The organism is Pseudoalteromonas xiamenensis (genome assembly GCF_030994125.1).
GTDB classification, from domain to species: Bacteria; Pseudomonadota; Gammaproteobacteria; order Enterobacterales; family Alteromonadaceae; genus Pseudoalteromonas; species Pseudoalteromonas xiamenensis_B.
In genome coordinates this window covers 576,717-692,059 of record NZ_CP099918.1, presented here as the reverse complement: position 1 = coordinate 692,059, position 115,343 = coordinate 576,717, and the positions used below count along the sequence as shown (strand labels likewise).

Below are 115,343 nucleotides of genomic sequence, written 5' to 3'. Positions count from 1 at the left end.
GCAAGGTTTTATTAAAACGAAATCTGATTTTCAACAGCTTGCGCAAGCCTATTTAATGAGCGGTTTGCCGTTTAAGTCTGCATCAACGTATTCAAAAGGTCTTAAAGAAGGTGTGATCGAAAATAGCGCTAAAAATAATGCGTTCATTGCAGAAGCTTTTGTTCAGGCCAAAGAAGATCAAAAAGCAGTGCCTTATTTCATCGCAGCGGCGAAAGTGACAGACAATGGTAAATACGATCAACGTCTTGCAGAGGTTTACATCGGCCTAGAGAAATATGAACTGGCCGCGGATGCAGCTCGTGCGGCACTTGAAAAAGGTGGACTGGACTCTGAATCTAATGCTTATGTTGCACTTGGTATGGCGCAGTATAACTTGCAAAACTTTGATGCCTCTATTCTTGCGTTTGAGCAAGCTGAAAAACACAAACGCTCTCAGCGTCTAGCTCAACAATGGATTAAATACGTTAAGAGCGAGAAGATCCACGCTGAAACGCTCAAGACAGCTTTACTTTAACAATAATCGCAACGCCAAAAGCCACCAGAAGGTGGCTTTTTATTTATTGATTAAAAATTAGTTAATCAACAACGCGGACAATCTCATAAAGGGGAAACAGACCACGAGTAGCATCATGGCATTTCGTTGATCTTTCACCGTTGTCAGAGGTGTAGACAACTTTTTTGTTACTTTGCATAGCGTTATACATAAGTCCCAAATAATTATAGAAATTCTGGTGAGTCGGTTTTAGTTCAATGGTTTCCTCTTTTACGGGTTGGATCCAATATGAACCATCATTTTGCATATCAATTGATTCAATATAGTCAGAGCAAGTAACGGTTTGCGCGTTTACCATTGCGCTGGCAAAAAGCGCCAAGGTTGCAACTACTTTCTTCATTTTTCAGTCCTTGTTTTCTGATTTAAAACTAAAGTGGATGAACAGAACCGATATAGTCAACAACACCATCGCGACAACTAGCAGCATCATCACCATCTTGTTCTTCTAAAATATAGATTTTTACTGTATCGCCGTTACTTTGAGCACGAACTAGACTCGCGTAGATCGAAGAAAATTGAGAATCGTTGTATGCAACATACATTGGGTCATTTGTATGGCCATTGGTATTCGTATATGCGCGAACGCCATTATATTCTGAAGCTAGATATTCAACTTTAGAATTACAATAATGAGCTGCAAAAGACGTTTGTGACAGAGTAATTGCCGCAAATGCAATCAGAGTTTTAACTTTCATTTCAATATCCTTTTATGTAATTGCTTGAAATTAAGCGGCATCATCATTACGTACAAATGTTTCCAAAATATTAACAGTAAAAAATATCATGTGTAATTTAACTTTCGCGAAAGTGTAACCTAATTGTAATACCCAGCATTTACCTTAGTCGCAGCTTTTATTTACGCTCATATTTAAAAACATTTTGGAGAATATAATGAAACTTTCTGGGTTATTTAAAGTAAGCTTAGTTGCTTCGGCATTAGTACTTGCAGGTTGTGGTGGTGATATCAATGTTACACCTACTAACATCGACAACAGTGTTGATAATTCTGTAAAAAACCCTACTACGCCAACAGACCCAACTGAACCGACAACTCCAGTAGCGATCAAGTGTGCGTCTTATACACAAGATGGTTCAACATTCGAAGGTACTCCTGACGAAAATAACAAAAACTGCGTATACAGTCAGGCTTTCGCAAGTAATGCTAAAGATTTAACGACTTCTTTCCTTATTCCAGCACTTAAAAACGGTGGCGCGCACATTTTCGAAGGTGCTCTATTCATCGGTAAAGACGTTGATACATCTAAAGGTGGTGTAATTGATGCTAACGGTCCAACGCTTACAATTGAAGCTGGTGCAACAATCGCATTTACTAAACCAGAAAGTTTCGTTCGCGTAGCTCGTGGCGCTAAAATCCTTGCTCAAGGTGAAACTGGCAAGCCAATTACGTTCACAAGTATTTCAGAAATTGATGGCGACGATACGACAACTGCACAGATCGGTGACTGGGGTGGCGTGCAAGTGAACGGCCGCGCTCCAAATATCGAATGTACATTAGAAGCTGCGCAAAACGACCTATGTAACATTAAAGCAGAAGGCATCGTTTCTCATTACGGTGGTAACAATGCAGGTGATAACAGCGGTGTGTTAAAGCACGTTGTAATCAAATACGCAGGCTTCGGTGTTGAAGGCGATGAGCTAAACGGTTTAACACTTAACGCCGTAGGTTCAGGTACAACAGTTGATTACGTTCACGTTCATAACGGTTTCGATGACGGTATCGAAATTTTCGGTGGTAACGTAAACATTAAGCACATCGTAATCACAGAAAGCGCGGATGACGGTATTGACTGGGATACAGGTTGGCAAGGTAAAGGTCAATTTATCCTAGTTCAATCTAAGCAATATGGTAACCACGGTTTTGAAACTGATGGTGCTAAGAAAGATCCATTGACTGCTGACGGTCAGGGTAAAGCAACGTCAGTATCATTCCCAACTATCGCTAACGCAACGGTAGTATCTACTGGTAAACAAGGTGCGGAAGGTCGTCGTACTGGTGCGGGTATGGAAATGAAAGAGTGGGGCAAAGCGAAACTTCTTAATATGCTTTTCGTTGACTCTTCGACAGATGCAGGCGCGGCGTGTCTTGACCTATTCAACGGTGATGACCTATCAGGCGCAGCTGGTGTACATGCAAACGCAGTTGCTGGTGACATCTCTTTCACAAGCTCAGTATTTGCTTGTGGCTTGAACTTCGAAACTATCAAAGTTCCATTAGAAGGTTCACTTGCTAGCTTCAACTATGAAACATGGTTCAATGCTGGCGCAAACAACCACCTAATCGGTTTTGCTGACTTCTCTAACGTATTAGCAGCTGATGGCGTATCTACAAAAGGCACTATCACTGACAAAGACGGTAACGTAGTACCTGTTCAAGCAGCTTCTGCTGGTGACAGCTTCTTCACTGACGTTAGCTACATCGGTGCTATCGGTGAAGGCGAAGAAGGCGAGTGGGCTGACTTCGTTGCGGCGTCAATGGCTCGCGCTAACTAATCTAGACCAAAAGTCAAAAAAAGGCGCACTCAAGTTGCGCCTTACTCACACTTAATCTGGTTTAGAGGATAGAAAGATGAAACCAATCAAGCAGTTTAAAAAGAACGTTCTTACCGTTTCTTTGCTATCGCTCCTCGCTCCACTTTCAGTTCAAACATTTGCAGCAGAGAACGATCAAGCTGAAATCGAAGAAGTTGTTGCTGTTGGCAACCGACTAAAAGGTTCAGCAAGCGCGGTAATTGAAGAGCGTAAAAACCAAGCATTCGTTGCAGACATCATGGGTGCAGAGCAAATTTCTCGTACGGGTGATAGCGACGCTGCATCTGCACTTCGTCGTGTAACAGGTCTAACACTTGTAAACGACAAGTTTATTTATGTTCGTGGTTTAGGTGAGCGATATTCGAGTGTTCGCTTAAATGGCGCATCAGTACCAAGTCCAGACTTGACGCGTAACGTCATTCCACTTGATATTTTCCCAACAAACATTATTGAATCGTTATCAGTACAAAAAGCGTATTCGCCAAATATGCCTGCTGCATTTGGTGGCGGTGACGTAAACATTCGTACGAAAAGCTTGCCTAATGAGCGTATTTTTAAAGTTGAATTAGGTACTGGCGTAAACGATAAAATGAGTAATGGTCTAACCTATGAAGGCGGTAGCGACGATTGGTTAGGTAAAGACGATGGCACGCGTGCGATGACAACTGCACTTAGGCAGTCATTGTCACATTACATCAAAGGTAGCACGGACATTTCGATCCGTAATATCCGTGAAGTAGATGGTCTGCTGTTCAACCGTACCATTTCTCAGGACGAAGCCGCTGCGACAAACAAATTCTTGTTCAAGCAATTACCAAGAGATTACGCGCTTACAGAAGAGTCTTTAGACCCAGATCTTGGTGGCAAGATAATCTATGGCGACCGCTACGATAACGTATTCGGTTTTGATGGTTCACTTGGTTTTCTAGCGTCTGTTTCGTATGATAACGAATGGTCAAACAGCAAGGAATTTGGTGCCGTACTTGCCGCTGTCGACGTTAAAGACATTTGTGCTGACGACCGCTCTAAATGTTACCGTGCTGAAGATGAAAAACGTGTCACGAAACATAACGTTAAAGTAAATGCTGCGATTAACGTAGGTTACAAGCTTGACGGACATGAAGTTGGCGTGAGCTACATGAAACTTCGTGATACAGAAGATGAAGCTTCAGTTGGTATCTACCAAGAAGTGTCTAAGTCTTTAAGTATTGCAGATGGTCAGGTTCAACGTAAGCAACTTGTATCTTTTGAACAACGTGAATTAGACATTTTGCAAGTTAAAGGTACACATAATTTAACTTGGGGTCTTCTTGAGGGCGTTGGGTTTGATTGGCAGTATACCGACTCAACGGCTGCGACGGAAATTCCAGGCGAACTAGAAATTACGGTACGTGATCGCTACGTAGATGGAAAGTATGACAGCACGTATTACAATGGATCGCTAGGTGGTAATCCATTCCTGTATCGCTTCGTTGATATGGAAGACAATGTTGAAAACTACGGGTGGAACACAAGCAAAGCGTTCTACTTTGACGGTGATGAGCTTGAACTTAAAGCTGGTGGTTACTTCATTGACAAGACTCGTGAATATCGTACCGATTTCTTTAATACTCGTTTCGCGCAAACACAGCAACTAGAGTTTGCATCAAGTGAAGCTGACGCGTTAAAGATTGGCTCGTATTTTAAAGATGACGCCACGATTGATGCGACTGACGTTGAGTTGTTGTTCCAAGAACCCATCGCGGACGATTATCTAGCTGCACAAAAGATCGATGCTTATTATGGTCAGTTCGATTATTCATTCGCTAAATCTTGGCGCTTGAGTGGCGGTGTTCGTTATGAAGATTTCCGTCAAGTTGCTCTTGCGTTTTCTCGTTCAGCGTTTGATCCAAGCCTTTTGCAAGATAAATTGAGTGCTGAAGCGATTAAAGAAGCCACAATCATGCAAGACGATTACTTTGGCTCTTTGTCGATGACTTATTCGCAAGAAGGCTACCAAGTTCGTCTGGGTTATGGTCAAACTGTTGTTCGTCCAGATCTACGTGAGTTAACCGCTGTACAGTTCCAAGATCCGTTAACGGATTATCGTACAATTGGTAACCCATTCTTAAAATCGAGTGAGCTCGATAACTATGATGCTCGCGTTGAATTTTACTTCGATGGCGGCGATAACTTCTCTGTAGGCGCGTTCTACAAAGATATCGCTCTACCAATTGAAGCAAAACTCAATGAAACGGATGGCCGTTTTACACTGCAATATGAAAACGCGAACAGCGCGACAGTTTACGGTGTGGAAGCTGAATGGCTAGTGGAAGTTACCCCTGACTTCTTAGGCGGTGCGTTCTTTACTTCAGGTAACTTAACAGTGAGTGATTCTGAAGTCGAAATTTTGAAAGAAAACCAAGGCGATTTAACAAATCTTAAACGTCGTATGAGTGGTCATTCAAAATACGTAGCGAACTTCCAGCTCAATTACGATTCACATGATGGTAACCATCAAGGATCTTTAATCTATAACGTATTCGGTGACCGTATTTTGGCCGCTGGCGTGAATGGATTTGACGATGCGTATGAACAACCTATTAATTCTTTAGATATGGTATATACTTACTATCCAAACTTTAGTACAACGGTAACGTTTAAAGTTAAGAATTTACTAGGTCAAGATTTTGAAGTTCAACAAAACGATGTAGTGATCAGAACAAAAGAAATGGCTCAATCACTCAGTCTTGACGTAGCCATCGAGTTCTAAAATTAGCGTTTTGCTAATTTGCGAACAACCTTTACATGTTGTATCCAAACCCCGCTCTGCGGGGTTTTTTGTTTATGATTATGGCATTATTTTTATTGTTGAAAATGCCACATTGATTATGTCATTTGTGCTGAGTTCCAACCGCATGGATTCGCAGCGATCGTGGAAACTTCTTCATTGAACTATGCGCAAGGAAAACGCTTGTCTAGTCGAACGTATTTCGAACTTGAAAAAAACTTATATATAACGAATACGTCTAGTGTGTTGGGTACATGGGTGATATGTTTAGCTCCTCACAATTAAAACTCACGCAATAAAAATTGGTTTTAATTTTCTTAAAGGTAGCTAAAAATGAATAAAGTAGGACTTGTAGGTTGGCGTGGTATGGTTGGCTCTGTTTTGATGGAGCGAATGCAGCAAGAAGGTGATTTTTCGAAGATTAACGCAACCTTTTTCACCACCTCACAAGCAGGTCAATTAGGCCCTGATTTTGCAGGCGAGGCAAAACCACTGCTAAATGCCTACGACATCGATGCATTACGCGGTATGGATATTGTTATTACCTGTCAGGGCGGTGATTATACAAAAGAAGTGTATCCAGCACTAAGAGAATCTGGGTGGCAAGGCTATTGGATTGATGCGGCATCCGCACTTCGTATGGCTGATGACAGCATTATAGTGCTCGACCCAGTAAATAAAGACGTCATAGAGCAGGGATTAGAGCAGGGCGTAAAAACGTTTGTGGGCGGTAACTGTACAGTTTCGCTTATGTTACTCGCGTTAGGTGGTCTATTCGAACGCGATCTCATCGAGTGGGTAAGCCCTATGACCTATCAAGCTGCGAGTGGTGCAGGTGCTAAGAACATGCGTGAATTAATTTCACAAATGGGTGCAATTCATAGTGAGGTTGCTGACCTACTTGACAATCCACACAGTGCGATATTAGAAATTGATAAACGAGTAAGCGAAAAGCTTCAATCGGACTCGTTACCAAAGGATCAATTTGGTGTACCGTTAGCAGGGAGCTTGATCCCATGGATTGATGTGCCAATGGATTCCGGTCAAAGTAAAGAAGAATGGAAAGCACAAGTTGAAGCGAACAAAATTCTTGGTTCAAGCAAAAGCCCAATTCCTGTCGACGGCCTGTGCGTTCGTATTGGCGCTATGCGCTGCCACTCACAAGCGCTTACGATTAAGTTAAAAGAAGATATTTCCGTTAAAGAGATTGAATCAATTTTAGCCTCACATAATCAGTGGGTTAAAGTTATTCCTAACGACAGAGGCCTTTCTTCGACAGACTTAACACCTGTAAAGGTTACTGGCACGTTGTCGATTCCAATCGGTCGTATTCGTAAGCTTGCAATGGGGCCAGAATACATTTCTGCGTTTACAGTTGGTGATCAGCTACTTTGGGGAGCCGCAGAACCCCTGAGACGTATGCTTAGAATTATCACTGGCTAATAAAGGCGAGCGTAAAGCTCGCTTTTTTATTACCTGTTTCATGTCCTGTGGTAATATGCAGGCAATATTAAAGCTTCCTTTCTACAAACATGAATATTGAAACTTTCTGGTCTCTTGTTACCGTTGAGAACACCGCGCCTACAGAAGTAAATGCCGTTTTAAAAAGCCGATTAGATTTACTCTCGAACGAGGATTTACAAGCTTTTGACGAAATATACAGCCGCCAACTTAAGCAGCTTTGGGATTGGTCGTGTTGGGGAGCTGCATACGTTATGTGTGGGTGTAACTCTGAATACGATTACCTAGACTTTTGTAATTGGGTTATAAGTAAAGGAAAAGAGGTCTTTGATTCTTTTAAGAATACGCCTGATTCAATCGCCTCGCTTTCAGATGTTCCACTTAAAGACGAGTTACCATATCCGTACATTGACGAAATGGATTTAGTAGCAGGTTTGCTTTATGAAGAGAAAAATCAGGATGAGTTAGTCCATTTTAATGTCGTTAACGTTCCTGTCACAGGTAAAAAATTCAAGAATAACAAAAAAGCATTGAAGGGGACTTATCCAAACTTATTTGATAAATATTGGTTTAAGGCGTAGAAACGGTCAACTAATGTTCAGTTTTAAGGTTTATTAAACAAAGTTTGGCGCTTTGTTGCAATTTTGGACACGTCATCCTATATTATTTCGACGGTTGTTAAATCGATTGAAAGAAGTATCAAGGATGACGGTGTATTTATGATGAAGTCTTTTTGGCTCATAAAGTTTTTATTCGTTTGTTTGCTATCGATATCACACGTGGCAGTTTCCAATGACCGAGTCTCTTTCAATCAGGTTCCTTCGCTAAATTATAAAGATATTGACGATATTCTTGCGGTCTCCGTAGTGAATGTAGGAATAACTAAAAAGAGGGGACTTAATGCGCGAAAAAGTAATTGGTCCACTGGCACTCATATCCGTTATCGAATCAACCGAACGTCCGTGATTGAAGCAAATCGCTTCTTATTCAAAGAAGTAAGCGCTTCACGTTTAGCCTCTGCGTTCCCTAAAGTGCGAGAAAGTTTAGAGCATGTTAGTGAACAGATTGAAATTTCAGAACTACCTCCCGCAGAACAGCTTGCGTATTGGCTGAACCTTTATAATGTCAGTATGCTTGAGCAACTTATTAAGATTTACCCAATCACAGATTTAAAAGATGAGATCTCCGAGAGAACGACGTTCCTCAACAAAAAATTTATCAAGCATCGTAATACGCGACTGTCCCTTAACGACATTAAGTATAAGATTGTCTTAGACAAATTTAAGAACCCAGTCGTTATCTACGGTTTTTATCAGGGCAATGTAGGAAGTCCATCGTTAACGTCAAAAGCTTTTACTAAAGATAACGTATATTCACAGCTAAGTTATCTTGCTAGAGAGTTCATTAACTCCAATCGTGGTTTATGGTTTGGGGAAAAAGGTGATATTCAAGTGGCTGAATATTACCAAAGTACGATGGACGTGTTCGACAATGAACCAGAAAAGTTTCGTACACATCTTATCGACTACGCGAGAAATGATATTCGCTACAACATTCGTAGTGCCTCAGTGATAACTTTTGATAACGCTAACTATGAAATTGCCGAGTTTGAATCGCAATATTCAAGCTTTGATTCAATGCAAAGCAAAAAGATCAATGAGCTATTCGACAGACTCAAAAGTTGGAAGAACGAGAGTTATCCAGACGTCGTATTGAACGACCACCAAACTTCATCCGCGAATAAAGTACATCTAGGTGCTCAATTTAAACGTGTACCCAAAGAATTATTGGAATCGTTTAAAGTGAAAGCCAGTAAGTTATAAGCCTCAATGCTAATCAGATTAAAACACCATAATGTCCGATACTGCCTAGTATTGGACATTGCTAATGATAAATTAGTAAATGCCGATAAATTACGTTATGTTAAATAATGTGTTGTGGGTTTTCTGCTCACGCCTTTGATTTGATCATCGCCATTTAAGTTGAGATTTCGCGGCACTTTGAGATTTTTTGTTCTGGTGATGTTTAGCAATTAAAAGAATTTCTGTCGCTATACTGTTTTATATGTAAGGGGTCGTTCATTTTTAGATTTGGGGATATTTGAAAAATCGAATGGTCGAACCTTCGCAGGCCTAGAAAATCAAGGTGTCGTTAAAATTTAGTGCTTTCCCTTCCAAATGTTAAAAGACAGATGATTTTAGACAAAAACCTATCAAACCCTTTCAATTCGAGATCATTATTGATCGAAAGACGTTTAGAATTAGATCACTTTTCGCCATTTTTAATCGGGTTTAAATCATTTTTAACAGTGTTTAAAGAGTACTATTGATAGTTAATACGCCTCTATTACCCACTGAACAGTATCTTATATCTCCATTGGGTGAAGTTAGTTTGAGAGACTTAGCATCTAAAAGCATCGTGTTTAATTCAGGAATTGTGAAATACATATCGGTTAGTTAATCTTTAGCACATTGACCCGTATAAAACCTAAACTCTTTTTGGTAACTAAATTTGGTATCTTTAACAGTCAATGAGCGCTCTTTAGGATTTTCAGAGTATCTTATGGCTCCGTATGTAATCTTTGAACCGCTATGTTTTTCAACCAGTTTGGCGTATTTTGCTATGTTCTTCGCAGGTAAAACGACAAAGTAAAAACCAAATTCTTCTTGCAGTTGCTCTAGTGAATGTTCGAAGCCATTATGAGGTCCCATAATTGCCCAAGACTGCATCCATGAATCGTTTTGCTCCGTAGTTGGATAAATGAGGACACTTTCATATGTTTCAAAGTCTAAATTGGAATTCCCAATCAGTTCAAACTTTGGTTTCTGGCCTCCAAATTTTTTCCCCCAAAATAGTAGACAAGATTCGTTTCTATCGCCCCTACCTACATCTTCACATGTCCTGTAATAATGAGGAGTACGAAACAAAGTGTTTCCATTTAAAAAGCTCAAGTAGTGTTCCTTTTTACTAAAAAACTTGATCAGTGCAAATGCACTATTTAGATCTCGATTACTCATATTGTGATCTAACGCTGTAAGTAAATTTTGTGTGTGATTAATAATACTATACATGCCAGCTGAAATCAGAACTAATGAGTGACGTTTTTAATGTTTAGCTCGATAACGCTTCTATTATATCTAGTGAACAGTTAATCATGTAACTTGGCGCCTTTAAAAATTTTATCGACTATTTTTTTGTCAGTGCACATAGCGATGCCAACAAGGGGAAGGTTTTCACTTGTGTATTTTTCGGTGGTTTTTCGATTCGCTTCATCAAAACCAGTGTAAAACATATCATCGATAAAAATCGCAACATCAGTCCGGTCTTTTTTTGCACGCTGAATGAAGGTAGGCAGTTTATTTCTAGGTGCTTTTAGAACGATAATAGGTTGAGTACACAGTGGCAGATAGGTGTTACCTTCGCTGTCGAGATAGTGTTTACCCGTATTAACGTGTTCGCTTTTAGTCACGCCGCCGGCTAAAAAGCTGACTACGTTTAGCTTTTGCCACATAGGTAAATCATCGGCGACAACAATAGTGAATTTGGTCTCGAATTGCATGTTAACCTCTGTATTCTATTAAGTTTAAATAAAAGGGTTTGTTGCCATGCTGATAGCAACGATAAATAAAAAGAACGCCATAAGTTTGTTTATTATGTGTAGTGCTACATCGCTTTTTAATGAATTACCTAATAAGCGTCCAAAAAGAAAATAAGAAAAAGGAGCACCAAATGCGAATATGGCCAAGCCGATACACCACAAAATAATCTCGATACCGCCAATTCCCGCTGCTGGAAATTGAATCGTCGCAACAGGTAAAACCACGACCATCGCCTTTGGATTAAGTAGTTGCATTAACAAACCATCTCGAAATGTAAGCGCCCTATTCTCACATTCTTGCTTTAACGCAATGTTAGCGTTGAATATTTTATACGAGAGCCAAAGAACATATATCGCTCCAAGGACTGAGGCGAGCTTAATGATGGTTTCGTTCATTAACGTCTCTCCTACTAGCGCAAATGCGAAAAAGAGTATAAACATCGCCGCGCCTACGCCTGCAAAAAAACGAATTAGGCTAGGTTGTTTTTGAATACCATTATTTAGGCCAATAGCATTCACAGGCCCAGGCGTATACATAACGCCAAATGCATAAAAAATGATGTCTATCATGATCTGCTCTAGATTGGATGATGGTTTGAAACTAGTAGCTCAGTTGTCGTTGATATTGATGTGGTGTAATGCCGAAAACACGCTTAAATTTTCGGTTTAAATGGTTGATGTCTGAAAACCCAAATTGAACCGCAACATCCAATGCCCCTTCACCACGCTCAATAGCGTGTTTTGCCCTAATAAGCCTGCAATTTAAAACATATTGGTGTGGAGTAATTCCAAACTGTTCATTGAACAATCGAATAAAGTGATACTTAGACAATGAAGCGGCATTTGATATGTCGTCGACAGTCAATTTGGTATTTAAATTATCCTGAATAAAATCTTTTGCCTGCAAAAGTAGCTTGTCTTTACGCACGTTATTTCGCCCGTCAATAAGTGTACCTCCGCCTAATCGAACAACAGACTGAGCGATATTGAGAAGAGCAGCTTCTTCCTCAAGTTGAGAATTTGATGGTTGGTGCATTTGCTGCCCAAGCTTTAATACTTGATTGCGGAGCGCAATGTCATGGAACAAGGACGTTTTCAATCGAGCTTGTTCTTTAGAAAAACGACCAAGCGTGCCCATTAAATTGATGAGCGTAGTTTCTGGAATATAGATCATGTCATATTCCAATTCTGTGCGTTCACCAGCGCAGCCATCATGGACTTGTTCTGGGTTAAAGAATATGACATTGCCCGCGTTACTTTTGTGAAAAACTCCGCTGCTAAAAAAGTCTTGTCGTCCTTTGCGCGTAACGCCGATGCTGTACTCTTCATGTGCATGTTTGTCATAACTAAACGAGGTTATGCGAGCACTGAATGTACTGAGGCCTTCATGATGACTACTTCGAAGATATTGAAAACGTTCAGGCATGGGTCTTTGCTCGTTTGTTCACTAGATGATTAAGTATAGAAATGAGCACAAAGGTTGAATAGAACAAAATTGCTGACTTAGCACAGAGTTGCGACTTGATGGCTTTAATGGTTGATTGTACAGGTATCAGCATTTGAACGGTCACAATAGTGAAAGTTTAAGTAAAGTTTGTCAGTTATAGGTCGCTTACCTTCTACTAGATATTCAAATAGAATCTCTGCGCCTTTTCTCCCCATTTCAAATGGATTTTGTCCGATATTAATTGTCGACAGGCCGAGTTTGAGTATTTCTAACTGGCTCATTTCGGTATCTGCTGAAATTATCGTTATTTCGTCATTGGACAGTTTGTTTTTAAATCGCTGAATTTCATTACTATATTGAGGATTAAATTGGGCAAATCCTGCAACCGCTATAAAAATTGGCGGTTCGACATCATCAATAATCGTTACGAGTTGTTTTAAGGCGTCTTCTCTTTTACCCATCGTGTAAAGCGGACATCGCTCGTATTCTATCCAACCCGATGTACCATCGAGTCGATTTTTGCTTTGGCCTGATAATGCAAAGCGTACTCCTTCTACCCGTTTATTTAGGTTGGGTGTTGTTCTATGTCCTGTTTGAATACAAATCGGTTGAGGCGTTTTTTTCTTGTGACTTTTAGCGGCATTTCCGAGCGCGACACCAAAATCAAAGTTATTCGTACCGACGTAGGCAATTCGGTAATCGCTATCTTGTTGTAGAAGATCCGAGTCAAATGTAAGTACTGGAATGTTCTTTTTTTCGCGAGTTTTAGTGCGCCTTTGATTAAGAAATTCGAGTCGGTCGTCGACACCATTAATGCATCGATGTTTTTTTGGATTAAATCGTTAACCACAAGCACTTGTGTTCTAACGTCTTGATAATCGTCAGCGCCGTCATATAGACAACTTACATCTGTGTGAGTTTTAGCAAATTCTAAACAGCCTTTATAAGACTGTTCATAAAAACTGTCATTCTTAGTCTTTCCAACCACTGCTATCGTGTAAGACACGCAATGACATGAAAAACAGAAAAAAATAGGTTAATTAACGGTCTTAACCACATACTAGGTTCATCCTGAAACTAAACCCTTTCGAATCGAGACAATTCTACTTTAACACTAGCTCATTTTAATTTTCCTGCCTTATAGGCTTTGTGCATTTCAAGTACTTTGTCTTCCAAGAATGGTCCGATGACCTCTGTTTCTCGTCCACCTTTAGATAGAATATCTTTTGCTGATATTTCGAAATCCCAATCAGGATTATCTCTGCCAAATTCCCGATAGAATCGTTGTTTACTTAAACCGAAAACGAGCGTTTTGAAACCGGCCCAATAAATAGCGGATGAGCACATAGAGCATGGTTCGTCACTTGTCACTATCGTACATTGTTTTAAATACTCTGAAGAGTATTCACTTTTGAGCGCCTGTATTAAGTTAATCTCAGCATGGCCTATTAAGTCGGGTTTAGTAACAATTGAATTTTCACCGGTTTCTATTACCTGCCCTTCAGGAGATAGCAAGATGCAGCCGTAAGGTAGGTTTCCATTAACTGCTGATTTAATTGCACTTTCGATTGCTAACTTGACATAGTTTTCGTAGTTCATTGTTTTCCCTTGGGCAGTAATACAAGAATATAGAAACAAAATTGTGTTTCATTTGTCTAGTACTTATGTGTCTGATTTTGTAATTCTTTAATAGCATCCTCTAAGCGCTTGAGATAAAGTGAATTTATTCTAAATAAAGATATTAAGTTTATAACGTATGGCTGGTGGATCATTTTTCGCACTATTGGATGACATCGTTTTTCTAACAAAAGTTGCGGCGAGTAAAACAGCACCTGTATTAGGTGATGATTTAGCGGTGAACGCACAAAGTTTATCTGGTGATATTAAGCCTGAACGTGAACTTCCGGTTGTTTGGGCTGTAGCAAAAGGCAGCTTTCTAAATAAGGCGATAGTCGTCCCAATCGCTTTAGCGCTAAGCTTTTTTTTACCATTCTTAATCCAACCTTTGCTAATGCTCGGCGGACTATTTTTGTGTTATGAAGGAAGTGAAAAACTCCTACACCTATTTAAAAAGTCGGCTCACCATGAAGCTTTGTTGGCAGCAGTTCAAGATGAAAATGTCTCGTTGCTTGAATTTGAAAAAGAGAAAATAAAAGATGCAATAAAAATGGATACCGTTCTAAGTGCGGAAATCATTGTCATTGCTCTGGGTTCTATACAGGACCAAACGATGATGATGCAATTTATCGTGCTTTCCATTATCGCCGTAATCATGACGGTTGGTGTGTATGGCTTAGTTGGCCTATTCGTTAAACTCGATGATATTGCGTTACACATTATTCGTAATGAAATCAAAAAGCGAGCGACGGGGTTCAAATATTTATTTGGTAAAGGGTTGCTCAGTTTAGCGACGCAACTGATGTCGCTATTGTCTTTTGTCGGTATGGTTGCCTGTTTACTCATTGGTGGAGAAATTCTTTCTCATGGTTTGCCTTTTTTAGGCCATTACGTCGATTCACTTAATATTAGCAATAACGCTTTTAAAACATTGCTCTCTTTAAGTTTCAACGCAGTGCTTGGTTTTTGTGCGGGCCTAATTGTAGTAAGTCTAATTAAGGTGAGTAGCAAACTGTTACATAACAAAGCATAGCTGGTGAAATAACCATCGTTTTCTTGCGGGCTACTACAACAGTTAAACCAGTATCAGACCAATCATATTTTTGTTTTGCAAATAGCTGACTGTTGGCAAAGGGAACACGTTAAACGTTAATAATCAGTTTGGTGTTCCTAAAAAAATGAATATTTTTCAATCAAAAATCAATCTTTGCATAGCATAAACGATTACTAAATACGGTAAAGTTTTTGTGGATACAAACCACAAAAGGAATGCAACATGTACAAGCCAACATTGATGATAGCGGCATTTGCCCTATCCTGTTATGCGCAATCAAAAACTATAGAAGGAACACATCATACAATATCGTATGAAGGTAGAATATCGAAACACTACACAGACGGTTCTGTTACTTTTAATTGGCCAGGTACTCAGGTTAAAACTCGCTTGATAGGCAAAAAACTCAGCGTCAAACTGGCCGGTTTTGGTGATCAATTTGATGTTTTAATCAACGGGCAATTGTATAAAAAAATTCTGACAAGCTATTCCGGCGAACCGGAAAATTTCGTGCTTTTTGAAAGTGAAAATCCAGCGGATGTAATCATTGAACTGGTGAAGCGTTGGGAAAACTATGAACATAACTCTCGCATCTTCAAATTTGAGATGGATGGTCAAACAGAAGGTGTGGTTAAAAGCCAGCCGCATATTTTGTTTATTGGTGATTCAATTAGTGCCGGGTTTGGTAGTGAGTCAAGTAAGCGAGATTGTGATTGGCAAGAAATTGTGAATACGAGTAATGCCCGAGTTGCTTTTCCTTACTTGAGTGCAAAATCCCTTGGGGCTAGTTTTACTCAAGTTTCCTATTCTGGACTTGGACTGATCCGCAATTGGTCGGGTAACCAACCCCATCACACAATCCGTACATACACAGACAGACTCTCGGCTTTATTTAGCGACAAAACAGAATTTGAAGATAGATTTCCAAACTTAATCATCATTGAGGTCGGAACAAATGACTTCAGTACAGATCCACAAAATGGCGAACCTTGGCAAACCATTTCAGACGTTGAAAATGCATGGGTTAGTGAGATGGTCGCGTACACGTTACAAATTCGAAGTCGGTATCCTGCCGTTCCGATAGTTTACATGCCGCGGCCTGCTTACCCGTATGACTTGATCATCCCTGCGACTGAAAAAGCAATGACCTTATTGAAGGATAATGAGGTGTCCCAGCTATATTCTCACGTGTTCAGTTCTACTTTTGAAGGCTGCGTTTGGCACCCTACTCAAACTGAACATCAAGCTATTTCTAAAGACTTAGTTGAGTTTATTAAGAAACAGGCTCTACTCTAAATGATTTGGCTCGCATGAAATAGCGAGCCTAACTTTTAAAATTAATGCAGCTAGGCTGGACAGTATCGGACATAAGAAATAGAATTAGACCTAAAAAAGGGATCAATTCCAATGACATTTGTGCCTTTAGTCGATGTGTTTAAACAACTCAGATATCAAATTGCGCACATCGAAGATGGCACATTAAACACAGAGTATCCAGAACTGGCTTCCTTTATTACCAACTTTCAAAGCACTATTCCAACGCTTGAGCAAGAGCTACATTTTGTTTATCAATTTTTGTATGTTTATGGTCGAAAGTCCGAAGGGACATTTAATCGGTTTCGTAATGAAATTGAGCGATTTTGTTTATGGGCTTGGTTAATCAATGGACAGTCTGTTTTTACTTTGCGTAGAGAAGACATTGAAGCTTACACTGATTTTGTCGTAGAACCTCGAAAAGATTGGTGTTCGGAAAGTGTTCAATGGCGGTATAAAGAAAGTGAAGGTAGACGCCAAGTAAATAGTTTATGGCGACCTTTTATAAATAAGCAGGTTCAAGTGAGTCAACAAACGTTGGCCGCGATGTTTACTGCGTTGAATGTTTTTTTTAAATTTGCGCTCCTTGAAGAAAAATGTTTTTCTAACTTTGTCCCTGTAGTAAAAAAGAACTCACCTTACCTCGTTGTACAATCTCAAATTAACTTGCCGGATACTCTGAGTAATCTCCAGTGGGAATATGTTTTCAATGTGACAAAAGACGCTTGTGCGGACCAGCCTAATTTAGAGCGAAATTTGTTTGTATTGGCCTGCTTAAAAGGATTGTATCTGCGAATATCTGAGCTTTCTGAAAGACCGCATTGGTCCCCTGTTATGAGCCATTTTTGGCAAGATGCAGACGGATTTTGGTTTTTTAGAGTGATGGGTAAAGGAAACAAGTTGCGAGATGTTACGTTAAGCGATGATATCGTTGAATATTTAAGACGATATCGGCTTTATCGTGGTTTGACCCCTTTGCCCAGAGTCGATGAAGCCTATCCTGTGATCCATAAAATTCGGGGTCAAGGTGGCATGACAGTAAGGCAACTTCGACGTTTAGTACAAGAAAGTTTTGATTTGGCTGAGGCTTCATTAAGAAAAGATGGTTTTGTGGATGAAGCTGAACAGTTAGCGAGTGCTACAGCACATTGGTTGAGGCACACAGGCGCAACTCATGACGCACAAATCAGACCGTTGAAGCATTTGTCTGAAGATCTTGGGCATGCAAAAATCGCCACTACCGACCAGATCTATATTCAGACCAATGTGAAAGAGCGCGCGATTTCCGGTTTGAAGCGAAAGCTATAACGTCCCCATTTTCATTCGGATAAAAAAGCGACTTTTCTATTATGTTAAATTGGGCTTTATATGAAAAGCCCAAGTGATTTACTGTATTCTATAAAATGTCGTTCAAAATTTGAATTGGATGTTTTGGTTTCGAATTTTCGAATCGTTTCACCTGACATCGACATGAAAAACCCGTAACCGCTAACGAATCTAAATCAGTTGATCGAACATGGTGCTGCCAGCTCATTTCATAGAGTTTTCTAGAGTTATCTTGATTCTGAATTTCATGACCGTATGTACCGGCCATACCGCAACAACCTGTTGCTGGTGTTTTAACTTCAATATCTAAGGTATTGAAAATAGTTTTCCAAACGTTCGTTGATTTTGGCATTGCCGTCGTTTCGGTACAATGCTGTAAAAGTGTAATTGGCTTTTTAAGATGAGTCTTGGATTGTATATCCGAGAAGCTTATGCTTTCTAACCATTCATGTGCGAGTAAGACATGAAAATCGCCTCGCTCCTTCTCCGTTAATATGCCTTTATACTCATCTCGATAAACCATGACGAGTGACGCATCAAGACCTACAAGAGGGACGTCAAAATCGGAAAGTTGATTAAAAAATTCAGCGGCATTTTGGGCTGTTGTTTTAAACTCTTTCAAAAAGCCTTTTACGTGTTGTGGTTTTCCATTAGGTAAAAATGGCAGTAGATATGGTGTGTATCCGAGCTTTTGGATCAGCGAAACAAAATCTGCAACTAACTGAGCGTCATAAAAGGTAGTGAATGGGTCTTGAACAACTAAAACGGTTTTAGCCAACTCGGAATCGGACAAGTTAGAAAACTCAACCATGCTAAATTTATTTATGTCCGATACTAAATTCTTAAGTGTAGGTACTGAAAGTTCGGGGGTATCTACATACCCAATAACTGACTTTAGTATCCATGACACAGGTTTAAAGGCGAGCAAAGAGTTTACGAGTTTTGGCGCTTTAGCCATTAATGGTGCTGTTTGTTCAACCTGGCCGACAAAAATATCTTTTATAGGACGTAGATATTTACTGTGGTACAGATTTAAAAAACGAGATCTAAATGTTGGTACGTCAACTTTAATTGGGCAGGCAGTTGTACATGCCTTACAAGCCAAACATTCATCCATCGATTCTTTAACCTCATGCGAAAAATCATACTCACCTTTATTACGTTTGTAAGTATGTACTACCCTTTCCCACCAAGTAGTATCGTTTGCAGAGTCAATTAACGTTTTTTCGATGTCTAAAATATTTACGTTCTGATTTTCTTGCAATCGCAACCATTCTTTCATTAATGTAGCGCGGCCTTTTGGAGAATAGCGTCTATCCTTTGTGACTTTATAGGATGGACACATCGGCGAAGCTTCATCATAGTTATAACAAAGTCCGTTACCATTACAGGTCATGGCGTTGTCGAAACTTTCGCGAACAGTTACATCTATTTGTTTGTCAAACCAAGCGCGCTTTTGACCATCTACGGACACGAGTGATGCCTTAGAGTCCAAAGGTGTACAAATTTTACCAGGATTAAGTCGGTTGTCTTTGTCAAATGCGGTTTTTACTTTTCTAAGTTCAGTAAACAATTCTTCCCCGAAAAAAGTGGGACCGTATTCACTGCGGTATCCCTTACCATGTTCGCCCCACATAAGACCGCCGTATTTTGCAGTAAGAGACACAACTTCATCTGAAATCTGGCGCATCATTTTTTCTTGTTCGGGATCGCACATGTCAAGTGCGGGTCTAACGTGCAGTACACCCGCATCGACATGACCGAACATGCCATAGTTCAATCCTTTGCTGTCCAATAGTTGTCTAAACTCAACGATATAGTCAGCCAGATTTTCCGGTGGCACAGCGGTATCTTCAGCAAACGCGATAGGTTTTTGGTTTCCTTTTGCATTGCCTAAAAGCCCAACTGATTTCTTACGCATTGCATAGATTTTTAAAATGTCGGACTTGTCGCTCGTCAGCTGATAACCAATGATACCTGCCTGCCTAGCTTCAATCATGGAGTCCAATTTAGCACACAAGGATTCAACTTTGGTCTGGATCTCTTCCGGCGTTTCGCCATTGAACTCAACCATGTTTAGGCCTTGCATATCTTTATTCGGTACATCTTGAATAAGATTAGATACTGAGTGCCAAATAATATCTTCACGAGCTAGATTCAGAACTTTGCTATCTACGGTCTCAACAGATGTTGCGTTAGCTGAAACGAGAAATGGTGAATTTCTCAATGCTGAATCAAAGGTATCGTATTTTATGTTTATTAACGTTTTAAATGGTTGAATTGGTGTAATATTCAATTTTGCTGTTGCGACAACACCCAGCGATCCTTCTGAACCAGTAATAAGCCGGCTTAAGTCAAAAGTTTGTAAGTCTTCACTTAACGTATGTTCTAAGTCATAACCCGTTAGAAAACGATTTAAGCGTGGAAATTTTTGTAATATTAGCGCTCGTTTTTCAATACAAGTTTCTAATACGTGCTTATAAATTTTGCCGATTTTTGTGTCTTGTTCCGCAAGTAATTTCGCTTTTTCAATTGGCATTGGCGCTGTATTTAGCTCAGTACCATCAACTAAGTAAGTTGTTAGCGCAAGCACATGGTCACTGGTTTTTCCATAGACTAAAGAACCCTGCCCGGATGCATCGGTATTAATCATACCGCCCACTGTTGCTCGATTACTGGTCGACAGGTCAGGTGAAAAGAAGAACCCATATGGTTTTAGAAAATCATTTAATTGGTCTTTGATCACACCCGCTTGAACTTTTACCCAGCGTTCTTCAACGTTGATCTCAAGAATCTCGCGCATATGTTTCGAAAGGTCGAGCACAATGCCAGGTGTCAAACTTTGTCCGTTTGTGCCAGTACCACCACCGCGAGGACCAAAGGTGAGAGACAAGAATGGATCACTCGATGCGGTTTGCAAAGCAACTTGAATGTCTTTCGGATTTTTTGGGTAGATGACTGCTTGGGGGACTTCTTGGTAAATACTGTTGTCAGTTGAGTTTACTAGCCGCGTGGCATAGCTTGTGTCGGTTTCGCCAGTAAAACCGTTTTGATTCAAGACGTGAATATACTTGTTAAGTAATTCGTTAGAAGTGACCTGTTTGGTAAGTTTTGCAATCATGATGCTGAAGTTCTGCGACTTTTTATCTATTGTACCATGTTGTGTTATTAAGAAAATTGGGATTTACATTCTTTGTTACAACACGAAACAACTTTTTTTGCATGTTCAATTATAGTAGTACTAAGAAATTTGTTTATTAGCATGCCATTGAGGCTAACTTTCTATTAATATCGCTGTTGCATTGGGGTTGATTATGAAAAAGACGAAATATTACTTACTGGGGACTTTGTTTATCGTTCTTGCGGTAGTGTTTATTGTGGTACCAGGGCCTTCAATTTTATTTTTATTAGCCGCACTTGTTTGTTTTTCAATGATTAATGAAAACGCCAAGCAATATTTAAGAAAAGCACAAAAAGCATTTAAAAGTGCAAGTATTAAACTAGACAGACGGTTTAAATAAAAATGGCCAACAACGTTGGCCATCACATATCGTTTTTACTTAAACTTTTCAGCCAAGTACAACCAAGTTTCTAGAACTGTATCAGGGTTTAATGAAACTGAGTCGATACCTTCGTCCACTAACCAAGCCGCAAAATCTTCATGGTCAGAAGGGCCTTGTCCACAAATACCTACGTACTTGCCTTTCGCTTTAGCCGTTTGAATCGCCATTGAAAGAAGTTTCTTAATTGCAGGATTACGCTCGTCAAACAAATGAGCAATCAATCCTGAATCGCGGTCAAGACCAAGTGTTAATTGCGTCAGGTCATTCGAACCAATCGAGAAACCGTCAAAATATTCGAGGAACTCTTCAGCTAATAAAGCATTTGAAGGCAGTTCGCACATCATGATGACTTTAAGTCCGTTCTCTCCACGCTTTAAACCGTGCTCTTCAAGTAGCTCGATAACACGTGCGGCTTCTTCAAGTGTACGTACGAATGGGATCATGATTTCTACGTTCGTTAAGCCCATTTCGTTGCGAACACGTTTAATCGCTTCACACTCAAGTGCAAAACATTCGCGGAAGTCTTCAGAAATGTAGCGAGATGCGCCACGGAAACCAATCATTGGGTTTTCTTCTTCAGGTTCGTACTGATGTCCGCCAACTAAGTTAGCGTATTCATTCGACTTGAAGTCTGACATACGCACGATTACGCGTTCAGGCGCAAATGCACAACCTAACGTCGCAATACCTTCTACCAGTTTGCTGACATAAAACTCAACTGGAGAGGAATAACCTGCCATCATGTCGCGAATGGTATCTTGTAGATCCGTATCTTGTGCGTCAAAGTTAATTAACGCTTTTGGATGAACACCTATCATACGGTTAATGATGAACTCAAGACGAGCAAGACCGATCCCCGCATGTGGTAGACGAGCGAAATCGAACGCTCTATCCGGATTACCGACGTTCATCATAATTTTCATCGGTAAGTCTGGCATTTGGTCAACGCGAGATGTCAACACATCATACTCAAGTTTACCATCATAAATATAGCCAGTGTCACCCTCTGCACACGAAACAGTGACTAGCTGATTATTTTTAATCAAGTCAGTTGCGTTACCACAGCCTACTACTGCTGGAATACCCAATTCACGCGCAATGATTGCCGCGTGACAGGTACGTCCACCGCGATTCGTTACGATTGCGGCTGCACGTTTCATGATAGGCTCCCAGTCTGGGTCTGTCATGTCCGTTACGAGCACGTCACCTTGTTGAACTTTGTCCATTTCGTCTATTGAGTTCAAGACACGTACTATGCCAGAACCAATTTTGTGACCAATTGCACGTCCTTCAGCAACGACCGTTGAATGTGCTTTCAATTGGAAACGTTCCATGACGTTTGCATCTTCATTTGAACGTACCGTCTCGGGACGGGCTTGAACGATATAAAGTTTGCCGTCGTTACCGTCTTTTGCCCACTCAATGTCCATTGGACGACCGTAGTGTTTTTCGATGATCACAGCTTGTTTTGCAAGCTCTTGAACTTCTTCATCTGTTATAGAGAATTGGTTCGATTTAGCAGGCTCCACGTTAACGATAGAAACTTGTTTACCATGTTCTAGGTCGTTAGAGTAAATCATTTGAACTGCTTTCGAGCCGATGTTACGGCGAACGACTGCAGGGTTACCTCTAGCAAGGGTCGGCTTATGGACGTAAAATTCGTCTGGGTTAACAGCGCCCTGCACAACCATTTCACCGAGACCAAAAGATGACGTAACGAAAACAACATCTTCGAAACCAGATTCCGTATCAATACTGAACATTACACCTGATGACGCTTTGTCTGAACGGACCATACGCTGTACGCCTGCTGACAAAGCAACGCCACGGTGGTCGTAACCTTGGTGTACGCGATAAGAAATAGCACGGTCGTTGAATAGTGAGGCAAATACGTGTTTGATAGCGACCATGACCGCATCAATACCACGAACGTTTAGAAAAGTTTCTTGTTGGCCAGCGAAAGAAGCATCAGGCATATCTTCTGCGGTTGCAGAGGAACGTACTGCGAAGGAGACATCTGTATCAGGATTTCCGTGTAGAGTTTGATAAGCTTCACGGATAGCTTGGTCTAGTTCAGGTTGGAAGGGGGTATCTATAATCCATTGTCTTATTTGGGCGCCAACCTTGGCTAATTCATTTACGTCATCTACATCGAGGGTATCTAACGTTGTGTGGATTTTTTCATTTATCCCCGACTGCTCTAGAAACTCATTATAAGCTTCGGCTGTCGTTGCAAATCCACCCGGAACTTGCACACCGGCGTTTGCCAGGTTAGATATCATTTCCCCGAGTGATGCGTTTTTACCACCCACTCTTGGGACATCATTCATGCCCAATTCTTGGTACCAGAGAACGTAGTCTTGCACGGAACTGTCTCCAAAAACAAATTTTAAATGTGAGAGAAAGGTGACTCTTTTAAAAAAGTCGTGAGCATTCTACACTGGTGGGACATCTGTCGTAAACCTATTGGCTCAAATTCGAGGCCAAAGTAACGTGAAAAAAATCAAATGAGAACTGCTTTTTATATTTCCGATGGTACAGCCATCACGTCAGAAGTGTTTGGACACGCAACACTTTCTTTGTTTCCAACTGAATTTAACCACCGCACGATCCCGTTTGTAGAAACGCCTGAAAAGGCATTAGAGATAAAACGAATCATTGACCAAACTGCCGCTAAGTCGGGAGAACGCCCATTAGTTTTCTTCACGTTTGTGAATCATAAACTTAGTGAAATTATCAGTTCTTCGGATGCTGTGTGTTATGACTTTCTAAGTGTATTTAGTGAACGAATCAAACATGAACTTAAACTCGAGCCAGTGCCAAAGGTTCACCGAACTCATAGTATGCACGAAAAGAGCTACGACTACCGGATAGATGCGGTGAACTATGCTCTCGCGAATGATGACGGGGCAAATGTTAAAGATTATGAAAAAGCTGACATTATTTTAGTGGGTGTAAGTCGAAGTGGTAAAACGCCCACAAGTTTATATCTTGCGCTCCAATACGGTATTAAAGCAGCAAATTATCCAATGACGGAAGATGATTTGGAATCTGGCAGTTACCCAAGATGTTTATTGCCATACAAGCATAAGCTTTTTGGCTTAACGATAAGTCCTGAACGATTATCGGCAATTCGAGAAGAAAGAATGGCAAATTCTCGATACGCGTCTATCCGTCAATGTCGAATGGAAGTAATGGAAGTCGAACGATTATTCAAGAAAAACAAGACTCCATTCCTAAATTCAACGTCGTTTTCTGTAGAGGAAATTTCGGCGAAGATAATCTCTGAGGCTGGTTTGGAAAGACGTAAATATTAAAAAAGGAGCTCGTGCTCCTTTTTATTTAACTTGCTCTGGCGTCTTTAAGCAGATCAGCGACTAGGAATCCTAGTTCGAGTACTTGGTCTGCATTAAGACGTGGATCACATTGTGTTCTATAACGCTGAGCTAGGTCTTCGTCTGACAGACCGTACGCACCACCAACACATTCGGTCACGTGTTGACCCGTCATTTCTAAATGTACGCCACCTGGGTATGAGCCTTCCGCTTTATGAACGGCGAAAAACTGGCTAATTTCTTTCAGAATATTATCGAAATTACGCGTTTTATATCCAGTCGAGGCTTTCTCTGTATTACCGTGCATAGGATCGGATGACCAAATTACTTTGCGGCCTTCTTGTTGTACCTTACGGACAAGTGCAGGCAGTTTCTCTGGAAGTAGATCTGCACCCATGCGGGTAATAAGCGTCAATCTACCTGGTATATTTTCAGGGTTGAGCGCATCAATGAGTTCAATAAGCTCATCTGGTTTCATACCCGGACCGACTTTTACACCGATTGGGTTTTTAATACCACGGAAAAACTCGATGTGAGCATGATCTAATTGACGAGTACGTTCGCCAATCCAAACAAAGTGTGCCGAACAATCATACCAATCACCGCTTAGGTGGTCACGTCGAGTTAGTGCTTCTTCGTAGCCTAGAAGTAAAGCTTCATGAGAAGTATACAAAGACGTTTCTCTTAGGTTTGGAGCGTTGCTGCTAGAAATGCCACATACTTCCATAAACTCAAGCGCTTCTTGAATTCGATCCGCTACTTGTTGGAATTTATCTTTTAGTGGGTTAGCTGCAACGAAACTCATATTCCATCGATGAACTTGATGTAAATCAGCAAGACCGCCTTGAGCAAAGGCTCTGAGCAAGTTTAGAGTTGCGGCGCTATGATGATAGGCCTTCATTAAACGCTGCGGATCAGGGATACGCGCAGCTTCAGTAAATTCAAAGCTGTTGATGATGTCGCCGCGGTATGACGGTAATGCGATACCGTTAATTGTTTCGTAATCAGACGAACGCGGTTTTGCGTACTGTCCAGCCATTCGAGCGATTTTTACGACAGGACATTTACCGCCGTAAGTTAAAACAACAGCCATTTGTAATATTGTTTTAAATGTATCGCGAATATTCGTTGCGCTGAAATCACCAAACGACTCAGCACAGTCACCGCCCTGAAGTAAAAAGGCCTTACCTTCACAAACATCGGCCAAACTTTTATAGAGGCTACGAGTTTCTTCCGCGAAAACAAGCGGCGGGGCTGCGTTTAGTTCTTTTTCAACAGAGGCCAGTACTGACTTGTCAGGGTACTCCGGCTGCTGAACAATTGGACATTCTCTCCAACTGTTAGGGCTCCAATTTTTCATTAATTTTCCTCATTCCTAATGTGTATTTACACACATCGAAACTTAACGAATATATTGGTGACAAGCAAGGAAAATAAGGCCTCCAAGCGAACACATCTTACATAAAAGACAGCTTTGTGTTGCCTTTGCAACAGTGAACATAGATAGAAACGAATGAACACATCATACTGAGCTTTTGTCTATTTATTACCTCTACACCGTACAAACCTTAAAAACTAAATTGATCAAAAGAAGAGTCGCGGTATAATTCTAGAATTGATTATTAGTATGATGTGTTCTTATGGATAAGTTTAAGATTTCCTCGGCCTTTAATTATTTGAATGAATGTTTAACTTTACTATGCGAAGAAATGGACTCCGTAGAATTACTGAGCTGTAAATATTTCGAATTGCCGACTACCGAAAAAGGAATGGAAGAAGAGCTATCTGACCGAATCGATGTTTCTACGTATGTTGGTGAGCAAGCACTAACAAAGTGCGCTAGTGCTTTTCAAGATTTATTCTTAAAGGAAAACCAAAGTGGTAAGGTGATTAAACGCCACCCCGGATTGATTTGCATTAACGACCCTGAGAAGATGATTGAAAACAGACTTAGACAAATTAATCAAGCCAAACTGGATTTCAAAAAAATTGTGCTTTCCATCAGTAATAATGACGCAAGATTCGAACTTGTGCATTCCGCTATTCCTGGGTTAATCACCCTCGCCGCTTATCGGCAAATACATTTCGAATCTGACGATCCAAAGTCAGTTCGTTTTACGTGGATGCAAAAGCATGCAACTAAAACACTCACCAAAGAACAGGCGTTAGCACTTTTAGAACGTTCTTCGAATTATTCAAATCCAAGAATGATAGACCAAGCCTCGTGGCAAAGATTAGTAGAATCCGAAAAAACTAGAGTTGTTTCATTGAAATCTACAGATAAATTAAGAATACGACGTCCAACACGCGTGACCCCCGAAGTGAACGTTCGTTTTACCAACACGCATCGATACCACGTAAGTGGAGCACTACCATTTTTTGTTTTGAATCCGAGCAAAGAAATCAAACTTGGGGATTTAAACGACTTTGTTGCCTCAAAGCCAAACCCTAGAAAGAAGGAATATGATTTTCTTGTAGATAGAATTTACTTGGAAAAAAAGCTGATTAATTATGTTAAAAAGGCCACATTTGTGGCCTTAGTGCAATGAAGCTTTAAAAGCGAATCAATCCTTTACTATTTCTTCTAACGTGTCTTCATCAATGACTTCAACGCTGCGTTTTCCACCTTGTATTTCAATTCGTTTATGATGTTTGTTAAGCGTTAAAATCTCCTCGCAGAATTGCGCAGAAGGATGCATTTCATAGACGTAATCGATGATTTTTCCACTATCATCGTCTTTAATATTCGAGATCTCGTATGATGAAATCGCACCTTTTTCCATAAGATCTTTCATCGTTGTGGTCATATCTCGACGAAGTGCTTTGAGTTTGTTTTCCGTAATTTCATCGTCATCACCAATAGTGCCATATTTTTCCATAATCGAAATAAGTCGGAAATGGTATGTTTTACCTGGTGCAGCATAACGCCATAGATGATACAAGCGAAGCATCATCCAACGAGAAAGACCACGTTTTAATTCTTGTGCACTGTTAAAGTAGTAACCTTTGTACTCGAGATTATCAATCATGTTGTGGACGAAAGCATTCAAACACGCAACACATTTGATATTTCCGCCCTGCCCTTTTTTCCCACTGAAATGCAGTGAAGATAAAAAGTTCATATTTGACTCATAGAATGAATCGTCAATTTCCGGATTGCGAGTATCAACCGCTGTATATTTAAACGATAACTTTGAACCTTGTAGAGCTTCCAACGATTCTTTGATCTGCGGATAAGGCATTGACTGACCGACCGCTTTAAGCTCCTGCGCCAATTCATTCATCGAAAATATCACGGCATATTGAATACCGGACTTAAAATTAATTTTAACAATTTTGCCTTTCGAAGCCAGACGTATGAGTGCTCGTTCTACTTTTTCTTCTCTATCAGATGGCCAAACCAAATATTCGACTTCGTCACCTTCTTTCTTACTACTCACCACTGCAGGCGTAATCTTAATTTCACCTTCATAAAGCACTCCATCCACCTTTTCTGAAATACGTCTTGTGACGATGGTTTTCTTTGGTGCTTCTTCAAGCGGCAACTTTTTGTGACCTGAGCGGACAAATCTACCCCAAAGATCATAATGGTTGAAGGTATTCGAGTAGGCTCTTAGACTTTGTTTCGAATTTTCTAATGTCACTCTGACATCTTTGTTATCAGTGAACAACGCCAGACTTTCATTATCGATAGCGCTTTCCACCCCGTGGATCTGCCCGCGAAGTGTATCAGGCAAATTTTCAACCGAGATGTTAACCTTACGGCTCATTGTTCCACTTCCTTAAAATATTTGACAGCTAATAACACCACAATCAGCGACAAAAGTTAATGTCTTAAGTTAGTAAAAAACGGATCTGGCCTAAACATATTTTTTAGATCACATTTTTACTAAGTGTAGCTGTTTTCGAGATCATTATTTTACTAAGTAATGCAATTAAGATCTAATTTTTACTAACTAAAGGTGTGTATTTAAGTATAAAGCCGTCTTGAATCCTCCAAAAGACGGGGTTTACAAGCCCTCCTGTGGATAACTTCTTGTTGAGCTGGTACGGATCGGATCTATACTTAGTGCAGATCCGATCTATATCTACTCTGTGTCACCCATTTCAATGATTCTGTGGATTAAACTTCTGTTTTAGTTGGTAAAATTTAGATCTCAACGACCTATTTTGTGAGTAATTCTGTGTGTAAATTGTGCACATCTAGTCTCGCATAAATAGGGCTTAGTAATATTCCGATCTGTTTGTATGTAAAGATCTGATCTTTACTTGGTAATTTTACGATCCAATAATTATATACTAAATTCAATAAAAACAATAAGATAAATGATGTTTTTAGCTTCTTAGCCTTTATTACCTTATATATTAACCATTCTTAGACTTACTTATTATTCTTAAAGTAAGTAAACAATCAAAACTTTTTGTAATGTCCATTAATTTATAGTTTTACAACAAAAGAGATGGACAATATAATAATAGACACTACATCGAGGATATTGTGTATGTCTATCAATAATAAAGCGCTGGCAACGTATCGCCTGTTAAAAGCCACGGCAGAAGTCGCCGAAAAGTCACTTGAAGGAAGAATTCAACATTATCGAGCTCACTTAAAAACAGAAGATAAAGAGCTGAGAACATACACACAGAAAGCTGCTGCAGATTTACTGGGTTGTAACAACCGCACGTTAAAACGTAGACACGATCAAGGTGATTTTGACGCAATAGACATAAAGAAAGGTGCTAATGGTCATTATGCTTATACGTTAAGCAATATTTTCGAAATGGCCGAAGTCTTAGGTATTAAGCCAGATCACAGACAACCTTCCGACAAATTGCAAGTCATAGTGATCAACTCGTTGAAAGGTGGCTGTGGTAAGACAACCAGCCTAGTCAATATCGCCGCAGCGCTGGCCACTACAAACATCAAACGTTATCGCATTGGTATAATTGACCTCGATCCTCAAGGTTCTTCGTCTAGTTTTTTCCCAAGCAGTGAGCCCGATCCTATCACCGTTGGCGATCTTATGCGCGATTGTATAGAACTTGATGATGGTGAAACATGGGAATCAGTGGTGAGTCAATCGTTTAGGCCTACGCATATTCCAAACATTCGCGTACTACCTTCGGGTATGGATGACTTTTACTTTGAGCATGAAACCGCAACCTTGTTAAAGGAAAGCTCAGGTTATGCCCAAACTCGTCACTATCACAAGTTACTAGAGAAAGTTATTGAACCTATCGAACATGAATTTGATCTGATCTTAATTGACACGGCGCCGTCATTAAACTTCATGTTTTACAATGCGTTAATGGCTTCAACAGCGATGCTTATTCCTGTGCATCCCGAGGCCGTTGATTTTGACGCAAACAATAAGTATTTGAAACGATTAGGCGAGATCTACCATACCGTTGCTGCGCTCGGTCATCAGGGTTGGGATTTTATGCAATTCGTGGTCACAAATTATGTCAAAGGAAACCATTCCCAACGCGACATCGTAAAGGACGTGAGAAGCGCTTTCGGTCGTCAAGTCATGAGTTATCCTATTAATCATAGTGCTGCAATTACAGCAAGCTCGTCGTCGTTTAACACTATTTTTGACCAAAAAACGTCTGACAGTTTAGCGAGCCGCGAATCATTGATAAAATCACAAGAAAACATTAAAGACGTCGTCGATGAATTAGAGATGTTGATCCGTGCAAACTGGGGATCAACGCAATCTCAATTAGATGAAACGGCGTAAAGGAAGTAGCACGTGGTTAAAAAAAGAAAAAATGACACTAGTATCGATCCTTTTGCGTCTCCTGTTGAAGCGGGTTCGTTAGACGCGTTATTAGAAAAAGTGAATGTTGGTGATGTGATCACAATGCCCTCGCCGAGTGACTCAAGTCGAGTCATTCGTCTAAAGTGTGTTGTTATTCCTCATGATCTAATCGAAGCAACGACGACGGTCTATGGCAAAAATAGACGTGTTCAAGCGCTTTTGAATGAAAAAGCGGTCTCAGATATTCTTCCTGCAATTAAAGCGGATGGGCGTAACCTACACCCTGCTCTTTGTTGGATTAAAGAAGATCAGTGTCTTGTGCTTGCTGGAACTCGTCGAAGAAAAGCGTGTCTCATGGCTGGTGCTGATTATGTTGTATTACAGTCGACGGATTTTACAGAAGCTGATGCAGAAGCGTTGGCGGTCTCATCAGATCAATACATTGCACCTAGTTTGTGGGAATTGGGCCAAGCTTATTGCGCTACGCGAGATGCACTAATCGAACAAGGCAAAAAGGGGTCATACCGCGAAATAGCGGCGATTGAAGGTGTATCTCATACTGCTATCGCCGATTCAATTAAAGCGTATGAAGCCATTCCACAACAGGTTTTGGAACTGTATCCAACTGCAAACCACTTAGGTCGGGAGGCTGCTAAAAAGCTCATAGCGGCGATTCTAGAAGACAAAGAAATGTTTGAGTTGCTCGTTAATGAAGTAAAAAGCCAATCTTTCTTTAGCGAAGAGTTGTCTGATGACAAGAAAGCCGTGCTCATTACCAAGTATCTGACGACGTTTGATGACAAAGCAGTACGAACAGAGATGTTGGTGAGTAGTGATTTCGTTAAATTACAGCGCAACTTAAAAAGTGGCGACGTTACAATCAAGATAGATAATCGGGTAATGACCGACAAACGGTTGGAACAATTGCAACGTTTGTTAGCTGGTTATAATTAATTTAAGGGGCTCGCAATGAGCCCTTTTCATGTCCAACCAGTATGAAAAGCCCAGAAAATGCGATAATTTCCCTTTAGCTCAACTCAACAAAGTCATATACTGGCTGGATATTTCATTCGTTACCTCGGGTCAATGTCATCTCAGCTGTCTAAAGAGCAATTATTCGCGTTATTTGCTGAAATTAAGGAAGAACAGGCACAGCAGTTTCCGCTTTCAGAGCGGTTTTTAAAGCAGTTTTTTAACGCTGCACTGCTGACAAAAGCTAAAGAATATCTGAATGACGGTCAGATTAGCTTTTTAGAACATTCAAGTTCGTTTTCAACAATTGACGCCCAAATATTAGGGAACCATGGCAACACATTCACTCAGCACATTCGTATTCGAATGGTGAAAGGTGAACCTTCCGTGGAAGCGCAGTGTACTTGCTCTCGAAATTCAAAATGTCGCCACATCGCGGCAGTGTTGCTAAAGCTGAAAATTGACAATTCGGGTGGTTTTGGCGAAGAGTTTCTTGTCAACGATTGGTTGAATGAACTAGAAACCATTAGCCTAAATAACACGATCATCGAAGAACAAGTCCTGCTCTTTATTCTCGAAGCAAAGGGCAAAGAGCTTGTTTTACAACCCAAAATGAGTCCTTATCGTCCGGATGGACATTATCCGTTAGGTCGAGCTCTGACTGAGCAACAGCTCAATAGTCAAGTCGTACCCAAAGGATTGCTTGAATCTGATTTCCGTTTACTCAGTTGGGTACGGTCACAAAACACACCTGGTAATCTTATAATCAGTGGTGAATGGGGTGTGCATGCCCTCATGCAAATGGCGAGAACAAAACGACTTTTCTTTTCAAGTTCGCGAAATCCCGTCACGGTGAGTCAGGCGAAAAAGCTCGATTTAAACTGGCAAGCCTCGAAATCAGATTGGCAATTAACGTTCACCTTAGGCTCCGAACAATCGTGGCAGTTGGTGCAAACTGAACCGCCTATGTATTTGGACACCCAATTGTCCCAAATTGGCTATGTACAAACAGCACTGTCTGGAAAACAGCTTGCCCACATGATGAATATGCCGGCGATACCTGACGCCCGCTTAGAGCAAGTTGTCTCGCGTTTTCAAAGTATCTTAGGACCGCAAATCGTACCTGCCCCTAAACATTTGAAAAAGTCTTCTTCAATTGTAAAAACCACCGATCCACTCGCGCCAACGTTGATGCTTGACGTAAGCGATGATGAACAGCTTGTGATGACGCTGTCTGTTGCAAAGGCAAAGCAGGTTTTGAAAGACGATTTGCAGGCGAAACTCAGCAAGTCTGCCGCGCAGCTTAAGAGTTTTGGTTTAGTGTTGAGCGACCCCGAAAAGTGGTTGTTTACGTTACCGTTGACCGGGTATACCGCAAGCCATTGGTTTGAGTATGAAGTGAAGCCTCAACTCATTCAACTTGGGTGGAGTATTCTAGGCTCTGGACCAGAATACAAAGTCAACACGCCGAAAGTAACGCTTGAGCTAAAGCGAGATAGTCATCACCATATTCTTGGTAAGGTGAGGTTTGATGGCCAGCTTATTTCTTTGCATTGGGACAAGAGTGCTGAGTTGGAAGCGAATCAGTTCGCAAATAAATTCCACTACGTGTCACTTGGAGACAAGAATTACGCCATCGCAATGGAAGCGTACAGTGCATTGTTAGAGCTACAAGCCAGATTTAGCTATTACGCTTCAAGTTCTCAGTTCAAGTTCCCGTTATCTTTTGCTCGTTCGCTGATGAATTATTCAGCGGTGAATCCAGATTGCAAAGATAAAGCGTTGCAACGTTACTTAGAGGAATTGAACACACCTCAAAGTGCAGAACAAGTTGTACAGAATCTTGGCGAACAAACCTTTAAATTACGTGATTATCAGCAGCAAGGCTTGCATTGGTTAAGTTTCCTCAACCGTCATAAGTTAGGTGGTATTCTTGCTGATGACATGGGTCTTGGTAAAACACTGCAAGTTATCGCTTACTTTATTTCGCAGCACAATATTCTGACGACGAAACCGAGTTTGATCGTGTGTCCAACTAGCTTAGTTGGTAACTGGCAGAGTGAATTTGCGCGTTTTGCTCCTCATCTACCGCTGTTGACTATACACGGTTCTCAGCGTGAAAAATATTTCCCTGAACTGGCAAAGGCGCGTTTTATTTTAACAACGTATCCGCTACTAAAGCGTGATTTGGTCCACTACAAAGCGCTCGATTTCGATTCTATTGTTCTGGATGAAGCGCAATACATTAAAAATGAGTCGGCGCAAATTTCGAAATGCGTCAAACAGTTGTCTGCCGGCTTTAAACTGTGTTTGAGCGGCACGCCAGTTGAAAACAACTTACTTGAACTTAAATCGCTGCTTGATTTTGTAATGCCCGATGTTCTCGGTACCAAACAACAATTTAAGCAGTATTTCCAGCTACCCATCGAACGTGACAACGACAGAGAGCGAGCATCTGAGCTGAAACAACTGTTGGCGCCGTTTATACTCCGTCGTACGAAAGCGGATGTGGTAAAAGAATTACCTAGCAAAACTGAGCTGGTCAAAGAATTGGAGTTTTCGACGGCACAATCGGCGCTTTACCAAGCGGTGCTCTCGAATCTTGAGCTCAAATTATTGGATCTCTTCCGAGAGCAAGGGGTTGAGCGCAGTAAATTGGCATTCTTAGATGCGTTGCTGAAACTTCGCCAAATCTGTTGTCATCCAAGCTTAGTCGATGCGAATTCAACCGCTTTGAGTGCAAAATTTGAGTGGTTAGGTCATCATTTACCTATTATGTTGGCTGAAGGTCGTAAAGTTATTATTTTTAGCCAGTTTACGAGTGTTTTGGATTTAATTGCTGCGCAATGTACGAAACAAGGTATCCGCTTTGCTATGCTAACGGGCCAGACGCGTCATCGAGATAAGGTGATCAGTGAATTTACTCAAGGTCACAGCGATGTGTTCTTGATCAGCTTAAAAGCTGGCGGCACAGGGTTGAATTTAACGCAAGCTGATACCGTTATTCATTTTGACCCTTGGTGGAATCCAGCCGTCGAAGCTCAAGCTACAGACCGGGCCTATCGAATAGGGCAAGACAAACCTGTGTTTGTCTACAAGCTTATTATGAACAACTCCATAGAACAAAAAGTGTATCAAATGCAAAAGGATAAGCAGGCATTGGTTGACGCCTTGTTCGAGGATAAGAGCGTAAGCTTGAGTAAATTCGACGAAAAACAAATGCTCGAGTTATTAAAGTAAAACCCATTCTTGTAGGCGTGTTGTGTCTTTAAATGGCGAGATTTGGTTGAACCGAGTATTAAACTTATTGATTTATAAACATAATCCAAACAGGTTACAAATTTCGAAAAATAATTTGAACTTTTGGAATAAAACAGAAGTCTATAATTATGCTTGTTGAGCAATTGTCAGTAAGCATATGTTGATTTCCCCCTTTTGATTACGTATTTGTAATGAAGCCGACCGATGTGTCGGCTTTTTATTTGGCTTTTTGTGAGTGTTTTTTCAACAAATAAATCCTTTCCATATTTGATCCATATTTATGTATTTAAATGACATCATTGAAATGGAGGAGCGCCATCATGTTACAAATCGAAGCACAAAGGAAAACTACGGAACTGACGTTCATTGAAACTGAATCGTACTTAGATAAACTCTTAGTTGAAGAAGTGGCAAATAGTGACGATCTCAAAAGTATCTTAGGTATGTTATTATTCGATGATACGTTATCGTCTCAATTGAAGCGTCAAGTTGAGCGTCAATTAAAACAACTGAAAGGTTGTAATTAAGGTTTAGAAACATCATGAGTCACGTCTTAATTGTGGAAGACGATTTTGATATCGCTGCGCAAGTTAAGTTATTTTTTGAAGCAAGCGGATTTAAAACTACCCATGTAGCTGATGGTGCGTTGGTGATTGACAGTGTAAGGACTCACTCACCAGATGTTGTGCTCCTCGACATCATGTTACCCAATAAAAATGGGGTAGATTGTTTACGCGAAATCCGCACATTCTCGCATGTGCCTGTCGTGATGTTAACTGCTAAAGCAGAAGAAGCAGATCGACTAAAAGGATTGGAAGTGGGGGCAGACGATTATGTCTGTAAACCATTTAGTGCCGCTGAACTGGTTATGCGAGTTAAAGCGATTTTACGTCGTTGTACGCCAGTTGCTGCTGAATCGACGCCCGTAAACCAAATTGAAGTTGACGAACATGCGTTAATCGTGAATTTATTTGGTAAATCACTTGGCTTGACGAAAGTTGAATTTGAAGTTTTTGCGTTGCTCTACAAAGCACCGAACAGAGTGTTTTCTCGCCAGCAAATTTTGGATTACATTCAGCCGGATAACTTTGATATTTCTGATCGTGTTATTGATAGCCATATCAAAAATATCCGCAAAAAAATCAAGCAACTCGATTGCTGTCCAAAACTAGTTGAGTCGGTCTACGGGGCGGGTTACCGTTACAACGCTCAGCAACTGACTGATTAATTTAAAGGGTCAGGCAATCTCTAGGTCATTTCTCTGAGCTGATGTATTATTCTTAAAAAAGAACAATACATTGGCTGCATTCCATGGACTTTATCACTCTGAATTGGCTATCCATTCTTCTGGGTTCCGGTGTCGGTTTACTCGCAACTTTGCCTTTGTACTTTTCTGCTCGTTCAAATGCACTGTCGCTCAGTAAAGCGCTACAAGTAAGTAAAGATCAACTTGCCGAATCTGACGGATTAAACAACGATCTTTCAGAGCAACTGGGGCAAAGCAGAGAACTTGTCCAACATTTCAAAACCAAAGCCGAGCAACTCGAACAGCAGAACCAACAGTTGAACGCTTATTGGCGTCAATCACAAACAGAAACCAAAGAGACTCAAGCGCTTGCCCAAGAACTAGAAATTGAATTGCATGGCATACGCAATACGCTCGAAATGAAAGAACAATCCTTCAAAGAACAACTGGCGCAACTTGAAGCGGCTAAAGAACATTTGAAAAAAGAGTTCAGTTTGCTCGCGAATCAAATCTTTGAAGAGAAATCCGCAAAGTTTACAAACATGAGCCAGCAAAGTATTGAGCAGTTGTTAAAGCCTGTACAAGGCGAGCTGAAAGGATTTCGTGACAAAATGGAGGCTATCCATAGCGAAGATCTCAAGCAGCGCGCAGCGCTTAAACAGGAGCTGTTGCATTTGCAGGCAAACAGCCAAGCCATTACAGAGCAAGCGCACCGACTCACAACCGCACTACAAGGTCAAAAGAAAACCCAGGGAAATTGGGGGGAATTGATGTTGGAAAACGTGTTAGACAGTGCTGGATTACGACTGGGTAAAGATTATGAACGTGAAGTTCATTTCAATACCATTGACGGAAAATATCGTCCCGATGTGATTGTTCACTTACCGCAAGAGCGCCATTTAGTTATTGATGCGAAAACGTCATTCAATGCTTACACACGTTACGTGAATGCTGAAACAGAGGTAGAAGCCAAGCAAGCATTGCAGGAACACGTAAATGCGGTTGCCGCTCGGATCAACGAGTTGGCGGATAAAATGTACCAAAGTTTGCCTGGGTTAAATTCGCCAGAAGTGGTTATTTTATTTATGCCTATAGAGTCGGCATTTGTTGAAGCGTTGAAATGCGAGCCGACACTTTATCAGCAAGCATTAGAGCGCAATATTTTGGTGGCAACCCCCACTACCCTGCTCACCAGTTTGAACATTGTAAAGCAGCTTTGGCGATTTGAAGCGCAAAGTCACTATGCTCGTGAACTCGCTCAGCGTGCAGAACGTTTTTACACTAAATTAAATAGTTTCTTGAGCAGCATGGAAGGGGTCGGTAAGCAATTGGATAAAGCAAAAGAAAGTTATGAACGCGCATTTTCTCAACTTTATATGGGCAAAGGTAATCTCATTAAACAAGCTTCAGAATTTAAAGAGTTGGGTGTTTCAGTTACCAAAGAGCTACCCCCTGAGAGCTTGGAAAAAGCGAAACTCGAGCTTGAACCGTAGTTTGATATAAAGGCCCTGAGTGTGGGCCTTAAGCAACACAGTTCAAAGCTCATTTACGGGTTCGTTGAATCGACCGAGATACGATGATGATAGGTCATGCTCATCAGGTGTTGTGCGGTAATACTCACCCCCCTTTAGTGAGTACATTCAAACTCCATATCTTTTGGTAAAGGCGCGGAGGCCTTCTGAGGTGAACTGAATGACTCTGGAGTCCAAGGCTTGAGTTGCCCACTGACGATTCAGTGCATCATTTAACACCCATTCACCGAGGCTGCCAGCCAAATGACTTCTTCTTTCACTCCAATCTAAACATGCCTTACAAATTGGCCTACGGCTAAGGTTAAGGGACTTAAAGTCAACGCCTATTTTGCTAAAAAATTCGAGCCCTGTTGCCGTCAAGGTAAGCTTGGTATGGGTTTCGATGAGCCAGCCTTTTTTCACTAATGCGTCGAACAATTTGACGCCTAACTCCCCCGCTAGATGATCATAGCAAATTCGGGCTTTTCTCAACCTTTCGTTTTTAGGCCCCGTCGCAATTCGAGGATGTGATACTAAGGCACTAATGTTAAGCATGCGCTCGATCAGTTCGGCGACTTCGGTACTTTTGAGCTGAAAATACTTGTGGCGACCCTGCTTTCGAACAATTAACAGTTCTCCTTCAACCAATTTCAGCAGATGACTGCTCGCGGTTTGAGGCGTTATGTCTGCTTCAAGCGATAACTCTGTTGCGGTTAATGCCTTGCCACTCATTAGAGCCGTTAGCATTTTGGAACGGGCCGTATCGCCAAGCAAATTTCCGATGTAAGCAATATTAGGTTCCATTTTCCCCTCACAGTTCGGTGGACATCGAAGCATCACGTTTTATTGGCAAGTAGACTGCCAAAAAACTGAAATGGAGACAACCGGTTTGAACATGACCTGTTTTATTGAATACCAACGAGATCCGACAGGAGCAAACAGATGATTGCTGTAATTTTTGAAGTGACACTTAAAGCGGAAGGTAAAGCACGCTATTTCGACATGGCACAGGCGCTAAAAGGCAAACTTAGTCAGATTGAAGGGTTTATTTCTGTCGAGCGTTTTCAAAACCTCGCTGACCCTGATTCATTCTTATCTTTGTCCTTTTGGCAAAACGAAGCCGCAATTTCGCAGTGGAAAGCGCATGTTGAACATCAAGTCGCTCAAGAAAAAGGGAAAATTGAGCTTTTCAGCAATTACAGGATACGTGTGAGCAATGTTATTCGTGATTATGGCAACGAGCGCAACGTCACTAATAAAAAGGAGGTTAAATGAATATCGAACAATACGTAACTTACGCGGTGGTTATTACCGTTCTTTTTCTATCACCCGGGCCGTCCGTGTTACTTGCGGTAAATAATGGAATGAACCATGGCAGGAAAGCTGCGGGATTAGGCGTGCTTGGTAACGTTGCTGCATTTCAACTTTTGTTGATCATTAGTGCGACCGGTTTAGGCACCGTTATGTTGGCATGGAGTGAACTTCTCGTACTTATTAAGGTGATTGGCGCTAGTTATCTCTGTTATTTAGGCATTAAGTTATTCCGCACACCCGTATCTCAGTCTAATACTGATAGCATGCAATCCTCATTTCATCATCAACCATGGCTGATTTTCAAACAGGCATTTTGGGTTACATTATTAAATCCAAAAGCATTAATTTTTGTATCGGCGCTTTTGCCTCAATTTATTAGCCCAACGTTCGCGTTAGTACCGCAAGTGGTTACGCTATGTATTGTCAGTTCACTTATCCATTTTACGATCTATTTTGGTTATGCTGCACTTGCCAGTCAGCTTAAGCAACTCGTAGAGAATGAAGAAAAACGTCGGCGATTCAATAAAATGAGCGGTTTCACATTTCTATTATTTGGTATGGCGATGTTGGGATCTGTTTACATTACTTAAGTGAATGAGATCTCGCGTTTAAATACGTAGGCTTAAGAAGTAGCAGCATAGTTCAAGGTCTCGAACAATGCTGCTGTAACTTTTTATTCAGTGGCTATGAGCACAGCGCGAGTCTTGCAGCCTTGGCGTTAACATGTATCGATACATCCTTGCTTACACTTTCTCTGCACTGCTGACTTGAGTTTATTTTAAGCTAAATGGTAGTTTTACAGGGACTGAAAGCTTTTGATACTTCCGACTAATTACGACAATAAAAAGGTAGGACTCGCGTATGGTAAAACTGTTTCAGTGTATGAGTTTTTTTCTATTTTTGAGCAATGCATGCGTCTCGGCAAGCACCTCTCCCGTATCGCTTAAGCTCACTGCGATAAAAGTGAGTGACAACGTGTACAGTATCGTTGCGCCTTCTTATGGTCGTCCCACTGCTGAAAACCAAGGTTGGAATTCAAATAGCCATTTTATCATTACGGGTGATGGCGTACTGGTGGTTGACACGGGGTCGTCAGAATCAATTGGTCAGGCTATCAAAAACGCCATTCAAGACGTGACGGAACAACCGATTCGATGGGTGGTGAATTCGCATAGTCATGCAGATCATTGGCTTGGCAATGGCGCTTTTAAGTCGTCTGAAGTCGAGTTCATTTCATCTTCGCTTACGTTACAGACCATGGCTGAAGATGGGCCTGCTGATGTAAAAGCATTTCAGAAAATGACGCAAGGTATAACGGGAGAAAGTCCGTTAATTTACCCAACGACCATGATTGATAAATCGCTTAAACGGCAGTTTGGTCATGAAGAAGTCGAATTCCATCTTGCACAGAATGGGCATTCACCGGGCGATATATATTTATGGCTTCCAAACCAACGTATTGTGTTGGGTGGCGATTTGCTGAGCACACACTATTTGCCCATTATGACCCCTCGAGGAAACGTGACAAATCTCATCGCAACATTGAAAAAACTCGAGCAGTTAGCGCCTAAATCAATATTAACAGGGCATGGTGAGCCAGCACCCAAAAGCGCAATTTCCCGTGATATAGCCTTTTTGACTTCGGTTTGGAAAGGGGTAAAAACCGGTCTTTCGCAGGCTGAAAGAGTAGAGAGTATTGTTAAACGTCTGCAATCCAGTCTCGGGCCTCAATATCGTGCGGAGTATCAGGACTTTGATTCAAGCATTCAATACCTTGTTGAAATGATGGTTGAAAAACAACAAGGCGTTTAATCCAATCCAGTTAGGTAAGTCGATGCGCCAAATGTAAGCGAATCGACTTATCGCTATTCAAGCTTAATACCAATCCACTTCGTTAAATTGATCGGTCTGTTATGACTTAACTCTCTCACTAATGCTGCGCTGATTCTCTTTCCCTCTCTTCAATGAGGTATGTTTGATGGATGAGTGGATTTAATCTGTTTTATCCATACTAATCATATAGTTGAGCTATAAGGTAAATTTACCCAATCCTCGTATTTTCTATCATTTTTCTATTTTTTGGAAAAAATAGCGCTTTCCTAAGACTCCATGTTGCGCATTCTTCACACTCGCCTCGACTATTAAAACAACGTTAAGGAACGCGAGATGACATTCTCACAATTCGCACTGGCAACAGGTGCATGGCTAATGAGTTCAGCACTCTACGCAGGTGATTCAATTCGTCCAATAGAGCCTATCTTAGTGACTATCCCCGCGGGGACGTATGAGATGGGCACGATAAAAAGGCAAAATGCGCAACCTGTTCACACTGTTTCACTGAATTCATTTAGCTTGGGAAAATATGAAGTGACTGTGAAAGAGTTTGCTCGATTTGTAGAAGCGACGAACTACCCAATGCCGACACAATGCCGGCATGAATTAGATGGTTGGTTCAAACCCGCAACAAAGGGAAACTGGCAACAGAACGCGCTGACCACGAGTGAGTATCAGCCTGTCGTGTGCATTGGCTGGCGCGCCGCACAAGCTTACGTTGATTGGTTGGCAAAGGAAACAGGGAAACCATATCGGCTACCCACAGAAGCAGAATGGGAATACGCTGCAAGGGCGGGCACCTCAACGGATTATTTTTTTGGCGATGATGAGTCTCGCAGCGCTGTCTGTGAATACGCGAATACCGCAGATTTGTACGGTGAAAGTCGCTTACAGCGTGATGCGAATACGAGTTATAAAAACTGGGATACTGGCATGGCAAGCTGCTCTGACGGGTCGGCGTATGCGAGTATCGTCGGGATGTATAAACCGAATCCATTTGGTGTGCATGATATTGTCAGCAACGTTTTGGAGTTTATGGCCGATTGTTACGCTGATAATTATGACGACGCATCGGCAACCGGTGCGGCTCGTCAACACGTAAACTGTGAAGAACGCTCAACGCGCGGAGGGAGCTGGCATTGGAATAATTGGCCACACAGTTTTCGTTCCAGCATTCCTGAGGATTTCATCGGCGGCGTGGATGGGTTTCGTATCGCGATGGATGGACAAAGCACTAAAAAAAGCAAAGAAACTCAACTGTTTGAAGCTGCACTTCATGCGGCGCAGGCTCGCGAGAAAATCAATCGAGTAGACCGTTTTGACTTTGTGGAACCCGTCGCAAATCTTATGCTCACAGAAGATGGAGGGCTTGTTTCTCTGGTTTGGGATAAGCACCCAGATCCCCTTGTGACGGAGTATCGGGTTTTCCGAAATAAAGTGCGAGACAGCATGTTTCGTCTAATCGCGGCCAATATCAATGAGCCCACGTTTAGAGAACCTACACCTACGCACCAAGTGGAATATACGGTTGTGGCCGTTAAAGGACATTTGCAAAGCGCATACAGTGAACCTGTGTTATCGCCACTGGGTTTTTCACCGATTCCAGGAAAGATAGAAGCTGAACATGTGAACTCTTTAACCGGGGCCAGCATTGCGATGAGCACCGATGGACGAGGTGATTTCAATTTATCCGGTCGCAATGGTATCGAAGCCACCGCTGAATTTAGCTACCAACTGAATGTCAAAAAAGCGGGCTACTATCAACTGAGTTATCGTGTTGCAGCACCACAAGATGTTGAGGGCTTCTCAGTATTCTTAGATGACAAGCCGATTGCGCAAGCCGCGATTAAAAACACGGGGGGTATCATCAATGGCAAACTCAGTCAGGTGAGAAAGTGTATCTTCCTGAGGGTAAGTTGATGCTTACACTCAAATCGAGGTCAACACATTGGAAGCTCAATTGGTTCCAATTACTGTAAAAAGAGGTTGCGGAAAGGGATTTAAAAGGCTGAATAAGTGCGATTACTAAGGGATGCTGACGGTATAAGTACCACGCGACTTTGACGTAATCACACTATCAATGTTGCCGAGTTTCAGCCTGTTTTGCTAACCGTAATGCAGTAAATAATGTTCAATAGCACGCCTGAATTTATTGAGGAGCTTAACAGCATTAGCAATTGTAATTTTAGCATCACCTCAACGCAGGACTTGTTCAACACCCAGATAAGGTGTCGGCTACGCGACACCTATCCACATTTGTTATGTTTTAGGCTACCGGCTTTAGCTGTTTATTAAACATCTTGTAGAACATAAAATCTAAAGCTGAGGCTATAGAAGAGACTAAAAGCCAATGAAAAAAATAGCCAATAACATTTAATCCATGCGGCTCACATTTTGTTTTCAGTATTTCACAAAAGGTAAAATTAACAATAAAAGTAGAAAATGCAGCTAACCCAAAGACAATTAATAATGCAATCGGCCACTTAACTTTGAAGACACGGAGGAGTCCTATAATTATAATTATTGGTAAAGCTAACGTGAAAAATAAATCCATTTAATTCTCCTTAGTTTCAATAGGCAGCTAATTCTTCAATTATAACGTGTCTAGCCAACGATTACACTTCACTTATTCTGTGAAAATTCCATTGTCCAATTAGTTTCCCAGGTTTTGCCATCATCTTTTGAAAAAGCCTGCTCCCACCGAGGTGTATTTGGGTCTAACGAGATCCACTTGAATCTAACTTTTATACTAACACCATCAAGTACATCGTCAGCATAAAACACACCAACTCCGTCATTAAAACTACCTACTACAGGGACATCTAAAGTGTTGGGAGAGCGCCCATCCAACCACCAGATTGACCACTCTCCTGATTCTGAATTATAAGAACGAAGTGCTACAGCTCGAAATGATGACTCTGGAAAATGCAGATGATTGTCTTCCAAATTTCCGAACCCACCTAGAGTTTTCCTAGTGGATGAATCACCTTTAAATTCAATCCATTCATCACAATTATTCAAGATGTCTTTCAATCTACGATGTTTTACTGTCCAATCGCCAATTATAAAATCAAAGTCCTTTGGCGCGTTTAGTTCAAAATCTGTAAGCATAATATCCCTATGAAATAGTCGAATAAGTTTTCTAGGGATTATATCGAATGCTGTATGTATATACAGTTTTATTTGTGGCTAATTTAATTGAGTTGGCAACGCCCAATTAAGGGGTGAGCAACGCTACCACCCAACCTGAAGCATTATACCGTAACCACTAAAATTGAAGTAGATGCAAAAATGCCAAACGTTAGGAATCCCTCTTAAATTGTTAGTTATGTGCAAGATGCTAGACTAGGAACTCTAGCTTTTCTGACGCTTTTGTCGGCACAATTTCTGTTACTTCATAACTTGCTAGGCCTTCTATGTGGAAAGGATCTTGCGCGAGTATGTCATTAAGTTTATTTAGATCACTCATAGTGGAAATGATGACACCACCAGTTCTTGGTTCTTTGCGCCCAGATAGAATAAAGTGGCCTTTAGCATATTGTTCATTGAGATAAGCCACATGCTCAGGAATAACAGCATCGACTTTCTCTAGAGGCACCTGATAAGTCAAAGAAATGATGAACATACATAATCCTTATATTTTTTGCGCTGCAACATAGTGGTACTTAGACATAATGACTCCCACACGGTGCTAGCCTCCGCATTTTCGAGGGTTTAACTTGACAGTGGGAGTCATACCAATGCCCAAACCAGAGATATTTTTGTGGTAAATTAAGTGCAGCGAAAACGACAAAAAGAGCGTAGGTTTGGACGTCTGCGTGGAGCCGTTTGTTAGGTATTATTACATGTTGTAGTATTTGGTTCCAAAGCTCACGGTTAAAGGCGCCCCCTCATAAGAGCACATGACGGTGACTTTCATTCTTCTTTCTGGACTAAAGAATCACCGATTTTCATTTCTGCTTCATCTATCCAGACTTTGATACCGTGAGCATCTATATCTCTGGCAAGCTTTCTAACGAAATCTTTGTCTTTATAATTGTGACTTAGGAATACACTTGTTCGCATGATTTTTTCTTGCTGCCTAACGTATTAGCAATAATTCCCGACTAAGGAAGTTATCCAAAACCCTATATAATTCATCCAATGAATTATTTTTTAATGATGGCAATAAGCTATCAACTGTTTTTCGTTCAGACAACTGAAAAAGTCGGCTGAAAAACGAGCCTTTACGTATTCGAGCCTGACCTGGCTCGCTATGAAATTTATTTTTCCTATGAATTTCAAAGAAATATGTTTTTCACCGCATAGCCGAGCGATGTTTATCCATTACATAGCGTTCCATTTCATTGGTATTTTAAGCTTCACTACTTATAGCTGTGTATATAGTTCAGATAGAGGCAATATGAATCAATCACTATGCATGGTAACCGCTTCTAGCACGTCGTTAAGTTTACGACAGAACTCTTTTTGTAAAACCGTCCCTATCAAATCATGTTTAACGCGTTGAGCTTCAGTTTGTTTTGCTCAGACCAGTTTGGGGTCGCATGTTCACTGATGTAGTTTGTATAGAAGTCGTAGTTTGTTTGGAGCTCTGGCGCACTGCATAGGATCAATGCGATGTCTAAACTCAGGCTGACCTGTCCTGTTCTTCTGGCTTGTTCAAACGCTTTAGTTGCAAGAGCTAGAAATTCTTGAACATTGGATTGCGAAAAGGCCACGCGCGCGCGCAGCAAGTTGTTTTCAGCGTTGTCGTTGGTAAGAGGTGCAACAAGTTGTTTTGCCTGATCTAATCGTGCAGTATCAAGGTAATAGTCCATCAGTTGTTTTCGACTGGATTGTGCCACCCAGTGGTCGGGCGTTAGTTCGGTAAGTTCGAGCACGCGCAGCAGGTGAGGCTCTTTTTGCGCGGCCGTTTTAGCGTAAATCGCATAGTGGAACGGAATTTTGGCATATTGATACTGAGGTAGTGAATAGGTGTCCATTTGCATCTTAGCTTGTTGCAGATAGAAATAGGCATCTTCATCTTGTTTGTGCTTGTGAGCCATCACTGACAGATAGGTTAACGCGTGCAATTCACGTTCAATGTCTTTCGATGTCTCGGCGAAGCGGGCTGAATTGAGTAAGCTTTCTTTGAGTGCGGGATAATCCTTTTTTTGTGTAGTAGCCACGATTGTGCTGCGAAGGCGTCAGCGAGACGCTTGTAGTCATTGTGTTGTTCAAATAAAGCGATGGCGTTTGTAAGTTTATACTCACTTAACTCATAAAGCCCTTTCTCAGTTAAAATGGTACTTTGAAGTAAAAGGGCATTAGCGTTTTGTTGAGGTTCTTTAAGTGTAATTGCATCGCGCTCGAGTTTGTCTGCGAGCGTCATCGCAATGTCGAGTTGCTGCGTCTTGATGTAAGCCGATATCAGCTGGTTCAAGATCACAAAATCGTGTTCATGTTGCTGGTGGAGGAGCAAGAGTTTTGCCACTCGGACATCGGCGCTCATGGTGCTGTTAACCAGTTCTATTATCTCTGCGTTGATGAGATGGGCTTCGAGTTTTTCATTTAATTGGTCTATCGAATCTGCAAGAAGTTGACCATTCCATCTCGATGCATCGCCTGTGAGTGTAAAATCGAGCAAAAATTGATTATCACTGGTTGTAATATCACCGACTAAGACAAGCGGATGCTCTGCTTTTAACCTCGTGTAGTTAAGTGCCTCAGCGCCTTGGAATTGAGACACCGTGTACGAATCGATACGCTTTGTTGAAATAGTCGATGGGCGCCAAGTAACAGAGTTGATGTCGTTGCCATCAAGCGCGAACGGAACGGTTGATATACTTGGAAAGGTTGACTTCACGTTCGACACCTGCCCGAAGAAAAGCCCGATGACCAGCAATACCGTGAGCGCAGAAGCGACCCATAAGGACGTTTTAGGTGTCTTTTTCGCAATGAGTATGGGGACGGGCGTTATGCCCTCTTGCCCTATTTCAAAGGCAACTTGCCATTGATAACCGCGTTTGGCAAACGTCTTAATTGCGTCATTGCCGAATAAGGCGCGTAAATGACTAATATTCTGAAAGATGGCTTGCTCAGACACAACTTTGTTTTGCCAGACCGCTTCAAGTAGTTGTTCTTTACTGACAACGTCACCAGAGCGTTCCAACAAAACTTTTAGTACTTTTGCTTCGTTATGGCGTATTGCAACGGACGTTTTACCTTGCAGCAATACAAGCGATTGACTGTCAAAAACAAAGTCATTGAAGTAATAAAGCATAGCGGTGATTTTTATTGTTCTTGCTAATGTGGTGTTTATACCACGTCGTCATGACAATACCAATCGCCGCTAAACGGAGGCATTACGCTTGACTTGGGACATTGCAAAGGCGCGTTAGCATTGCAGCGCTTCTCTGACAAAGAAGTTCGCCCTGATGGGTCATTTGAGCAGTCACGATGGCACCTTCCATCATTACAAAAATGGCCTCAAGCAATGGTTCATTTTGCTCAGGTAAGTGTCGTGCAATTTCGTCACGTACGGCTTGCTTATGTGCACGGCAATAGGCCGTAATGGGTTCATCGATTTCGCTAAATTCTGCGGAGGTATTAATAAAAAAACACCCTCGAAATGGGCCTAGCGTATCGTCATCGCTGTTAAACCACGTTGCTAGGCCTTTGAATAGACGTTCAATAAGTTGTTGACTCGTTTGTACATTATCTATCGTTTGTGACAGCCATGTCATAAATCGTTCGTGGCGTACTTCAAGGGCTGCCATCAACAATGCATTTTTGCTTTCAAAGTGGCTATACAAGGTTTTTTTAGCAATGCCTGATGTGGCCAAGATCTCGTTTACGCCGACGGCATGTATACCTTTGTGGTAAAACAAACCAAGCGCCGTATCAATTAACAGTTGTCGCTTTGAACTCATTCGCTTTCCTTTTCTGTATTTACAACCTACTCGATTAATCACTAAAACATTGACAGATGTAGACCGATTTGTCTACTCTATATGAGGTAGACAAATCGGTCTACTTTAAAGAACGAGGACACAATGAAAAACGTTATGCTTTCACTTTTTGCAGGCTTCGGTGCGTTTGTCGCCATCGCTTTACTGTCTATTTTTGATGCGTCTTTTCAAGACGTTGTGTTGCTTATGGCTCCGTTTGGTGCAACAACGGTGTTAGTGTTCGGGGTACCTCAGAGTCCACTTGCGCAACCTAAAAATGTGATTTTAGGTCATCTCATAACGGCATTTATCGGTGTTTTCTTCGTACAGTTTTTTGCGGTGACGCCTGTTTCGATGGCGTTAGCGACAGGACTTGCCGTAAGCGCAATGTTAATTACCAAAACAACGCATCCGCCAGCGGGGGCCAATCCATTGTTAATCATGTTGTCTGGACAAAGCTGGATGTTTCTACTGACACCCGTTTTGACTGGCGCGATTGCGATAGTGCTAATCGGTCGTTTAATGGCGAATATACAGCGTAGGTGGGCAGACTAATCGTTTTATTTTCGTGGTAATCAGCCTGATTTAGATTATTTACTCAAACGCAAAAATAATACCTTTGTATTTTATTATCGTCATGGATAATAAAAAAGAATGTATTATTTTTTGCATTCAGGTGTTGTCTCAGCAAAATTCTTAAATTAGTATCGGTTCAAGAGACGAATAACAAGAGGTTATTCTTCTGTCTCATGCGCTCAGAGAAGAGCGACTCTCACGATTTGATTGAAAAGGATGTGCAGCAATGAACGAAGGCATTATTGGATTATGTGTATTACTGGGAATAGGTATCATTGTCTCGACTGTTGCGCATGCGTTTATTCGAAAGTTTCCAGTTGCGACAATTGCATCGAGCATTGTCGGTTCTGTCATTTTCCAATTTAGCTCATACTCGAGCTTGAACTATCTCGATCCTTATTTTATTTTTGCCGCGATTGTTAACTTTACTTTAATGACGTTGATTTCACTGTCTGTGGGCGTTCCTTTCTTATATCGCCGTAAAAATCGCGATGATAATCGCCTCATTGCGGATTAGTTGTATTGGAATGCGTTGAGAAAAACGAGGTTATCGTTTCTCTCAATCACGTTAACTGCTACTTCGTGGCTTCCGCTTCCTCTGGATGCCAAGGAAAAGGACCCATAAACTCATCGGCTAGGACGCGCCATACGTTCATTGGTAACCATTCTTTGTAACCCACCCAGTTTTCATACTTAGGCAATTTTAATGTGCTTGGTATGAGCATCGGGTTTACCCCTTCTTTTAGTGCTTGGTAAAACGCTTGTCGCAGATCGCGCAAGTAATCAAGTTGTGCTTGGACATCGTTGCGATCACCTGCTGCGAGAAAGTCGCTGTACTCATTATGAGAAAATACCGCTTTGGTGAAATCAAGTGCTAACACGTCGTGCAAGCTGCGCTCCCACTCTCTCAAATTAAAATCAGGAACGACGGAGAAAATCACTCGATTTGGTGTAACGATGTCGGCTAAGTAAACCAATTTTTGTTTAGGGAGGTAAAATACGGTCATCCCTAAACCGTGGTTCATGCCAAAATAATGCAATTCAATATCCAGTTCATCAACGTCAAAGTGCGTCACTGTACCTTGCCACGTCACGGAGGGCATGACCATATCAGGATACGGGTTTGCTGCCATCCAGCGTGCCGCTTCTGCATGGGCGATGGTTTGAGCGCCACTGTCTAAAAACACTTGGCCGCCACTTGCGTGGTCCCAATGATTGTGACTTTGAAAGGCGTATTTAATTGGTTTATTCGTTAATGAACGAATTGTCGCCAGCATACCTTTTGCATGTGCTGAATTCATGGTTTCAAATACAACGACTTGTTTCGCTGTGATGGCGAACATGGAAATGTAGCCACCATCAGTACTGTACGAATAGATGTTTTCGGCGATTTCTTGATATGGTTTTATCTCAGTGGCCAAGGTAGGCAAACTAGGGAATAGCACACTGGCGACAACCAATAAGGTTGTTTGTGTAAAGCGTAAAAAACGAATCATGGCGTTCTCCATTGTCTGGTTAAAGTCAGTTGAGTCAAAGCTCAATGGAGTCAGTATATTTATTGCTGTATTTGTTATGAATGCCTAAAATTGCAAAACCTAAATGTCATTTTTGCAATTAGCTATGTTGAGTTCAGAAGCCCTATTTGTCCGTGTTGTTGAAGTAGGCAGCCTTAAAAAAGCAGCGGAAGAGTTGAATATTGAACCATCTACGGTAAGTCGTAAAATGGCCAAATTAGAAGAGCGATTGAACACCAAGTTGTTCCATCGCTCAACCGTCAGAACGATTCCGACGGATTCGGGAATGGCGTATTACGAAGGACTGAAGCATCTTTTAAGTGCTCAAGAAACGCTGGAAGCCGAACTCTTTTGTAATCAAACCCAAATTGGCGGGTTGTTGCGAATCGCGACTACTGTTGATTTAGGTGATTATTTCATTGCGCCTATTATCACCAAGATGCTGAAACAACATCCCAAATTACGAGTTGAAATGTTAATGGGATCTAATTTAGCGGATTTACCCAAATACAACATTGACGTCGCAATCCGGATCGGAAAACCGGCAAATTCAGAGCTTTATGCGAAGCACTTAGGAACGATCCCGAGGGTGTTGGTGAGTAGCCCTGCTTACCTCGCAGAGGCTGGGGAGCCTAAAAACATCGATGATTTAATACACCATCGGTTTGTTTTTTATTCCAAAGATCAAACCAAAATGCCGCTCCAGTTTGAGTCCGGTCATACGTATGAGTTTTCACCTTCGCAAGGTAATGTGATGGCCAACAGCCTACGCTCCATAAAACAGTTCGTGTTGGCTGATTTAGGCATTAATTGGGGCCCGCGTTGGCTTTATGAAGAGGCGATTGCCTCGGGTGAGCTTGTCGAAGTGTTACCTCAATTTCCGGTTAAAGGCTTTGAAATCAATGCACTTTACACCATGAGTCAATATTTACCACGAAAAGTCAGATGGTTTCTTGAGGCGCTTGAATCCGAACTCGCACTAGTAAAAGTATAATTCGGCGAAATTTATGTCTGTTTTTGTCGTGAAAATGAATTAAACGACACTGTTGGGTTTGATATTGTTGTATCAGGAGGACATAGCATGACTCAAAAACTGACTTTTTTTATTGCCGATGGATTTCAAGCACTCGACTTATTTGGCCCGCTTGATGCCTTTATGGAAACCAACGCGCTGGTTCAGAATGCGTATCAAACTCAGCTGTTGAGTCTGCATTCTGGACTAATTGCCACAGCATACGGACAACAGGTGCACGCCGAAGCGGGATTGAATGACAACGTTCGCTGCGACACCCTTATTTTGTGTGGTGGCGTGGGGATGCGCACGTTAAAACTGACGACACAGCAAGCCGTGCAACTAAGAGCTATCGCTGACCATGCCAGTCGTGTAATTAGTATTTGCACAGGGTCTTTTTTACTTCCGCAAATCTATCCTGAAAAATCGCTGACGATTACAACGCATTGGCGTCATTGTCAGCAACTCGCTGAACAATTTCCGCAGTGTCGAGTGAAACTCGATCCGCTATTTATTAACGATGGTGCTGTGTGGTCATCTGCGGGCGTATTATCCGGAGTGGACCTTGCACTTGCGTTGATTGGTGAAGATTTTGGAACAGCCATGGCAGCCAAAGTGGCGAAGGAGCTCGTTGTGTATTTACAACGTAGCGGCCAACAAACACAGTATTCTGATTTGTTAGCGATACAGACAGGTGAAAGCCAACGTTTATCGACACTGATCGAGTGGCTTCCTTCGCAACTGCATCACACCACAACCGTCGCACAAATGGCAGATAAAGCCTGTTTAAGTGAACGCCAACTTACCCGTTTGTTTAAGTCACACCTCGGCAGCAGTCCCAGTCAGTATGTCCGAAAACTCCGATTAGAGCGCGCAAGAGATTTGCTTTCACAATCTCAGGCGAATCTTACAAATGTTGCAACGAAAGTGGGTTTTAACAACTACGACAGTTTTAGACGAGCGTTTTCTCAGTACTTCGGCGTTTCACCGTCGGTATATGTCCAACACCAAGGGAGAGAAGAACATGCATAAGTGGTATTTACTCTGTTTAATGTTATTTAGCCTGAGCAAGGCATATGGCTTATCTGGTACACAACTGGATAACTGGCGTGAAGACATTCTTTATTTACAAGAACAAGTGAAAACGCATCACTTAAATGCTTTTCATAGCCAGCCAGAGCCCGATTTTGATAACCACGTTAACGCGATTCTTGCGCATTTACCCAAGCTCTCTGAAGTCGAAGTGGAATCACAATTGATGAAACTTATGGCGAGTATCAAAGATGGTCATTCAAATTATTATCCGATGTCTGGCCCACATCAGCATTTCCCGTTTCTGTTTTTATATCTAGATGGCGCACTAAAGATTGTTGGTGCAACATCAGAGTACGAAGCCTTGATTGGTCAGGAAGTCATCGCTATCGATGGAAGGACGATACCCGATGTTTTTGAGCAGTTGCAGCCTTATTTGTATGGCGTCGACAATCGTTACAGTGCGCAAGACCGATTTGCATTTCAAGTAACGCTGGCAAAAGTACTATTTGCTGTTGGTATAACCAAATCGCCGACCAAGGCGATGTTTACCTTTAATGTGAATGGTAAGTCTCAGTCTCAAACGGTTGATGTTTTGGATATGAAAGCATTTAACCAAATACAGACGGTATTGCCAAAACAGCAGGAACGGGCAACTGCGAACGATATTGGCATGCCCGGTATTCAAATGCGCTATTTTGACGCGACGAAAACAGCCTATTTTGATTTTGACACCTACCCCACTTTCGACGAGGTCATTGGTTCGTGTACTACATTGATTAAACAACTGACAAAAAGACAAACACGGCACCTTATTATCGATCTTCGAGATAATGGCGGTGGTAGTTTTTATACCGGACTTGCGTTTTCTTCGTGTTTATCACATCTCGATACGGTGAATTGGCAACGGGGTGTCGTTGTATTAATCAATGGTGGGACGTTTTCTGCGGCCATGAGTAATGCAGCGCAATATCATCAAATTTTAAACGCGACATTGATAGGTTCGCCAACGGGTGGCGATCCCAATCACTATGGCGAACTTTTGATGTTCACTTTACCTCACTCTGAACGTCGTTTTAGTGTATCCGAGCGGTATTATGCTTTTGTTGAAACACCAACCGACGCGCTGTATCCCGCTATTTCAGTCTCACCGAGTTGGCAAGACATACTTGATGACAGAGATGTAGTGTTGAATAAAGCGCTTGAGTATCTGAATGTTACTCCTTCGAACTGAGTTCAGATTCCCAATAAGGTGTATCACCAAACCAGGCACTAAGAAAGTCGATGAATACGCGTAATTTGGGCGGGACTAGGCGAGAGCTTGGGTAAACCGCCCAGATTGCAACATCAATATCCAAAGGATAGTCGTCAAGTACTTGTACAAGCTCGCCGCGCTGGAGGTGTTTATAAATATTCCACGTAGAGCTAATGGCCAGCCCTAACCCTTCAAGGCTTGCATCTCGCATCGATTCACCATTGTCGGTGCGAATTTTGGTGTTGGTTTTTATCGCTAACTTCCCTTCAGGGGTTCTGAAGGTCCAGACATCCCTGTCCCTGAAATTAACGCACTGATGGTGTTTCACCTCATTGGGGTGCTTAGGTATCCCGAACTGCTCTAAGTAACTTGGGGATGCGCACACGATACGTCTGTCGTTTGCTAATTTTCGCGCAATGAGGTTGGAATCTTTAAGTGGTGCGCTGCGGATCGCCACATCAAAGCCCCCCTCCACTAAGTCGACCATTGCATCAGAAAAGCTCATGTCTATCTGAATATCAGGGTATTTTTTTAAAAACGATCCAATGGCAGGAACAAGGTGTTGCCGTCCAAAAGAAGCGGATGCGGTCATCCGTAAAACGCCTTTGGGATTTGTACTGCCTGAACCTACTGCGGCTCTAGCCGCTTCAACAGCAGAAAGCACACTTTCCGCATGCGGTAAGAAAATACGGCCTTCTTCAGTTAGGGAGATTTGCCGAGTTGTACGGTAAATCAGTTTGACCCCGAGCGACTTCTCAAGTTTATTGAGGTGTGTACTGGCCACAGCAGCGGACAACCCTAATTCTTGCCCAGCTTGGCTGATGTTGAGCGTGTTCGCTACACGAAGGAAGAGTTGCAAGTATTCAATGTTCATCTTCAATAAAATCTAAAAAGTGTTTATCGATTAATTGGTATTATCAATGAATAGTTTATTTCATAGAATGCAATTCCACAAGCTAAGGTGCCTTGCGTGAAGCAGGTGTTGTTATAGAAATAACTATTGAGGATCAATGATGGGATCAACTATCGATAACCAAGCAATGCATCAGGCATTGCAAAACGCATTTGAATTTCGTCATGCGACCAAAGTGTTTGACGACACAAAAAAGGTAGCCGATGCCGACTTTAATCGTATTTTAGAAGCCGCTCGATTGTCACCGAGCTCCTTCGGTATGGAACCATGGAATCTTTTGGTTGTGCAGTCGCCAGAGAAGCGTGAACTATTCCGTGAGTTTAGCTGGGGGGCAAATGGCGCGTTTAATGGATCTAAAGGCCAGCTTGGTACAGCAAGCCACTTTGTGATTTTCTTGGCGCATACCGATGTTAATATGCGACACAACAGTGAGTATTTGCAAAATCACATGAAAAATGTGAAGCAGTTACCCAACGAAGTGATTGATTTTATGAACACGGCATATCAAAAGTTTCAAGAACATGATTTTGGTATTGAAGGCCGTCGCCAAATTACAGATTGGTCTGCTAAACAAGCTTATATTGCATTGGGCAACATGATGACGTCAGCGGCATTACTCGGCATAGATTCTTGCCCTATTGAGGGGTTTGAATTAGACAAAGCAACCGACGTATTAAAGACGCATTTTGGTATCGACACTGAGCGTTATGTACCGTGTGTAATGGCAGCGTTTGGCTATCGTCTTGAAGACCCATCACGTGACAAAACACGTCGTACGACTGAACAGATGGTGACGTGGTTCTAATTCGACTGTCATAGTCAGGCCATTGTTATGTCGATGGCCTGACATGCTTTTCTATAATTCGTCCATTCTCCTTTCTCACATCCAGCCGTTTACGGTACGCCCATAAACGCGCCCTAGCGTCCGCTGATGCTTTATTCACATCAATAATGGGATTGAGGTAACGCGAATCCTCGCGCAATCCATACATGATGGTCTCCATTTGCGTGAGTAAACTCGGATCGTGCGTAAATGCCGGAGGCACTTCCGCTAATTCAGGTAGCCATTTTTTGATGAAAACACCGTCAGGATCGTGTTCCTGTGCCTGTTTGATGGGGTTGTAGATCCGGATCGTATTTGTGCCCGTCACGCCCGCTTGCATTTGAAACTGAGAGTAATGTATCCCTGGCTCAAAATCTAAAAACAGTCGGGCAAGGTGAGTGACACCGAGTCGCCAATCAATGTTCAAATGATGGGTGAGTACACTGACTAGCATCGCTCGCATTCTGAAATTTAAATACCCCGTGTGGTGTAAACAGCGCATGCAGGCATCCACCAAAGGAATACCGGTTTTACCTGATTTCCATGCTGCCAAATCGTTGTTGATTTCTGGAAAGGTACGATAAGGAAATTGCGCATAACCTTGATTAACTGGCCGAAACTCCATGTCGCATTCCGACTCAAATTTTTGCATAAAATGACAATGCCAATGCAACCGAGAGACAAGTGCGATTACGCTGCGTCGAAAGCCTTTCTGGTGCCAATGCGCAAGCACCGCTTGATAGACTTCGCGAAGTGACAGGTTACCCCAAGCAAGATAAGGCGAAAGCCGTGAACAGGCAACGCGACTGGCCTCTGGTTTTGAAATGTTGTAGGCGTAGCTCTTGCCTCGTTCTTGGAAAAAGTCGTTAAGTGTCAGCCATCCAAGTGTTGGTCCGCCCGTTTGCATACCCTTGTGCTTGTGTTGCCAAGCACGTTCAGGGTTAACGATAAGGTGTGCTAAGCAAGTCGTGTCTACCCAAGAGGCTTCTTCTAAATAGGGCGTGTCTAGTTCGGCACGCATGAATTCATCCCATCTTTTATCCCAGTTCACGCGTGTTGGTAAACCGCGGATCACGGCGCCAGTTTGGAACTCGAGCCAAGGAATACCTAACTTTTCCAGCTGCTGGTGGATGTCTTTGTCGCGTTGAAAGGTATTCTGTAATCCAATTTCTTGATGAGAGTACACGCACGAGATTGAAAAATGTTGTGATAATGTGGAGAAAACGTTGCTAGCATCAGCGTTAAGAACATAAATGCGAGCTTGATAGGGGGCTAGCTGTGAGTTTAGGTCTTGCAAGGATTGCCAAACAAAACGCCAATGCCGTTCCTCATAATGAGGATCAGCAAGTAGAAACGGCTCAAAGAGGTAAAGTAATAATACAGGCTTACCACGGTCGATAGCCTCTTTTAAAGGCTTGTGGTCTGTGATACGAAGGTCTCGTTTAAACCAGACTACGCTGATGTCTATCAATGATTACCCCAAATTGACTGTTTGACCCAAGTTGGGTTGTACGCAGTAACTTGATGGAGCGATTTATGTGTTTCGAATAAAAAAGAAAGTAGCGCTTGCTTTCTTGGTGGCCAACCCAATATCCACAATATTCTTGTGATGGAAAAATGATGGGCGCATGGACGTTAAGGAATTCGTTTTTTTTGCGGTGTTTTTGCTAATCCCCCTTATTTTTGGCCGACGACTTATTCGCTGGGCAAAAAAAATGCCTAAAGGTGCTTATTTGTTAATCGCATGCTTACCGCTCATCACCTTATTTCCAATCCCACCTCCCGCGTTTAAAAATGTGGAAAAAGCGAAACAGGAGCAACGTAAACCCAAAAAGCAAAATGACGATCCCCTCTTAAAAAACATCAAAAAGCCTTAAGATCAAATTGCGGCAGAGGACTTTAAAAGTGCATACGAAACAGCTAAGTAACCCTGCTCGTACCGTTTTAGATTAAACATGATTAAAAAATAAAGATTTATTCTAATGGCTACTTCCAAGACCGAATCGAGCCACAACTGAGTATCAAAGTATCATACTCGTTGAAACTCGTTTCTGGACAAAAATGTTTTAGGTCGTCGGCTGTATTAGGCGAATTTCGCATAAAAATTTCGATGGGCTGACGCTTCTAACGCCGGCGAGCGTTAGCGAGTCCAGCCCGCGCTTTTTGTGGGCGATTGTGATTGGCCTTGTTAGGCGTTTGTTGTTAACTCATAGTTCGCTTGACCAGACTCACCTGACTTAAATGAACCGGAACCTTCAATGTTTGCAAGCTCATCAGTGCCTGAAACAATTAAAAAATTACTACTGGCAACACCATTTTCAAATTTGCCATTGTGCTGAAGAGTGAAGCTACCAGACTTACCATTAACTTTGCCTGTAACTACCTCAAAGCCTACGAATAGCGCTGAAGCCGCTGATTGATAAGACATTAAATATTGAATTTCACTGGAACCTTCAATTACACCACTATAGCTTTGTGTAATTTTCGCGTGACTTTTTTTCGAACCATCTTGATTTTCAATATAGGGTGTTTCATCCCAGCTAGTTATTTGAAATACATTACTCATTTTAAATATCCGTAGTTAATTATGATGCCTAACGCCGCCATTAACGGCGAGCAACTTGTTGCGAGTTCAGCGCACACAGTGCGCGATGTTTAATGGCCTTGTTATATGCGCACTACTTACAAGCTAAACATTCTGATTCGTCAATTGTTGAATATTCAGCATACCAATAATGAGAGTCTTTAATTTTTCGGTACACCAAGTTATTACTTTCGTATTTTTCTGTAAACCTACTATTTAGAATAATTAGAGTCTCACATTTCGGTGGCCAAGAAGATTTTTCAGCAATTTGATTACCATTTTTCAATTCTTCGTCAAGCAATGAACTCAATTCTTTAGATTTAAACACCGCTTCTCCATGTGCACATAACATTTTAGTATTTATGGGACACGTTGTTTTTCTGCCTGCGGACGTCTCGATTTTCTGATTTTTACATTTTAAACACAACAACTAACTAATTGCGATAAAACGTTTTATTTCACATTTATCTTTATTGATAGCAGCCAAAAACGACCAAATCGCTCGTTTTTCTGACTATATGAAAAACTTTCAAAAACCGTGTTTATACACAGTCGTTTCTTAGCTGTGTGTCGTTAAAAAAATACAAAGTAAAAGACCAACTTACCCGATAAATGAAGTATTAAAGATATGCAATTCGCTCTTTTGAGGCATTCGCCTAAACAAGTCCTGAGGTAGAAACCTATTAGAAATGGCGCGTACCGATGCCATCGCGGCCATTTGGGTATGATATTTTAATACGCAATATGGAACTTATTTCTCTCCCACACAGATAAGTGGGAAGAAAAGTGTCCGTTACAACGGTGAGAGATTTACCCACTGCTGCTTGAGACCAATGCAGTGAATAAGGCCTATCGTTAAGCAAATGATTGAACTCCAAATCCAAAACTCGACGGAGCGACCCATAGGTGAGAGGACAAAGAAAAAACCGGCTATACCTCTTGTTGTGTAGATCAAGCAGATAGCGATTAGAACTAAACGGGTAAAAGGGAGTTTTTGGACGATACCTGCACCAGAAAAGGCGTATAACGCCCATACACTGAGTACAAGAGCCACTCCACACGTTATCCATGCAGGCTTACTACTACCGTGCTCTGCGAGTCTTGCCATTTGTTCGCCAGCACCAAAAAAGCGATACCAAGGTGCGCCAAAGTAAATACAGCCTAAATGCAATACCGCTGCGATAGCACTGAGAAAACCCGCAATCGTGAGGTAGATATTCATGTTTTTTGACGTCCTTGTTTATCCATTTCCAATACAAAGCGACAGTGCCACATTGTTGACTTATTAACAATACGCTACCAGTTAGCCGGAGTGGGTACAAGCAATATTCTCTTTAGCATCAGGCCCTAACATGCCACCGTAGATGTATCTGACACTGTTGTGGCCTGAGGTTACGGTGTATGAATTAACCGTGTTGCTTTAAGTTTCTTTGTTCTAGCACTTCTTTAAACGCAAACATGCCATTGAGTGCAGCAGGAAACCCCGCATAAACGGACATCTGAAGAAGGATTTCTTTGATTTCCTCTTCTGTGCATCCAACGTTAAGCGCTGCATTTAAGTGAACTTTTAGTTGTGGTGTACAGTGACCGAGCGCGGTTAACGCCGCGACAGTCGCTATCTCTCTCGATTTTAAATCCAAACCCGAACGAGCATAGATATCGCCAAAGGGATACTCAATAGTATATTTGGCTAAATCAGGGCAAATATCCTGCAGGCTTTCAATGACGTTTTGGCCAGCCTCGCCATCAATTTTTTCAAGTAGTTTAAGGCCTATGTTGAATCGAGAATTGTCCATGTCGATGCTCCTATTGGTAAAAGTTAGGTGCAGCATAAAAGTTAGAGTTCACTCTAAGTCAACGAACTTTATTGTTTTTATATAGATTTATTTTTTCTTCAAGCGCAGCGAGGTGGGTTTGCTGTTGAGCGATATGTTGTTTCAAGTATTTTTGGTGACGTTCAAGTAATTTTTGGCGCTCAAGTGCTGTGTTCGGGCCTCCTTCTCTCAGCGTTGCGTACGCTAAAATATCTTCCAGTGGCATAGCGGTTTCTTTGAGGCGTTTAATAAAGGCGACCCATTGTGCGTCTTTAGACGAGTATACGCGATGACCACTGCCATTTCTTTGGATATGTTTAAGCAAGCCAATTTTTTCGTAATATCGAAGCGTGTAAGAAGATAAGCCGACTAAATTCGCAAATTCCTTCATATTCATTTTGATGATGCCTACTTAACGTTATCGAAATTGAGGAGATGTTGTGATTAATAGTGCCACTTTTTTCACCATCGCATCCAGAATAAAAAGGGCGAGGTCATCGTTACACAAGTAAGTTCATTGGAGAGTGTATTCAGTCGATAACTGTACTAACCGTACCAAAACAAAAAAGCGCCCTAATGGCGCTTCTCATTTTCTTTTTTTATTAGGCTCTTAGGCACTGTGCGTACTGACTATTCCGCAAATTATTGGTAAACAAATGAATGAACAACCCGTGTTGACCAATACTTTGCCAAATGTAGTCGTCACCCGACGGGCAAAGCGATTGTTGAATATAACGCTTTTGGTCTTCCGCCGATAAGGCAAGTTCATTTGGAATTTGGACATAGACACCGATTTCGCTGTCGCCAAACTTAACGCGACTGAGCTGCCAGCTCCCCATCATAAATTGCTTGCTAAAGTGGCGTTCAATTAACTGCTTTGCGTTAGCTGACAATGAATTGACGCTCACCTGAGTTTCTTTATCCATCATACGATAACCAAAAATGCAGGTTAAGGTAATAAAGAAAAGCGTAAACCAAATATGGGTAGAAGGTCGCTTCCCTGCGACTGCTTTACTCTGCTTTCGGTTCGTTTTTTTAGTCGCTCGAGAGTCTACAATTTTAAGCCATTCTTCATGCTTGATTGTGCGATTTTCCATAAAATTGCTCCTGTTCTCTATATTTAGAATTTAAGCAAAGCAATGTGGATGAAAAATGGATGAATTGGGGATATTCCCGTTAATTTGCATTAAATTCGTATGGTAGGAGGAGTTTGACACATAAACCTCCATACTTGCCTTGCTTCAAGTTGATTTTTCCTTGCATAACTTGAGCCAAACTTTGACAAATAGAGAGTCCTAAACCTGAACCGCCTGATGCACGGCTGCGAGACGTGTCCACTCGATACAAGCGTTCGAACAATTTGGATAGTTGATCATTGGTTACGCCAGGCGATGAATCATCGATTTGAATAAAAACATATTGTGGATTGAGTCGGACTTTAAGCCTAACTAATCCAGGAGAATCTGTATATAAACACGCATTTTTGGTCAGGTTGTTGATAATTCTATCCAGTTTAGGTTTATCTACGTACATGCTGATGTCTCGAGCAACGGCAATATCACAAACAAAACGTAAATTATGTTTGCTAATCATGCGCTGCATGTCGTAGCTGTAACTGGTCATCAATTGATGAACATTGTATTTCTCATTGTATACCGTCAGCGCATTGTTTTCGGCTTGTGATAATTGGTACACATCCGAAATAAGGTGATTTAATTGGCTGATTTTGTCGTTGATTTTTTCATAAGCAACGGTTTTATCATCAATTAAATTGTGTTCCATCGCTTCAATATGCAATTTCAACACGCTGAGTGGCGTACGAAGCTCATGCGAAATATCAGCGAGGAGTTGATCTTTCTGGCGGATATTGGCTTCATACAATTGTGCTCTAAGTTCTGCAGAGCGACGTTTATGAACATACAAATAGATAAACGTACAGACAAAAATAAAGGTAAGGCCAAACGCCAACAACCACCGTTGTTGCTGTAACTTTGCATTTTCAAGTTGTGAAATGGTCAGCTTACGGTCTCTATCGAGTTCAACCACTTGCTGCTGCTTTGACAACATGTCGAGCGACGACTTGTGATGTTGCGATTGTGCTTTCAGCTTTTCTTCGAAGGTTTGATATTGCGTATCCAATAGGGTTTTGTAAGTAAGCGTGGCTGCTTCAAATTTTCCTTCGAGTTCGGCAATTTGAGCATTCATTTTCATTAACATGTATTGGTGATGAGGAGATTTTGTTTCTTTCACTAAACGTTCATAAGGCGTTAAGTAGCCCTTTGCCGCATCAACATTGTTCGCTTCGAGTTCGCTTTCTATCACCGCGAGATAGCCGTGAGCTTGTTGAATTCGAGACTGAGTTAACAAAGCGAACTCAAGCGAGTGGAGCGCTGCATCTCTGCGCTCCGTGTTTAAATTCAGCTTTTTGTATACATCGGCTAAGGCGTAATAAGCACGAGAAACTAACTCATTGGCTTGAATCTGTTTGAGTTCGTCGATTGCTTTCGTCAGCTCGATTAACCCTTCACTCGGTTCACCTTGTCTCGCCGCCATTACGGCAAGTTTGAGCGTCGTGAAACCCACATTGGTTAAATTTCCAGATCGTCGGTCATACTCTAGTGCTCTCGTTAAATACGCTTTCGCTTGTTCAAAATCACCCATTCGCTCATTAATCGCGGCAATATTAAATTCAAGAGAACCTTTTATAGCCCAGTTTGTACTGTTTTGGAGAAAGGTTTTGGCCTGCTCGTAATACCCCATCGACGTAGATAGATTGGTCGAGTTCTCACTGAGTACACCCAAATTAATGTACGTTTTTGCAATGAGCTCGTCGTCTCTAAGCGTTTTTGCGATTTCTAGAGCTTCTTTATAAGCGTCTAAGGCAACTAAGTTTTTCGAAATATTTCGCGCGCTGATGCCCTTTTCTGTCGCGATTTCAAAAGCAAGTTCAAGTGGAATATTGGGGCGATGAGAAAGAGAATCGAGAATATCGAGGGCATCTTGATAGCGTGATTGTAGACGGTAGATTTTTGCAATGGTCGTATCGACGTCTATTTTTGACGCGTAAGTGACGGCTGGCTCCTGTCTCAATGCGTCTAGTGCTTGAGTAAGGTTACCCTGATTAATTTGCTCTTGTATCGATTCCGGTATTGCTTTAGATTGCGCGCAAAATACTAATGCAGAACTCAATAAGAAAGCGCGTATTGATTTCATTCGATTTTTATCCCCATTGACCTACGTTTAATCTACTTTCTAAATGTGTTCAAAATATGGAGAGAAATTGTAAACCCCCTTTACAGTTGGTCTTTTATTCTTTGTTGCTCTTTGGACAATGGTTCAATGTGGTGCTGAGAGAGTCAGTGCGTTGTGTCAGTACGTAAAAAATCGTTCTGAACTCAACCGTTTCACTCTATATAGGTCTAACCATATTTTTGTAAGATACTGATAAATATAGAAATGCCTTGACCGGATATTCATTCGAATTCGGATGTTTTAAGGGTTGGTAAAAAGGTGATCTAGCGTGACGCAGGGAAAATAAAAGGGCCCGAGAGGGCCCTTTGAAAGGGAACTGATTATAACATCCTAGGAGAACACTCCCCTTAGAATTGGTTCATGGTGTTGGCTTCACCACCCGCTTTAAGCGCATTTTCGCCAGAGAAGTATTCCTTATGCGTGTCACCTATATTTGAACCAGCTAAGTCTTGGTGTTTTACCGAAGCTTGTTCGCGGCGAATTTCTTGACGTTGAACATCTCGTACGTACGCAAGCATCCCTAAGTCACCAAAATAGCCTTCCGACAGAATATCCGTGCTAAGTGCGGCCGTGTGATACGTTGGTAAAGTGATAAGGTGATGGAAAATACCGGCTTCACGAGCGCCGTCACGTTGGAATTGTTGTACTAGCTCGTCTGCAGCAGCGGCTAACTCTGTTCCATCCATCTCTTTTGCCATCAGCGCTTTGGCATCCGTTGCAGGGTTTGGATACGCACTTAAATCTTTACCTGCTGCTTTCCAATCAGAATACACTTGCTCACGGAATTTCAGTGTCCAGTTAAAGCTAGGTGAATTGTTGTAGACCAATTTAGCATTCGGTACTTGCTCACGTACTCGGTTCACAAGTTCTGCAATTTGTTTCACGTTAGGCTTTTCAGTTTCAATCCATAACAGATCCGCGCCAGCTTGTAGGCTTGTAACGCAATCTAGTACTACTCGATCTTTTTCTGTACCCTCTCGGAATTGGTAAAGTCCATTATCTAAGCGCACTGGTTTGCACAATTCACCATTTAATTTGATGGCCATATCACCTTCTTCTAAATCAGCAATATTTGTGATTGGTGTCGTGTCTAAAAATGCCGTGTATTGACTCGCTAAATCGCCAGGGCGACGTGATACCGGTACTTTTTGAGTCAGGCTGGCACCAAGCGAGTCGGTACGCGCAACAATTACGCCATCTTCTACGCCAAGCTCTAAAAAGGCGTAGCGTACGGCGTTAATTTTTGCCAAGAAATCTTCGTGCGGTACGGTCACTTTACCCGCTTGGTGGCCACACTGTTTCGCATCAGACACTTGGTTTTCAATTTGGATTGCACAAGCGCCCGCTTCAATCATCTTCTTCGCGAGTAAATAGGTTGCTTCCTCATTCCCAAAACCTGCGTCAATGTCGGCAATAATTGGTACAACATGCGTCTCGAAGTTATCGATTTTAGCTAGCACTGCGTCAACATCGCCACCGGTTGCACGTGCCAAATCAAGTTCTTTGTAAAGGTGGTCAAGCTCTCGAGCATCAGCCTGTTTCAAGAAGGTATAAATTTCCTCGATGAGAGCAGGAACGGAGGTTTTCTCATGCATACTTTGGTCTGGAAGTGGTCCAAATTCCGAGCGTAGTGCTGCGACCATCCAACCACTTAAATAAACATACGCACGTTTCGTTGTTTTTCTGTGACGTTTTACAGCCATCAACATTTGTTGAGCAACGAAACCATGCCAGCACCCCAAAGATTGTGTGTATTGAGATGAATCTAGGTCGTAGGCTGCCATATCTTCGCGCATGATTTTCGCCGTGTATTTTGCGATGTCTAAACCCGTTTTAAAGCGGTTTTGTAAGTTCATGCGGTTTGCAAATTCTGGGTCAATTGATTTCCAAGCGTTGCCTTGACGTTCACAAAGCGTAGCAAACGTGTCTAGTTGTGTTTGGTAGCGAGTCATAATCGGTATCCTTTGAACGGGTAAACAGTAATTTCAAACTTAAACCTTGCGCTTACTGGGTTGAGTGAGAGGTCCCGTAGCGCTTAATTACAACCTAGGCCTGTTTTGATGATTTTTTAAATTTATAGTTGTTATTCTGGCTATATTTTTTGTGAATGGTAAAGGTGGTTTGTTTTTGGGCATTTTCGGGTATGGTTTTTATTAACCCGTTCAAAATTATGTGAAGGAATTGCTCATGACTAACATGGTGCAACATGCAGGCCTCTCAATTCACCCTGCACTCTATCAGTTTATTAACCAAGAAGCGTTGCCAGGTACGGGCATCGCTGTAGACGCGTTCTGGTCGAAGTTCGCGTCACTCATCATCTCGCTTTCGCCTATCAATCGTGCACTGTTAGCAAAAAGAGATGATTTACAGAACAAAATTGATGAATTTCATCGTGCTAATTCGAGTTATAGCATGGATGAATATCGGACATTTTTGGAGGCTATCGGCTATTTAGTGAACGAACCAGCGCCTTTTGCGATTCAGACTGAGCACGTCGAACCTGAAATCGCCCTCACTGCCGCACCGCAACTTGTTGTGCCAGTGAGCAACGCTCGATTCGCTTTGAACGCAGCAAACGCGCGTTGGGGTAGTTTGTATGATGCGCTGTATGGCACGGATGTACTCAGCGAAGAGGATGGTGCAGAACGCACGAACAGTTACAACCCCGTGCGTGGATTCAAGGTGATGGCTTATGCGAGGCAGTTTTTAGATAAAGTGTTGCCGCTGGTCAGTGGCTCTCACATCGAAAGCACGAATTACGCACTCATCAATGAAGAATTGGTCGTTACGTTGCGTGACTCGACGCAAGTGAAGCTAGCAAATCCAGAGCAATTCATCGGTTTTCAAGGCCAAATCAACGCTCCAACGTGTTTGCTGTTCAAACATAATGGACTACACATAGAAATCCAATTTGATCCGTTCCACCCGGTTGGTGCTGCAGACAAAGCCGGTATTAAAGACGTTGTGTTAGAAGCTGCGGCAACCACGATTATGGATTGCGAAGACTCCGTTGCTGCCGTGGATGCTGAAGACAAAGTTGGGGTATACCGTAATTGGCTCGGTTTAATGAAAGGCACGTTAAGTGAGACGTTTGTTAAACAAGGTGAAGTTCAAACGCGAACGCTGGCCGCGGACAGGCAATACACTGGTAAATCACAAGAACGGATCACGTTAAAAGGTCGCAGTATGATGTTCGTACGCAACGTCGGACATTTGATGAGTAACGATGCCATTATAGATGAGCAAGGCGCGCCAATTTTTGAAGGGATCATGGACGCGATGATCACTTCGTTATGCGCGCTACATGATCTACAAGGAAATAGTCCATTTAAGAACTCGAGCGCGGCAAGTATAAACATTGTAAAACCTAAAATGCATGGCCCTGAAGAGGTGGCATTTACCAATCATTTATTTGCCGCGGTTGAAGACGCTCTTTCTCTTCCTCGCTTTACCCTCAAAATGGGCATCATGGATGAGGAACGTCGTACATCGGCAAACCTAAAAGCCTGCATTTTTGAAGCTAAACACCGTGTTGTGTTTATCAATACTGGGTTTTTGGATAGAACCGGTGATGAAATTCACACCTCGATGCAAGCCGGACCTGTGTTGCCAAAAGCGAAAATAAAAGGGGAGCCTTGGATCACGGCGTATGAAGATAGAAATGTAGATATCGGGTTATCGTGTGGATTCCAACATAAAGCACAGATAGGTAAAGGCATGTGGCCTATTCCAGATAAAATGGCGATGATGATGGAGCAAAAAATAGGGCATCCTCAATCCGGTGCAAATACGGCTTGGGTTCCCTCCCCGACCGCAGCGACGCTGCATGCATTGCATTACCATCAAGTTGACGTATTTGACATGCAGAACCAGCTTAAAACACGCCAAGAAGCCTCTTTAACGACTTTGTTGACTCCGCCGTTAATGCATACTGTTTCGTTAAGTAAAGAAGATATTCAAGCTGAGTTAGACAACAACGCTCAAGGTATCTTGGGTTACGTGGTTCGTTGGATAGACCAAGGTGTTGGCTGTTCTAAAGTACCGGATATTAATCACGTTGGCTTAATGGAAGACAGAGCCACACTGCGTATATCCAGCCAGCATATTGCAAATTGGTTGTTTCATGGTATTTGCACCAAAGCACAAGTGGAATCAACGTTTGCGAAAATGGCGGGCGTTGTTGACGGGCAAAATGAACATGATGCTGCCTATCAGCCAATGGCGAAAACTGAACAAGGCTTGCTGACTAACTTAGCCTACCAAGCGGCGCTGGCACTTGTCTTTGAAGGTACGCTGCAACCAAATGGTTATACTGAACCACTATTGCACGCGTTCCGTAAACGGTATAAAGCACAGCGAAACGTCTAACATTAAACAAGGCCTCGTAAGAGGCTTTTTAATGCCTTACCTTCAGGAGTAAAGTAAATCACCCTGCTGTTACCTGTTTTTCAATATATCCCGTTCAGAGGCGTTTGTTTGATTGACTACTTCCTACACGCCCTATTTGAAGCTAACACCAACGTTCAGCCCATAACGCCTCGTACTCACCGTTTGCATGTAAAATATGCGTAAAATTTATTCAAGTTGAACATCGACCACACGATCACGGCTGCGTAACTATTTTTTGGCAAAGCGGACTACGTGTCATCTTTTTGTTAACGATGCTGTTGCGATTTTGGTAAAAACAAGAATGGCCAATATTTTATTTTTTTCCTAAATTACAAACAACTAGAAAATCATTGAATTGCATTAAATGGGATAATTGGTTTTGGTTGTAGTGATAAAGTATTGGTTTTCTTGTGGTCTAATGCAGGTAAAAAAGTCAAAAGGCCGTTTTTTAACGTCTTTACTCTATGTTTTCAATCACTTTCATCATTTCAGTTAACATTATCAAATGACGATTTTGTGACGAATGCTTTTAATAAATATTATAAAATACATGGTGTTGCCTTGATACAGGACAAATGTGAAACAAATATGGATAAATCAAATATTACAAAATAAAAACAAATAAAAAACACAGTTAACATTATTGACACAAGTGCAGCGGAATCCTCATAATACGTCCTCATTGAAAGGATTGATTTATTAATTTCAAAAGTGGACTGCTATGGATTTTGCTATTACTAGCTATCAACAATCGCTCTACGATTCAGCCTTGCGCTTTTCACAAGAAGTCTTGGATAAAGGGGCTGCAACAAGACTGTCAAAACATGTCTTTGACAAACCGCTTTGGCAAAAAGCCGCTGAGTTTGGATTTGCGGGACTCCCTATAGACGAAATGTATTGTGGTTCTGGGTTGAACGTACAAAACACCATGTTAATGGTTGAAGCGCTCGGTAAGGGCAGTCGAGATCTTGGTTTGGCGTTCTCTATGTGCGCGCATCTATTCGCCTGTGTCATGCCATTGGCTCGATTCGGCTCTACGTATTTAAAACAAACGTACCTTGAGGCGTTAAGCACTGGCGGCATGATAGCGGCCAATGCGGCAACCGAACCGACCGCGGGCTCTGATATCTATGCGATGGCCGCCACTGCGAAGAAAGTGGATGGTGGTTACCTCTTAAATGGTCAAAAGACGTTCATTACAAATGCTCCAGTCGCGGACGTCTTTATCGTCTATGCCAAAACGGCGCCTGAATTTGGTTTTATGGGGGTGTCTTGCTTTTTAGTTGAGAAAAGTGCGGCAGGTTTAAGTGTTGGGGCGAATCACCCTAAAGATTGTTTAAGTACCTGTCCTTGGAGTGATGTGTTTTTTGATGACGTGTTTGTGCCGGAAACTCACCTCATCGGTAGCGAAGGTGCGGGCGGCGCGATATTTCATGACTCTATGATTTGGGAAAAAGGCTGCTTGTTTGCGCTGTTTGCAGGTGCACTTGAGCGAATTGTAGAAAGTACCATCGAATACGCAAAAGAACGTAAACAATTCAAAAAACGCATAGGCCACTTTCAATCTGTGTCCAATCGCATCATCGACATGAAACTTCGTCTTGAGCAATGCAAATTGATGCTTTATCGCGCAGGTTGGAAGTATGACCAAGGTTTAGACGCGGAAATGGACATTGCAATGAGCAAAATGTTGATTTCTGACTACGCCGTACAATCGGCGCTCGATGCCATACAAACCTTTGGTGGCAGTGCGATGGACAGAGAAATGGGCATTATCCGCCAACTACTTGATGTACTGCCGAGTAGAACGTTTTCAGGAACTAATGATATTCAGCGCGAAATTATCGCGCGTAAGCTTGGGCTAAGGAGTGCATAGCATGGTTATTCAACGTATTTTTGCGGTTCTATATATGTTAGCTGGGATTGGCAAAGCGTTTCCTGCGCTTGAAAATATTCCGGAGATACTTGCGCGTGCAGCAAAAGCAAATGAAGGAACTTGGTATTATGCACCGAGTCTGTGGTTTGCAGAGCATGGCATGTTGATGTCTGCGTTTGTAGGCATTTGTTTATTCGGTTCTGGTTTAGCGCTTTGGCTCAATCCTCGTTGGGTGAAGCGAGTGATATATGCGCAGTTGGCGATGATGGTGGTCTTTATGACAATATTGCACCGCGCCGAACCTAAAGTCATATTTCTAGATAGTATTTTTATACTTGCATCGCTTTATTTCTTGCGTTTACAGCATCAACGTTTACCAAAACTCAAGGCACTTCTCAGTAAAAAATTCTCAGAGCCTAAAAGCTTAAAACGACCGGAGTCAAATGTGTTTGATAGCCAGTACGATGTTGTCATCGTCGGTGGTGGTGTATCCGGTTTGACCGCTGCGAGTGAATTTGAAGACGCGAGAGTATTAGTGCTTGAAAAGAGTCCAACATTTGGCGGCAATGCGCGCTTTCACTTGCATGATAATTTAAAGCACCCAACCGCGGGGGTTTGTTTTCAGGAACCACAACCAGGCTCGCAAATGGCCGCATTGTTGAAGAAGCTTGGATTAGCCGATGCTTACAAGAATAGTGCTGCGGCAACGTTAGTCTTTTTTGACACGAAGTTGTTATTAAGTTCAATCCTTGAGGTTACTGTTGGTTTCTTAAAATTTCCGAGTTATCTGATTAAACCGTCGGTGTGGGCGTTAACGGGCCAATTGTTGAAAAACGCCTTGATCGGTAAGCCTTATGTGGTTTCACCTAAGCAATTGGGCGATCCCATCTTTGCTGACCTTTATCAATTCTTAGACAATTTTCATCCGAGTAAGCCGCTGTATCCTGCTGTACCGTTTGTTGAGAACGACGCTTGGTCTCAAACCGATATGGCTGTTATGGACAAAATGTCTTTGTATACCTACTTGTTTGATGAAGCTAATCGACCAGAACTTCCAGAACACCTAGTGCCACCTAAAAAATTGGGCAAATTGGTTGAAAACGCCGTTGAGACAACGCTTCGTGTCGAGTGTTTAGATATCCATCAAGTATCAGCGTATGTTGGATTGCATTTCTTGGTTGGTTATCTGCGAGGCAATTTAGTCACGTTAGCTGGCGGAAATGGCAACATTAGTAGTGCATTGAACAATTATTTGAGCGCGAAGAAAAATGTCACGCTGGCGAATGAGGCGAAGGTTACTGCACTTGAGAACATCAATGAGGGTGTGCAGATTGCCTTTGAACGAGGAGAACAAGCGTTCACTATTGTAGCCAAACAACTTATTTGGGCTGCACCGAAGCCTGCGTTTACTGCGCTTTTCGACGATATTCCAAAAGCACAACTGGACGCAATTCAAGCGATTCGACACGAAGACTATTATCTCGCTAACGCATTATTGACCAAACCTGTTATGACCTCGTCATTCGGTGGATACATGATTGAACCGGCACCGAAAAACTCACCTTTCTCGTGGTGCCGAGCTGGTACGTGTTTAGTAGCGAACTGGATGGATGACACCACGAAAAGCAATGTCGGGGTACTAACAATGCTCAAGCCGACAACTCGAGATGAGCGCCAAGGACAGACAGCGAAAGAGGATTTCTTTGGTCTTCAACAACAAAGTTACTTTGAAATTGCGCGCGTGCTTGAAAATCAAGGTATTAATCCGAACATCGTTGAAGACATTCAAATATGGTATTGGCCGCAAGGGCTCGTGACATCCGTGATGGGTCAGCAAGCGCAGCAACTATTTGAAACGGCAAGTCAATCAATCGGTCACATTCATTTCGCCAACCAAGATAGTATTGGCGTTGGTAACATCGAAAGTGCTATTGCGGCTGCACATATTGCGGTTAGGCGTGTTCGTGACGCGGTTCAACCTCACCTATCTAATCAAGACAAGCGCGACACTTCGGAGGTAGTTTTATGAGTTCTTCATACGTCGTAGAAATTACGGGTAATAACACGCTAGAAAGGACGAGTCTCGGTGGTAAAGCACACTCGCTTAATCACTTAGTGCAGGCAGGTTTACCAGTACCGCCAGCGTTTTGTGTGACTGCACACGCCTATGAACAGTTTATCGGTGACGCAGTGCCAAGCGAAGTGATGAATAGCGGTGATCTTGAACAAATTCGCAGCGCGATTCTCGAGGCTAATTTACCGGATGCGATTCGTGATGCCATTGTCTCAGCGTATGAGCATTTAGGGTCAAGTAGCGATGTTGCCGTGCGTTCTTCAGCGCTGGATGAAGATGGTCAAAGTCAGTCTTTTGCGGGTCAATATGAAACGTACTTACACATCAATGGGCAAGAAGCGGTATTGAATAAAGTGCAAGCGTGCTGGGCATCGCTTTGGGCTGAGCGCGCTGCGGGTTATCGCAATGCAGATGCCTCACAAACGGCCATTGCTGTTGTACTGCAAACGATGGTGGCCGCTGATTGTGCGGGGGTTTTGTTTACTCGTGACCCCATCTCCAACCGCGAAGACAGATTGGTTATTGATGGTTGTTGGGGATTGGGAGAAGGCGTTGTCTCTGGGCAAGTTTCTACGGATACCTTCACGTTAGACAAAGTGAGCGGAGAATGTGTTGAAAAACAATTACGTCATAAATCTCACTATTGTATACGTCAAGAAAATGGTCACATTGCCTTGGTTGAAACACCAACAGAAAAACGCGACAGTGCCTGTTTGACGGCGCACCATTTAGAGCAATTGTGGACACTTGCAAAGCAAGCTGAAACGCTTTACTGCTGTGCATTGGACATCGAGTGGGCAGTAAAAGACGACAAAGTATGGTTGTTGCAGGCACGTCCTGTTACGACGACCAATCAAGCGTCGAGTGTTGTCTATGCAAACCCATGGGAAACGTCCCAGCCAATTAAAGAAGGTGCGTTCTTTTCTCGTATGGACACGGGGGAAATCGTTACTGGTTTGATGACGCCGCTCGGCTTGTCATTTTGTGAGTTTTATCAAAAACACATTCATGGCCCAGCAGTCAAAACGATGGGGTTAGCTGATATTGGTGATTGGTCTATTTATATGGGCTACATCCAAGGTCAGGTTTATCTCAATATTTCTGGTTCTGCGATGTTGCTCCGTCAATGTCCTCCAACACGCGATCAGATGAAATTTACCACGCGTTATGCAACATCAGATATCGACTTTACGAATTACAAAAACCCGTATGGCGAAGGTGTCGATGGCTGGGCATACACGAAAAGTGCGTGGCATTGGTTGAAACAACAAGTTCACAACATGCGTACAGCAGGGAAAACCGTTGAAAACATGATTTCGCTTCGCGAAAGAGAAACCAAACGTTTCCTTGCTTTGGACTTAGCGAATCTTTCTCTGACGGAATTGAATACAGAATTAAAACGTATTGATGGCTACTTCTTGGAAAGTTGTGCTGCGTATATGCCGTTCTTTTTACAATCGTTTGCCCTTTACGATGCACTAGCCGAAACCTGTCAGCATTATTTGCCAAACGAAGGTAATGGATTGCAAAACCGGATTAAAGCATCGATGAACAACCTTCGTACCATTGAAGTAACGCGCGGGATCCTCGATTTGGTGGATGTTGTTGCACCAAACGCAGAACTACGTTCGCTGTTCATGGCCACAGAAGCGGATGAGTTAGTAAAAATTCTACCCGAACATCCATTAGGTAAAGTGTTCTGGAACAATGAATTTGAAGCGTTTTTAGCTGAGTTTGGCTCGCGTGGTCGCCAAGAGTTTGAGTTGAGCTTACCTCGTTGGCGCGACGACCCAACCTATTTGCTTCAAGTAATGAAAATGTATTTAGAGCATCCGGTTGATTTAGAAGCTAAATTGGCGCAAACCGAAGCACTTCGACAAGCTGACAGCGATGCACTTCTCAATGCAATGCCTTGGCTAGGACGCTTCAAACTTAAAAACATCATTAAATTATACGGTGTGATGGCTGAACGACGTGAGGCGACGCGTCCTACCTTTATCACCGAAACATGGTTCTATCGCAAAATCATTCTTGAAGTCCTTGGCCGTTTAGAGAATCAAGGGATCGTGTCAAAAGAAGATTTGCCGTACATCGACTTTAACCAATTCCGTGCATACGTTGCCGGCGAAATTGCGCCACAAGAGGCATTTTCTCAGAAATTGCTCGACGCGAATCGCCACGCTCATTTGTTGAATGTACATGCTGAAGAACCTCCAATGTGCATCATTGGTGGCTATACACCAAAGGTCAAAGCTGCCGTGGCCGAGGGCCAAAATTCATTTAACGGACTTGCGGCAAGTCCAGGCAAAATTGTCGCTAAGGCTCGTGTCATTACGGATTTGCAAACGCAGGCAAAAGAGCTGAAACCGGGCGAAATTCTCGTGGCGAAATACACGGACGCGAGTTGGACACCTCTTTTTGCCTTGGCGGCGGGTGTTATCACCGATATTGGTTCGACACTTTCTCATAGCTGTATTGTCGCGAGGGAATTCGGTATTCCTGCAGTGGTTAATTTGCACCATGCAACAACAGCGATTGAAAGCGGCGATACCTTAATCCTCGACGGTGATGAGGGCGTGGTCATTATTCAACGCGAATAACTTACATCTTGAGTCCTGTGGGGGTGTAAACCCCCTTTACAAGATAGCCAATTTCAATAAGCAACAAATGGATGGCGGGCATAGGTATGCCAAGCCACTGTGGGCTTTGTCGTGCCTAAAAAGCCGTCAACGCCGACGAAACCTAGATGGCAGCATAAGGAATTCATCATGACAACCATGATAGGAAAAACAACGTCAGCATCACACCTTTATGAGCAAGTGTGGCATGCCAACGAAGCCACAACGACGAATTCAAAGAAAGACACCATTACGGTGGGCGTAGTTGTTGTAACGAAAGATCCAGCATTTTTTCAAACGGGTCTGGGTGTGTTGAATGACATTCGAGATTATGTGTTCAAACGTGTTCAAATTTCAGCCGAGATCCCATTAAAGCTTTCAGCACTTGCACAGAGCGAGCTGTATTCTGAGGCAAAAGAGAAAGCGATCCATTTTCTTCGCAATCAAAAGAAAACCATTAACATTGAAGTGATCCAATGTGCCAGTTTAGCGGAAGCGACGGGTCGCATCATTCACGCCAACGCGTTAGCCGAACACCCTGAATTTCAAGTGGGCATGGTGTTTTATGATCAAACGTCATTAGGGTATACCGACGATAAAATTGACCAAATTGACCGTGACCTTGATGCGTTTTACCGCGCAATGCATAAAGTGGGCATCCCGGCGTTTTATTCGACTTTCTCGACCGTCACATTTATCCGTGATTTACGCACCCCGATCCGTTATTTGCCTCAGCAATATCGTGAAATTGTGCGTTCAGAAGACCCTGGCACCTTCCAAACAGAACTTCTTTGTTTGTGGATGGATTTCTTTGAAATGAATTACACCAACCGTCGAGTGAAACCTACCGGATGCGCTGAACCGCACAATACGTTGGGCGAAGAACTCATCAAGTTCTTTGGTCGCACGGCGCCAGGTAATTGGCTCGTGTCCTATTTCACCGGTTCTGTTGTGTCGAATTTGATAGGTCACTTAGACCGTCATGCCTCATCACAAGGCGGGCTTGTATTGCGTGGTCAAAATGAACATGCGATTGCATGTGGCGCAATCGCGAACTGGCAGCTCTACCGTAAACCGTTTTTAGCCGTGGTGACATCGGGTATGTTGGACGAGTTTAAGGGGACATTAATCAACCTAAAAGAAACGGCTGCCCAAGGGATTATCGTTGCTGCAGAAAACCGTTTAAGCCAGTGGTACAGTTTCCAAGGCACGATCACCGCAACAGAAGATACTCGCCAAGTATTTGAAGCGCGTGGGATCCCTTACGTGTATATGGACGAAGTCGAGAATATAACGGCGGATTTGGCGCGTGCATTTGAGTTGTTCCATCAAGGCAAAGGACCGGTTGTGATCTTGGCCACTCAAAACGTGCTTGAGTCTTCATTGCCACTCGATAAAGCGATTGAAGAAATCATCCCTGAAGTGATTGAGAATGAGCAAGTACTTCCTCAATCTGATGCGCTTAAACAGGCAATTGATTTGGTCAATAAAGGACCCGAGAAATTGGTGTGGCAGTTAGGTCCAGTGACGGAAGACGAATATGCGCTAGTGCATGAAATTGCTGAACAAGCGGGTATCGCGTTAGTTGACACCTTAGCGCACCCAGGTTCTGTACCGAAGTATTACCAAGGTAAGCGGAATCCGCATTTTTTGGGAACGTTGGCGATTTACGGTTATACGCCAAAGGTTTATCACTTCTTCCACACCAACGACAAACTCAATGAGCTGTCTGAGCAAAGCTTATTTATGATTAAAAGTCGTGTGGCACAGGTAGCGACGCCTTTCTCTGATGCGCGTTTAGAACGTAAAGTTCATGTTGTTCAAGTTACACATAACGAGCACCATCTATCGCCTTATGCAGACGTTAAAGTAAATATGAATTGCTTGGCGTTTTTACAGGCCATCAAAGATAACTTAAACGTCTCAGACGAGCTAAAAGCGAAACGTGTGGCGAACATTCATAGCTACGTGGATTCGCAATCGGATGTGATCAGTAAGCTCCCTACCCTTCCTATGTCACCCAACTACTTCTTTAGTCAACTTAATGGCGTCGTTGAGTCGCTCATTGAGCAAGATGGGTTTGATTACACGGGGGTTTATGACGTGGGTCGTTGCGGTATTTCTGCTGTTCGTAACGTGGCAAAAACACGTCGAGGATTCTCGGGATGGTACGGGCGAGCTCTGATGGGCGATGCACTACTTGCGTCTACCTACCTCGCGTTCACGAGTAACACGAACGTAATTGCGTTTATCGGCGATGGCGCAAAAGGCATTGTACCTGACATTTTACCTAGCTTTATCGACAACATTTTAAGCCACCCTGAACTTTTGGATAAAAGCATCACGGTATTTTACTTCTGTAATGGCGGTTTGTCGGTGATCAACACTTATCAAGAACGCATTTTGTTTAACCGTACTTCTCGCCAAATGCGTTTGGTGAATATTGACCAACCAGAGTATTCACTCGATGTTGGTGATTTCACGGTTCAAAACAAAACGCTGACTCGATTCGATGAAACGTCTATTCGTGAAGCGCTCACCTCAAAACGCCGACTGAATTTGTTCTCTGTTGTGCTTGGCCACAACAACGAAGGCGATGGCATGTCATTGGCAACAGCGAAAGGTTGGCAGCGCGATCCTGGCGATTTGGCCGAGCTTGAAGCTCGTCGTGCGCAGGCTCAATTATCAGAGACTCAACACAGTCCGACATTTGAAGATAGTACCCAACAAGGAGTGTCACTATGAAGTTTGGATTTATTGCACACCCGACGTCCGTAGGGCTGAAACGCTACGTAAAAATGCTTGATTTGTTGCAGCGTCATACTAATGAGCAACATAACGGATATAAGCGCAGCGAGTGGTCAAAGTCTAATCTTGTTTCCTTCATGAATTTTGCCAAAATCACTTCAGCCAGTGGTGCTACGTGTGAAGGCTTGGTGAAATACATGCCATTGACAGCAGAAGAGATGCTGGCGGATCCTCGGGCAATTGCGAATCGAGTCCTCGCAGGGATAGAAGAGTTGCATTCGGATGGCGCCGAACTCGTGGGCCTAGGTGGATTTACGTCTATCGTTGGTCGTCGTGGTGAGGCCACGGCTGCCAAAGCCCCTGTACCGGTAACGTCTGGAAACTCACTGACCACGTATGCGGGTTATAAAGCGATGATGCAAATTACCTCATGGCTTGATGTGAACCCTGAAATGCAGACCATAGGGGTGGTGGGTTACCCGGGTTCTATTTGTTTGGCATTGAGTCGCTTGCTTCTTGCTGAAGGGTTTAACCTCGCATTACTTCACCGGGCATCACACACGGATAAAGCGGAACTGTTATCACATTTACCAGAGAAGTATCACCATCGCGTGACGCTGACTGGTAACCCTGCAGATCTGTACTCAGCGTGCAAATTGTTTGTTGGTGCGACTTCTGCTGGCGGCATTATAGATGTCGAGTCTCTTCAGCCAGGCTCTATTTTTATCGATGTTGCATTACCTCGCGATGTGAATGTGAATGAACGCCCGGCACGTGACGATATTCTGATTATCGACGGTGGCTGTGTGACGGCAACAGATGCGGTGAAACTGGGTGGTGAATCGTTAAATGTCACCATAAAGCAACAGCTCAATGGCTGCATGGCCGAAACCATCGTGCTTGCCCTCGAAGGCCGTGCAGAAACCTTCTCTCTCGGCCGTTATTTGCCTCCAGAGCAAGTGCTTGAAATTGGGGAACTTGCCGAGAAACACGGTTTTTACGCCTACCCATTGGCATCGTTTGGTGAAAAAATTGATGCGCAGCACGTGACGAACTTAAAGCGTTACTACCATCAAGATATTTATGGGCAATCGAATAGCGAGACAAAAACGCTCGAATTCATTGATGCGGTGATCCACGCCTCACCTTCTCGAGAAGATACGCTAGACCGTCACCACCAATTCGTGAACCCGATGTTGGTTGAATTTTTAAAGCAGCAACGCTGCGACCACGTTTTCAATCAAGCACATGGCACATCATTAAGGACGGTCAATGGTGAAACGTACATGGATATGGTTGCAGGGTATGGCTGTTTGAACTTAGGGCATAACCCAACAGCAGTGACTAAAGCAGTAAGTGACTACTTGCAAGCGCAAGGCCCGAACTTTATTCAGTACATCTCCATTCCAGAGCAAACGGCGAAACTTGCGGAAGTATTGTGTCATGTAGCACCAGGTAATATGGGGAAAGTTTTTTTCAGTAACTCAGGGACTGAAGCGGTCGAAGCGGCAATAAAACTGGCAAAAGCCGCGACGGGTAAAGCAGGGATTGCTTATCTGAAAAACAGCTACCATGGTAAAACACTCGGTGCATTGTCCCTTACGGGACGAGAAAAACATCGTACGTTTTTCCAGCCTTTATTAAGTGCCATGGTCGAAGTGCCATTTGCAGATTTAGACGCGCTACGTATTGCGTTGTCACGTGATGATGTCGGTGCCTTTATTCTTGAGCCAATCCAAGGTGAAGGCGGCGTACATGTGCCACCTGAAGGTTACTTGCAAGCCGTACAAGCGCTGTGTCAGGAAACGGGCACGTTATTGATGGTCGATGAAATTCAAACGGGGCTTGGCCGCACAGGTAAGCTTTTCGCTTGTGAGTGGGAAGGCATTGAACCGGACGTGATCATGCTTTCTAAGTCACTTTCAGGCGGCCTAATCCCGATTGGTGCCACATTATGTAAAAACAGCGTTTGGCAAACGGCTTACGGCACATCTGACCGATTTTTACTCCATACATCCACTTTTGGTGGTGGCAATATTGCCTCTGTAGCCGCCCTTGCGGCGATTCGTGAAATTATCGCCACTGACTTACCAAAACGCTCAGAAGAGCTAGGTGGTTATTTCAAAGCACAATTGCAAGCGGTTGCGGATAAGTACCCGTTTGTTGCTGAAGTCCGTGGTCGCGGTCTCATGTTGGGAATTCAATTTGAGCAAACGTTCGATGGTGCGGTTGCAGCATCTGCTCGAGAGTTCGCTACTCGTTTACCGGGCGATTGGCATACCACATGGAAATTCTTGCCAGATCCTGTTCGCGAACATTTGCAAGCGGCCATGACGCGCATGGAACAATCATTAGGTGAAATGTTCTGTCTGAAATTTGTGACCAAGTTCTGTATTGATCATCAAATTTTGACGTTCGTTACCGCGAACAGTTCAACGGTTATCCGTATTCAACCTCCACTGATTATCTCAAAGGACGAAATCGATCGCTTCGTCAGTGCTTTTGCCACTGTTTGTGAAGAAATGTCCACATTTTTAGACTAAGGAAGTTTTTATGACACTCAACAAACAAGACGTAGTAAACCACATGATGGGCTTTTTTCAGGCAAAAGCCGTCACTTCTGCGCTTTCTTTAAAAGTATTCGACCACTTTAAAAAAGGTGGTCTAAACGCGCAGCAAGTTGCAGCGAAAATTGCAAGCCCAGTACGTTCCACCGAACAATTGCTTATCGCACTGCATGCGATGGGGTATTTGCAAAAAGAAGGTGATACGTACGTATTGCCAGAAGAACATCATGCGTTTTTGTTAAGCGATCAGCCTTTGTGGTTGGGCTGGTTAGGACGCCACATTGATACGTTCCTTTACCCGCTTTGGGAGCAATTACCAGAAGCAGTAAAAACCGACTCTAATCAGCGAGAAGCGGTCTTTGGTGACAATCGTAGCTGGTTTGACATCCTGTATCAAAACCCAGACGACGTTGCTGACTTCCAAGAGTTTCTTGGTAAATTCGCTCAGCCGTTTATTGAAGGCTTTGTCAGCCAATACGATTTTTCTCAACATCGCGCATTTCTCGATATTGGCAGTGGTATCGGGTCGCTACCAATCGCCGTTGCGAATGCGTTCCCGGACGTGAAACTCGCGATTTGTGAATTGCCACAGGCGTCGGCGTTCCTCCGCGATAAATTGGGTTCACAAGGCTATGGCGAGCGTATTGATGTGGTCGAAGGTGATGTGATCAAAGGCTATTTACCGATCGGTGATTTTGATCTCATCCATTTGGGTTGGATGCTGCACGATTATGCACCGGATACGCAAGTGACCATTTTACGCAATATCTACAATGCGATGCCTGCAGGCGGTCGTTTCATCGCGTCAGAAACCCCGTTGAATGATGATAAATCCGGTCCTGAATTCACGGCTCTGCTTTCATTGAACATGTTGGTGTCGACGGATGGCGGTATTGAAAGTAGCACGTCCGAATATCTAGAGCGATTCAAGCAAGCTGGATTTAGCAATGCACGTATTTTAGAAATTCCTGGCCCTCGAATGCTTATTGTGGGCGAAAAAACAGCGTAAGGAAGCACTATGTTGAAAGAAAAATTAACGGACTTTATCGCCACGCAGTTTCTTGATGGTGAACGTGATGGGCTTGAATTAGATACACCGTTGTTTGAGCTAAACATTGTTGATTCAGCGGCTATTTTCGATCTTGTCGACTTTCTTAAAGCCCAGACCAATTTAAACATTGGTATGCAGGATATTCATCCGGGGAATTTCGCCACGATTGCGGCAATGGTCGCGCTGTGTGACACCCTACAACACAACCAGACACAAGGAGCGACGGCATGAGTGAACAAGCACAATCGCACCACGCTATTACAAACGTGACTATCAAGACTTTTGCAACCTTAACGGAATACGCGCCAGAGCAATTGGATACAACCAGTCACTTAGAAAATGATTTTGGTATCGATTCAATAGCGCTGGCTGAAGTAATGGCGGCACTAACGAAGGAATTTGCATTAGAAACGCCTCTGACAACGCAAGGTGTCGAAACAATTTCGGATGTCATAGGCAAGCTAAGTGCTTTAGGTGTCAGGATCGCTGCACAAAATGCAAAAGAAACGTCGTCTGTTGACGTTGATTGGCTTAAGTCACAAGTTTACGAGGTTGTGTCTGAATTTAGCGGATATGCCACGTCGGATTTGAATGATCATGCTGAAATTGAGAGTGATCTTGGCATTGATTCAATTACCATCGTATCTGCTCAAGGCGAGTTATTGAAGCGTTTGAATTTGCCGGAATCAACGACACTTGCTACGGCAAAAACCTTGGCTGAGCTTCACGCTACACTCGATGCGTTGGTGAAATCACACCATGGCGACGCTTGGCAATTTGAAGGTAGCGCTCACGCGAATACGGAAGCCGCAATCGAGGAATCAAACGAAGAAAAAGTGCACACTATTGAAGTGGGCGATGGTGACACGCGCACGATGCGTGATTTTGTTGGTCTCCAACACCCTGATTTGTTCCATAAGGCGCGTGAATTCAAAACATTCTATGAGCGTAAGAAAGAACAACAATTGTTCTGGTACGGCATGCCGCTTGAAACCCCTTGTAAGAATCGAGCGGTGATCTTTGACGAAACAACAGGTCAAAGCCGTGAGTTTTTGATGTTCGGCTCCAACAGCTATTTAGGTCTATCAAACCACCCTGAAGTCATTGCGGCTATCCAAGATGCGGCGGGAAGTTTTGGTGCGACCAATACAGGCTGTCGTATTATTGCTGGCAGTAACGTTTTGCACCTAGAGCTTGAGCGCAAACTGGCGAAACTTAAAGGTCGCGAAGGTTGTATCGTTTACCCATCAGGCTATTCCGCAAACCTTGGGTGTATTTCAGCGCTAACAGGGAAAAACGACATCGTGTTTACGGACGCGATCAACCACATGAGTATTCAAGACGGCATAAAACTCTCAGGTGCTCAGCGTAAAATCTATAACCATTCACTGACCAGTTTAGAAAAATCACTCGCGAAATACGCAGATCATCCTGGCGGTAAACTCATCGTCACAGATGGTGTGTTTAGTATGCACGGTGATGTGGTCGATCTTCCTCGTCTAATGAAGCTTGCAGAGCGTTATGGTGCGCGGGTTTTGGTTGATGATGCACACTCAACAGGGGTATTGGGAAAAACCGGTTCGGGTACGACTGAGCACTTCAATATGAAAGGTCAGGTCGACATCGAGTTGGGCACAATGAGTAAGGCGTTGTCTGGGCTTGGCGGGTTTGTATGTGCTGATGGGGATGTCGTCGACTTCTTACGTTTCTATTCAAATTCGTACGTGTTTGCTGCGACAATCCCTGCGCACGTGGCGGCCGGTGTAATTGCATCGATCGACATAATGCTTAGAGAACCTGAGCGCTTAACGCAGCTTTGGGACAACATCTATTATTTCCGTACGATGTTGCTGCAAGCTGGTTTTGACCTTGAAAACTCTGACTCGGCGATTGTTCCAATCGTGGTTGGTGATGACGCGAAGACGTTGGCCTTTGGCCGCGCGGTTCGTGCGCGTGGTATGTATTGTCAAACGGTAGTTTTCCCGGGCGTCAGTGTTGGTGATGCACGCTTACGTATCAGTATTACCAGCGAACACACGAAACAAGACTTAGATGAAGCCTACGCGATTCTAGTCGAAGCGGCACTTGAGGTTGGCGTACCAATCAGCTTTGGAAGTGCAAACAGTCATCAGTTAAAAGCTTAACCACAGGAGGCCGAGAGTATGTTTATACAGCGCCTCCTTCAATTTGCAGTGCAGTCGCCAACGGCGACTGCACTCATTTGTGGCGATAGACACTATTCTTATGAACAACTCGCAACACGGGCTGTTCAAATTCACCGCGCTATCTCAGCGCTAAACCTTGCAGAGTCTCAAGCCGTTTTAATTGATTTACCAAAATCGTTTGATGCGGTTGCGGCAATTTATGCCTCTTGGATGTCGGGTCTTTACTACGTACCGCTTGACTACAGCCAGCCTGATGAGCGTAAAACGAAAATTCGCATCGCAGCAAAACCGAGTTTGGTCATTGACGATGTATGGCTGACGTCAAATTGTGCTCAAGAACTCAGCTTAGATGAGCAATTTGATCTCAGCGCGATGACCGAGTCTGAATTGGCTTGTGTGCTGTATACGTCAGGATCTACCGGCACCCCAAAAGGCGTGCAAATAACCCATGCGATGCTGTCCTTTTTTGTCGATTGGGCAGTGAAAGACACGCAATTAAGCGCCAGCGACGTGTTGTCGAACCATGCAAGCTTCGCGTTTGATTTAAGTACCTTCGACTTATTTGCCGCGGTGTCTGTCGGGGCAAGTGTCTGGGTAATTCAAGAGCACGAACAAAAAGATCCCAGTCTTCTCATTGAAGGTATCGCACGCCATCAAGTCTCCGTTTGGTATAGCGTACCCTCAATGTTGGTCATGCTGGAAAAATCAGGGCAATTTAATGTCGATTCATCGAAGACCTTACGTGAAGTCATTTTTGCAGGAGAACCCTATCCAGTGGGGCTTTTGCAACGTTTGATCCCTTGTCTTACTGAAACCTGTCGTTTGAGCAATTGGTATGGACCGACAGAAACGAACGTGTGCACGGCGTACGAAGTACCTAAAGCAAAGCTAGAGACTTTCGCCCATTTGCCTATTGGGATGCCTCTAACAGGGCTTAAAGGCTATATCGAAGATGAATATGGCGAGCGCTACCCGGTGTCCACTGAACTGCGTGTTCAAGGTGAGCTATTGATTGAAGGACCTTGTGTTACGCCAGGGTACCGCAATATCACCTTGCCGCGTGTCTCTAAACTGCACAAAGAGCATGTTCACCCTACTGGGGATTTAGTTGAGCAGACGGAAGAGGGTTTGATTTATCGTGGTCGAATAGACCAAATGGTTAAAATTAACGGCTATCGCGTTGAACTCGGCGAAATCGAAGCCGTACTTCACCGTCACGCGGATATTTTACATGCAGCGGTTTACGTTGAACTGGGCGAAATGCAGCAGAAATTGGTCGCGGTGATAGAACAAGCGCCCGACACGGCTAAATTATCCTTGCTGAGCTTAAAGCGCTTTTTATCCGAACATTTACCGCCGTACATGCTTATTCACAAAGTCATTGTGACGTCACAAATCCCTTTGAATGCCAATGGTAAAGTCGAACGAAAGCGTCTTTCGGAGGTTGAGCCTGCATGATAGAACATCACGATTTGCCCTTAGCGGTTATTGCCGTAGGAACGGCGTTTTCGTTTGATTACGGATTAGATGGATTGCCGTTTGATGCTAACTTACCAACGCCACAAGACTACCCATTTAAAGTAGCAGGAGAAGCAATTAAAGGGGCTCCTCACTATGCCGTAAACTTCGATTACAAAAAGTTTTCTATCCCTCCTTTGTTCCGAAAAGCAGTAAGTCGAGAAACAAGACTCGCGCTTTTGGCTGCGGACAATGCACTAAGAGGTCTAACTTTAGGTGAAGCGCTGCGCGATTTTACGGATCAGTATTGTGCAATTCATCTTGGAAGTGATGCGGCATATCGAAACGCGACCAAAATTATGGCGATTAAACGTTACGCGGAGCAATTACGCGAACAACAGTTGTCAGATGAGGCTATCAAATCACGGATTGATGACTTTAAATTGGAGCTTGCCTCGCAATTTGGTGCGTCTTCCCATGACCGTGTTGGGGAAATGGCATCAAGCATTCCCTCTCGTATTGCGCACTTTGCAAAAACGCGAGGCAAATGTCAGACCATTGATGCTGCGGACTTAGGAGGCCTTCGATTAGTCGAAATTGCTAAGGATGCGTTGCGACACAGCGATTCAAAGGTTGCTGTACTTACTTCGGTGCAATGTTTCCATCAACCCGCGCAAATCGACCTTTTACAAAGCATTGGTGTAAAAGCTCGATATTGGTTAGAAGGTGCGGTGACGTTGGTGGTATGTACGCTTGAAACCGCTAAACAGAATGAGTTTAAAATCATCGCTGAACTCGGTGACGTCACCTCTAAAAAAACGTCACATGCACTAGCCCAACAAGCCTACTTTAGTGGAGCAAATCAGGTCTTTTGTTCTCTGCTCGGTATGTTTAGTGAACGTAAAGCGGCAGTGATGGGGCAAAGCGTGCGTGGAGTAACGTGGCAGATTAACGCTGAATCGACGGCTCATGCGATGTCCTATCACCAGCCTGTTTATGTCACTGACGCAGTACCAATTACGGCTCAAGGGTATCAGCAAGCTGATTTTTGGGACACGTTGGTGAAGGGGCGTGACACGTTAAAACCACACAGTACCGCGCAACTCGACCGAACGGCGTTTTTCCGTAGTAGTCCACAAAAACTCAGTACCTATATTGAAAATACCATGGGATTTTCGTCTCATGAAGCGATGCAAACCGTACTTGAAAAGCCCATGATGCCAGCTAAACGTCAGCGTTTAGACGTGACTCAGTTGCATCTACTCAATGCGGCGGACCATTTAGCGTTACCTTCACTAGACGCAAAGAAAGTCGCCATTATCGTTGCGACTAATTTATCTCTACAAAGCGACCGACTTCTCGGCGCTAATGCGTTATGGCAGTCATTGCCGAATGCGTCCGTGCAATTGCCGAAGACCCGTTTGGCGGACATCGGTCGTTGGAGTTGGCATGGAGCATGCGGGGTCGGCAGTGCCGAGCTGCTGGCTGAGAAATTAGGTGTCGAAGCAGATTGTTATGCCGTCGAAGCCGCTTGTGCAAGTTCAATGGCGGCATTTCATAACGCCATTCGCGCGTTGCAATCTGGTCGTTATGACGTGGTGATCACAGGTGGTATTGAGTGCGCGACGTTAGAACGCGATTTAGTGCTTTGCGGCGCTCAAATGATGCTGTCTGCGACACGGATTCGGCCATTCGCTTTACATGCAGATGGTTTTACCCCTGGTGACGGAGGCGGTCTCTTCATTTTTGCCAAAGAGCCAATGTTGAATGAACCTAAGTGTCAGGTTATGGCTATTTCAGGCTCTTGCGACAGTCGTTCAATGACCGCCCCAGACCCTGAAGGCCAAGCGTTAGCGATGCAAAAAACCATCACACAACGTAATGACATTACACCAGACGCAATACAGTACATTGAAACTCATGGTACTGGTACTGATCTTGGTGACAAAGCAGAAGCAATATCTATCGCGCAGCACTACCATCGAACGGAGCAGGCGCCTCTAGTCCTTGGTTCAGCAAAATACAATTTTGGTCATTGTTTTGCTGGCGCGGCATCCATTAGCTTATCAAAAATTTGGGCCGCATTTGCAGCCAAGCAGTTACCACCGACGCCAATTCTTGGCGAGCTAAATACAGGGCTTGCGCTTGAAGCGATCCCCGCAACCGTACTTCAACAGAGCGAGCGTTGGCCAATTCATGCTACAACTCAATCTCGACACGCAGCGATTAATGCCTTTGGCACTGGCGGTATCAACTATCACCTCATTTTGACTTATAAGGAACATTCATGAAAACCATCGTACATAAAATTCGCCTAAAAGACGTGTCACAACGACTCGCTTTTCGGGATTGGGTCGAAACGACCGATTATCGGGCGTGTGAATCATTGGACTCCGTTGCGGCGTTCGATGTCGTTGAAGTATCTGATGCAGCCGATGCGCCATTTCATTTCATTGAGATAATCCGCTTAAGTAGTGTTGAGGCGTTCAATGTGGATATGCAAACGCCTTTGTTTCAAAGTTTAGTAAGTCGCTTCTCAGAAATGGCTGATGTAGTAGAAGAAATAGAAGGCGAGCGAATTGGGTTAGGTTACGCCATTTTTAAGTAAATGAGAGCAAGGACACGTTGATGGATGGATTTTATGAGGCGTTAGAGCGTGCAATCGAAACGGCCAGGCTCGCACCTTCTTCACATAACTGTCAGCCTTGGCGAGTGGATTATAGTTTACTATCCCAAGAGGTTTGTGTTGGTTTCGATAGCCATCGCGTGTTACGTGGGCTTGACAGTTTAGAACGAGAGATGTTTATCAGTGCAGGCGTATTTACCCACTTTCTCACGGCGTTGTTGGCATGCCAAGGCTATCAATTGAATTGGCAATGGCAAGGTGAGCAAGAAGGTCGTCGCGTGTTAGCAACAAGCGCCATTACCAAATTGAGTAAAGGCGCTGATGTAGATGAATACCATGCGCTAAGTCAACGTATTCGCGAACGCCATACGATTCGCAGCGCATTTAAGCCTGAGGCTGTAGACATTGATTCGCTTGAAACGATTGTTCAGCATGCGTCGTGTCATTTCTTTTCCGCGGATCACGTGGGTACGAACTTAGGTAATTTAACTAAGCAATACGCTGCATTGGACTTTACCAACAAGTCGGCATGGGAAGAAACGTACAATTACATTCGCTTCGATGAGGATGAATTTGCTGAAGATGGATTTTACTTACGTAATCTATTTGGTCCGGTTAGTAAGCCGTTTCGCCTGTTGTTTCGGTATGGGTTTCACCCAACAATGATGCCAATCAACAAGCGCTTAGGGCTTGCAAAAAAAATGGCAGTGGGACTTGGAGAATTGGTCGAGAGTGGGCCTTATTACCTGGCGTTAAGTCCAAAAGAAAACTCTCAAGAAGCCCTGTTTGAGTGCGGTTATGAATTAGGTGTACTTTGGTTGCATATGCAAAAGCAAGGGATTGGGCTTCATCCAATCAGTGTTTTAGTACAACATGAAACAGCGCGAAAAGCGTTGGCGCAGAGTCTTCAATGTCCTCCTCCTGCTTTCTTTGCTCGACTTGGGCACATTGATCAAAGCGGTGTGGACGCACCAAGGCGCAGTGTTGAAAGCATTTTGAACTGTGTTTAGGATATAGGTGTAAAGGGGCTTTACAGTTTTTTATGACAATAAAAAAGGAGCTAATTAGCTCCTTTTTTATCGAGTAGTTATCGTTTAGTCGCGGATAACAACCGCGTTATGGTAAACGTTTTGAACGTCGTCACAATCTTCAAGCATCGTGATGAACTTATCAAAGTTGGCAATTACTTCTGGATCAGAAATCTCAACACTGGTTTGTGGTAGGAACGTGATTTCATCTACATCAAAGTTCACGCCTTCAAACGCTTCAGTTAGCGCAGTCTTGGTTTTGAAGTATTCAGTGTGAGGTGCAAAAACAGAGACTTTACCGTCTTCTACTTCTACATCCGTTACATCAACATCAGCCATCATCAACGCTTCAAGCACAGCTTCATCGTCATCACCTTCGAAACCTAGAATCGCTAAGTGATCAAACATGTGCGCAACACAGCCAGGGCTACCGATTTTTGAATCTGTTTTTGTGAAAGGTAAACGAACGTCTTTGATTGTGCGGTTTGGATTGTCCGTTAGACAGTCAACAATAACCATACAGTTACCCGGACCATAACCTTCATAACGTGCTGGAGAGTAATCTTCACCTGCGCCGCCCGCAGCCTTTTCAATCGCTTTTTCGATTACGTGAGCAGGAACCTGATCTTTTTTTGCTTTATCAATTAAGCGACGAAGAGAAAGGTTAGTTTCTGGGTCTGGGCCGCCGTTTTTCGCCACAACGTAAATTTCTTTTCCGTATTTTGAGTTTACTTTGGTTTTCACCGCTGCCGTTTTTGCCATGGCATTTTTGCGGACTTCAAATGCTCTGCCCATCTTAAATCTCTATATGCAATTTAGTTTAATTTGACGAGATTTTAACAAGACAAACGGATTTGGGCTATACCCAAAATCAAAGGAAACGCGACTAATTCAATATTTAGGGCCGAGTGCTTGTCCTAGGGCTTGTCACTCGCCGCAAACAATCTTAATAAGCGTCGTGAAATCTTGAATGACGCAAGTAGCTTGCTGATGATAAGGAGGCAGCTCGTTTGGCGCGTACAAGCAACTCGCCATACCTGCATTGTGTGCGGCGAGCAAATCATAAAGGTAGTCCCCAACATATAGACATTGTTCCGGCTGCAATCCCCAGTCGTTGGCGATGAGAAGGAGGGCTTCTGGATCTGGTTTTGCTGCTGCATCTTCACGACTCAGAATTATGTCAATCGGCAATTTGCCGCTTTGTACTTTTATGTGGCTTGCTTGTCTACAATTACGCGTTACGATAGCGAGCGGCAAGCCGTTTGATTTGAAATGATGTAAGGTGTCCAAAACCCCGTCTATTACGTTGGCTTCTTGTGCGTCTTGAAGTTCAAAAGCGATGATGGCATCAATCGCACATTGCTGAGTCTCAATACATGTCATGGCATCAATATAGGCCAAAATATCTTGTTCTGGCGGACATTTAATTGCTGCACGCATTGCTTGAAAATCGAGGGATGAAGACATCAATGTGCCATCGAGATCAAAAATAACGCCTTGATAGACTGTGGAATTCAACAGGTGTACTCTCTTTAATAGCCAATTAATAGCCAATTAATAGCCAAGTTTTTGGATACCTACTCGCGTAAGTATTACTGGGATCAAACCAGCGCGTATTTACATAGTTTAGCGAGAAAATAGCCCGCAGGACACTGCATCAAGGAGCAAATTACGACGAATGAAAAAACGCGTACTACTTTGGTTTTCGCTACTCAATAAATACGCGTTGGTTGGGGGAAAACGGTTTATTTTATAAAGACTTCAAGCCAATCATCTTGCCCATCAAAATGCATGCTTCGCACGCTTCCTAATCCTTCTATGTTCACTAGGTTCATCTGCTCAGCCCAAATATCACGTAGCACATTATTGCGCATTCGAATGGACGTTACATTGGTCACCAACGGCGTTTCTTGATAAACCCATAAAAATTTACCATCGACCTCAAAACCGACGTTTTCTAGTTTAAGAGGTTTGTGGTTAATCTCTAACTGAATACGGTCAAACGCGTAATCTGCAAAAGAAGCCTGATCGGCTTTGTTCTGCAAAATATCCGCGTGTTTGCCAATGAGTTCACCAACAGCGTGTTCGGTATCGTGTAAATAATAGCGGTGCATAAGCTCAATATGACCACTGTTTTTGTTAAACAATACGGTAGTGACGGCAGCTTTAAGTTGATGTGCACTGGCATTAACTGCCGTGCACATCAAAAGCATTAAACTAATGAGGTATCTCATTAATTATTTTTCTCCAGCGATTTTTTTGGGTTGTCATCTTCTACTGGTTTTAGCTCAGTTGTGATGTTGTGCATCGTATCGCGCTTCAATCGTTCATCCCCTTTCTTGTGCTTATAGCTTTCAAGGCGTGATTCAATGATACGACGTGGATAGTGATTATTTTCTACGTCTACATCAGCAGTTTCCCAGCGAGGGTCGACGGTAATTGATTGCAGTTCACGGCCTTTGTCCGTCACAATTAATTTGCTCACTTTATGAGGTGAACGTCGCCAAATTTCAGCCGGTAGTACCCGTTCTTCTTTCGTTCCATCTTGGTATGTCAGTTCAAGCAAGATAGGCATGACTAAACCACCTAAGTTACTGAATTCAAGTACATAGTAGTTCTTTTGTTCAGTGATCGCTCGGTCTAACGCTTTTCGCTCCCAAGGTTCTAAATCACTTAAGAATTCCCGGTAGTCGTTACGTTCTTTATTTGTAACGGTAAATTGGTCATGTTCGTCGTAGAAATCTTTTACGTCTTGATTGCGCTCAATCCACAGCGTTTTGCCTTCTTCTTTATTACGTTTTACGAATAAAGGCATTGGCTTATCCTGTTCAATGCTTCTTAAACGACCATAATCAACGTCTGGATTGTGTGTATCAAGAGACAAACGATAGACCCGATCAATCGAGATATCCACATGGTCGGTGGTGTAAAACCAGCCTCGCCAGAACCAATCTAAGTCAACGCCAGAGGCTTCTTCCATCGTTCTAAAGAAATCAGCCGGTGTAGGACGCTTATACTTCCAACGTGTTGCGTATTCTTTAAACGCAAAATCAAACAGCTCACGACCTAAGATCACTTCGCGAAGAATATTAAGTGCGGCCGCAGGTTTAGTATAGGCATTGGGACCAAGGTGAAGTACACTGTCTGACTGAGTCATAATAGGTACTTGGCTCTCGGATTTCATGTAAGAAACAACATCTCTTGGTTCAACACCCCAAGGAATATTCGGATCCCATTCGCGTCCCGCAATACCATCTAAGAAGCTGTTTAGACCCTCGTCCATCCAAGTCCATTGGCGTTCATCGGAGTTAACAACCATTGGGAAATAAATATGCCCTACTTCGTGAATAACGACCCCGAGTAAGAATCGCTTTTCAGCAAGCGAATAGGTGCGAGAACCATCGTCCTGTAGCTCTGTGCGAGGTCCGTTGAACGTGATCATCGGGTATTCCATACCACCGACTGGCCCGTTAACTGACTGAGCAACAGGGTAAGGGTAATCAAATGAAAAGCGAGAATACACTTCCATCGTGTGTACAACGGCTTCTGTTGAATACTTTTTCCAAAGGTCCCCACCCTCTTTAGGGTAAAAGCTCATCGCCATGACCAATGGCTGGTCTTTTCCACCTTGATGATACCCTTTGGCATCCCAGATGAATTTACGTGACGATGCCCAAGCAAAATCACGCACATTATCGGCTTTGAAATGCCAAGTTTTGGTTTCGCTTGTGCCCTCTTTCTCGTTTTCCAGCGCTTCTTCTTCGGTCACGATAAAGACAGGTCTTTTTGCGTTTTCAGCGTCTTTCAGGCGCTTCTGCTGCGTTTTAGACAGTACTCTGCTGGCGTTTGTCAATTCACCAGTAGCGGATACAACATGATCTGCAGGAACCGTAATATCGACGTTGTAGTTACCGAACTCCAACGTAAATTCACCGCGCCCTAGAAACGCTTTGTTTGTCCATGCTTCATAGTCTGTGTAGGCAGCTAGACGCGGAAACCACTGCGCCAATAGGAAAATGTCATTGCCATCTTTTTCAAAATGTTCATAGCCTGAGCGCGCGCCTACCGCGTCTTCTTCGACGATGTTAAAGGCAAAGTCCATCGTGAATGCTGTGCTTTTGCCTGGTTTAAGTGGCTCATTAAGGTCGACGCGCATTAAGGTATCGACAATGGTAATGCGTAGAGGGTTACCTTGACTGTCTTTAACATTCGCTATTTCATAACCCAGTTCGTTATCCGACATAAATTGCAAACGACGCAGATTATTGAAGCTTATCTGCGCAGGTTTTGCGTCAGGCATAGGCTTAAGTGCGTTATCAAACGTTGCACTTCGCTCAGCAAGAGAATCGGACTTGAAAATGTTTTGATCTAATTGCAGCCAAAAGTATTTCAAGGTGTGTGGGGAATTATTCTTATAGTCAATTTTTTGAGAGCCACGTAAACGCCTTGCTTTCTCATCAAGTGCGACATCAATGTCGTAGTCAACACGTTGTTGCCAATACTGTTCACCCGGTTCACCTGCTGCACTGCGATACACGTTTGGTGTAGGTAGAACCTCGTCCAATTGACGAAATTTGTCAACGAAGTCCCCTTTGGTTTGCTCGATGGCTGAGGCGGATACCGTACTGCTAAATGCAATAGGTAAACACAGCGAAAGCGCTGAAATTAATTTATTCATATCTTTAGTACTACCCATGACTAAAATGACGGTTGTATGAAGGTGGGAGCGTCGCAAAATGTAAGCGGTGTAGCAACCGATACACGACCAAGTGACAACGGTAAGGGATAATTGAGCGTTTTATAATCGAGTCGATAATCGATGCTGTAACACCCATTATAACAAGGCCGCTATGGTCAATATTTCGTCAGGTTATAGTCCCTATTTTAAAAATAAATCCATTTAAAGGACATTTACTGTTGTAATTCGAACTATTTTGTCTTTAAAATCGCGCACTTTTTTATTTCCGGGCAAAACTGGCGCTGGTTTTGCTGTGTAATTGATACCCCGTTTAGCAAGAAATGTGGTGAGCAGTATGGATTTCTACATACTAAAAAAGAAAGAAGAGATCATTGCTATCCCTGCGGATGAGCAAAATTGTAAACAATACTTAGACGAAGGCTATTTTTATATTGATAAAATAGCAGCGTGTAACGAGCAATCGGCGTTGAAGTCGTTGCAAGGCAGACAAACGAAGGTGTTGAAAACACCTGCAATGCTATTGTTATTGGCGATTCCATTGATCATTTTGGTTTGGATGCAACTGATCCGTTAACCTAAGACAATAATCGGTGTACACTGAGCGTTCTGTTATTTCAAGGAAACGCTCTGAATGAAGGTGTTGCACACGTCAGATTGGCATTTAGGACAACAGTTTTACGACCATAGTCGATTAGAAGAACAGCAAGCGTTTTTAGCTTGGTTAGTCGAAACACTTGAGAGTGAGCAAATTGATTTACTCCTAGTGAGTGGTGATGTATTTCATACGGCCACGCCCTCTGCGCAAGCTGAACAGATGCTCTATGATTTTATAAAATCAGTAAAAGCGACCTGCCCGCAAACACAGTTAATTTTTATTGCTGGAAACCACGACTCCCCTGCCCGTATTGAAACGGCAAAACCGTTGTTAGAGCGTTTTGATTCGCATGTCATCGGTCGCTTTGATCGTAAAGATCCTTCTCGTGTCGTTGTGCCATTAAAAATCCACTCGGAAAATGTGTTCGTTGTTGCGATGCCCTTCCTTCGACCAAGCGACATTAATGCCTCTCAAGATGAACTTTCTCGTTACGAAAACGCAGTGCGAATGGCCTATGAACAAGCTTGTGCAACCATCGAATGCGCTGAACCCTATACCCTTATCTGTATGGGCCATCTTCATGCGAAAGGTGGTGACATTAGTCAAGATTCAGAGCGTAACTTATGTATCGGTGGGTTTGATTCGGTCAGCGCTTCTATTTTTCCATCTAATGCAAATTACGTTGCGTTAGGGCACCTCCATAAAGCGCAAAGGGTCGCGGGCAGCGAAGCCATACGTTATTGTGGCACGCCAATGCCCATGTCTTTTGCAGAAAAAAAATATAAACATCAAGCGCTTGTGCTGACTTTCTCAAACAGTCAGTTGGAAAGTGTAAAGCCCCTTTACATTCCAAGGCACAAAGAACTGATCCAAGTGCCCGCCGAAGGTGCCTTGATGCTCGATGCGCTTTGCGAAGAATTAAAAGCACTGCAGGTTGACGCCGCGTCACCAACCCCTTTTCTACGTTTACGTATGGACGCCAAAGAAACAGATAGTCAATTTCGCGCAAAAATTGATGAAGCAATGAAGCATTTAAACGTCCACTTCTGCGGTATTGAACGTGTTTCCACGAGTGAGCAAGGCGCTGTGGAAAGTGCTATGTTCGACATTGAACACGCTAAAGAAGTTACAGTAAGGCAACTTTTGGAGTTTGCTTATCACAGCCAAATCGATAGCGAAGCTGAAATTCCGGCACATTTAGAAAGCTTGCTCGATACGTTGGTCATGGAATTAGACGAGAACGAACAATGAAGTTAACCAGCATTAAAATTCAAAATTTAGCCTCAATAAATGAAGCGTTTATTGACTTTACTGTGTCCCCGTTGGTCGAAACCGGTCTGTTTGCGATAACCGGAGATACGGGCGCTGGTAAAAGCACAATACTTGATGCCATTTGTCTCGCGCTTTATGGCAAAACAGCGCGTCTTCGAAATGACCAAAAGAACAAAGTTGATTTTAATGGCGATGACATTAAATTAAATGACCCTCGCCATTTGTTACGTCGAGGTACTACACAAGGCCAAGCTGAGGCCTGTTTTATTGGTAATGACGGTAAACCCTATCGAGCTGTTTGGGAAGTGAAGCGAGCAAGAGGTAAAGTTGATGGTCGTTTGCAATCTGCGACACATCAACTATTCAATGCCGATGATGAGCTACTTGCAGAGAAGAGTCAGGCTCCAGAGTATATTGAGCGCGCGCTTGGTTTGAGCTTTGAACAGTTCAGCCGAGCCGTCTTACTTGCACAACATGAATTTTCTGCCTTTTTAAAGGCTTCTGGGGATGAGCGAGCACAGCTGCTTGAACGGCTAACCGGGAGTGATAAGTTTAGCCGTATTGGGCAGCGCATTTACGAGGTCTATCAACAAAAGAAGCAGGCACTTGAAACTCAGCAAGCAAGACTTGGTGATATACACATTCTACCTGATGAGCAAGTTGAACAGCTTAAGGTAGAGCAAGCCGCACATCAACAGCAACTCAATGAACTTCGCCACCAGAGCGAGCAAGTGAATCTAGACGTATTGTGGCATGAGCACTTCGAGCGGTTAAACACGAAACTCAGTGAGTATAAGCAAACCATCATAGAAAAAGAGCGTGTTTGGACAGAAAATAGTGCGCTATTTAATCGAGCCAAACAAAGTCTAGCGGCACAAGAAATAGCAGATAACCGAACGACCTATAAAAAATTGCTTGCGACGCAAGCGAATTTGAAGACGCAGCTTGACGTACTTTCGTCGCAAAATTGGCAGCCTCAGGTCGATATTCAGCAAGCCGAAGTTGAAAAAGCAACGACCGCACTCGACGCCGCTAAGCGACAATTAGAATCGGCAAAACCAGTCGCAAGGGATGCATCATCGCTTGATGCACGAAGTACGCTACTCACCGCGCAGCTTAATGAACTCGAAAAGCAATTAAACGAACTTTCGCACCGGCAAACCACTTTGTTGGCACAACTGGGCGAGGTTGAAAAACATCTTCAGCAGCAGTCTGAGCAATCACAGGCAACGTTAAGTGAATTGGATACTCGAGTTGAGTTGAGTACGTTAGCGCCCTTGTGGTCTTCAATTGCGCAGGATTTATCTGCACTGGAAGAAATACGTAGTCAGGCAGCACCACTTACTCAGAAATTCGCACAGATTTCGTTGGAACGGCAACGCTCTGCTGAAACGCAAGTGTCGATTAAACAACAAGTGGATGCGTTCTTCGTTCAGAAAGAAGCGTTGACTAAACAGTTAGACACGTTGTCGTTAGAGCTTAAAAATCAAGACACGCAGCGGGGACAATCTCGTTTATCCGGTCTTGATCGATTGAGTGAAAAGGCACTGCAATTTGAAGCGTTGTCGACGCATCAATTGCAGCAACAAAGTGAAGAACGGCAGTTAGGTTTGCAGCTTAGTACGATAGAGCAGCAACTGGCGGATACGGCGTCTCAGGTCAATTTGTCCAATCAACGTGCTGTGATGTCACGAGAAAATCTACAGCAAGTGCAATTCAGAAGTAGCGAACACGTCAGCCAATTGCGTTCGCAGCTTCGGCCGGGTCAAGAATGTATGGTGTGTGGTTCTACGCATCACCCTTACGGTGTTGAGAATATCGACGACCACTGGCTTAACTTACTTCAAGACTTCCAACTCCAAGTTAAAAAGGCTGAGGGCGCGCTGGAGCAAAGCCAGCAACGTTACCAAGAACAGCTCGCTAAAAAAGAGCAAACGGTTACGCGATTGCAATTATTGTCTCAACAAATCAACCAAACTAAAGATCAACGTGCCGTCTTAGAAATCGAACTGACGCAAAGTGCAGCAGAGCTTGCGTTGATTTGGCCACTAAGCTGGACACAAATTGATGAAGAAAGACAAGCCTTAACTCGTTTACTGTCACGTCATCACGAATTATTAAATAACCAGCAAGCGCTTTCTGCTGAACTGAAGCAGGTGACGCAAGAGCATCAAGCGCAACATGACGCGCTTCAGCAAATAATTAATCAAACGACGGGACTTGCAGCTGAACAAAAAAGTATTGAAGAACAACAGTCGGCACTCGCTTTAAAGTCAGAATCCCTACTTCAAAAGCTCAATGTACATGCCCCTATTCTTGCAAAATTTGGCAGCCTTGAACACTCACCTAGCGATGTGCTCAAGGCTGGAGAACAAGCGCTCAACGATCTTGCGGCATTGCAGCAAATGTACGCAAAATTGCAGCATGATCAAATGCTGCTCAAGCAACAGCAAAAAGCCGTGCAAGAATCCGTGGAACAAAACAAGGCTACATGTCAGCGTTTAGAGGTCGAAAGCCAAGCATTAATCAAAGAAAAAGACGCAGTAATCACGGCTCGAAATCAATTAATTGCACCGACGGTTAGCACGCAGGAATGGCTTGAATCTTATGAGAAGCAATGGCTTTTAGCACAGGAGCATGGGCAATCAGCCTCGAATGAATTACAGAAACGGATTAAACAACGCGACGAACACGTCATGACGTTAAAACACCTAGATGCATCGCTTGCAAAAAATACAGAAGAGTTAGAAGCAAATCGTGTTCGTTTTACGACTTGGCTCGAAGGTTTTGTTTTGCAATATCGCATTGACGACGTTGAACTGGATGCGTTATTGGCTATGCCAAAGGAGCAACGAGAGGCGCTGCTTGAGCAATCAGAGCATTTGAAAGAGGTGCTTTCTCAAACAAAAGCCAGTGTTATCGAACTTTCTAAGCAGATTGAAGAACATAAGCTTACGCAACCAGAACCAAGTAAAACGATGCTTCTTGAACTGAAGCCTACGCTTTTAGCAAGACTTGATGTCGTGCAAAGCAAACTAGTTGAACTATCAACACAGTTAGCGACTCAAGCCCAAAATGTTGCGCTATTGGCCGATAATAAAGAAAAACTGAATGCGTATCTGCTAGAGCATGAACATTGGCAGCTACTGAACCGATTACTCGGCGATGCTACGGGTAAGAAGTTGAGAAATCTAGCCCAAGTACAGTCGCTTAAATTGTTATTAATGTATGCAAATCAGCATTTAGTCAGCCTTTCAAAACGTTATCGCATCACCTCAATTGGACAAACGTTGGACATTGCAATTATTGATAAAGACATGGCTGACGAACAGCGCTCAATCAGTACACTTTCGGGTGGAGAATCTTTTTTAGTGTCGCTTGCTTTGGCATTAGGATTGGCATCGTTGTCGTCGAATCAAGTATCTATTGGTTCATTATTCATTGATGAAGGGTTTGGTACTTTGGATCCAGAAACCTTGAGTGTCGCGTTAGACGCCCTTGACGCACTGCAAGCACAAGGTCGTAAAGTGGGGGTTATTTCCCACGTAAGTCAAATGAGCGAGCGCATTGGTACACAAATAAAAGTCACAAAAGGCGCGGGAGGCCAGTCTCGCGTTGAAGTAGTACAATCTTAATTGAAAGGAGTTAATGATGCCAACGTTTAAAGGCGATGAAGCGACTAACTACGATAGCCGAATTCAGCGGCTAATACCTGGCTATGAACTGCTGCATGAATTAACGTTGGCTCAATTGCATACTCTTTTCCCTGAAAGTGCACGTATTTTGATTGTCGGCGCAGGAACGGGATTCGAAGTTGTTAAACTTGCTTTGCACAACCCGCAGTGGCAACTGGTCGCTCAGGATGTATCTGAGGATATGTTAGAGATAGCACAATCTCGTTGTCTGGAAGCCGGTGTTCAGGATCGAGTTTCTTTCCTCGCTAAACCTTTGGCGCATGGCAAAAAGGAGTATGACGCGGTTGTGTGCTTACTCGTGTTGCACTTTTTGCCAGACGACGGAGAGAAAACAATCTTGCTAAGAGCGATACAAAGTCATTTGAAAGTAGGTAAGCCTCTGTTTCTCGCGGATTTGATGAAGCCACACACGTCTTTTGAACGAGACTCACAACTTTTCGCTTGTGAAAACTTAGGATTGACGAGCATTGGTGCTGAGCGAATGCGACATAACTTGGCGCATGAATTTTTTCCGCTCGATAGGATACGCTTGGCCGATTTATTGGATGAGTGTGGATTTGATAGCGCTAAGCCTTACTTTCAAGCACTTGGCTTTGTCGCTGTGACGAGTTTTGCTTTGCCATAATGTACTTAAGTTGTTTTTCTAACGTCGTTAGGCAAAATGGTTTTACTATAAAACCATCAATGCGTTCTTTAATAAGCTCATGAATTTTCTCCTTATTGTCTTCGCATGTGACGATCATTACGGGAATTGACTTGAGCTTGTTGTCGTTGTGCATAGTTGAAACCAAGTCCTTACCGTTCATTTTCGGCATGTGCAAATCGGAAATCACAAGATCAAAATGACGTGATTGCAACAGCTCTAATGCTTGCTTGCCATCAGTAGCTTCAACAATATCCGAATACTCGAGCTTCCTTAGCATGTTGATTAGCACGTGACGCATGAGTGGCATGTCATCAACAACTAAAATCCTCATATCGTTTCTCAACCCTCTTTCCCTTCTCGTTTAAAGTTAGTGCAAGGACTAAGAATTGTCAGTGTTTTTAGGATTTATTTGTATGATACCGATGTCGCATTTGAGTATATCCTTCCTAATGTTACTTCACTGACTTAGGCCACAAGTTTGGCGCATTAAGGTGTGGGTCAGTATAGAACGTGTACCATCGCACCTTTTTACCTAAACAGAAGCTAAATAAATGTCGTTTTTGGGTTTAAGTGAGCAATGCGAATATTTGTCATCGCATCGAAGAAAGTCTATCGTGGAGTGAATAGTAGGAGAGCAAATGATTGATTTTGTCGCAGTATTTATATTCTTTTTTGCAGTAATAGACCCTATCGGAACCGTGCCCGTTTTTTTAGCCGTGACCAATGGTTTTGATGCGAAAGCAAAGCGAAAAATAGCTTTGCAAGCCGCTTTTGTCGCCGCTTTGATACTGGTGTTTTTCGTCGCGGTCGGTGAGATTATCCTAACCGCATTGAACATTCCATTGTTAGCTTTTCAAATTGCAGGTGGTATCGTTTTGTTTGTTTTCGCGATGTCGATGATTTTTGGCGAAAGTAAACCAGATGAAGAACTTCGGTTAGTTGGTAAAGAAAGTGAAACTGCGATTTTCCCGCTAGCCGTGCCTTCACTCGCAAGCCCCGGAGCCATGTTAGCCGCCGTTTTATTGACTGAAAATCACCGTTACAATCTGTGGGAACAAGCGCAAACCACGTTAGTGATGTTGAGCGTGGTCATTATAGCGATGATATTGATGCTGGCAGCTAGTTGGATCCATCGATTCATTGGCAACGGTGGAGCGAGTGTGATCAGCCGCGTAATGGGGTTGATTTTGGCGTCAGTCGCAGTCTCAAATGTTTTAGCTGGTATCAAAGAGTATTTCGCACTTTAAATGCAGCATTCGACCAACAAGCGATGCTATTTTGAATACATCGCTTTTAATCCCCTCCCCCGAGTTAATCTTGTCTAATATAGCGTTCTGATTAACTCACAAAGTCGTTCGATTTTAATGTTGCTCAGTTGACGATAGTCGAAAAACGGGCAGATGATGACGCGATGTTCCGTGTTTATGGCGAATTCGTCATCAACCCATATAAATGTAAGCGAAATTAATTGTTGTTCGAGCAACTTTTTTGCATAGGTTCGCCCTGCAATAAGGTGAATCGTCGGTTCTTCATTGAGAACGGGGGGCTGAATAAATAAGCCTCTTTGCCGGTTGCTTGTAGCAAGTGCTGATCTCGATACGTTTGCCAAGATTCTTCTTGATGTTGTGAGTAGGCAGGATGATTTAATGCGTTGAGGAGCTTAGCAAAGACGTTAAATTGTTTGCGCCAACCATTTCCCGCTTCTTGGCCAATCCATTGTATTTCCCCGAGGTCTAAAGCCCGATGGGTTCCGAAATCAATATACCCAGCTATTTTAGGTTTGTGCTCAACGTAAACAGCGATTTTTGGATGCGCTACACCAAATCCAATTCGATCCATTGTGTTTGTAGGTTCGTAAATATATGAATAGCTAATAGTAACAAGGACTCGCAGAGATGAAAAATACGATAATAGTGTCGAGTTTAACTTTGTTGACGGCATGTACATCCGTACCACAAGGTATTGAACCCATCAGTGGCTTTGAGTTGGATCGATATATGGGGAAATGGTATGAAATTGCGCGGATAGAAAACCAATTCGAAGCAGGTTTGGACAACGTCACTGCGGAATATTCGTTAAAACAAGATGGTTCCGTCAAGGTCATTAATAGAGGATTGGATGCTGACAATCAACAGGCTAAAGAAGCCATTGGTACGGCGAAGTTTGTAGGTGATCCCCAAACAGCACACCTAAAAGTGTCCTTTTTTGGCCCTTTTTATGCTAGTTACATCGTGTTTGAACTAGACAAATCTGACTATCAATACGCATATGTAAGTGGCTATAACAAAGATTATCTATGGCTTTTGTCGCGAACACCTTCCCTAAGTGAAAGCCAAATTTTGCGTTTTAAAATGCGAGCAGAGCGTTTAGGTTTCGATTTGTCTAAGCTTGTTTTCCCTGCTCATACAAAATTGTAAAGGGGGTTTACAGTCATAAATATGACCCTAAATTGACTTTTTTATAAACTAAAACCTTAATTTTGTTGTAAGTTTTCTGTCATTAAAGATAGCCAGACTATTCCGCGCTTTAGAATAATTACATTACCTAATTGGAGACTCTCATGAAGCGTGTAGCACTATCTTTATTGGCATCGGCAATTGCCCTGTCACTTTCTGGCTGTAATGGCGACGACGGCGCACAAGGTCTACAAGGACCACAAGGTGAGCAAGGCGTAGCTGGTCAAAATGGTGTTGATGGCACCAATGGATCGAACGGTACGAACGGTTCAAATGGAACAAACGGATCTGACGGTACTGATGGCAAAGATGGTGCAAATGGCGCAGGCTTGGTTCGTATTGCAACGGTTCCTGCTGGTGCAGAAGTGACAGGATTGTTTCTTACCGAAGGTGGTGATTTATTCTTTAACGTACAGCATCCTTCAGATACAAATGCAGCAACTGAAACTTACAACAATCGCGCTTATAATACGGGCACAGTAGGAGTTCTGACCGGTGTGAATTTCAATGAGCTGCCGCGCAACATCATTAATTCACCTGTGCCTTCGTCTGATATGGAAAAGCAAATCGTGATGAGTGCGGTTGGCCAATATCAAATCCTTGGTCAAACAGGTGATACGTTTGCATCTCTCGGAGCAAAAGGTCTTGCAGGTGGTTTAGGTGTTCATTACGGTATTAACACCAAAGCAGAAATCATTAAAAATGACAACCCTGACTTCAATGGTTTCATCCCTACGGGAGAGAATTCAGGCTTTTTATACACGAACTGGGAATCGTACCCAGGTGGTATGAGCCGCTTAAAAATGAGCAAAAATGAGTTCGGTAAGTGGTCTATCGAAGAAGCCATGATGGTGAACTTTGACTTGGTTCACGGAACGGCGGCGAACTGTTTCGGTTCAGTGTCTCCATGGGGTACTCCTTTAACGTCTGAAGAGTGGATAGTTGATTCAGCGGTTAATACAACGACAAACCCGAATTGGAATAACCCAGACGACCATGCGACAGATACGATTGAAGCATTAACCGCACCAGCCTTCCCTAACCCATACCGTTACGGTTATATCGCGGAAGTCCAAAATCCAACTACAGACACACCTGATGTGGTTAAACATTTCACGATTGGTCGCTATGAACATGAAAACTCAATCGTTATGCCAGACCGTCGCACGGTATATTCATCTCAAGATGACACGGGTGGCGTGCTCTTTAAGTTTATTGCAGACCAACCAGAAGACCTAAGTTCAGGTACTTTATATGCTGCAAAACTTACCCAAGATTCAGGCTTAACGGACCCAGCAGTAACAGGTTTTGATATTCAATGGGTTGAATTGGCGTCAGGTACTAACGCGACGATCGAATCGTGGATTGCGCAATATGATGACATCAATACATCAGATTATGTCGATGGAAAAACGAGCTATATCTCAATGGCTGATGTGCAAGCTTGGGTTGATGGTAAAGCGACGTACCCAACAGAAGCTGAAGGCGGCAGCCCTATCACTGCTGGCAAGCCGATGGATAACCGTGTCGCTTTTCTTGAATCTCGTCAAGCAGCACGTTTAAAAGGTGCAACGGCAGAATGGCGCAAGCTGGAAGGTCTTTCTATTAACCAAGACCGTGTACTTGAGGCTGTAACCGGCCAAGACCGCGTACCAGGTGAAATTGTTGAGAAAGCTTATATGTACATCGGCATTTCAGACATCGATAACACCATGATCGATGGTCAAGGCGATATGCAGCTTTCTGCTCGTGTGAAAGATTGTGGCGGCGTGTACCGTGCGCACATTGACAATAATTACAACTTAACGCGCATCGAGCCTGTTGTGATGGGTGGAACTTACCGTTCTAGCTTAAGTGGTGCAGAACGTTGTGACGTAAATCAACTCTCTCAACCGGATAATGTCATCGTAATGAAAGATGGGCGCATTATCATTGGTGAAGATGGTTTCCAAGGTAACAACACACTTTGGTTGTACGATCCAAAAGCAAAATAAGCTTGTTTTAGGAATGCGGTACGGATGTGCCGCATTTTTTTAGCCAAAAAATGGAGTCATAAAAGTGCAATCCTTACGTCTTATTCCTCTCGCACTGGTCGCTATTTTGACTGGTTGTACCGAGCCGGTCATCGAGCTCGCATCCGCTCAGTCTTTAAATTTAGATGAGCATTCCCCACAATTTTCTGCAAAAGCTTATATTGAACATAATGAGGTTTACAATGCGGAATCCGTCATTCCACCGCAGTGTTACACCAAGACAGATGGCGTCCATAATCCATGTTATGCTTGCCACCAAACGTATTCGAAAGATACCGAGCGTCCAAACCAAATGCGGGATGGTGATCTTCAAGGTACCTACGAGTTTTCGGATTTGGGTATAAAAAATCACTGGCGGAACCTTTTTATTGATCGCACAGAGCTGATTTCATCCATCACAGATCAAGATATTACTAACTGGGTTAACACCGATAATTACACGCCATTCATCCAAAAACAAAAATCAAACTCAGATTGGCACGGTGAGATAACGCCCATAGAGAATTTAGCCTACCCTGCCCTAGCCTTCGATACAGATGGCTTTGCTAAAGACGGCTCAGGCTGGGTTGCATTTAACTACAAACCATTTCCAAGTACTTTTTGGCCCACTAATGGTTCAACTGGGGATGTGATGATCCGTTTGCCGATGGATTTTCAAACACGAGGTGGCGTGTACAAAAAAGAGGTGTATCTCGCCAACTTAAGCTTGGTTGAGCTGACGTTGAAAGGTTTAACTCGTATTTCAACCCCCGAAATTGATGAAAATGAAGTGGGTGTAGATTTAAATCAAGATGGTTCATTAACGCTTGTTACAGAGATTTTGGCGACAGAACATTACGTCGGCGATACGAAAGCGGCATTGGCGTACCAACTGTATCCAGAAGGGACAGAGTTTTTGCATACCGTACGTTATATCGGAGTGGATGAGCACGGTAATATCTACAATGCGTCTCGTATGAAAGAGGTGCGCTACATGAAAAAACACGCCTTTAAATCTAAACAGCATCTTGCGTCTTCGTATTACCGAGAAGCGAAGGAGAAGGCCTTTGAGAATTTACCTCAAACACTGTATCTCGGAGACAAAGGAATCAACAACACGTTTGGATGGACCATTAACGGTTACATCGAAGATGAAAAAGGGCAATTACGTCAACAACATGAACAAGAGCTAGCCTTTTGTAACGGATGCCACAAAACCATCGGTTCAACATATGACCAAACGTTCTCTTTTGCGCGGAAGGTGACGGGCAAAAAAGGTTGGGGATACATCAATCTAAAATCGATGAGAGATGTGCCGAACAAAGGACAAACACAAGGTGAGTTTTTAACCTATATGCAGCGAGTTGGCGGTGGCGATGAGTTTCGTCAGAACCAGGAAATGTTAGCTCGATGGTTTAAATCAGATGGGTCGTTGGACGTAGAGAAAGTCAGAAGTAGTCAATCGCTTTATGATTTAATCACGCCATCGCCTACTCGTGCACAATCGCTAAATAAGGCATATTTGACTATCGTTAAAGAACAAAGCTATTTATTCGGACGTGACGCAACACTTGTGAAAGCACACAATGTTCTGACTGAAGTTGATGAAACTCAACATCCTTTAGAGCCGGAACATCGTTATGTATGGGATTTGCAGTTAGATTGGAACGCAGATCAAAATATTACTAACTCAAAGGTGAAAATGAGCAAGTAATAACTCAGATCATGATTTTACTAACTTAACGTTTTTGACTAGTTAGTAAAATCATGTTTTCACTTTAAATCAGTCAATTAAAATTCTAGATCTTATTTTTACTAACTAATTTTCTAACTTCCTACCGCTTCACAACACTGCGTTAAAATCACATTTTTGAATTCGGATAAGTGGTCAAAATTGGCGACAACTTACCTAAATATAGCTGAGCGGGGTACATATTGTGGCCTATGCGCCATTGAACAGAAAAATAACTTAAGGAAATCTCTGTTGTTTCTTGGATCAGTTATTTACTAACTTAATCGTCTTGTTGAGTCCAATTTGATGCAAGAGATCCGATTTTTACTAACATATGAGACATAGAATGCAGCTCAGTCAGTAAAGATCAGGTTTTTACTACGTATAATTTGGTTTTGTCGTTTCTAAAGGTCAGTAAGTGAGCTTTTAAGTACGGACTACGTGAGTTGCTTGGTAAAAATCTGATCTGGGCACGTTTTCAGGTAAATTGTGCCCAGCCACAGACCTAAATAGAAGTAATCGAATAGAGGAATGGTATTGATAAGACGATACTCAAAAAACGCAGGGGAGCCTTTTTTGAGTACTGTACACTCACAACAGTAACGAGCAGAAGAGGAATACTCCATCCAATGAAACTGAGCGCACCGTAAGCAGCCTCGTGGTAGACAAAAAGTGAAGCACTTAGTAAAAAAGTGATCCAGCCACTAAATAATACTATTCGCTCTTGCGCACTTGTTAATCCAGAACCAAGCACTGACTTGGCAATGGCTGGCTTAGTCAAAGCAAAGAGGGCACAGCTCACGCTGAGCATGAACACTTCTATCATTACTGAATTCCCTTTGGTTGTGGTGAAAACGCACCAGAGCGCTTTCTGTGCAATTTAGCGGCGATAAATCCAAACGCCAAAGCAACACTTAGGAAAGCCAGATCAAATGCCCATGCAACGGTATTACCTTCCATAAACGCTTTATAAGTCGGGTATTTTATGGCAATAGCACTGCATATTGGCAGAGCAGCCCAAGCTAAAACGTTTAGCTGTGCAAAATAAGCCCATTGCTGCTTGTCTCTACGTATTACGGAAACAAGTAAACTCAGGCCCAAAATGGTGAAAAAGATGGCGATTTCTACATTGGCGCGTTGCGCAATCTGCGTGCTTAATAGGCGGTTTGCATAGAAAAAACCTGCAGTTGCCAAAGGTAGTCCCATGACAGTGGTTAGATTTAGTGTATCCACAAGTTGAACGCCAAAATGCGGCTGTTTATGTTTGGCTTTGATACGAAGCGACCACATTAATGCTCCAGTCACCAGCATTGCAAGTCCAAGCATACCGCCCAAGAAGTACAACCACCGTAATGGCAACTTAGCAAGCCGCCCTGTATGCAATGCTGTCATGCTGTCGTAAAAGGTTTCGCTTGCGCTTAAGGACTCATTCCCCCTCGCGATAACCTGACCGTTGTGCGCATCGAGCAAAAGAGTAGGTCGCTCGTCTTGCACGGTGTTTTTTGTATTCGCATAGACTTTCACCGTTGCATGTTGGTCAAATGGGTGATCAACTATCACTCTCGCAATTCGAACATTCGGCCAGTTAGTATAAATCTGATCTAACCATACTTGAGGTGGTGCAATTGGTGAGATGATTCCTGAGCCTTTTGTTGAAACCCGCGTTGGGTTCTGTGCTTCAAAGAATGCTTTCATATTCCCATCGAACTGTGTGAGTGCAGGGTAGGGGAACAACATGAAAATAAGGGTAATTAAGCCTGTATAGGTGATCATCAAATGGAATGGTAGGGCAATAACTGAACTGAGGTTGTGGCTATCAAGCCAAGTTCTCAATCCTTTGCCATTTCGAAAGGTAAATAAGTCTTTAAAGATACGCTTATGGATGATAATGCCGGAGATTAGGGCGATTAGCATGAATAAGCTGGCAAGGCACACAATCCAACGTGCAGTAATTGGACTCATGTAATGTAAATCGAAATGTAGACGATAGAAAAAATTACCTCCCTTCGTATCAATAAACTCAATTTCCTTATTCGCATCGTTTGCTGAATAATAGTGGCTAGTAAACGGTGTACGTTTCCCTTGTTGTGGTGCCTCTCTATACGCGACCTCAAAATAGGGTTTTCTGTCAGTCGCGGGGGTAATATACCAGCTACTGGCGTTTGGCGCCTTTTGCTTAAGGACTTCAATTCCATGTTCTATTTGAGCTTCTTGGCTCAATAAAATGGAATGTGAAACGTTTTTTAGTACATTAGGCTGAGACCAAATAGTGATTTCGTCTTTGAAAAAGCTTAACGTGCCTGCAAAAAAGACCGTGATAAGCAGCCAAATAGTTAATAAGCCGACCCAAGTGTGGAGCCAGCCCATGGTTCTAAAAAATGACTCTTTCATAGCCAGCCTTTTGTCAGTGAGAGGAAAGTCATTTGTACTCCCCCTAGGACGAGTAACAACATGGCTGCTTTTTTAATGGATGAAATGGCAAATGCAGCAATGAAAAAAATGGCATAGATAGCGATACTGATGGTTGTTGACACTAGAACAGCATCTACTTGCGATAACGGGAGCACAATAGTCAAAGCGCTAATTGTAATCGCTGTGAGGACATAACCACCAAGAATTGCCAAAATAAATCGTGTAACCACTTGAATTGAATAGTGGTATTGTTTTAACACGGAGAAATACCGCATCGTATGTTTAATCCTTTTACGATTGGTTATTAACTAAAATGGTATTATCTCTTAAATACAATATAAATAGTAGTGATTATCAATTGTATTTGTTTAGGATGGTAGGAGGAAAACTTGGACTCGTTACTTAAACAAATTCGCGCATGCCAAATATGTGAAGGAAAATTTGAAGGGATTGTTTCTCCAATTATCCAAGCTTCTATTGGCAGTAAAATATTGATCATCGGTCAAGCTCCTGGGGTTAAGACGCTTGAGTCTGGACGACCTTTTAACGATGTGAGTGGTGAACGCTTACGCGCTTGGCTTGGGGCTGAACCTAGTCAGTTTTATGATCCGCGCATGTTCGCCATTATGCCTATGGCGTTTTGTTATCCGGGAAAAGGACGAAGTGGCGATTTACCACCTCCTAAAATTTGCGCTCAGACTTGGCACAAACAACTCATTCAACAAATGCAAAATGTGGAACTGACTATCTTCTTAGGGCAATACGCGGTTCACGAATACCTCAATCCTGCTTGGAGCGTAACAGAAGCCGTTGAGCACTTTTCAACGTTATTACCTAACCAGATTGCCTTGCCACATCCTAGTCCACGAAATCGCTTTTGGTTGACTTCAAACCCATGGTTTGAGAAGGAGGTCGTACCTATTTTACAAAATATAATAAAAAAATTAACCCAATAACAAATTGCTAACTTTTTAACCGCGCCGACTTGTATTTATACAATAACTGCTACATACTTTGGTATTAATAATCCATTTACGACATGATGTCTCTAAAAAATTATCAAGGAAAAGATATGTTCTATAAAAGTCTCGGCGTCATTGCCGTGCTCGCTTCGTTAGCCTCAGTACCGCTAAGCACGCAACTCGGTGCAAATTCTATCATCGCTTTCTATTTGGTTTTGTGCGCAATGCTTATTGCTTCACTAGCAAGTGCAACATCCGGTAAAAATTTCTTTTTCCCTTCATTTATTTTGGCCTGCATTAATATCCTGGTTTTAAATGATGGTACTAAAATTCAACATGTTACGAGTGGTAGTGATTGGCTTTATGTATTGAGTATGTATGGCATTTTTGTTGTAGTGTCGGTACTGAGCTTTTTATTTTCTAAACGTGAAAGTAACCCAAATATCTCGGTTACGCGTTAGTCTCTGTAAACCCCCTTTACAGTCTCAGAAATTAGTTTCATTAGTCATCACGGCTTAACATTGCGACAAACTCGCTGTGATGGTCAAAAAGTCAGATAAAGTTGATAGATTTTGTCTGACGAGCCCACAGAGCAATCTTTTATAACAATACTAACCTGACACTTAACTAATCCATTTTGGCCTTGCAGACGTATACCTTGTGTATTTTTCACTCATGTGATTTTGAGACAACAAAGGAAGGCGTAATGCGTTGGTTTATCTCGCTGTTCATCGTTTTTTTTATCTGTGTAGTGCATTCTGCAAAGGCTCAAAGTGCTGAGAATGAGCTATTCAAACCTGTTGCGGACGAAGCAACGTATCGATACCTGTTTTGGGATGTATATTCAGCCCAATTGTTCACTCCAACGGGTCAATACAATCCTGAAGACCCTTTTACTCTTCTATTGAAATACAAAATGACGTTGAAAGGAAAAGACATAGCCGAAAGGTCCATCAAGGAAATGAAACTTCAAGGGCTAAAAGATAAATCCAAGCAGGAGGTGTGGGGCAATGCGTTGAAATCAATATTTCCAGATGTGGGAGATGGTGATGTGTTACTTGGCCAAAAAAATGCCGATGGCAGTACGAGCTTTTATTACAACCACAATCAAATTGGTGTGATTGAAGATGCGGATTTTACATCTTGGTTCTTCAATATCTGGCTAGGAGCGAAAACATCAGAGCCTGCGTTACGTGCAGAATTGTTAGGTTTGGGTGGGAGAAATAAATGAGACAGTGGCTAGTGATATGTTTGGCCATTTTGTTAAATGGCTGTGGTATTTCGATACAAGGAAACCAGTATGAGCAGCGAACCCCGAAATTTGACTTGATGGAATTTTTTAAAGGAGAGATTAAAGGATGGGGTATTGTTCAGGATAGAAGCGGTAATGTGATTCAGCAGTTCACCGTAGACCTTACGGGTGAAATGTCAGGTGACACTAAGCTAGTGCTGTCTGAAACGTTCAATTATCAGCTCGGGCAAGGCGTACAGCGAAGGCAGTGGGTAATTACCAAGCAATTGGATAATTCGTTTCAAGGAAATGCCGATGACATCATTGGAAGCGCAAAAGGTAAGGTATTTGGCTCGGCAGCAACTTGGCAATATGAAATGAATTTACCTGTTGAAGGGTCTACTTATCACGTTACATTCGATGACTGGATGTGGCAATTTGATGATGGAGCAGTGATCAATCGGTCCTACATAAAAAAGTTTGGGCTTGTGTTTGCTGAAGTCACTCTTTTCTTTCAGAAAAAACAATGATTGCACAAAAACGAAGGGAAAGGAGTCCGGTCAGCGTTGAATAGGTTATGTGCTGAAAATTTTTACATATTGTGGAGAACATCATGCTGAGCTGTGACCAACACGATTATTTAGAAGTGGCTTGTGTTTATCGCTTCGAACTAGAGGTGACGACGACGGATGGCCAGTCCTATGTAGGGCTTGCCAACGATGTGCGTTACGAGAATAAAACTCAGTGCCTTGTGCTCGAATCCGGCTCTGAACAACACACCGTGGCGATTGCACAAATTACGTCATTGGTGGCTCGAACAGATAATCCGTATTTTCAAAGAGTAGAGGTAGGGTTTTAACGATGCCGTTTACTTTGCTGTAACCTTGACCCCTGTTGGTCAAGGTCGAATAGAGACAGAGAGTGTTAGTTGTTATTTAGTTTGAGTTCCATAAACACGCTCAATGGGTTGTCACGATATAAACCAAAACACGGACAACGGTCGAAACCTAAACTTTCATAGAGCGCAATCGATTCTGTTTGTTGGATACCGGTTTCTAATCTAATCAACGGGATTTGCGCTTCACCAGCATAATGAAGGAGCGTTTGCATTATGCGCCGAGATAGGCCTTTTCCTCGATAATTTGGTTTGACGTAAAGACGTTTTATTTCGCCGTATAACGTGCTCTTTTCAAACTTTTTAACAATAGCACCACACGCAACGATGCCATCTTCATTTGCAAGCCCGATTGCTTTCACATTGGGCTGTTTTAATTCTTCCAGTGATAGAGATTGGTCACTTGCGATAGGGTAGAGAGAATTCATTAGGCGGTCTATTTCCAAGTACAGAGCTTGTACTTTTGGATCTTCAGGCTGCAATGCGATTAGCTGCATAGTCTGTCCTAATACAACGAATGGAGATCATTGTTTTTATTTTTCGTGGCAGAAACTATACAGCGCAAATGACGGAATACAAAATTTTTCGACGGAAATAGCCAAGCAATTTGTAACGCTTGTCTTTGGTGATGAAACAATTATTCGGGGGTAAATACAGGCTTTTCAAACAGAGCCAAACGAAAACTGTTAACTTACATCCCCGTGGCATGCGATAGAGGAGTAAATACCGTTAAAACAAACAATGCAACGGTGAGCAGTGTTACCCATACAAGATTTGCTTGAGACTTTGTGTCAGTGTCATTCAAAAAACGCATATTCAATACTCCTAAAGATTCTGCTCTACAAACTAATCCTTTTGGGCTGTATCGCTATTCCAGTTGCGATTTTAGTATTAGTAGTTATATATCAAGCTAGCAAAAAGTGCTAGATAAAAAACAAAAAACATACAAAAAGTATGAATTTCAAGCTTTGGCCTACGTTGTCTAATGAGTATTTGGTGATCTAATTGCACAGCCTATCTTAACTATGTGAGTCAATAGCAGGTTAGGCGACAGCACAAAGCAGCGTTGAGCTGCACAGGTTTTCGACTTCTTCCTGAAAATAAATCAAATAAATACAAGTAGATATGCTTAATTTTGAAAGTGCCTTATTAATAAATGACTAAAAAACCATCTTTTTCACTTGCGAAATTTGTGAGTGTTCTATACTGTGTACCACACACTGTGTGTTAAATAGTATTTGTCGCACAGTAAATCAAATTAAAAACAGAAGATGGAACGCGATATGAGTGAGAAACGCGTCGATAAAATGCGAGGAGAGCTAAGGCGAGGAGTTTTGGTTTTAGCTGTTCTCGCGTCATTAAGGACTCCGCATTACGGTTATTCATTGCGAAAACAGCTCAGTGAAGCAGGGTTGGATATTGATGAGGGTACGCTATATCCGCTTGTTAGACGCCTGGCAGACCAAGGGTTGCTTGAGAGCGAATGGCAGCAAGCTGAAGGGCGGGAGAGGCGTTATTACACGCTGTCTAAAGCAGGCATTGAACAGTTAGCGCAGCTTTCACATGAATGGCAATTGATGAATGAAGCGCTTGGGACAATATTGGAGAACGATCATGGAATTAGTTGAACGCTATGTTGAAGCGGTAAAACTGTATTTACCAGATGAAAAAAAAGACGAAATTTCGCGAGAAATTAGAGCCACGTTACTTGATGAAGTTGATGCTATGGGGCCGGCTTGTTCTACAGCGCAGGTTAATCAATTGCTTGCTTCATGGGGGGCTCCTCGTAAGGTGGCAACTCAATTTGCGCCACCCGTACCTTTAGTTGCACAAGAACTTATGCCTATTTACTGGGTAATTTTAAAATCGGCATTGAGTGTGTTTTTTGCGATCCACGCGGTGGTAACGGGGTTGTCATTACTGTCAGCAGAAGGCGTGGGGGTTATTTCATTTGTGTTGAAACTGGGACTCGGTTTTGTTGATACAGCCCTGTGGATATTTGCTGTTGTGACGTTGGTGTTTTTCGCTATTTCAAATGACTCCCCCTTGAAAGCAACGCTATCGCAAATGGAGTGGAGCGTGGATAAGCTTCCGGTGCAAAATGCCAAGTGGCAGCATATCAAAGGTGGTGACATTGCCACAGATTTGGCCACCGCGATTTTTTTAATTGCACTGGTGCAACCTTCACTGTGGATGAGTCCGAAGATGTTCGAGTCGATGCACATCGCTTTCTTGCCAGCAGTACAAGAGTGGTTCATGCCTGCCACAATGTTATTCGGTGTGTCTATCGTATTTTCACTATGGCAAGCGCTCGCGCCGTTTTGGTCAAAGTCTAAATTGGTTGCAAACATCCTGATTAACCTTGCTTATGTTGCAATGTTCACTGGATTGGCATGGTTGCCAGACGTGTTTAGTGTAACAGGAGAATCGTTGCCGTTTTATCTCTCAAACGAAATCGTGAATCGTAACGCGAAGGTTGTCAGCATGGTCTTTATTGCACTGAATGGTTTTTTAATCATACGTGATTTAAGACGTATACGTAGTCTCTAAGTTAGATAACAAAGGTAACGCTTAGCATGAATGGAAGTTGTCATTGTGGCAATGTCACTTTGGTACTCAAACAGAAAATCGAATTGGTAACACGCTGCAACTGTTCAGTGTGTTACCGATACGGTGCTGTTTGGGCTTATTTTTCGCCAAACGATGTTCTCATTGATTCGAAAGTGGCGACGCGTACCTATTGCTATGGTGACAAGCACATTGATTTTCATCATTGTGTCGGTTGCGGTTGCCTTACCTATTACACCCCTACAGCGATAGGTAATTTAGATAGGATGGCGGTCAATTTAACCATGTTTGCACCCGAGGTGATAGAACAAGTGCATGTACGGTACTTCGATGGCGCTCAGTCTTGGACATTTTATGAAAAGTAGTCGAGCTGAAGCTGACTCGTTTATTACAAGGAGAGAAAATGTTGTTGGTAAACGCATTTAAATACAAGCTATGGGCTAATCAGGAAATAGTGAACTTTGGATTGAAGCAAATTGGTAAGCTGTCTCCAAACGATGCCACTTTCTTTATACGGATATTAAATCATACTGCGGTTGTCGATAGCTTGTTTATAAGCCGGATCAAAGGAGTATCGGAACATTTCGCTGCTGACAACACTCTTGAAACGCCGTCCTTAACCGATCTCAGTCAGTTTATGTCTGAAAACGATGCATGGCTGGTTGACTATTGCGCCTGTGCAACGTCTCAAGAATTAGCTCGTGAGATTGTTTTTCAGTTCACTGATGGTGATGTAGGACGTTTGACCGTAGAAGAAATTTTACTGCATTTACTTACCCACGGCAGTAATCATCGAGGTATGGCTTCACGTGTTTTGCTGGAAAATGGTCTTGAAAGACCTAAAGATACGTTCACACGTTTTTTGCATCAAGTTGAACCAAATAGACGAACGAAACGCGATGAATGAACACAGGGACTGGTTGTTAATCAAATTTTGCTTACAAACGTAGCGCTTCGTAAAACGTAAACACGCGCTTAATGTGATAATTAAGCGCCAGAACGTTAAGCTGCGTTACTCGCTACTTCTTTTTCTAAAAACGCAATGATGTCATTAGACTCATATAACCAAGTCACTTTGTCACCTTGATCAATTCGTAGACAAGGTACTTTTACCTTACCACCTTGTTCAAGCAGTTCTTGACGGTGAATACCTTCGGCTTTCGCATCTCGTAATTCGATGTTTAGGTTGTTGCGTTTCATGGCTCTTCGTACTTTTACGCAAAAAGGGCAGGCATGGAATTGATATAGGCTTAAGCTTGACGCTTTTTCGTCAATTTGAGCTTGTAATGTTGGATCGCGCTTCACGCCTTTCGGTGTTGTGACAAAGTCGATAAGTAAAATAATGCGGCCTAAAAACCAGCGGATAAACTTCATAATTCCCCCTAAAAAATTGCCGGCATCATACCCAATTGTGCCACTTTTAGAAAGTGAATAACGGAATCGACTCAATATAGTGGTCAAGTTCATAGGTTTATTTTTTGGGCAAAGAGCATGCTTTTCCAAGTCAATTTTCTACAAAAACCAGTCACTAAATTTTGAAAAAATAAAGATTGATCTAAATCAAAGATCAAAATATATTTAAGTTTCAGAAATTACTGAAAGTTCGTAACGGTTCTAATGTGCTTTTCTTGAGTCAATAAAATCAAATGGCTCGACCGTACGAATCCTTCAAACATTGAAGTAGAAAGAATTGCTGCGGAGAAGCAGGCCGTGGCGCTATTTGATAGAAAACAGACCTTGGTAGGTGCGTTATGCTTGATACCTTATTGCTATCGCGGATGCAGTTTGCAGCCAACATCAGCTTCCATATCCTCTTTCCCACAATATCTATTGCCCTTGGGTGGTTTTTAGTCTTTTTCAAATTACGATTTGATAAAACTGGTCATCCTGTTTGGCTGAGAGCTTACCGTTTTTGGGTTAAAATATTTGCTCTTACGTTCGCGCTAGGCGTGGTTAGTGGGATCACGATGTCCTTCCAATTTGGTACAAATTGGCCCGGATTTATGGAGCGAGTCGGTAACATCGCTGGCCCTTTGCTCGGCTACGAGGTTCTAACCGCTTTTTTCATGGAAGCCACCTTTTTGGGGATCATGCTATTTGGAATGAATAAAGTACCCAATCGAATCCACACCTTAGCATGCTTGATTGTGGCCATCGGTACGACTATTTCTGCCTTTTGGATATTAAGTTTAAACAGTTGGATGCAAACACCCGCAGGATTTGAGCTTCGCGATGGTGTGGCCTATCCAACAGATTGGTTCGCTATCATATTTAATCCTTCTTTCCCGTATCGATTTTTCCATATGTTGCTTGCAAGTGGTTTGACGGCGTCGTTTCTGATTGCTGGTGTAAGTGCGTATCGACTGCTGCAAGGTGACCAAAAGGCAGCACCCAAACTTACGTTAAAAGTGGCTTTAACGGTTGCGGCAATGTTAGCGCCGACACAAGCATTTGTGGGGGATTTACATGGTTTAAATACCCTTGAACATCAACCGCAAAAAGTGGCTGCGATGGAGGGAATTTGGCATACCGAAAAAGGCGCGCCGTTGTTGCTTTTTGCCGTGCCCAACGAAAAAACGCAACAGAATGACTTCGAGATTGGCATTCCTAATGGTGCAAGTTTAATCCTTACTCATCAATTAGATGGAGAGCTTAAAGGGCTTAATGAATTTGAAGGCGCACACCCACCAGTTAAACCGGTATTCTTTGGTTTTCGGATCATGGTGGGTATGGGCGTGTTAATGTTGTTGGTTGCGGTTTGGTTTAGGTTGACCATTGCACGCCGTAAACAACTCGCGTCTTGGCAATTAAAAACGTTAGTAGCGATGAGTTTCTCAGGCTGGTTGGCAACACTTGCCGGTTGGTACGTAACAGAAATTGGCCGTCAACCTTTTCTTGTTAGCGGCGTTTTGCGTGTAGAAGAAGCGGTTACTCATCTCCCTCGTGAAAACGTGGCCATCACCTTTTCATTGTACTTGATGCTTTATGTTGTGCTGTTGACGGTGTATGTCCGTACTTTGTTCTTTACTGCGAAGAAATCAGTGCGTGTCGATGAATTTGAAAGTCCAGAACCACAAGTTACCGCTGGAGGTCGCTATGCTTAATGCAGAACAACTTGCTTTACTGTTTGGTGCGCTGACTGCGCTGGCTGTTCTCGTCTACGCCATTTTAGATGGCTACGATTTGGGTGTTGGAATGTTGTTGCCACGTAATCAACAACAAAAAGCAGACACCATGATTGCTTCTATCGGCCCGTTTTGGGACGCTAATGAAACATGGCTGGTGCTTGCCGTTGGCTTGGTTTTAATCGCTTTTCCTAAAGCGCACAGTGAAATCCTGCAAGCGCTTTATTTACCAGCGTCTTTTATGTTGATAGG

Annotated in this window: 100 protein-coding genes and 3 pseudogenes (2 of these 103 cut by a window edge); 60 read left to right on the top strand and 43 right to left on the bottom strand. The window is 42.8% G+C overall.

The genetic code is table 11. The features are described 5' to 3' along the window. Positions 1 to 514 carry the 3' portion of a tetratricopeptide repeat protein gene (locus tag NI389_RS20070; protein WP_308363289.1) on the top strand. The gene continues 791 nt to the left of window position 1, outside the view, so the window shows 514 of its 1,305 coding nt (coding positions 792-1,305); its start codon lies beyond the left edge, outside the window; it ends in the stop codon at positions 512 to 514. A 61-nt stretch (positions 515 to 575) separates the two neighbouring features. Here NI389_RS20070 and NI389_RS20065 read toward each other — a convergent pair whose 3' ends face one another. Beyond that, on the bottom strand, positions 576 to 893 hold the full coding sequence (locus tag NI389_RS20065; protein WP_308363287.1) for a hypothetical protein: 318 nt from the start codon (positions 891 to 893) through the stop codon (positions 576 to 578). 28 nt (positions 894 to 921) lie between these two features. Continuing rightward, positions 922 to 1,248 carry a hypothetical protein gene (locus NI389_RS20060; RefSeq protein ID WP_308363286.1) on the bottom strand — a complete coding sequence of 109 codons (327 nt, stop codon included), beginning with the start codon at positions 1,246 to 1,248 and terminating at the stop codon, positions 922 to 924. A 196-nt stretch (positions 1,249 to 1,444) separates the two neighbouring features. Here NI389_RS20060 and NI389_RS20055 point away from each other — a divergent pair, with 196 nt between their 5' ends. The 5 genes from NI389_RS20055 (at position 1,445) to NI389_RS20035 (ending at position 9,157) form a co-directional block, all read left to right on the top strand. After that, a complete protein-coding gene (locus NI389_RS20055) occupies positions 1,445 to 3,064 on the top strand; it encodes a hypothetical protein (RefSeq protein WP_308363285.1) in 1,620 nt (539 codons plus the stop codon). Between the two features lie 76 nt (positions 3,065 to 3,140). Continuing rightward, positions 3,141 to 5,855 (top strand): TonB-dependent receptor domain-containing protein, encoded by a 2,715-nt coding sequence (locus tag NI389_RS20050; RefSeq protein ID WP_308363283.1) that lies wholly within the window; start codon positions 3,141 to 3,143, stop codon positions 5,853 to 5,855. Positions 5,856 to 6,206: 351 nt separating this feature from the next. After that, a complete protein-coding gene (gene asd, locus NI389_RS20045; RefSeq protein WP_308363282.1) occupies positions 6,207 to 7,316 on the top strand; it encodes an aspartate-semialdehyde dehydrogenase in 1,110 nt (369 codons plus the stop codon). 89 nt (positions 7,317 to 7,405) lie between these two features. Then, a complete protein-coding gene (locus tag NI389_RS20040) occupies positions 7,406 to 7,915 on the top strand; it encodes a DUF4240 domain-containing protein (RefSeq protein ID WP_308363280.1) in 510 nt (169 codons plus the stop codon). Positions 7,916 to 8,053: 138 nt separating this feature from the next. Beyond that, a complete protein-coding gene (locus NI389_RS20035) occupies positions 8,054 to 9,157 on the top strand; it encodes a DUF547 domain-containing protein (RefSeq protein WP_308363279.1) in 1,104 nt (367 codons plus the stop codon). A gap of 633 nt (positions 9,158 to 9,790) precedes the next feature. Here the strand turns inward: NI389_RS20035 and NI389_RS20030 are convergent. The 6 genes and pseudogenes from NI389_RS20030 to NI389_RS20005 form a co-directional block, all read right to left on the bottom strand. Further along, complete coding sequence (locus tag NI389_RS20030) at positions 9,791 to 10,351, bottom strand: hypothetical protein (protein WP_308363278.1); 561 nt, start codon at positions 10,349 to 10,351, stop codon at positions 9,791 to 9,793. Positions 10,352 to 10,482: 131 nt separating this feature from the next. Beyond that, positions 10,483 to 10,893, bottom strand: coding sequence for a DUF2000 family protein (locus NI389_RS20025; protein WP_308363277.1), 411 nt, complete (start codon positions 10,891 to 10,893; stop codon positions 10,483 to 10,485). Positions 10,894 to 10,917: 24 nt separating this feature from the next. Beyond that, positions 10,918 to 11,502, bottom strand: a complete 585-nt coding sequence (locus NI389_RS20020) for a LysE family translocator (protein WP_308363275.1) — start codon at positions 11,500 to 11,502, stop codon at positions 10,918 to 10,920. A gap of 31 nt (positions 11,503 to 11,533) precedes the next feature. Beyond that, positions 11,534 to 12,358 carry an AraC family transcriptional regulator gene (locus NI389_RS20015; RefSeq protein ID WP_308363274.1) on the bottom strand — a complete coding sequence of 275 codons (825 nt, stop codon included), beginning with the start codon at positions 12,356 to 12,358 and terminating at the stop codon, positions 11,534 to 11,536. A gap of 104 nt (positions 12,359 to 12,462) precedes the next feature. Next, positions 12,463 to 13,367 (bottom strand): annotated as a pseudogene (locus tag NI389_RS20010) (substrate-binding domain-containing protein). 131 nt (positions 13,368 to 13,498) lie between these two features. Beyond that, positions 13,499 to 13,978: a nucleoside deaminase gene (locus NI389_RS20005; protein ID WP_308363273.1), complete on the bottom strand. Its 480-nt coding sequence runs from the start codon at positions 13,976 to 13,978 to the stop codon at positions 13,499 to 13,501. Between the two features lie 157 nt (positions 13,979 to 14,135). On the opposite strand from NI389_RS20005, the gene NI389_RS20000 reads away from it, so the two are divergent. The 3 genes from NI389_RS20000 (at position 14,136) to NI389_RS19990 (ending at position 17,672) form a co-directional block, all read left to right on the top strand. Then, a complete protein-coding gene (locus tag NI389_RS20000) occupies positions 14,136 to 15,029 on the top strand; it encodes a DUF808 domain-containing protein (RefSeq protein WP_308363272.1) in 894 nt (297 codons plus the stop codon). Between the two features lie 243 nt (positions 15,030 to 15,272). Further along, a complete protein-coding gene (locus tag NI389_RS19995) occupies positions 15,273 to 16,346 on the top strand; it encodes an SGNH/GDSL hydrolase family protein (RefSeq protein ID WP_308363271.1) in 1,074 nt (357 codons plus the stop codon). 111 nt (positions 16,347 to 16,457) lie between these two features. Then, positions 16,458 to 17,672 (top strand): tyrosine-type recombinase/integrase, encoded by a 1,215-nt coding sequence (locus NI389_RS19990; RefSeq protein ID WP_308363269.1) that lies wholly within the window; start codon positions 16,458 to 16,460, stop codon positions 17,670 to 17,672. Positions 17,673 to 17,760: 88 nt separating this feature from the next. Here the strand turns inward: NI389_RS19990 and ydiJ are convergent, their stop codons facing one another. Next, positions 17,761 to 20,811 (bottom strand): D-2-hydroxyglutarate dehydrogenase YdiJ, encoded by a 3,051-nt coding sequence (gene ydiJ / locus NI389_RS19985; protein ID WP_308363267.1) that lies wholly within the window; start codon positions 20,809 to 20,811, stop codon positions 17,761 to 17,763. 193 nt (positions 20,812 to 21,004) lie between these two features. Here ydiJ and NI389_RS19980 point away from each other — a divergent pair, with 193 nt between their 5' ends. Next, a complete protein-coding gene (locus NI389_RS19980) occupies positions 21,005 to 21,211 on the top strand; it encodes a PGPGW domain-containing protein (RefSeq protein ID WP_308363266.1) in 207 nt (68 codons plus the stop codon). 35 nt (positions 21,212 to 21,246) lie between these two features. Here NI389_RS19980 and ppsA read toward each other — a convergent pair whose 3' ends face one another. Beyond that, positions 21,247 to 23,619 carry a phosphoenolpyruvate synthase gene (gene ppsA / locus NI389_RS19975; RefSeq protein WP_308363264.1) on the bottom strand — a complete coding sequence of 791 codons (2,373 nt, stop codon included), beginning with the start codon at positions 23,617 to 23,619 and terminating at the stop codon, positions 21,247 to 21,249. A 141-nt stretch (positions 23,620 to 23,760) separates the two neighbouring features. Between ppsA and ppsR the strand changes: the two genes are divergently transcribed. Further along, positions 23,761 to 24,570, top strand: a complete 810-nt coding sequence (ppsR, locus tag NI389_RS19970) for a posphoenolpyruvate synthetase regulatory kinase/phosphorylase PpsR (protein WP_308363263.1) — start codon at positions 23,761 to 23,763, stop codon at positions 24,568 to 24,570. Between the two features lie 25 nt (positions 24,571 to 24,595). Here the strand turns inward: ppsR and NI389_RS19965 are convergent, their stop codons facing one another. After that, positions 24,596 to 25,948, bottom strand: coding sequence for a class II 3-deoxy-7-phosphoheptulonate synthase (locus tag NI389_RS19965; RefSeq protein WP_308363262.1), 1,353 nt, complete (start codon positions 25,946 to 25,948; stop codon positions 24,596 to 24,598). 280 nt (positions 25,949 to 26,228) lie between these two features. On the opposite strand from NI389_RS19965, the gene NI389_RS19960 reads away from it, so the two are divergent. After that, on the top strand, positions 26,229 to 27,137 hold the full coding sequence (locus NI389_RS19960) for a DNA replication terminus site-binding protein (protein WP_308363261.1): 909 nt from the start codon (positions 26,229 to 26,231) through the stop codon (positions 27,135 to 27,137). A 15-nt stretch (positions 27,138 to 27,152) separates the two neighbouring features. Here the strand turns inward: NI389_RS19960 and NI389_RS19955 are convergent, their stop codons facing one another. Further along, the gene (locus NI389_RS19955; RefSeq protein WP_308363260.1) at positions 27,153 to 28,358 is read right to left on the bottom strand and encodes a replication protein A; all 1,206 of its coding nucleotides are present in this window, start codon (positions 28,356 to 28,358) and stop codon (positions 27,153 to 27,155) included. 732 nt (positions 28,359 to 29,090) lie between these two features. Here NI389_RS19955 and NI389_RS19950 point away from each other — a divergent pair. The 6 genes from NI389_RS19950 to rmuC all read left to right on the top strand — a co-directional run bounded on the left by NI389_RS19950 (position 29,091) and on the right by rmuC (position 37,322). Further along, the gene (locus tag NI389_RS19950) at positions 29,091 to 30,329 is read left to right on the top strand and encodes an AAA family ATPase (protein ID WP_308363259.1); all 1,239 of its coding nucleotides are present in this window, start codon (positions 29,091 to 29,093) and stop codon (positions 30,327 to 30,329) included. Between the two features lie 12 nt (positions 30,330 to 30,341). Next, the gene (locus NI389_RS19945; protein ID WP_308363258.1) at positions 30,342 to 31,304 is read left to right on the top strand and encodes a transcriptional regulator; all 963 of its coding nucleotides are present in this window, start codon (positions 30,342 to 30,344) and stop codon (positions 31,302 to 31,304) included. A gap of 132 nt (positions 31,305 to 31,436) precedes the next feature. Then, complete coding sequence (locus NI389_RS19940) at positions 31,437 to 34,562, top strand: DEAD/DEAH box helicase (protein WP_308363257.1); 3,126 nt, start codon at positions 31,437 to 31,439, stop codon at positions 34,560 to 34,562. A gap of 341 nt (positions 34,563 to 34,903) precedes the next feature. Beyond that, the gene (locus tag NI389_RS19935) at positions 34,904 to 35,110 is read left to right on the top strand and encodes a hypothetical protein (protein ID WP_208844815.1); all 207 of its coding nucleotides are present in this window, start codon (positions 34,904 to 34,906) and stop codon (positions 35,108 to 35,110) included. A gap of 14 nt (positions 35,111 to 35,124) precedes the next feature. Beyond that, on the top strand, positions 35,125 to 35,811 hold the full coding sequence (locus NI389_RS19930; RefSeq protein WP_308363255.1) for a response regulator: 687 nt from the start codon (positions 35,125 to 35,127) through the stop codon (positions 35,809 to 35,811). Between the two features lie 83 nt (positions 35,812 to 35,894). Further along, on the top strand, positions 35,895 to 37,322 hold the full coding sequence (rmuC, locus tag NI389_RS19925; RefSeq protein ID WP_308363253.1) for a DNA recombination protein RmuC: 1,428 nt from the start codon (positions 35,895 to 35,897) through the stop codon (positions 37,320 to 37,322). 147 nt (positions 37,323 to 37,469) lie between these two features. On the opposite strand, the gene NI389_RS19920 is transcribed toward rmuC, so the two are convergent. Continuing rightward, on the bottom strand, positions 37,470 to 38,144 hold the full coding sequence (locus NI389_RS19920; RefSeq protein WP_308363251.1) for an ArsR/SmtB family transcription factor: 675 nt from the start codon (positions 38,142 to 38,144) through the stop codon (positions 37,470 to 37,472). A gap of 138 nt (positions 38,145 to 38,282) precedes the next feature. Between NI389_RS19920 and NI389_RS19915 the strand changes: the two genes are divergently transcribed. From NI389_RS19915 to NI389_RS19900, 4 genes are all read left to right on the top strand, one after another. Further along, positions 38,283 to 38,615 (top strand): antibiotic biosynthesis monooxygenase family protein, encoded by a 333-nt coding sequence (locus NI389_RS19915; protein WP_308363250.1) that lies wholly within the window; start codon positions 38,283 to 38,285, stop codon positions 38,613 to 38,615. Then, positions 38,612 to 39,244, top strand: coding sequence for a LysE family translocator (locus tag NI389_RS19910; RefSeq protein ID WP_308363249.1), 633 nt, complete (start codon positions 38,612 to 38,614; stop codon positions 39,242 to 39,244). The genes NI389_RS19915 and NI389_RS19910 overlap by 4 nt, the downstream gene beginning before the upstream one ends. 271 nt (positions 39,245 to 39,515) lie before the next feature. Beyond that, positions 39,516 to 40,466: an MBL fold metallo-hydrolase gene (locus tag NI389_RS19905; RefSeq protein WP_308363247.1), complete on the top strand. Its 951-nt coding sequence runs from the start codon at positions 39,516 to 39,518 to the stop codon at positions 40,464 to 40,466. A gap of 354 nt (positions 40,467 to 40,820) precedes the next feature. Further along, positions 40,821 to 42,407, top strand: coding sequence for an SUMF1/EgtB/PvdO family nonheme iron enzyme (locus tag NI389_RS19900; protein WP_308363246.1), 1,587 nt, complete (start codon positions 40,821 to 40,823; stop codon positions 42,405 to 42,407). A 346-nt stretch (positions 42,408 to 42,753) separates the two neighbouring features. On the opposite strand, the gene NI389_RS19895 is transcribed toward NI389_RS19900, so the two are convergent. The 7 genes and pseudogenes from NI389_RS19895 to NI389_RS19865 form a co-directional block, all read right to left on the bottom strand. Next, a complete protein-coding gene (locus NI389_RS19895) occupies positions 42,754 to 43,041 on the bottom strand; it encodes a hypothetical protein (RefSeq protein ID WP_308363245.1) in 288 nt (95 codons plus the stop codon). Positions 43,042 to 43,109: 68 nt separating this feature from the next. Continuing rightward, positions 43,110 to 43,598, bottom strand: a complete 489-nt coding sequence (locus NI389_RS19890) for a DUF1579 domain-containing protein (RefSeq protein ID WP_308363244.1) — start codon at positions 43,596 to 43,598, stop codon at positions 43,110 to 43,112. 229 nt (positions 43,599 to 43,827) lie between these two features. Beyond that, a complete protein-coding gene (locus NI389_RS19885; protein WP_308363243.1) occupies positions 43,828 to 44,112 on the bottom strand; it encodes a YciI family protein in 285 nt (94 codons plus the stop codon). A 299-nt stretch (positions 44,113 to 44,411) separates the two neighbouring features. Further along, positions 44,412 to 44,552, bottom strand: a pseudogene (locus NI389_RS19880) (toll/interleukin-1 receptor domain-containing protein); the annotation flags it as partial. Positions 44,553 to 44,971: 419 nt separating this feature from the next. Beyond that, positions 44,972 to 45,559: a hypothetical protein gene (locus tag NI389_RS19875; protein ID WP_308363242.1), complete on the bottom strand. Its 588-nt coding sequence runs from the start codon at positions 45,557 to 45,559 to the stop codon at positions 44,972 to 44,974. Continuing rightward, entirely contained in the window at positions 45,547 to 46,749 is a 1,203-nt protein-coding gene (locus tag NI389_RS19870) for a winged helix-turn-helix domain-containing protein (protein ID WP_308363241.1), read from the bottom strand. Before NI389_RS19870 ends, NI389_RS19875 begins: the two co-directional genes overlap by 13 nt. 82 nt (positions 46,750 to 46,831) lie before the next feature. After that, the gene (locus tag NI389_RS19865; protein WP_308363240.1) at positions 46,832 to 47,398 is read right to left on the bottom strand and encodes a TetR/AcrR family transcriptional regulator; all 567 of its coding nucleotides are present in this window, start codon (positions 47,396 to 47,398) and stop codon (positions 46,832 to 46,834) included. Positions 47,399 to 47,521: 123 nt separating this feature from the next. Here NI389_RS19865 and NI389_RS19860 point away from each other — a divergent pair, with 123 nt between their 5' ends. Both NI389_RS19860 and NI389_RS19855 read left to right on the top strand, forming a co-directional pair. Further along, the gene (locus tag NI389_RS19860; RefSeq protein ID WP_308363239.1) at positions 47,522 to 47,971 is read left to right on the top strand and encodes an HPP family protein; all 450 of its coding nucleotides are present in this window, start codon (positions 47,522 to 47,524) and stop codon (positions 47,969 to 47,971) included. 247 nt (positions 47,972 to 48,218) lie between these two features. Next, positions 48,219 to 48,509: a hypothetical protein gene (locus tag NI389_RS19855; RefSeq protein ID WP_308363238.1), complete on the top strand. Its 291-nt coding sequence runs from the start codon at positions 48,219 to 48,221 to the stop codon at positions 48,507 to 48,509. 58 nt (positions 48,510 to 48,567) lie between these two features. Here NI389_RS19855 and NI389_RS19850 read toward each other — a convergent pair whose 3' ends face one another. Beyond that, positions 48,568 to 49,488: an MBL fold metallo-hydrolase gene (locus NI389_RS19850; protein WP_308363237.1), complete on the bottom strand. Its 921-nt coding sequence runs from the start codon at positions 49,486 to 49,488 to the stop codon at positions 48,568 to 48,570. Between the two features lie 103 nt (positions 49,489 to 49,591). Here NI389_RS19850 and NI389_RS19845 point away from each other — a divergent pair, with 103 nt between their 5' ends. The 3 genes from NI389_RS19845 (at position 49,592) to NI389_RS19835 (ending at position 52,784) form a co-directional block, all read left to right on the top strand. Further along, positions 49,592 to 50,500 carry a LysR family transcriptional regulator gene (locus NI389_RS19845; protein WP_308363236.1) on the top strand — a complete coding sequence of 303 codons (909 nt, stop codon included), beginning with the start codon at positions 49,592 to 49,594 and terminating at the stop codon, positions 50,498 to 50,500. 87 nt (positions 50,501 to 50,587) lie between these two features. Next, positions 50,588 to 51,550, top strand: coding sequence for a GlxA family transcriptional regulator (locus NI389_RS19840; RefSeq protein WP_308363235.1), 963 nt, complete (start codon positions 50,588 to 50,590; stop codon positions 51,548 to 51,550). Further along, entirely contained in the window at positions 51,543 to 52,784 is a 1,242-nt protein-coding gene (locus NI389_RS19835) for a S41 family peptidase (protein WP_308363234.1), read from the top strand. Before NI389_RS19840 ends, NI389_RS19835 begins: the two co-directional genes overlap by 8 nt. Here NI389_RS19835 and NI389_RS19830 read toward each other — a convergent pair. Continuing rightward, complete coding sequence (locus NI389_RS19830) at positions 52,768 to 53,679, bottom strand: LysR family transcriptional regulator (RefSeq protein ID WP_308363233.1); 912 nt, start codon at positions 53,677 to 53,679, stop codon at positions 52,768 to 52,770. The genes NI389_RS19835 and NI389_RS19830 overlap by 17 nt on opposite strands. A gap of 136 nt (positions 53,680 to 53,815) precedes the next feature. Between NI389_RS19830 and NI389_RS19825 the strand changes: the two genes are divergently transcribed. Then, positions 53,816 to 54,523 (top strand): NAD(P)H-dependent oxidoreductase, encoded by a 708-nt coding sequence (locus NI389_RS19825; RefSeq protein WP_372588643.1) that lies wholly within the window; start codon positions 53,816 to 53,818, stop codon positions 54,521 to 54,523. A 25-nt stretch (positions 54,524 to 54,548) separates the two neighbouring features. Here the strand turns inward: NI389_RS19825 and NI389_RS19820 are convergent, their stop codons facing one another. From NI389_RS19820 to NI389_RS19780, 9 genes are all read right to left on the bottom strand, one after another. Beyond that, positions 54,549 to 56,012 carry a cryptochrome/deoxyribodipyrimidine photo-lyase family protein gene (locus tag NI389_RS19820; RefSeq protein ID WP_308363232.1) on the bottom strand — a complete coding sequence of 488 codons (1,464 nt, stop codon included), beginning with the start codon at positions 56,010 to 56,012 and terminating at the stop codon, positions 54,549 to 54,551. 717 nt (positions 56,013 to 56,729) lie between these two features. Continuing rightward, positions 56,730 to 57,107 carry a DUF3224 domain-containing protein gene (locus NI389_RS19815; RefSeq protein ID WP_308363231.1) on the bottom strand — a complete coding sequence of 126 codons (378 nt, stop codon included), beginning with the start codon at positions 57,105 to 57,107 and terminating at the stop codon, positions 56,730 to 56,732. Positions 57,108 to 57,219: 112 nt separating this feature from the next. After that, positions 57,220 to 57,453 carry a hypothetical protein gene (locus NI389_RS19810; protein ID WP_308363230.1) on the bottom strand — a complete coding sequence of 78 codons (234 nt, stop codon included), beginning with the start codon at positions 57,451 to 57,453 and terminating at the stop codon, positions 57,220 to 57,222. Positions 57,454 to 57,918: 465 nt separating this feature from the next. Next, positions 57,919 to 58,347, bottom strand: coding sequence for a hypothetical protein (locus NI389_RS19805; protein WP_308363229.1), 429 nt, complete (start codon positions 58,345 to 58,347; stop codon positions 57,919 to 57,921). Positions 58,348 to 58,531: 184 nt separating this feature from the next. Continuing rightward, a complete protein-coding gene (locus tag NI389_RS19800) occupies positions 58,532 to 58,921 on the bottom strand; it encodes a carboxymuconolactone decarboxylase family protein (RefSeq protein WP_308363228.1) in 390 nt (129 codons plus the stop codon). Positions 58,922 to 58,979: 58 nt separating this feature from the next. After that, the gene (locus tag NI389_RS19795; RefSeq protein WP_308363227.1) at positions 58,980 to 59,336 is read right to left on the bottom strand and encodes a MerR family transcriptional regulator; all 357 of its coding nucleotides are present in this window, start codon (positions 59,334 to 59,336) and stop codon (positions 58,980 to 58,982) included. Between the two features lie 205 nt (positions 59,337 to 59,541). Continuing rightward, positions 59,542 to 60,036, bottom strand: a complete 495-nt coding sequence (locus NI389_RS19790; RefSeq protein WP_308363226.1) for a hypothetical protein — start codon at positions 60,034 to 60,036, stop codon at positions 59,542 to 59,544. A gap of 79 nt (positions 60,037 to 60,115) precedes the next feature. Beyond that, positions 60,116 to 62,152 (bottom strand): ATP-binding protein, encoded by a 2,037-nt coding sequence (locus NI389_RS19785; protein WP_308363225.1) that lies wholly within the window; start codon positions 62,150 to 62,152, stop codon positions 60,116 to 60,118. A gap of 386 nt (positions 62,153 to 62,538) precedes the next feature. Next, positions 62,539 to 64,143 carry an isocitrate lyase gene (locus tag NI389_RS19780; RefSeq protein ID WP_308363224.1) on the bottom strand — a complete coding sequence of 535 codons (1,605 nt, stop codon included), beginning with the start codon at positions 64,141 to 64,143 and terminating at the stop codon, positions 62,539 to 62,541. Positions 64,144 to 64,378: 235 nt separating this feature from the next. On the opposite strand from NI389_RS19780, the gene NI389_RS19775 reads away from it, so the two are divergent. The 13 genes from NI389_RS19775 to NI389_RS19715 all read left to right on the top strand — a co-directional run bounded on the left by NI389_RS19775 (position 64,379) and on the right by NI389_RS19715 (position 86,773). After that, positions 64,379 to 66,559, top strand: coding sequence for a malate synthase G (locus tag NI389_RS19775; protein WP_308363222.1), 2,181 nt, complete (start codon positions 64,379 to 64,381; stop codon positions 66,557 to 66,559). Positions 66,560 to 67,301: 742 nt separating this feature from the next. Then, positions 67,302 to 68,456, top strand: coding sequence for an acyl-CoA dehydrogenase family protein (locus NI389_RS19770; protein ID WP_308363221.1), 1,155 nt, complete (start codon positions 67,302 to 67,304; stop codon positions 68,454 to 68,456). Between the two features lies 1 nt (position 68,457). Continuing rightward, on the top strand, positions 68,458 to 70,485 hold the full coding sequence (locus NI389_RS19765; protein ID WP_308363219.1) for a DUF6041 domain-containing protein: 2,028 nt from the start codon (positions 68,458 to 68,460) through the stop codon (positions 70,483 to 70,485). After that, the gene (locus tag NI389_RS19760; RefSeq protein ID WP_308363218.1) at positions 70,482 to 73,130 is read left to right on the top strand and encodes a PEP/pyruvate-binding domain-containing protein; all 2,649 of its coding nucleotides are present in this window, start codon (positions 70,482 to 70,484) and stop codon (positions 73,128 to 73,130) included. Before NI389_RS19765 ends, NI389_RS19760 begins: the two co-directional genes overlap by 4 nt. Positions 73,131 to 73,298: 168 nt before the next feature. Further along, entirely contained in the window at positions 73,299 to 75,893 is a 2,595-nt protein-coding gene (locus NI389_RS19755) for a biosynthesis protein PigD (RefSeq protein WP_308363217.1), read from the top strand. Continuing rightward, complete coding sequence (locus NI389_RS19750; RefSeq protein WP_308363215.1) at positions 75,890 to 78,439, top strand: aminotransferase class III-fold pyridoxal phosphate-dependent enzyme; 2,550 nt, start codon at positions 75,890 to 75,892, stop codon at positions 78,437 to 78,439. Before NI389_RS19755 ends, NI389_RS19750 begins: the two co-directional genes overlap by 4 nt. 10 nt (positions 78,440 to 78,449) lie before the next feature. Continuing rightward, positions 78,450 to 79,472 (top strand): methyltransferase, encoded by a 1,023-nt coding sequence (locus tag NI389_RS19745; RefSeq protein ID WP_308363214.1) that lies wholly within the window; start codon positions 78,450 to 78,452, stop codon positions 79,470 to 79,472. Between the two features lie 9 nt (positions 79,473 to 79,481). Continuing rightward, positions 79,482 to 79,745 (top strand): acyl carrier protein, encoded by a 264-nt coding sequence (locus tag NI389_RS19740; RefSeq protein ID WP_308363213.1) that lies wholly within the window; start codon positions 79,482 to 79,484, stop codon positions 79,743 to 79,745. Beyond that, on the top strand, positions 79,742 to 81,658 hold the full coding sequence (locus tag NI389_RS19735) for an aminotransferase class I/II-fold pyridoxal phosphate-dependent enzyme (RefSeq protein WP_308363212.1): 1,917 nt from the start codon (positions 79,742 to 79,744) through the stop codon (positions 81,656 to 81,658). The genes NI389_RS19740 and NI389_RS19735 overlap by 4 nt, the downstream gene beginning before the upstream one ends. An 18-nt stretch (positions 81,659 to 81,676) precedes the next feature. After that, on the top strand, positions 81,677 to 83,137 hold the full coding sequence (locus NI389_RS19730; protein ID WP_308363211.1) for an AMP-binding protein: 1,461 nt from the start codon (positions 81,677 to 81,679) through the stop codon (positions 83,135 to 83,137). Next, complete coding sequence (locus NI389_RS19725) at positions 83,134 to 85,428, top strand: beta-ketoacyl [acyl carrier protein] synthase domain-containing protein (RefSeq protein ID WP_308363210.1); 2,295 nt, start codon at positions 83,134 to 83,136, stop codon at positions 85,426 to 85,428. The genes NI389_RS19730 and NI389_RS19725 overlap by 4 nt, the downstream gene beginning before the upstream one ends. Then, a complete protein-coding gene (locus NI389_RS19720; protein WP_308363209.1) occupies positions 85,425 to 85,745 on the top strand; it encodes a RedY in 321 nt (106 codons plus the stop codon). The genes NI389_RS19725 and NI389_RS19720 overlap by 4 nt, the downstream gene beginning before the upstream one ends. A 20-nt stretch (positions 85,746 to 85,765) precedes the next feature. Next, a complete protein-coding gene (locus NI389_RS19715; protein WP_308363208.1) occupies positions 85,766 to 86,773 on the top strand; it encodes a hypothetical protein in 1,008 nt (335 codons plus the stop codon). Positions 86,774 to 86,857: 84 nt separating this feature from the next. Here NI389_RS19715 and NI389_RS19710 read toward each other — a convergent pair whose 3' ends face one another. From NI389_RS19710 to NI389_RS19695, 4 genes are all read right to left on the bottom strand, one after another. Beyond that, positions 86,858 to 87,586 carry a YebC/PmpR family DNA-binding transcriptional regulator gene (locus NI389_RS19710; RefSeq protein ID WP_308363207.1) on the bottom strand — a complete coding sequence of 243 codons (729 nt, stop codon included), beginning with the start codon at positions 87,584 to 87,586 and terminating at the stop codon, positions 86,858 to 86,860. Positions 87,587 to 87,718: 132 nt separating this feature from the next. Then, positions 87,719 to 88,309, bottom strand: a complete 591-nt coding sequence (locus tag NI389_RS19705; RefSeq protein WP_308363206.1) for an HAD family hydrolase — start codon at positions 88,307 to 88,309, stop codon at positions 87,719 to 87,721. Between the two features lie 227 nt (positions 88,310 to 88,536). Beyond that, the gene (locus tag NI389_RS19700; protein ID WP_308363204.1) at positions 88,537 to 89,025 is read right to left on the bottom strand and encodes a DUF6702 family protein; all 489 of its coding nucleotides are present in this window, start codon (positions 89,023 to 89,025) and stop codon (positions 88,537 to 88,539) included. Next, the gene (locus NI389_RS19695; protein ID WP_308363203.1) at positions 89,025 to 91,469 is read right to left on the bottom strand and encodes a M1 family metallopeptidase; all 2,445 of its coding nucleotides are present in this window, start codon (positions 91,467 to 91,469) and stop codon (positions 89,025 to 89,027) included. Before NI389_RS19695 ends, NI389_RS19700 begins: the two co-directional genes overlap by 1 nt. Before the next feature lie 355 nt (positions 91,470 to 91,824). Here NI389_RS19695 and NI389_RS19690 point away from each other — a divergent pair, with 355 nt between their 5' ends. Genes NI389_RS19690 through NI389_RS19675 form a run of 4 tightly spaced genes read left to right on the top strand, consistent with a single transcriptional unit; the run spans position 91,825 to position 97,677 of the window. Continuing rightward, the gene (locus NI389_RS19690; protein WP_208844851.1) at positions 91,825 to 92,064 is read left to right on the top strand and encodes a hypothetical protein; all 240 of its coding nucleotides are present in this window, start codon (positions 91,825 to 91,827) and stop codon (positions 92,062 to 92,064) included. Positions 92,065 to 92,121: 57 nt separating this feature from the next. Then, a complete protein-coding gene (locus tag NI389_RS19685) occupies positions 92,122 to 93,336 on the top strand; it encodes a metallophosphoesterase family protein (protein ID WP_308363201.1) in 1,215 nt (404 codons plus the stop codon). Further along, complete coding sequence (locus NI389_RS19680; RefSeq protein ID WP_308363200.1) at positions 93,333 to 96,992, top strand: AAA family ATPase; 3,660 nt, start codon at positions 93,333 to 93,335, stop codon at positions 96,990 to 96,992. The genes NI389_RS19685 and NI389_RS19680 overlap by 4 nt, the downstream gene beginning before the upstream one ends. A 16-nt stretch (positions 96,993 to 97,008) precedes the next feature. Beyond that, on the top strand, positions 97,009 to 97,677 hold the full coding sequence (locus tag NI389_RS19675) for a class I SAM-dependent methyltransferase (RefSeq protein ID WP_308363491.1): 669 nt from the start codon (positions 97,009 to 97,011) through the stop codon (positions 97,675 to 97,677). Here the strand turns inward: NI389_RS19675 and NI389_RS19670 are convergent. Then, on the bottom strand, positions 97,619 to 98,029 hold the full coding sequence (locus NI389_RS19670; RefSeq protein ID WP_308363199.1) for a response regulator: 411 nt from the start codon (positions 98,027 to 98,029) through the stop codon (positions 97,619 to 97,621). The genes NI389_RS19675 and NI389_RS19670 overlap by 59 nt on opposite strands. 307 nt (positions 98,030 to 98,336) lie before the next feature. Between NI389_RS19670 and NI389_RS19665 the strand changes: the two genes are divergently transcribed. Next, entirely contained in the window at positions 98,337 to 98,945 is a 609-nt protein-coding gene (locus NI389_RS19665) for a MarC family protein (RefSeq protein ID WP_308363198.1), read from the top strand. 74 nt (positions 98,946 to 99,019) lie between these two features. On the opposite strand, the pseudogene NI389_RS19660 reads toward NI389_RS19665, so the two are convergent. Further along, positions 99,020 to 99,537, bottom strand: a pseudogene (locus tag NI389_RS19660) (DUF6942 family protein). Between the two features lie 56 nt (positions 99,538 to 99,593). Between NI389_RS19660 and NI389_RS19655 the strand changes: the two are divergent. The 3 genes from NI389_RS19655 (at position 99,594) to NI389_RS19645 (ending at position 103,880) form a co-directional block, all read left to right on the top strand. After that, the gene (locus tag NI389_RS19655) at positions 99,594 to 100,115 is read left to right on the top strand and encodes a lipocalin family protein (protein WP_308363196.1); all 522 of its coding nucleotides are present in this window, start codon (positions 99,594 to 99,596) and stop codon (positions 100,113 to 100,115) included. 143 nt (positions 100,116 to 100,258) lie between these two features. Further along, on the top strand, positions 100,259 to 102,148 hold the full coding sequence (locus NI389_RS19650; RefSeq protein ID WP_308363195.1) for an alkaline phosphatase PhoX: 1,890 nt from the start codon (positions 100,259 to 100,261) through the stop codon (positions 102,146 to 102,148). A gap of 58 nt (positions 102,149 to 102,206) precedes the next feature. Further along, positions 102,207 to 103,880 carry a hypothetical protein gene (locus tag NI389_RS19645; RefSeq protein ID WP_308363490.1) on the top strand — a complete coding sequence of 558 codons (1,674 nt, stop codon included), beginning with the start codon at positions 102,207 to 102,209 and terminating at the stop codon, positions 103,878 to 103,880. Between the two features lie 523 nt (positions 103,881 to 104,403). On the opposite strand, the gene NI389_RS19640 is transcribed toward NI389_RS19645, so the two are convergent. From NI389_RS19640 to NI389_RS19630, 3 genes are read right to left on the bottom strand one after another with little or no spacing between them, the layout of a single operon-like run. After that, the gene (locus NI389_RS19640; RefSeq protein ID WP_308363194.1) at positions 104,404 to 104,724 is read right to left on the bottom strand and encodes a hypothetical protein; all 321 of its coding nucleotides are present in this window, start codon (positions 104,722 to 104,724) and stop codon (positions 104,404 to 104,406) included. After that, positions 104,724 to 106,289, bottom strand: a complete 1,566-nt coding sequence (locus tag NI389_RS19635; RefSeq protein ID WP_308363193.1) for a PepSY-associated TM helix domain-containing protein — start codon at positions 106,287 to 106,289, stop codon at positions 104,724 to 104,726. Before NI389_RS19635 ends, NI389_RS19640 begins: the two co-directional genes overlap by 1 nt. Further along, complete coding sequence (locus NI389_RS19630) at positions 106,286 to 106,585, bottom strand: hypothetical protein (RefSeq protein ID WP_308363191.1); 300 nt, start codon at positions 106,583 to 106,585, stop codon at positions 106,286 to 106,288. The genes NI389_RS19635 and NI389_RS19630 overlap by 4 nt, the downstream gene beginning before the upstream one ends. Before the next feature lie 114 nt (positions 106,586 to 106,699). Here NI389_RS19630 and NI389_RS19625 point away from each other — a divergent pair, with 114 nt between their 5' ends. The 5 genes from NI389_RS19625 (at position 106,700) to NI389_RS19605 (ending at position 109,362) form a co-directional block, all read left to right on the top strand. Continuing rightward, positions 106,700 to 107,266, top strand: coding sequence for a uracil-DNA glycosylase family protein (locus NI389_RS19625; RefSeq protein ID WP_308363189.1), 567 nt, complete (start codon positions 106,700 to 106,702; stop codon positions 107,264 to 107,266). A gap of 116 nt (positions 107,267 to 107,382) precedes the next feature. Further along, complete coding sequence (locus tag NI389_RS19620; protein ID WP_308363188.1) at positions 107,383 to 107,733, top strand: hypothetical protein; 351 nt, start codon at positions 107,383 to 107,385, stop codon at positions 107,731 to 107,733. A gap of 245 nt (positions 107,734 to 107,978) precedes the next feature. Beyond that, positions 107,979 to 108,503, top strand: coding sequence for a chalcone isomerase family protein (locus NI389_RS19615; RefSeq protein ID WP_308363187.1), 525 nt, complete (start codon positions 107,979 to 107,981; stop codon positions 108,501 to 108,503). Further along, positions 108,500 to 109,033, top strand: coding sequence for a DUF3833 domain-containing protein (locus NI389_RS19610; protein ID WP_308363186.1), 534 nt, complete (start codon positions 108,500 to 108,502; stop codon positions 109,031 to 109,033). The genes NI389_RS19615 and NI389_RS19610 overlap by 4 nt, the downstream gene beginning before the upstream one ends. 83 nt (positions 109,034 to 109,116) lie before the next feature. Then, positions 109,117 to 109,362 (top strand): Rho-binding antiterminator, encoded by a 246-nt coding sequence (locus tag NI389_RS19605; protein ID WP_308363185.1) that lies wholly within the window; start codon positions 109,117 to 109,119, stop codon positions 109,360 to 109,362. A gap of 65 nt (positions 109,363 to 109,427) precedes the next feature. Here NI389_RS19605 and NI389_RS19600 read toward each other — a convergent pair whose 3' ends face one another. Together NI389_RS19600 and NI389_RS19595 are read right to left on the bottom strand one after the other, a co-directional pair. Continuing rightward, positions 109,428 to 109,895: a GNAT family N-acetyltransferase gene (locus NI389_RS19600; RefSeq protein WP_208844868.1), complete on the bottom strand. Its 468-nt coding sequence runs from the start codon at positions 109,893 to 109,895 to the stop codon at positions 109,428 to 109,430. 194 nt (positions 109,896 to 110,089) lie between these two features. After that, entirely contained in the window at positions 110,090 to 110,212 is a 123-nt protein-coding gene (locus NI389_RS19595; RefSeq protein ID WP_280117704.1) for a hypothetical protein, read from the bottom strand. 469 nt (positions 110,213 to 110,681) lie between these two features. Here NI389_RS19595 and NI389_RS19590 point away from each other — a divergent pair, with 469 nt between their 5' ends. The 4 genes from NI389_RS19590 to NI389_RS19575 are packed head-to-tail and all read left to right on the top strand — an operon-like array spanning position 110,682 to position 112,873. Next, on the top strand, positions 110,682 to 111,026 hold the full coding sequence (locus NI389_RS19590) for a PadR family transcriptional regulator (RefSeq protein ID WP_308363183.1): 345 nt from the start codon (positions 110,682 to 110,684) through the stop codon (positions 111,024 to 111,026). Then, a complete protein-coding gene (locus tag NI389_RS19585; RefSeq protein WP_308363182.1) occupies positions 111,013 to 111,948 on the top strand; it encodes a hypothetical protein in 936 nt (311 codons plus the stop codon). Before NI389_RS19590 ends, NI389_RS19585 begins: the two co-directional genes overlap by 14 nt. A 26-nt stretch (positions 111,949 to 111,974) precedes the next feature. Beyond that, positions 111,975 to 112,331: a GFA family protein gene (locus NI389_RS19580; RefSeq protein WP_308363181.1), complete on the top strand. Its 357-nt coding sequence runs from the start codon at positions 111,975 to 111,977 to the stop codon at positions 112,329 to 112,331. A 38-nt stretch (positions 112,332 to 112,369) separates the two neighbouring features. Next, a complete protein-coding gene (locus NI389_RS19575) occupies positions 112,370 to 112,873 on the top strand; it encodes a DinB family protein (RefSeq protein WP_308363180.1) in 504 nt (167 codons plus the stop codon). Positions 112,874 to 112,968: 95 nt separating this feature from the next. Here the strand turns inward: NI389_RS19575 and NI389_RS19570 are convergent, their stop codons facing one another. Continuing rightward, positions 112,969 to 113,340: a glutathione S-transferase N-terminal domain-containing protein gene (locus NI389_RS19570; protein ID WP_308363179.1), complete on the bottom strand. Its 372-nt coding sequence runs from the start codon at positions 113,338 to 113,340 to the stop codon at positions 112,969 to 112,971. A 377-nt stretch (positions 113,341 to 113,717) separates the two neighbouring features. On the opposite strand from NI389_RS19570, the gene NI389_RS19565 reads away from it, so the two are divergent. Together NI389_RS19565 and NI389_RS19560 are read left to right on the top strand one after the other, a co-directional pair. Then, positions 113,718 to 115,070, top strand: a complete 1,353-nt coding sequence (locus NI389_RS19565) for a cytochrome ubiquinol oxidase subunit I (RefSeq protein WP_308363178.1) — start codon at positions 113,718 to 113,720, stop codon at positions 115,068 to 115,070. Next, a protein-coding gene (locus NI389_RS19560; RefSeq protein WP_308363177.1) for a cytochrome d ubiquinol oxidase subunit II crosses the window boundary here: on the top strand, positions 115,063 to 115,343 show its start. It continues 718 nt past the right edge of the window; only the first 281 of its 999 coding nucleotides appear in the window; the start codon lies at positions 115,063 to 115,065; the stop codon falls past the right edge of the window. Before NI389_RS19565 ends, NI389_RS19560 begins: the two co-directional genes overlap by 8 nt.

What these genes read in the sequence shown, in the direction of transcription:
- NI389_RS20060 (WP_308363286.1), bottom strand. Translation starts at nt 1,248, where the DNA reads ATGAAAGTTAAAACTCTGATTGCATTTGCGGCAATTACTCTGTCACAA.
- NI389_RS20005 (WP_308363273.1), bottom strand. Translation starts at nt 13,978, where the DNA reads ATGAACTACGAAAACTATGTCAAGTTAGCAATCGAAAGTGCAATTAAA.
- NI389_RS19570 (WP_308363179.1), bottom strand. Translation starts at nt 113,340, where the DNA reads ATGAAGTTTATCCGCTGGTTTTTAGGCCGCATTATTTTACTTATCGAC.
- NI389_RS19830 (WP_308363233.1), bottom strand. Translation starts at nt 53,679, where the DNA reads ATGAACATTGAATACTTGCAACTCTTCCTTCGTGTAGCGAACACGCTC.
- NI389_RS19940 (WP_308363257.1), top strand. Translation starts at nt 31,437, where the DNA reads ATGTCATCTCAGCTGTCTAAAGAGCAATTATTCGCGTTATTTGCTGAA.
- NI389_RS19750 (WP_308363215.1), top strand. Translation starts at nt 75,890, where the DNA reads ATGAAGTTTGGATTTATTGCACACCCGACGTCCGTAGGGCTGAAACGC.
- NI389_RS19740 (WP_308363213.1), top strand. Translation starts at nt 79,482, where the DNA reads ATGTTGAAAGAAAAATTAACGGACTTTATCGCCACGCAGTTTCTTGAT.
- NI389_RS19685 (WP_308363201.1), top strand. Translation starts at nt 92,122, where the DNA reads ATGAAGGTGTTGCACACGTCAGATTGGCATTTAGGACAACAGTTTTAC.
- NI389_RS19935 (WP_208844815.1), top strand. Translation starts at nt 34,904, where the DNA reads ATGTTACAAATCGAAGCACAAAGGAAAACTACGGAACTGACGTTCATT.
- NI389_RS19870 (WP_308363241.1), bottom strand. Translation starts at nt 46,749, where the DNA reads ATGCTTTATTACTTCAATGACTTTGTTTTTGACAGTCAATCGCTTGTA.
- NI389_RS19995 (WP_308363271.1), top strand. Translation starts at nt 15,273, where the DNA reads ATGTACAAGCCAACATTGATGATAGCGGCATTTGCCCTATCCTGTTAT.
- NI389_RS19735 (WP_308363212.1), top strand. Translation starts at nt 79,742, where the DNA reads ATGAGTGAACAAGCACAATCGCACCACGCTATTACAAACGTGACTATC.
- NI389_RS19795 (WP_308363227.1), bottom strand. Translation starts at nt 59,336, where the DNA reads ATGAATATGAAGGAATTTGCGAATTTAGTCGGCTTATCTTCTTACACG.
- NI389_RS19960 (WP_308363261.1), top strand. Translation starts at nt 26,229, where the DNA reads ATGGATAAGTTTAAGATTTCCTCGGCCTTTAATTATTTGAATGAATGT.
- NI389_RS19815 (WP_308363231.1), bottom strand. Translation starts at nt 57,107, where the DNA reads ATGAGTAATGTATTTCAAATAACTAGCTGGGATGAAACACCCTATATT.
- NI389_RS19615 (WP_308363187.1), top strand. Translation starts at nt 107,979, where the DNA reads ATGCGTTGGTTTATCTCGCTGTTCATCGTTTTTTTTATCTGTGTAGTG.
- NI389_RS19885 (WP_308363243.1), bottom strand. Translation starts at nt 44,112, where the DNA reads ATGTTCATCATTTCTTTGACTTATCAGGTGCCTCTAGAGAAAGTCGAT.
- NI389_RS19575 (WP_308363180.1), top strand. Translation starts at nt 112,370, where the DNA reads ATGTTGTTGGTAAACGCATTTAAATACAAGCTATGGGCTAATCAGGAA.
- ppsR (WP_308363263.1), top strand. Translation starts at nt 23,761, where the DNA reads ATGAGAACTGCTTTTTATATTTCCGATGGTACAGCCATCACGTCAGAA.
- NI389_RS19710 (WP_308363207.1), bottom strand. Translation starts at nt 87,586, where the DNA reads ATGGGCAGAGCATTTGAAGTCCGCAAAAATGCCATGGCAAAAACGGCA.
- NI389_RS19860 (WP_308363239.1), top strand. Translation starts at nt 47,522, where the DNA reads ATGAAAAACGTTATGCTTTCACTTTTTGCAGGCTTCGGTGCGTTTGTC.
- NI389_RS19755 (WP_308363217.1), top strand. Translation starts at nt 73,299, where the DNA reads ATGACAACCATGATAGGAAAAACAACGTCAGCATCACACCTTTATGAG.
- NI389_RS19635 (WP_308363193.1), bottom strand. Translation starts at nt 106,289, where the DNA reads ATGAAAGAGTCATTTTTTAGAACCATGGGCTGGCTCCACACTTGGGTC.
- NI389_RS19745 (WP_308363214.1), top strand. Translation starts at nt 78,450, where the DNA reads ATGACACTCAACAAACAAGACGTAGTAAACCACATGATGGGCTTTTTT.
- NI389_RS19760 (WP_308363218.1), top strand. Translation starts at nt 70,482, where the DNA reads ATGAGTTCTTCATACGTCGTAGAAATTACGGGTAATAACACGCTAGAA.
- NI389_RS20050 (WP_308363283.1), top strand. Translation starts at nt 3,141, where the DNA reads ATGAAACCAATCAAGCAGTTTAAAAAGAACGTTCTTACCGTTTCTTTG.
- NI389_RS19775 (WP_308363222.1), top strand. Translation starts at nt 64,379, where the DNA reads ATGACTAACATGGTGCAACATGCAGGCCTCTCAATTCACCCTGCACTC.
- rmuC (WP_308363253.1), top strand. Translation starts at nt 35,895, where the DNA reads ATGGACTTTATCACTCTGAATTGGCTATCCATTCTTCTGGGTTCCGGT.
- NI389_RS19665 (WP_308363198.1), top strand. Translation starts at nt 98,337, where the DNA reads ATGATTGATTTTGTCGCAGTATTTATATTCTTTTTTGCAGTAATAGAC.
- NI389_RS20055 (WP_308363285.1), top strand. Translation starts at nt 1,445, where the DNA reads ATGAAACTTTCTGGGTTATTTAAAGTAAGCTTAGTTGCTTCGGCATTA.
- NI389_RS19620 (WP_308363188.1), top strand. Translation starts at nt 107,383, where the DNA reads ATGTTCTATAAAAGTCTCGGCGTCATTGCCGTGCTCGCTTCGTTAGCC.
- NI389_RS19590 (WP_308363183.1), top strand. Translation starts at nt 110,682, where the DNA reads ATGAGTGAGAAACGCGTCGATAAAATGCGAGGAGAGCTAAGGCGAGGA.
- NI389_RS19765 (WP_308363219.1), top strand. Translation starts at nt 68,458, where the DNA reads ATGGTTATTCAACGTATTTTTGCGGTTCTATATATGTTAGCTGGGATT.
- NI389_RS19610 (WP_308363186.1), top strand. Translation starts at nt 108,500, where the DNA reads ATGAGACAGTGGCTAGTGATATGTTTGGCCATTTTGTTAAATGGCTGT.
- asd (WP_308363282.1), top strand. Translation starts at nt 6,207, where the DNA reads ATGAATAAAGTAGGACTTGTAGGTTGGCGTGGTATGGTTGGCTCTGTT.
- NI389_RS20030 (WP_308363278.1), bottom strand. Translation starts at nt 10,351, where the DNA reads ATGAGTAATCGAGATCTAAATAGTGCATTTGCACTGATCAAGTTTTTT.
- NI389_RS19930 (WP_308363255.1), top strand. Translation starts at nt 35,125, where the DNA reads ATGAGTCACGTCTTAATTGTGGAAGACGATTTTGATATCGCTGCGCAA.
- NI389_RS19580 (WP_308363181.1), top strand. Translation starts at nt 111,975, where the DNA reads ATGAATGGAAGTTGTCATTGTGGCAATGTCACTTTGGTACTCAAACAG.
- NI389_RS19675 (WP_308363491.1), top strand. Translation starts at nt 97,009, where the DNA reads ATGCCAACGTTTAAAGGCGATGAAGCGACTAACTACGATAGCCGAATT.
- NI389_RS19845 (WP_308363236.1), top strand. Translation starts at nt 49,592, where the DNA reads ATGTCATTTTTGCAATTAGCTATGTTGAGTTCAGAAGCCCTATTTGTC.
- NI389_RS19640 (WP_308363194.1), bottom strand. Translation starts at nt 104,724, where the DNA reads ATGATAGAAGTGTTCATGCTCAGCGTGAGCTGTGCCCTCTTTGCTTTG.
- NI389_RS19715 (WP_308363208.1), top strand. Translation starts at nt 85,766, where the DNA reads ATGGATGGATTTTATGAGGCGTTAGAGCGTGCAATCGAAACGGCCAGG.
- NI389_RS19965 (WP_308363262.1), bottom strand. Translation starts at nt 25,948, where the DNA reads ATGAAAAATTGGAGCCCTAACAGTTGGAGAGAATGTCCAATTGTTCAG.
- NI389_RS19955 (WP_308363260.1), bottom strand. Translation starts at nt 28,358, where the DNA reads ATGAGCCGTAAGGTTAACATCTCGGTTGAAAATTTGCCTGATACACTT.
- NI389_RS19805 (WP_308363229.1), bottom strand. Translation starts at nt 58,347, where the DNA reads ATGAATATCTACCTCACGATTGCGGGTTTTCTCAGTGCTATCGCAGCG.
- NI389_RS19890 (WP_308363244.1), bottom strand. Translation starts at nt 43,598, where the DNA reads ATGCTTACAGATTTTGAACTAAACGCGCCAAAGGACTTTGATTTTATA.
- NI389_RS19565 (WP_308363178.1), top strand. Translation starts at nt 113,718, where the DNA reads ATGCTTGATACCTTATTGCTATCGCGGATGCAGTTTGCAGCCAACATC.
- NI389_RS20065 (WP_308363287.1), bottom strand. Translation starts at nt 893, where the DNA reads ATGAAGAAAGTAGTTGCAACCTTGGCGCTTTTTGCCAGCGCAATGGTA.
- NI389_RS19840 (WP_308363235.1), top strand. Translation starts at nt 50,588, where the DNA reads ATGACTCAAAAACTGACTTTTTTTATTGCCGATGGATTTCAAGCACTC.
- NI389_RS20020 (WP_308363275.1), bottom strand. Translation starts at nt 11,502, where the DNA reads ATGATAGACATCATTTTTTATGCATTTGGCGTTATGTATACGCCTGGG.
- ydiJ (WP_308363267.1), bottom strand. Translation starts at nt 20,811, where the DNA reads ATGATTGCAAAACTTACCAAACAGGTCACTTCTAACGAATTACTTAAC.
- NI389_RS19895 (WP_308363245.1), bottom strand. Translation starts at nt 43,041, where the DNA reads ATGGATTTATTTTTCACGTTAGCTTTACCAATAATTATAATTATAGGA.
- NI389_RS19835 (WP_308363234.1), top strand. Translation starts at nt 51,543, where the DNA reads ATGCATAAGTGGTATTTACTCTGTTTAATGTTATTTAGCCTGAGCAAG.
- NI389_RS19630 (WP_308363191.1), bottom strand. Translation starts at nt 106,585, where the DNA reads ATGCGGTATTTCTCCGTGTTAAAACAATACCACTATTCAATTCAAGTG.
- NI389_RS19920 (WP_308363251.1), bottom strand. Translation starts at nt 38,144, where the DNA reads ATGGAACCTAATATTGCTTACATCGGAAATTTGCTTGGCGATACGGCC.
- NI389_RS19825 (WP_372588643.1), top strand. Translation starts at nt 53,816, where the DNA reads ATGATGGGATCAACTATCGATAACCAAGCAATGCATCAGGCATTGCAA.
- NI389_RS19900 (WP_308363246.1), top strand. Translation starts at nt 40,821, where the DNA reads ATGACATTCTCACAATTCGCACTGGCAACAGGTGCATGGCTAATGAGT.
- NI389_RS19670 (WP_308363199.1), bottom strand. Translation starts at nt 98,029, where the DNA reads ATGAGGATTTTAGTTGTTGATGACATGCCACTCATGCGTCACGTGCTA.
- NI389_RS20015 (WP_308363274.1), bottom strand. Translation starts at nt 12,358, where the DNA reads ATGCCTGAACGTTTTCAATATCTTCGAAGTAGTCATCATGAAGGCCTC.
- NI389_RS19605 (WP_308363185.1), top strand. Translation starts at nt 109,117, where the DNA reads ATGCTGAGCTGTGACCAACACGATTATTTAGAAGTGGCTTGTGTTTAT.
- NI389_RS19785 (WP_308363225.1), bottom strand. Translation starts at nt 62,152, where the DNA reads ATGAAATCAATACGCGCTTTCTTATTGAGTTCTGCATTAGTATTTTGC.
- NI389_RS19865 (WP_308363240.1), bottom strand. Translation starts at nt 47,398, where the DNA reads ATGAGTTCAAAGCGACAACTGTTAATTGATACGGCGCTTGGTTTGTTT.
- NI389_RS20035 (WP_308363279.1), top strand. Translation starts at nt 8,054, where the DNA reads ATGATGAAGTCTTTTTGGCTCATAAAGTTTTTATTCGTTTGTTTGCTA.
- NI389_RS19990 (WP_308363269.1), top strand. Translation starts at nt 16,458, where the DNA reads ATGACATTTGTGCCTTTAGTCGATGTGTTTAAACAACTCAGATATCAA.
- NI389_RS19980 (WP_308363266.1), top strand. Translation starts at nt 21,005, where the DNA reads ATGAAAAAGACGAAATATTACTTACTGGGGACTTTGTTTATCGTTCTT.
- NI389_RS19725 (WP_308363210.1), top strand. Translation starts at nt 83,134, where the DNA reads ATGATAGAACATCACGATTTGCCCTTAGCGGTTATTGCCGTAGGAACG.
- NI389_RS19655 (WP_308363196.1), top strand. Translation starts at nt 99,594, where the DNA reads ATGAAAAATACGATAATAGTGTCGAGTTTAACTTTGTTGACGGCATGT.
- NI389_RS19780 (WP_308363224.1), bottom strand. Translation starts at nt 64,143, where the DNA reads ATGACTCGCTACCAAACACAACTAGACACGTTTGCTACGCTTTGTGAA.
- NI389_RS20025 (WP_308363277.1), bottom strand. Translation starts at nt 10,893, where the DNA reads ATGCAATTCGAGACCAAATTCACTATTGTTGTCGCCGATGATTTACCT.
- NI389_RS19850 (WP_308363237.1), bottom strand. Translation starts at nt 49,488, where the DNA reads ATGATTCGTTTTTTACGCTTTACACAAACAACCTTATTGGTTGTCGCC.
- NI389_RS19730 (WP_308363211.1), top strand. Translation starts at nt 81,677, where the DNA reads ATGTTTATACAGCGCCTCCTTCAATTTGCAGTGCAGTCGCCAACGGCG.
- NI389_RS19790 (WP_308363226.1), bottom strand. Translation starts at nt 60,036, where the DNA reads ATGGAAAATCGCACAATCAAGCATGAAGAATGGCTTAAAATTGTAGAC.
- NI389_RS19690 (WP_208844851.1), top strand. Translation starts at nt 91,825, where the DNA reads ATGGATTTCTACATACTAAAAAAGAAAGAAGAGATCATTGCTATCCCT.
- NI389_RS19800 (WP_308363228.1), bottom strand. Translation starts at nt 58,921, where the DNA reads ATGGACAATTCTCGATTCAACATAGGCCTTAAACTACTTGAAAAAATT.
- NI389_RS19585 (WP_308363182.1), top strand. Translation starts at nt 111,013, where the DNA reads ATGGAATTAGTTGAACGCTATGTTGAAGCGGTAAAACTGTATTTACCA.
- NI389_RS20000 (WP_308363272.1), top strand. Translation starts at nt 14,136, where the DNA reads ATGGCTGGTGGATCATTTTTCGCACTATTGGATGACATCGTTTTTCTA.
- NI389_RS19905 (WP_308363247.1), top strand. Translation starts at nt 39,516, where the DNA reads ATGGTAAAACTGTTTCAGTGTATGAGTTTTTTTCTATTTTTGAGCAAT.
- NI389_RS19770 (WP_308363221.1), top strand. Translation starts at nt 67,302, where the DNA reads ATGGATTTTGCTATTACTAGCTATCAACAATCGCTCTACGATTCAGCC.
- NI389_RS19910 (WP_308363249.1), top strand. Translation starts at nt 38,612, where the DNA reads ATGAATATCGAACAATACGTAACTTACGCGGTGGTTATTACCGTTCTT.
- NI389_RS19650 (WP_308363195.1), top strand. Translation starts at nt 100,259, where the DNA reads ATGAAGCGTGTAGCACTATCTTTATTGGCATCGGCAATTGCCCTGTCA.
- NI389_RS19595 (WP_280117704.1), bottom strand. Translation starts at nt 110,212, where the DNA reads ATGCGTTTTTTGAATGACACTGACACAAAGTCTCAAGCAAATCTTGTA.
- NI389_RS19915 (WP_308363250.1), top strand. Translation starts at nt 38,283, where the DNA reads ATGATTGCTGTAATTTTTGAAGTGACACTTAAAGCGGAAGGTAAAGCA.
- NI389_RS19720 (WP_308363209.1), top strand. Translation starts at nt 85,425, where the DNA reads ATGAAAACCATCGTACATAAAATTCGCCTAAAAGACGTGTCACAACGA.
- NI389_RS19700 (WP_308363204.1), bottom strand. Translation starts at nt 89,025, where the DNA reads ATGAGATACCTCATTAGTTTAATGCTTTTGATGTGCACGGCAGTTAAT.
- NI389_RS19695 (WP_308363203.1), bottom strand. Translation starts at nt 91,469, where the DNA reads ATGAATAAATTAATTTCAGCGCTTTCGCTGTGTTTACCTATTGCATTT.
- NI389_RS20040 (WP_308363280.1), top strand. Translation starts at nt 7,406, where the DNA reads ATGAATATTGAAACTTTCTGGTCTCTTGTTACCGTTGAGAACACCGCG.
- NI389_RS19855 (WP_308363238.1), top strand. Translation starts at nt 48,219, where the DNA reads ATGAACGAAGGCATTATTGGATTATGTGTATTACTGGGAATAGGTATC.
- NI389_RS19680 (WP_308363200.1), top strand. Translation starts at nt 93,333, where the DNA reads ATGAAGTTAACCAGCATTAAAATTCAAAATTTAGCCTCAATAAATGAA.
- NI389_RS19950 (WP_308363259.1), top strand. Translation starts at nt 29,091, where the DNA reads ATGTCTATCAATAATAAAGCGCTGGCAACGTATCGCCTGTTAAAAGCC.
- NI389_RS19600 (WP_208844868.1), bottom strand. Translation starts at nt 109,895, where the DNA reads ATGCAGCTAATCGCATTGCAGCCTGAAGATCCAAAAGTACAAGCTCTG.